This window comes from Spirillospora sp. CA-128828 (assembly GCF_050945415.1).
GTDB lineage: Bacteria > Actinomycetota > Actinomycetes > Streptosporangiales > Streptosporangiaceae > Spirillospora.
Genome location: NZ_CP191986.1, coordinates 2,504,102 through 2,618,410, shown reverse-complemented (window position 1 = coordinate 2,618,410; position 114,309 = coordinate 2,504,102). Strand labels below are relative to the sequence as shown.

At 71.6% G+C, this 114,309-nt stretch carries 100 protein-coding genes (1 of these 100 running past the window's edge); 32 read left to right on the top strand and 68 right to left on the bottom strand.

The genetic code is table 11. The features are described from left to right. Positions 1-38 precede the first annotated feature (38 nt). From ACQPXG_RS12995 to ACQPXG_RS12965, 7 genes are all read right to left on the bottom strand, one after another. The gene (locus tag ACQPXG_RS12995; protein WP_433467918.1) at positions 39-677 is read right to left on the bottom strand and encodes a DUF2461 domain-containing protein; all 639 of its coding nucleotides are present in this window, start codon (positions 675-677) and stop codon (positions 39-41) included. Positions 678-685: 8 nt separating this feature from the next. Next, positions 686-1,453 (bottom strand): fumarylacetoacetate hydrolase family protein, encoded by a 768-nt coding sequence (locus tag ACQPXG_RS12990; RefSeq protein ID WP_433467917.1) that lies wholly within the window; start codon positions 1,451-1,453, stop codon positions 686-688. 22 nt (positions 1,454-1,475) lie between these two features. Continuing rightward, on the bottom strand, positions 1,476-2,960 hold the full coding sequence (locus tag ACQPXG_RS12985; protein ID WP_433467916.1) for a cellulose binding domain-containing protein: 1,485 nt from the start codon (positions 2,958-2,960) through the stop codon (positions 1,476-1,478). A gap of 84 nt (positions 2,961-3,044) precedes the next feature. Next, complete coding sequence (locus ACQPXG_RS12980; protein ID WP_433467915.1) at positions 3,045-3,416, bottom strand: hypothetical protein; 372 nt, start codon at positions 3,414-3,416, stop codon at positions 3,045-3,047. Positions 3,417-3,564: 148 nt separating this feature from the next. Beyond that, entirely contained in the window at positions 3,565-3,969 is a 405-nt protein-coding gene (locus ACQPXG_RS12975) for a DUF6292 family protein (protein WP_433467914.1), read from the bottom strand. Positions 3,970-4,122: 153 nt separating this feature from the next. Further along, positions 4,123-4,530 (bottom strand): hypothetical protein, encoded by a 408-nt coding sequence (locus ACQPXG_RS12970; RefSeq protein ID WP_433467913.1) that lies wholly within the window; start codon positions 4,528-4,530, stop codon positions 4,123-4,125. A gap of 46 nt (positions 4,531-4,576) precedes the next feature. Beyond that, a complete protein-coding gene (locus ACQPXG_RS12965) occupies positions 4,577-4,822 on the bottom strand; it encodes a hypothetical protein (protein WP_433467912.1) in 246 nt (81 codons plus the stop codon). A 250-nt stretch (positions 4,823-5,072) separates the two neighbouring features. Here ACQPXG_RS12965 and ACQPXG_RS12960 point away from each other — a divergent pair, with 250 nt between their 5' ends. Then, positions 5,073-5,960, top strand: a complete 888-nt coding sequence (locus ACQPXG_RS12960; protein ID WP_433467911.1) for a GntR family transcriptional regulator — start codon at positions 5,073-5,075, stop codon at positions 5,958-5,960. Between the two features lie 134 nt (positions 5,961-6,094). Beyond that, a complete protein-coding gene (locus ACQPXG_RS12955) occupies positions 6,095-6,706 on the top strand; it encodes a GNAT family N-acetyltransferase (protein ID WP_433467910.1) in 612 nt (203 codons plus the stop codon). Positions 6,707-6,729: 23 nt separating this feature from the next. On the opposite strand, the gene ACQPXG_RS12950 is transcribed toward ACQPXG_RS12955, so the two are convergent. After that, positions 6,730-7,020, bottom strand: coding sequence for a hypothetical protein (locus ACQPXG_RS12950; RefSeq protein WP_433467909.1), 291 nt, complete (start codon positions 7,018-7,020; stop codon positions 6,730-6,732). 339 nt (positions 7,021-7,359) lie between these two features. On the opposite strand from ACQPXG_RS12950, the gene ACQPXG_RS12945 reads away from it, so the two are divergent. Then, entirely contained in the window at positions 7,360-8,667 is a 1,308-nt protein-coding gene (locus ACQPXG_RS12945; RefSeq protein ID WP_433467908.1) for a cyclic nucleotide-binding domain-containing protein, read from the top strand. On the opposite strand, the gene ACQPXG_RS12940 is transcribed toward ACQPXG_RS12945, so the two are convergent. The 11 genes from ACQPXG_RS12940 to ACQPXG_RS12890 form a co-directional block, all read right to left on the bottom strand. After that, positions 8,664-8,942 (bottom strand): GNAT family N-acetyltransferase, encoded by a 279-nt coding sequence (locus ACQPXG_RS12940; protein ID WP_433467907.1) that lies wholly within the window; start codon positions 8,940-8,942, stop codon positions 8,664-8,666. The two genes, ACQPXG_RS12945 and ACQPXG_RS12940, sit on opposite strands and share 4 nt — an antisense overlap. A 37-nt stretch (positions 8,943-8,979) precedes the next feature. Continuing rightward, positions 8,980-10,557 (bottom strand): citramalate synthase, encoded by a 1,578-nt coding sequence (gene cimA / locus ACQPXG_RS12935; protein WP_433467906.1) that lies wholly within the window; start codon positions 10,555-10,557, stop codon positions 8,980-8,982. A 237-nt stretch (positions 10,558-10,794) separates the two neighbouring features. Beyond that, positions 10,795-11,898, bottom strand: a complete 1,104-nt coding sequence (locus tag ACQPXG_RS12930) for a branched-chain amino acid aminotransferase (RefSeq protein ID WP_433467905.1) — start codon at positions 11,896-11,898, stop codon at positions 10,795-10,797. Positions 11,899-12,066: 168 nt separating this feature from the next. Further along, on the bottom strand, positions 12,067-13,116 hold the full coding sequence (locus ACQPXG_RS12925) for a 3-isopropylmalate dehydrogenase (RefSeq protein WP_433467904.1): 1,050 nt from the start codon (positions 13,114-13,116) through the stop codon (positions 12,067-12,069). A gap of 58 nt (positions 13,117-13,174) precedes the next feature. Continuing rightward, positions 13,175-13,852, bottom strand: a complete 678-nt coding sequence (locus ACQPXG_RS12920) for a (2Fe-2S)-binding protein (protein WP_433467903.1) — start codon at positions 13,850-13,852, stop codon at positions 13,175-13,177. Positions 13,853-14,353: 501 nt separating this feature from the next. Next, entirely contained in the window at positions 14,354-15,943 is a 1,590-nt protein-coding gene (gene serA / locus ACQPXG_RS12915; protein ID WP_433467902.1) for a phosphoglycerate dehydrogenase, read from the bottom strand. A 170-nt stretch (positions 15,944-16,113) separates the two neighbouring features. After that, a complete protein-coding gene (locus ACQPXG_RS12910; RefSeq protein ID WP_433467901.1) occupies positions 16,114-16,752 on the bottom strand; it encodes a hypothetical protein in 639 nt (212 codons plus the stop codon). Positions 16,753-17,090: 338 nt separating this feature from the next. Beyond that, positions 17,091-18,620, bottom strand: a complete 1,530-nt coding sequence (locus tag ACQPXG_RS12905; RefSeq protein ID WP_433467900.1) for a DUF2079 domain-containing protein — start codon at positions 18,618-18,620, stop codon at positions 17,091-17,093. A gap of 56 nt (positions 18,621-18,676) precedes the next feature. Beyond that, positions 18,677-20,662 (bottom strand): FtsX-like permease family protein, encoded by a 1,986-nt coding sequence (locus ACQPXG_RS12900; protein WP_433467899.1) that lies wholly within the window; start codon positions 20,660-20,662, stop codon positions 18,677-18,679. Further along, positions 20,659-21,375: an ABC transporter ATP-binding protein gene (locus tag ACQPXG_RS12895; RefSeq protein WP_433467898.1), complete on the bottom strand. Its 717-nt coding sequence runs from the start codon at positions 21,373-21,375 to the stop codon at positions 20,659-20,661. The genes ACQPXG_RS12900 and ACQPXG_RS12895 overlap by 4 nt, the downstream gene beginning before the upstream one ends. Continuing rightward, positions 21,372-21,959, bottom strand: a complete 588-nt coding sequence (locus ACQPXG_RS12890; protein ID WP_433467897.1) for a PadR family transcriptional regulator — start codon at positions 21,957-21,959, stop codon at positions 21,372-21,374. Before ACQPXG_RS12890 ends, ACQPXG_RS12895 begins: the two co-directional genes overlap by 4 nt. A gap of 140 nt (positions 21,960-22,099) precedes the next feature. Here ACQPXG_RS12890 and ACQPXG_RS12885 point away from each other — a divergent pair, with 140 nt between their 5' ends. After that, entirely contained in the window at positions 22,100-22,888 is a 789-nt protein-coding gene (locus tag ACQPXG_RS12885; protein ID WP_433467896.1) for a hypothetical protein, read from the top strand. Between the two features lie 60 nt (positions 22,889-22,948). Here the strand turns inward: ACQPXG_RS12885 and ilvC are convergent, their stop codons facing one another. From ilvC to ACQPXG_RS12865, 4 genes are all read right to left on the bottom strand, one after another. Next, on the bottom strand, positions 22,949-23,932 hold the full coding sequence (gene ilvC, locus ACQPXG_RS12880) for a ketol-acid reductoisomerase (RefSeq protein ID WP_433467895.1): 984 nt from the start codon (positions 23,930-23,932) through the stop codon (positions 22,949-22,951). Positions 23,933-24,003: 71 nt separating this feature from the next. Further along, positions 24,004-24,528: an acetolactate synthase small subunit gene (ilvN, locus tag ACQPXG_RS12875; protein ID WP_433467894.1), complete on the bottom strand. Its 525-nt coding sequence runs from the start codon at positions 24,526-24,528 to the stop codon at positions 24,004-24,006. Positions 24,529-24,533: 5 nt separating this feature from the next. Then, positions 24,534-26,405 (bottom strand): acetolactate synthase large subunit, encoded by a 1,872-nt coding sequence (locus ACQPXG_RS12870; protein ID WP_433467893.1) that lies wholly within the window; start codon positions 26,403-26,405, stop codon positions 24,534-24,536. Between the two features lie 112 nt (positions 26,406-26,517). Beyond that, on the bottom strand, positions 26,518-29,343 hold the full coding sequence (locus ACQPXG_RS12865) for a putative bifunctional diguanylate cyclase/phosphodiesterase (protein WP_433467892.1): 2,826 nt from the start codon (positions 29,341-29,343) through the stop codon (positions 26,518-26,520). Between the two features lie 411 nt (positions 29,344-29,754). Here ACQPXG_RS12865 and ACQPXG_RS12860 point away from each other — a divergent pair, with 411 nt between their 5' ends. Further along, positions 29,755-30,870, top strand: coding sequence for a PQQ-dependent sugar dehydrogenase (locus ACQPXG_RS12860; RefSeq protein ID WP_433467891.1), 1,116 nt, complete (start codon positions 29,755-29,757; stop codon positions 30,868-30,870). A gap of 45 nt (positions 30,871-30,915) precedes the next feature. Here the strand turns inward: ACQPXG_RS12860 and gatB are convergent, their stop codons facing one another. The 8 genes from gatB to mnmA all read right to left on the bottom strand — a co-directional run bounded on the left by gatB (position 30,916) and on the right by mnmA (position 42,106). Continuing rightward, positions 30,916-32,394: an Asp-tRNA(Asn)/Glu-tRNA(Gln) amidotransferase subunit GatB gene (gatB, locus tag ACQPXG_RS12855; protein WP_433469955.1), complete on the bottom strand. Its 1,479-nt coding sequence runs from the start codon at positions 32,392-32,394 to the stop codon at positions 30,916-30,918. A gap of 14 nt (positions 32,395-32,408) precedes the next feature. Next, the gene (gene gatA, locus ACQPXG_RS12850; protein WP_433467890.1) at positions 32,409-33,914 is read right to left on the bottom strand and encodes an Asp-tRNA(Asn)/Glu-tRNA(Gln) amidotransferase subunit GatA; all 1,506 of its coding nucleotides are present in this window, start codon (positions 33,912-33,914) and stop codon (positions 32,409-32,411) included. After that, positions 33,911-34,261, bottom strand: coding sequence for an Asp-tRNA(Asn)/Glu-tRNA(Gln) amidotransferase subunit GatC (gene gatC / locus ACQPXG_RS12845; RefSeq protein ID WP_433467889.1), 351 nt, complete (start codon positions 34,259-34,261; stop codon positions 33,911-33,913). The genes gatA and gatC overlap by 4 nt, the downstream gene beginning before the upstream one ends. Positions 34,262-34,380: 119 nt before the next feature. After that, positions 34,381-36,519, bottom strand: a complete 2,139-nt coding sequence (locus ACQPXG_RS12840; protein ID WP_433467888.1) for a putative bifunctional diguanylate cyclase/phosphodiesterase — start codon at positions 36,517-36,519, stop codon at positions 34,381-34,383. Between the two features lie 253 nt (positions 36,520-36,772). Next, on the bottom strand, positions 36,773-38,941 hold the full coding sequence (ligA, locus tag ACQPXG_RS12835) for an NAD-dependent DNA ligase LigA (protein WP_433467887.1): 2,169 nt from the start codon (positions 38,939-38,941) through the stop codon (positions 36,773-36,775). 52 nt (positions 38,942-38,993) lie between these two features. Then, positions 38,994-39,995 (bottom strand): methionine synthase, encoded by a 1,002-nt coding sequence (locus ACQPXG_RS12830; protein ID WP_433467886.1) that lies wholly within the window; start codon positions 39,993-39,995, stop codon positions 38,994-38,996. A 25-nt stretch (positions 39,996-40,020) separates the two neighbouring features. Further along, complete coding sequence (locus ACQPXG_RS12825; protein WP_433467885.1) at positions 40,021-40,839, bottom strand: LLM class F420-dependent oxidoreductase; 819 nt, start codon at positions 40,837-40,839, stop codon at positions 40,021-40,023. A 148-nt stretch (positions 40,840-40,987) separates the two neighbouring features. Continuing rightward, positions 40,988-42,106, bottom strand: coding sequence for a tRNA 2-thiouridine(34) synthase MnmA (mnmA, locus tag ACQPXG_RS12820; RefSeq protein ID WP_433467884.1), 1,119 nt, complete (start codon positions 42,104-42,106; stop codon positions 40,988-40,990). A 68-nt stretch (positions 42,107-42,174) separates the two neighbouring features. On the opposite strand from mnmA, the gene ACQPXG_RS12815 reads away from it, so the two are divergent. Continuing rightward, on the top strand, positions 42,175-43,260 hold the full coding sequence (locus ACQPXG_RS12815) for a DUF695 domain-containing protein (RefSeq protein WP_433467883.1): 1,086 nt from the start codon (positions 42,175-42,177) through the stop codon (positions 43,258-43,260). On the opposite strand, the gene ACQPXG_RS12810 is transcribed toward ACQPXG_RS12815, so the two are convergent. Both ACQPXG_RS12810 and ACQPXG_RS12805 read right to left on the bottom strand, forming a co-directional pair. Beyond that, entirely contained in the window at positions 43,248-44,084 is an 837-nt protein-coding gene (locus ACQPXG_RS12810; protein ID WP_433467882.1) for a DUF1206 domain-containing protein, read from the bottom strand. The genes ACQPXG_RS12815 and ACQPXG_RS12810 overlap by 13 nt on opposite strands. A 43-nt stretch (positions 44,085-44,127) precedes the next feature. Then, complete coding sequence (locus tag ACQPXG_RS12805; protein ID WP_433469954.1) at positions 44,128-45,303, bottom strand: cysteine desulfurase family protein; 1,176 nt, start codon at positions 45,301-45,303, stop codon at positions 44,128-44,130. A 143-nt stretch (positions 45,304-45,446) separates the two neighbouring features. Here ACQPXG_RS12805 and ACQPXG_RS12800 point away from each other — a divergent pair, with 143 nt between their 5' ends. The 3 genes from ACQPXG_RS12800 (at position 45,447) to ACQPXG_RS12790 (ending at position 49,177) form a co-directional block, all read left to right on the top strand. Continuing rightward, positions 45,447-45,980, top strand: coding sequence for a TetR/AcrR family transcriptional regulator (locus ACQPXG_RS12800; protein WP_433467881.1), 534 nt, complete (start codon positions 45,447-45,449; stop codon positions 45,978-45,980). A gap of 122 nt (positions 45,981-46,102) precedes the next feature. Beyond that, positions 46,103-47,323, top strand: a complete 1,221-nt coding sequence (locus ACQPXG_RS12795; RefSeq protein ID WP_433467880.1) for an MFS transporter — start codon at positions 46,103-46,105, stop codon at positions 47,321-47,323. A 51-nt stretch (positions 47,324-47,374) separates the two neighbouring features. Next, positions 47,375-49,177: a serine/threonine-protein kinase gene (locus ACQPXG_RS12790; protein WP_433467879.1), complete on the top strand. Its 1,803-nt coding sequence runs from the start codon at positions 47,375-47,377 to the stop codon at positions 49,175-49,177. Between the two features lie 52 nt (positions 49,178-49,229). On the opposite strand, the gene ACQPXG_RS12785 is transcribed toward ACQPXG_RS12790, so the two are convergent. From ACQPXG_RS12785 to ACQPXG_RS12750, 8 genes are all read right to left on the bottom strand, one after another. Continuing rightward, on the bottom strand, positions 49,230-50,180 hold the full coding sequence (locus ACQPXG_RS12785) for an electron transfer flavoprotein subunit alpha/FixB family protein (RefSeq protein WP_433467878.1): 951 nt from the start codon (positions 50,178-50,180) through the stop codon (positions 49,230-49,232). Positions 50,181-50,203: 23 nt separating this feature from the next. Beyond that, positions 50,204-50,983 (bottom strand): electron transfer flavoprotein subunit beta/FixA family protein, encoded by a 780-nt coding sequence (locus ACQPXG_RS12780; protein ID WP_433467877.1) that lies wholly within the window; start codon positions 50,981-50,983, stop codon positions 50,204-50,206. Between the two features lie 273 nt (positions 50,984-51,256). Then, positions 51,257-52,555 (bottom strand): hypothetical protein, encoded by a 1,299-nt coding sequence (locus ACQPXG_RS12775; RefSeq protein ID WP_433467876.1) that lies wholly within the window; start codon positions 52,553-52,555, stop codon positions 51,257-51,259. Positions 52,556-52,621: 66 nt separating this feature from the next. Continuing rightward, entirely contained in the window at positions 52,622-54,559 is a 1,938-nt protein-coding gene (locus tag ACQPXG_RS12770; protein ID WP_433467875.1) for a protein kinase domain-containing protein, read from the bottom strand. 49 nt (positions 54,560-54,608) lie between these two features. Continuing rightward, positions 54,609-55,433 carry a serine/threonine-protein kinase gene (locus ACQPXG_RS12765; RefSeq protein ID WP_433467874.1) on the bottom strand — a complete coding sequence of 275 codons (825 nt, stop codon included), beginning with the start codon at positions 55,431-55,433 and terminating at the stop codon, positions 54,609-54,611. A gap of 81 nt (positions 55,434-55,514) precedes the next feature. Continuing rightward, complete coding sequence (locus ACQPXG_RS12760) at positions 55,515-56,465, bottom strand: acyl-ACP desaturase (RefSeq protein ID WP_433467873.1); 951 nt, start codon at positions 56,463-56,465, stop codon at positions 55,515-55,517. A 174-nt stretch (positions 56,466-56,639) separates the two neighbouring features. Further along, complete coding sequence (locus ACQPXG_RS12755; RefSeq protein WP_433467872.1) at positions 56,640-57,407, bottom strand: SDR family NAD(P)-dependent oxidoreductase; 768 nt, start codon at positions 57,405-57,407, stop codon at positions 56,640-56,642. Between the two features lie 66 nt (positions 57,408-57,473). Continuing rightward, positions 57,474-58,157, bottom strand: a complete 684-nt coding sequence (locus ACQPXG_RS12750; protein ID WP_433467871.1) for an NADPH-dependent F420 reductase — start codon at positions 58,155-58,157, stop codon at positions 57,474-57,476. Between the two features lie 83 nt (positions 58,158-58,240). Here ACQPXG_RS12750 and ACQPXG_RS12745 point away from each other — a divergent pair, with 83 nt between their 5' ends. Beyond that, entirely contained in the window at positions 58,241-58,612 is a 372-nt protein-coding gene (locus ACQPXG_RS12745; protein ID WP_433467870.1) for a winged helix-turn-helix transcriptional regulator, read from the top strand. Here ACQPXG_RS12745 and ACQPXG_RS12740 read toward each other — a convergent pair. Next, on the bottom strand, positions 58,599-59,381 hold the full coding sequence (locus ACQPXG_RS12740) for an enoyl-CoA hydratase/isomerase family protein (RefSeq protein ID WP_433467869.1): 783 nt from the start codon (positions 59,379-59,381) through the stop codon (positions 58,599-58,601). The two genes, ACQPXG_RS12745 and ACQPXG_RS12740, sit on opposite strands and share 14 nt — an antisense overlap. 95 nt (positions 59,382-59,476) lie before the next feature. Then, complete coding sequence (locus tag ACQPXG_RS12735; protein WP_433467868.1) at positions 59,477-60,367, bottom strand: intradiol ring-cleavage dioxygenase; 891 nt, start codon at positions 60,365-60,367, stop codon at positions 59,477-59,479. Between the two features lie 153 nt (positions 60,368-60,520). Here ACQPXG_RS12735 and ACQPXG_RS12730 point away from each other — a divergent pair, with 153 nt between their 5' ends. Beyond that, positions 60,521-63,520 (top strand): DEAD/DEAH box helicase, encoded by a 3,000-nt coding sequence (locus ACQPXG_RS12730; protein WP_433467867.1) that lies wholly within the window; start codon positions 60,521-60,523, stop codon positions 63,518-63,520. After that, complete coding sequence (locus ACQPXG_RS12725) at positions 63,520-64,296, top strand: SWIM zinc finger family protein (protein WP_433467866.1); 777 nt, start codon at positions 63,520-63,522, stop codon at positions 64,294-64,296. Before ACQPXG_RS12730 ends, ACQPXG_RS12725 begins: the two co-directional genes overlap by 1 nt. 14 nt (positions 64,297-64,310) lie before the next feature. Here ACQPXG_RS12725 and ACQPXG_RS12720 read toward each other — a convergent pair whose 3' ends face one another. Continuing rightward, positions 64,311-65,480: a sensor histidine kinase gene (locus tag ACQPXG_RS12720; RefSeq protein WP_433467865.1), complete on the bottom strand. Its 1,170-nt coding sequence runs from the start codon at positions 65,478-65,480 to the stop codon at positions 64,311-64,313. A 156-nt stretch (positions 65,481-65,636) separates the two neighbouring features. Between ACQPXG_RS12720 and ACQPXG_RS12715 the strand changes: the two genes are divergently transcribed. Together ACQPXG_RS12715 and ACQPXG_RS12710 are read left to right on the top strand one after the other, a co-directional pair. Continuing rightward, complete coding sequence (locus ACQPXG_RS12715) at positions 65,637-65,894, top strand: helix-turn-helix transcriptional regulator (RefSeq protein WP_433469953.1); 258 nt, start codon at positions 65,637-65,639, stop codon at positions 65,892-65,894. After that, the gene (locus ACQPXG_RS12710) at positions 65,891-66,466 is read left to right on the top strand and encodes a hypothetical protein (protein ID WP_433467864.1); all 576 of its coding nucleotides are present in this window, start codon (positions 65,891-65,893) and stop codon (positions 66,464-66,466) included. Before ACQPXG_RS12715 ends, ACQPXG_RS12710 begins: the two co-directional genes overlap by 4 nt. Here ACQPXG_RS12710 and glgP read toward each other — a convergent pair. Continuing rightward, on the bottom strand, positions 66,463-69,105 hold the full coding sequence (glgP, locus tag ACQPXG_RS12705) for an alpha-glucan family phosphorylase (protein ID WP_433467863.1): 2,643 nt from the start codon (positions 69,103-69,105) through the stop codon (positions 66,463-66,465). The two genes, ACQPXG_RS12710 and glgP, sit on opposite strands and share 4 nt — an antisense overlap. Before the next feature lie 354 nt (positions 69,106-69,459). Here glgP and ACQPXG_RS12700 point away from each other — a divergent pair, with 354 nt between their 5' ends. The 3 genes from ACQPXG_RS12700 to ACQPXG_RS12690 all read left to right on the top strand — a co-directional run bounded on the left by ACQPXG_RS12700 (position 69,460) and on the right by ACQPXG_RS12690 (position 74,770). Further along, positions 69,460-71,478 carry an alpha-1,4-glucan--maltose-1-phosphate maltosyltransferase gene (locus ACQPXG_RS12700; RefSeq protein WP_433467862.1) on the top strand — a complete coding sequence of 673 codons (2,019 nt, stop codon included), beginning with the start codon at positions 69,460-69,462 and terminating at the stop codon, positions 71,476-71,478. Between the two features lie 98 nt (positions 71,479-71,576). Beyond that, complete coding sequence (gene treS, locus ACQPXG_RS12695; RefSeq protein ID WP_433469952.1) at positions 71,577-73,328, top strand: maltose alpha-D-glucosyltransferase; 1,752 nt, start codon at positions 71,577-71,579, stop codon at positions 73,326-73,328. Between the two features lie 2 nt (positions 73,329-73,330). After that, positions 73,331-74,770 (top strand): maltokinase N-terminal cap-like domain-containing protein, encoded by a 1,440-nt coding sequence (locus ACQPXG_RS12690; protein WP_433467861.1) that lies wholly within the window; start codon positions 73,331-73,333, stop codon positions 74,768-74,770. Positions 74,771-74,800: 30 nt separating this feature from the next. On the opposite strand, the gene ACQPXG_RS12685 is transcribed toward ACQPXG_RS12690, so the two are convergent. Then, positions 74,801-75,559, bottom strand: coding sequence for a GntR family transcriptional regulator (locus tag ACQPXG_RS12685; RefSeq protein WP_433467860.1), 759 nt, complete (start codon positions 75,557-75,559; stop codon positions 74,801-74,803). 208 nt (positions 75,560-75,767) lie between these two features. On the opposite strand from ACQPXG_RS12685, the gene ACQPXG_RS12680 reads away from it, so the two are divergent. From ACQPXG_RS12680 to ACQPXG_RS12670, 3 genes are all read left to right on the top strand, one after another. Further along, positions 75,768-75,986 (top strand): hypothetical protein, encoded by a 219-nt coding sequence (locus ACQPXG_RS12680; RefSeq protein ID WP_433467859.1) that lies wholly within the window; start codon positions 75,768-75,770, stop codon positions 75,984-75,986. 320 nt (positions 75,987-76,306) lie between these two features. After that, positions 76,307-78,538, top strand: a complete 2,232-nt coding sequence (gene glgB / locus ACQPXG_RS12675) for a 1,4-alpha-glucan branching protein GlgB (RefSeq protein ID WP_433467858.1) — start codon at positions 76,307-76,309, stop codon at positions 78,536-78,538. A gap of 9 nt (positions 78,539-78,547) precedes the next feature. Then, positions 78,548-78,910 carry an ACT domain-containing protein gene (locus tag ACQPXG_RS12670; protein ID WP_433467857.1) on the top strand — a complete coding sequence of 121 codons (363 nt, stop codon included), beginning with the start codon at positions 78,548-78,550 and terminating at the stop codon, positions 78,908-78,910. Positions 78,911-78,936: 26 nt separating this feature from the next. Here ACQPXG_RS12670 and ACQPXG_RS12665 read toward each other — a convergent pair whose 3' ends face one another. Continuing rightward, on the bottom strand, positions 78,937-79,794 hold the full coding sequence (locus ACQPXG_RS12665) for an NUDIX domain-containing protein (protein ID WP_433467856.1): 858 nt from the start codon (positions 79,792-79,794) through the stop codon (positions 78,937-78,939). Positions 79,795-79,820: 26 nt separating this feature from the next. On the opposite strand from ACQPXG_RS12665, the gene ACQPXG_RS12660 reads away from it, so the two are divergent. From ACQPXG_RS12660 to ACQPXG_RS12650, 3 genes are read left to right on the top strand one after another with little or no spacing between them, the layout of a single operon-like run. Beyond that, entirely contained in the window at positions 79,821-80,384 is a 564-nt protein-coding gene (locus tag ACQPXG_RS12660) for a PaaI family thioesterase (RefSeq protein ID WP_433467855.1), read from the top strand. 58 nt (positions 80,385-80,442) lie between these two features. Continuing rightward, positions 80,443-82,146 (top strand): signal peptide peptidase SppA, encoded by a 1,704-nt coding sequence (gene sppA / locus ACQPXG_RS12655; RefSeq protein WP_433467854.1) that lies wholly within the window; start codon positions 80,443-80,445, stop codon positions 82,144-82,146. After that, entirely contained in the window at positions 82,059-82,628 is a 570-nt protein-coding gene (locus ACQPXG_RS12650; RefSeq protein WP_433467853.1) for a flavin reductase family protein, read from the top strand. Before sppA ends, ACQPXG_RS12650 begins: the two co-directional genes overlap by 88 nt. Before the next feature lie 3 nt (positions 82,629-82,631). On the opposite strand, the gene hutI is transcribed toward ACQPXG_RS12650, so the two are convergent. The 12 genes from hutI to hutU all read right to left on the bottom strand — a co-directional run bounded on the left by hutI (position 82,632) and on the right by hutU (position 94,344). After that, positions 82,632-83,807 (bottom strand): imidazolonepropionase, encoded by a 1,176-nt coding sequence (gene hutI / locus ACQPXG_RS12645; RefSeq protein ID WP_433467852.1) that lies wholly within the window; start codon positions 83,805-83,807, stop codon positions 82,632-82,634. Positions 83,808-83,819: 12 nt separating this feature from the next. Beyond that, positions 83,820-84,146, bottom strand: a complete 327-nt coding sequence (locus ACQPXG_RS12640; protein WP_433467851.1) for a hypothetical protein — start codon at positions 84,144-84,146, stop codon at positions 83,820-83,822. Positions 84,147-84,355: 209 nt separating this feature from the next. Next, entirely contained in the window at positions 84,356-84,661 is a 306-nt protein-coding gene (locus tag ACQPXG_RS12635) for a hypothetical protein (RefSeq protein ID WP_433467850.1), read from the bottom strand. A 29-nt stretch (positions 84,662-84,690) separates the two neighbouring features. Next, positions 84,691-85,035: a hypothetical protein gene (locus tag ACQPXG_RS12630; RefSeq protein ID WP_433467849.1), complete on the bottom strand. Its 345-nt coding sequence runs from the start codon at positions 85,033-85,035 to the stop codon at positions 84,691-84,693. An 8-nt stretch (positions 85,036-85,043) separates the two neighbouring features. Continuing rightward, positions 85,044-85,619 (bottom strand): hypothetical protein, encoded by a 576-nt coding sequence (locus ACQPXG_RS12625; protein ID WP_433467848.1) that lies wholly within the window; start codon positions 85,617-85,619, stop codon positions 85,044-85,046. Positions 85,620-85,699: 80 nt separating this feature from the next. Beyond that, a complete protein-coding gene (locus ACQPXG_RS12620) occupies positions 85,700-86,008 on the bottom strand; it encodes a twin-arginine translocation signal domain-containing protein (protein ID WP_433467847.1) in 309 nt (102 codons plus the stop codon). After that, positions 86,005-86,556, bottom strand: coding sequence for a hypothetical protein (locus tag ACQPXG_RS12615; RefSeq protein ID WP_433467846.1), 552 nt, complete (start codon positions 86,554-86,556; stop codon positions 86,005-86,007). The genes ACQPXG_RS12620 and ACQPXG_RS12615 overlap by 4 nt, the downstream gene beginning before the upstream one ends. Positions 86,557-86,572: 16 nt before the next feature. Next, positions 86,573-87,103: a MauE/DoxX family redox-associated membrane protein gene (locus tag ACQPXG_RS12610; protein WP_433467845.1), complete on the bottom strand. Its 531-nt coding sequence runs from the start codon at positions 87,101-87,103 to the stop codon at positions 86,573-86,575. Between the two features lie 133 nt (positions 87,104-87,236). Further along, entirely contained in the window at positions 87,237-89,945 is a 2,709-nt protein-coding gene (locus ACQPXG_RS12605) for an ATP-binding protein (RefSeq protein ID WP_433467844.1), read from the bottom strand. Positions 89,946-90,046: 101 nt separating this feature from the next. Next, complete coding sequence (locus ACQPXG_RS12600; RefSeq protein WP_433467843.1) at positions 90,047-91,426, bottom strand: formimidoylglutamate deiminase; 1,380 nt, start codon at positions 91,424-91,426, stop codon at positions 90,047-90,049. A gap of 10 nt (positions 91,427-91,436) precedes the next feature. Then, positions 91,437-92,636, bottom strand: coding sequence for an allantoate amidohydrolase (locus ACQPXG_RS12595; protein WP_433467842.1), 1,200 nt, complete (start codon positions 92,634-92,636; stop codon positions 91,437-91,439). A gap of 52 nt (positions 92,637-92,688) precedes the next feature. Then, complete coding sequence (gene hutU, locus ACQPXG_RS12590) at positions 92,689-94,344, bottom strand: urocanate hydratase (RefSeq protein ID WP_433467841.1); 1,656 nt, start codon at positions 94,342-94,344, stop codon at positions 92,689-92,691. Positions 94,345-94,742: 398 nt separating this feature from the next. Here hutU and ACQPXG_RS12585 point away from each other — a divergent pair, with 398 nt between their 5' ends. Then, the gene (locus tag ACQPXG_RS12585) at positions 94,743-95,804 is read left to right on the top strand and encodes a hypothetical protein (protein WP_433467840.1); all 1,062 of its coding nucleotides are present in this window, start codon (positions 94,743-94,745) and stop codon (positions 95,802-95,804) included. On the opposite strand, the gene hutH is transcribed toward ACQPXG_RS12585, so the two are convergent. Continuing rightward, complete coding sequence (gene hutH, locus ACQPXG_RS12580; RefSeq protein ID WP_433467839.1) at positions 95,711-97,261, bottom strand: histidine ammonia-lyase; 1,551 nt, start codon at positions 97,259-97,261, stop codon at positions 95,711-95,713. The two genes, ACQPXG_RS12585 and hutH, sit on opposite strands and share 94 nt — an antisense overlap. 80 nt (positions 97,262-97,341) lie before the next feature. Between hutH and ACQPXG_RS12575 the strand changes: the two genes are divergently transcribed. Continuing rightward, entirely contained in the window at positions 97,342-98,106 is a 765-nt protein-coding gene (locus ACQPXG_RS12575) for an IclR family transcriptional regulator (protein ID WP_433467838.1), read from the top strand. Positions 98,107-98,110: 4 nt separating this feature from the next. Here ACQPXG_RS12575 and ACQPXG_RS12570 read toward each other — a convergent pair whose 3' ends face one another. The 3 genes from ACQPXG_RS12570 to ACQPXG_RS12560 form a co-directional block, all read right to left on the bottom strand. Beyond that, on the bottom strand, positions 98,111-99,901 hold the full coding sequence (locus ACQPXG_RS12570; RefSeq protein ID WP_433467837.1) for an alpha/beta fold hydrolase: 1,791 nt from the start codon (positions 99,899-99,901) through the stop codon (positions 98,111-98,113). An 81-nt stretch (positions 99,902-99,982) separates the two neighbouring features. After that, positions 99,983-101,611, bottom strand: coding sequence for a DHA2 family efflux MFS transporter permease subunit (locus ACQPXG_RS12565; RefSeq protein WP_433467836.1), 1,629 nt, complete (start codon positions 101,609-101,611; stop codon positions 99,983-99,985). A gap of 265 nt (positions 101,612-101,876) precedes the next feature. Then, entirely contained in the window at positions 101,877-102,839 is a 963-nt protein-coding gene (locus tag ACQPXG_RS12560) for an NADP-dependent oxidoreductase (protein ID WP_433467835.1), read from the bottom strand. Between the two features lie 100 nt (positions 102,840-102,939). Between ACQPXG_RS12560 and ACQPXG_RS12555 the strand changes: the two genes are divergently transcribed. Continuing rightward, positions 102,940-103,917 carry a GlxA family transcriptional regulator gene (locus ACQPXG_RS12555; protein WP_433467834.1) on the top strand — a complete coding sequence of 326 codons (978 nt, stop codon included), beginning with the start codon at positions 102,940-102,942 and terminating at the stop codon, positions 103,915-103,917. 8 nt (positions 103,918-103,925) lie between these two features. Here ACQPXG_RS12555 and ACQPXG_RS12550 read toward each other — a convergent pair whose 3' ends face one another. Further along, the gene (locus tag ACQPXG_RS12550; RefSeq protein WP_433467833.1) at positions 103,926-107,360 is read right to left on the bottom strand and encodes a CHAP domain-containing protein; all 3,435 of its coding nucleotides are present in this window, start codon (positions 107,358-107,360) and stop codon (positions 103,926-103,928) included. Positions 107,361-107,712: 352 nt separating this feature from the next. Here ACQPXG_RS12550 and ACQPXG_RS12545 point away from each other — a divergent pair, with 352 nt between their 5' ends. Then, positions 107,713-108,717: an ArsR/SmtB family transcription factor gene (locus tag ACQPXG_RS12545; protein ID WP_433467832.1), complete on the top strand. Its 1,005-nt coding sequence runs from the start codon at positions 107,713-107,715 to the stop codon at positions 108,715-108,717. A gap of 61 nt (positions 108,718-108,778) precedes the next feature. Here the strand turns inward: ACQPXG_RS12545 and ACQPXG_RS12540 are convergent, their stop codons facing one another. Next, positions 108,779-109,441, bottom strand: a complete 663-nt coding sequence (locus tag ACQPXG_RS12540; RefSeq protein ID WP_433467831.1) for a hypothetical protein — start codon at positions 109,439-109,441, stop codon at positions 108,779-108,781. 85 nt (positions 109,442-109,526) lie between these two features. Beyond that, positions 109,527-110,075, bottom strand: coding sequence for an alpha-ketoglutarate-dependent dioxygenase AlkB family protein (locus tag ACQPXG_RS12535; RefSeq protein WP_433467830.1), 549 nt, complete (start codon positions 110,073-110,075; stop codon positions 109,527-109,529). Between the two features lie 202 nt (positions 110,076-110,277). On the opposite strand from ACQPXG_RS12535, the gene ACQPXG_RS12530 reads away from it, so the two are divergent. After that, positions 110,278-110,772, top strand: a complete 495-nt coding sequence (locus tag ACQPXG_RS12530; protein WP_433467829.1) for a hypothetical protein — start codon at positions 110,278-110,280, stop codon at positions 110,770-110,772. Positions 110,773-110,787: 15 nt separating this feature from the next. On the opposite strand, the gene ACQPXG_RS12525 is transcribed toward ACQPXG_RS12530, so the two are convergent. Further along, positions 110,788-111,222, bottom strand: a complete 435-nt coding sequence (locus ACQPXG_RS12525) for an ATP-binding protein (RefSeq protein WP_433467828.1) — start codon at positions 111,220-111,222, stop codon at positions 110,788-110,790. 334 nt (positions 111,223-111,556) lie between these two features. On the opposite strand from ACQPXG_RS12525, the gene ACQPXG_RS12520 reads away from it, so the two are divergent. The 4 genes from ACQPXG_RS12520 (at position 111,557) to ACQPXG_RS12505 (ending at position 113,858) form a co-directional block, all read left to right on the top strand. Then, positions 111,557-112,063: a Scr1 family TA system antitoxin-like transcriptional regulator gene (locus ACQPXG_RS12520; RefSeq protein WP_433467827.1), complete on the top strand. Its 507-nt coding sequence runs from the start codon at positions 111,557-111,559 to the stop codon at positions 112,061-112,063. Positions 112,064-112,126: 63 nt separating this feature from the next. Next, a protein-coding gene (locus ACQPXG_RS12515) for an IS3 family transposase (RefSeq protein WP_433467826.1) occupies positions 112,127-113,304 on the top strand; the annotation gives its coding sequence in 2 pieces (ribosomal slippage) (positions 112,127-112,388 and positions 112,388-113,304; 1,179 coding nt in all). Next, entirely contained in the window at positions 113,305-113,637 is a 333-nt protein-coding gene (locus ACQPXG_RS12510) for a Scr1 family TA system antitoxin-like transcriptional regulator (RefSeq protein ID WP_433469951.1), read from the top strand. A 2-nt stretch (positions 113,638-113,639) separates the two neighbouring features. Continuing rightward, the gene (locus ACQPXG_RS12505; RefSeq protein WP_433467825.1) at positions 113,640-113,858 is read left to right on the top strand and encodes a DUF397 domain-containing protein; all 219 of its coding nucleotides are present in this window, start codon (positions 113,640-113,642) and stop codon (positions 113,856-113,858) included. A gap of 12 nt (positions 113,859-113,870) precedes the next feature. On the opposite strand, the gene ACQPXG_RS12500 is transcribed toward ACQPXG_RS12505, so the two are convergent. Next, a protein-coding gene (locus ACQPXG_RS12500) for a dihydrofolate reductase family protein (RefSeq protein ID WP_433467824.1) crosses the window boundary here: on the bottom strand, positions 113,871-114,309 show its 3' portion. 137 nt of this gene lie beyond the right edge of the window; the window shows 439 of its 576 coding nt (coding positions 138-576); its start codon lies off the right edge, out of view; the stop codon is at positions 113,871-113,873.

Here is a 114,309-nt window from a genome sequence, read left to right as displayed (position 1 = left end):
TGGGACCTTGGCCAAAACGATTGGCCTGGCCCGACGTGTCACCGCGTGAAGTCGGGCGGCCCGATGTGCTCGCGGCCCCAGTCGACGAGCGGGCGGAGGCGCCGCCATGAGGATCGCACGCGCGTGAGGACCTCTTCCCGGTCGGCCATCCAGGGGTCGGCGGGCCAGCCCGAGTGGGCGTACAGGGAGCGGTGCCTCAGGAGGTCCAGCCGCGGATGGTCCGGGGAGGTCCCGCGTGGGCGGGTCTTGAGCCGGTCCCCCGCGATCTCCATGTCGGCCTTGCGCAGTTCGTCCACGATGCGCTGGAGTTCACCGCCGTACGTCTCCGAGCCGACGGCGTCCCGGTATCGGCGGAGCTGCTCAGGGGTCGGGGCGTACATGCCGCCCGCGACCATGAGGCCGTCCGCGTCGACCTGGAGGTAGAAGCCTTCGCTGGTGTGCCCGCCCTGGTGCGTCTTGTACGGGGTCTTGTCCTTGCTGAACCGCACGTCCCGGTAGGGGCGGAAGAGCTTGACCGCGCCGAACTCCTCCTCAAGCTCGGCGCACAGTTCCGTCAGAGGTTCGCGCACATGGCGTTCATAGGTGTCCTTATGGGACGTCCAGTAGGGCTTGCTGTTGTCGCTCTGCAAGCCTTCGTAGAACGAGAACGCCTGGTCGGTGAATCCGGTGAACACCATGGCCCTCCTCAGTCGCGGGCGATGACCCGGTTCGTGAGGCTGCCGATGTTCTCGATCGTGACGGTCACCTCGTCCCCGATATCCAGCGGGCCGACGCCGGCGGGGGTTCCGGTAAGGATGACGTCGCCGGGCAGCAGCGTCATGACCTGGCTGACGTACTCGACCAGGTTGGGAATGTCGTGCAGGAGAAGGGACGTGCGGGCCTCCTGCCGCACCTCGCCGTTCACGGTCGTGGAGATCGCCAGGTCCGCCGGGTCGATCTCGGTCTCGATCCACGGCCCGATCGGGCAGAACGTGTCGAAGCCCTTGGCCCGCGTCCACTGCCCGTCCTTCTTCTGAAGGTCGCGGGCCGTGACGTCGTTGGCGCAGGTGTAGCCGAGGATGACCTCGGCGGCGCGGGACGCCGGCACCTCGCGGCACATCCGGCCGATGACGACGGCCAGCTCGCCCTCGTGGTCGACCCGCTCCGACAGTTTCTGCGGGTAGGCGATCGCCTCCCCCGGGCCGATCACGGCGGTGGACGGCTTGGAGAACAGCACCGGCTCGGCGGGCGGCTCGTCCCCGCCCATCTCGCGGACGTGGTCGGCGTAGTTCTTCCCGATCGCGATGATCTTGCTGGGCAGGATCGGCGCGAGCAGGCGGACGTCGGCGAGCGGGAGGCGCTGCCCGGTGAACGTCAGCTCACCGAAGGGATGGGCCGCGATGACGGCGACGGTGTTCTCCTCCACCACACCGAAGGACATGCCGTCGTCGGTGGAGAACCTGGCGATACGCATGTCCGAGAGCCTAGTAGACCGCTCAGAAGCCGCACGCCTTGCCGTTGAGCCAGCAGCCCTGCGGGGTGGACGCGGGCCCGGCCGCACCGAACTGGACGTCCCACGTGCCGCCCGGCGGGATCGCCGGGACGCCGGACAGGTTCCGGAGCTCGACCGTCGAGCCGCCGCGCACGAGCTGCGCGCCCCAGACGTTCTTCACGTTCGCCCGCGCGACGCGGAACGCCAGCGACCACGTCGACATGGGCTGCTGGGTGTGGTTGGTGATGACCATCTTGCCCTCGAAGTACCCCTCGTCCTGCTGGACGAGCTGGTACGTGATGCCGTTGCCCGCCACCACGGGGCCGATCGGGGCGGTGGTCGCCGGAGGCGGTGAAACGGGCGGCTGCCCGCCGGGCTGCTGGCCTCCGGGCTGCTGGCCTCCGGGCGGCTGCGCCGACGGACCGCCGGACGACGGAGGCGTCGCGGGCGACCCGCCGGGCGAGGGCGCGCCGGTCGTCGCCGGGCCGGCGCCGGCCCCCGGTGTCGCCGGGGCACTCGCCGTCGGGGACGTCTTCGCTCCCGCCTGGCCCTTCGTCTCGGAGCCCCGGCCGAGCAGCACCACGACGGCTGCGAGAACCAGGACCACGACGACGGCGATCGGCGCGATCACGATCAGCGGGCGCTTGGAGCGGGACGGCGACGGACTGCCGAGCATCCCGCCGGACGGCGATACCGCGGACTGCGGCACCGCCGGGGCGGTCGCCCCGTGGTGCACCGGCTCCATCGCCCCTTGGCCGAGAGGCGGAATGCCCTGCATGGCATAGGCGAACGCAGGATTGCCCGCCTCGCCCGGATTCGTCGCCTCGCCTTCGGAGGCGAACTGCTCCGTCCACGGCGCCTCGACAGGCGCGGGCCGCTCGGCGGGAGGCGCCTGGGGCGGCTGCCCGGCCACGAACACCTGGTCGGGCACGGGCCTCCGCTGGGGAGCGGGCGGCTGCTCGGGGACGGGAGCCTGCGGGTGCTGCGGCGCCGGCATCGCGCCGTGCCCGAACGCCACGGCCTCATGCGGCGGGACGGGCGGAGCCGGAGCGGCAGGCCGTTCCATGGGGGTGTCGGTGACGGTGGCCGGCGGCTCGACCACGGTGACGGACGCCTCGTCCTCCGCGGCACCGGGGGGATTGTCCTGGAACGTTACATCCGGATCATCCTGGAAGATCTCGTCCGGGTCGTCGACCGGCCCGTCCTGGAACGTCATCTCCGGGTCGTCTTCGGCGTCGTCCTCCGAGTAGTCCTCGGGGCTGCCGGAAGGGAGGCCCTGGAAGGGCGTGTCGTGCGCCCGCGGGACGTCCTGGACCGTCGCGTCCGCGTCGAAGAGATCGTCCATCGGGTCGTCGACGACGGCCGGATCGGCTTCCGCCACCTCGTCCGAGCCGGGGAGCCCCCCAGGCGCCGCGGCCTTGCCGCGGGCGCTGAACTCAGTGGTCGTCTTGTGGTCCGGGGGTACGTACCCGGGCTCCTCGCCGCTCACCACGTCCACCTTCCACTGTCGCCGATCTCATGGACTCCGACGACCGGCGGGGCGGATCGGTTCACCCGCTCGCACGCAAACGCGTCAGCCCGCCGGAGCCGGTTCGAGTCCGCGGCGTGCGGCCTGCCGCAGCTGCCGGTTGAGCATATCGGTGATCAGCTCGATGGCGTCCGGCGTGGTGGCGTCCTGCGCACCGCTGAGCCAGCGGGTGGCCTCGGCCAGCAGATCCTCGGCCGAGTCGGCGGCCGCTCCGGCGTCGGCCAGGCGCCCCAGCACGGCGCCGAGGCGCAGCGCGGCGTCGGCGCGTCCGGACTCGGCGGCCCGCCGGTACCAGTCGGCGGCCTGCTCCAGATCGTCCTCGCGCTCGTACAGCTCGCCGAGGCCGAAGGCGACGTCCGCCCAGGTCCCGTCCGTAGGACGCCCGAGATCCTCGGGACTCCAGGGGCGGACAGGCATACGATCACTCCGGCGGGTCGGTTAACTGGGACACGGCACGCCGGAACCTCACACGTGCCGTGTAGATCCTCATAGTGGACGCTTCGTCAGTAATCCGCCACCGATTTCGCCACGTTTGGCGAACTTTCTCCGTTACCGTGCCGGCGGGTCACCCCAGGCGATGGCGGGCGAGTTCGTCCTCGAACCCATCGTGGCCTGCGGTGAAGGACCGCAGGGACACAGGGGCACCCGCACCGCCGCGCTCCAGCAGGATCGGAACGGCGTCCGGATCGGGCAGGACGCCGCCTTCGAGCCGGACGGGGTCACGCAGCACGGTACGGACGCCGGGCTCTCCGGAGACGAACTCCCCGAGCACGAATCCCTCGGACTCGTTCCACACGAGGGCCTGGAGCCCGAGGACGAAGGTGGCGTCCCGAGGATGGGACGGGTCGAGCCAGACTGTCGAGAGCGGCACCCCGCGCGCCTGCAGCGCCTCGCCGACGCGGGTGATGTATCCGCGGGTGACGTCGACGAAGGGGTCCGGGTGAGGCAGGGGTCGCTTGTGGCCGATCACTGGTCATCCCTCTCTTCGGTCACTACGAAGTATGAGGGAAAAGATCTGTTATGTCCCGTTCCCCGGCGAAAGAATTTGGCTGAAGGCAGGCCAAACTCCCCCCTTGGCCACATACCTCCCTTCAGTCCCAGGTCATTTCCGTCGTGCGGACGCTCAAGGCGCGGCGCCCGCGAAGCTGGTGCGGCGGGCCGGCCGGAACCGGTGGCGCGGAAGCGAAGCCGTCGCGGGGAGGCGGGGCACAAGGCGGGGCACGATCACCACGGCGCAGGCGCCCGCGGAGCAGACCGCGGTCAGCCGCGCCGGCGCACTCGCCCGGCGTCCCAGCTCGGCCGTGATCACCAGGACCGCGATCCCGGTGACCACGGCCTCGGCGGTCCCCGGCCAGGGCCCGCGCGGCGCGCGGGGGCCGGGAACCGGAGTGAGCATCAGGAGCGGGAGGGCCCGCTCGGTCGGCTCCTCCCAGGGGAGCGTCTCCTCCCAGGAGGCCCACTGGTCGGCCCGGCCATCTCTCGGCCCCAGGGCCGGCGCGCTCGGCACCGCGTCCATCCGGCTGTCTTCCACGTCGAACTCTCCTTAGGTCAGCGGCCCGCCCCGCGGCGACCGGAGGTCATGTGCCCGGCCCGACCGGCTCGACCGGGCGAACCTGCCGGACGTACCCGGCCGGCGGCGTCCGGTCGGCCGGAACCGCCACGTTGACCAGCCGGCCCCGGCGGCCGACCGCCGGCGTCGGAGTCGTCATCTGGCTGCGGAACTTCAGGTCCTTCGTGCGGTAACCCACGAAGGCGACATAGAGCGACAGGGTCAGGAACAGTGCCGCGGGACCGAGGACCCACAGGGCGACCATCGCGGTCATGTTGAACCCTCCTCCGAGTGGTTCGCGGTATCCCTTACATCCAGGACTTCCGACTGCTAGTGTTGTCCGAGTTTTCAGCTGGTTGACTTGTACCAACAAGTCTTTCACTCAAGGTGTTACCCTTTTTAGAGATTGCAAACACGTTGGGCGGGAAGTACTTGTTCAGACGTGGAGTCCGGTTCAGTGCACGTTGCTCGCTCCCGGCGGCCGCACCGTCGCCCGCGGATCGAGTTGGAAGGGAGCGGATCAGATGGCTCGGACGACGCCTCTCCGTTGGCGCGACATAGCCGATGACCTGCTCCGCCGTATCGAGTCGGGCGACCTCGCCTCCGGTGACGGGACGGCCGGCCGGCGGCGCCTGCCCGCCGAGAAGGATCTGGAAGCGCACTACAAGGCGTCGCGCAACACCGTCCGGGACGCGCTGTCCTGGCTGCAGCAGCAGGGATACGTCGTCTCCCAGCAGGGCAAGGGGACGTTCGTCGTCGGGCGGCCCAACATCGTCCACGTGACGCTGTCCGCGGTGGCGCTGGGCCTCGCACCCGGCAGGGGGTCGGGCGAGTGGTACAACCGGGACGCCTTCATCCCCGCGCACCGCGACGTGTCGGTGTCGCAGGTCAAGGTCGAGATCCAGGAGGGCACCAAGGTCATCGCCCGGTACCTGCAGTCCGATCCGGGCGCCGAGCTCATCTCCCGGCACCAGGAGATCTTCATGGACGGACGGCCCTGGGCCATGCAGACCTCCTTCTACCCGCTCGACTTCGCGACCGGCGGCGCGTCCCGCCTGCTGTCCCCGCGCGACATCCCCGAGGGCGCCGTCGCCTACCTGGGCGAGACGCTCGGGTACAGCGAGGTCGGCTTCCACGACGAGATCAAGGTGCGCGTCCCGGACGAGAACGAGAAGCGGTTCTTCAGCCTGGGCGAATCCGCGGCCGACGTCGTCTTCGAGACGGTCCGGACGGCCTACTCCCCCGACGGCAAGGCGTTCCGGCTCACCGTGACGGTCTGGCCCGCCGACCGCACACGGCTGCACTACAACGACGGGCAGGTCCCCGACGACGTACTCAGGGCGCCGGGTCTGGCGCAGCCTGAGGACGCTCCGCGCGAACCCCCACCGGCCGACGGCGCCGGAAGCGGATAGATCGCCACCGTCCGACCACGTCGGCGGTCTCACACCTATCCACACGCCCCCCTTTCCCGACCGAATGGGAGCCCGAGGCTCTCCCATGACCGGCCGGGAGGCGGGGGCTCGATTCTTTCCGGAGTCAGGAGCACGTGGACACAGACACCAGGGCCCGCCGGCGCAGCCGGGCCCGCACCGACTTCCACATCCGCACCGCCGGGCCGGACGACCTCGACATCGTCCTCGGCCTCATCGACCAGGCGGCCGAGTGGCTGCGGACCGAGAAGAACACGACCCAGTGGGCCCGCCCGTGGCCGAGTCCCGACGACCGCACGAAACGCGTCTACGAAGCGCTCCTCGATGGAGAGACCTGGCTGCTCTTCGACAGGGAGCGCCCGATCGGCACCGTCTCCATCAAACTCATCGGCCACGAGGAGCTCTGGACGCCGGAGGAACGCCGCACCGAGGCCGTCTACCTCCACCGCCTGGTCATCGACCGCGAGTACGCGGGCGACGGCCTGGGAGCCGAACTGATCGACTGGGCGGCCCTCAAGGGCGCGTCCCAGCAGCGGAACACGGAACTGATCAGGATCGACGTCTGGACCGACAACGCCGACCTCCACGCCTACTACCGCCGCCAGGGCTTCCAGGACGTCGCGGTTCGCCAGACCAGCGACAACACTCCTTCAGGCGCCCTCTTCCAGAAGCCCGTCCCGCCTGCCGCTCCGTTCCGCCGCATTACCGAACACACGCGACGCCGCTGACAGGCGGCAGATGCGCCGGGCCGTCAGACGAAGCGGACGAGCATCAGGTCGCTGTCGGGGGTTTCGCGCCAGTAGAGGCTGCCGGGGTTGCGGGACATGCCCTCGATCTCGTTGGCGATGATCAGGGCGCGGTTGATGCAGTCCGTCTTGTTGTAGCCGGTCTGCTCCTGGAGGCGCTGGAGGGCCTGGACGGCCTTGCCGGTCAGGTTGACGGTGACGCGCTCGCTCTGCGGAACCGCCTCCGCGCGGTGGCCGGGATCGTCGGCGTCCATGTCCGCACCCGACGTGCCGGAGGCTGCTCGGAAGTTCGTCATGAGCGCTTTCTCCAATCCGGGGCGCGGAGCCCGGCCCACCGTGCGTTCGGCGCCAGGGGCCGGGTGCCTCCGGTCAGGCGATCGTGCAGCGAACCCATGCCCCCACGTCCAGGGTGTGGATGAGAGGCTTCCCCGGCCGGCTGCCGGGAAACCTCCGCAATCTCAGCATCGCATGATTCTTGCCATCAGGCCACCTAATCGTCACCGCATTTTATACAGCTTTCGTATGGCGTTCATATGCACATGATCCTAGTCTGGGTGCCGGGAGACGTGGGGACAGGGTCAACGCCGAGGAGACGGCGCACGGTCGCCGGACCTTCCCGGGGGAAGGAAGACTCCGTGAGCACGAACCGCTGGGTGGCGCGGCTGCGGAGGCGGACGGCCTCGCACGCCGGAGCCGGCCTGCTGAACGCGAAGGTCACGACTCCCGTGACGCTCCTGACCGTGACGCTCGGATACGCGCTGGGCGGCTCGGTGAGCGCCGCGATCACCGGGTTCCTGACGTTCCTGTCCTGCCTCGCCGTGAGCGTGGCGAACGCCCTCGTCCAGTACCTCAGGGCCGGCACGCTGCAGGAGACCTCCGGTCCCCCGCAGGCGTCCTCCGTCCTGCCCGCCGTGGCACCCGCCACCGATGTGGCCGTGGACGGTGACGACACGTTCTGGAACGCGCTGACCTCCGCCGAGCGGCACGCCCTCATAGCGCGGGCCCGCGGGCACCGCTACCGCAGGGAGGACGTGCTGTGCCATGAGGGCGGGGCGGCCGGGGAGGTCATCGTGATCCTGTCCGGCTGGACGCGGGTCTGGGTGCAGGAGGGCGCCGAGCAGCGGATCGTCGCGTTCCGGGGCGCCGGTGAGCTGGTCGGCGAGCGGGCGGCGCTGATGGTCCGGGACCGGTCCGCCACGGTGACGGCGGAGAGCGACGTCCAAGCGCTGCGGATCGAAGCCCATGACTTCGGCGCGTTCCTCGACGGGAATCCGCGGGTGCGGGCCATCCTCGAACGGCAGGTCTACCGGCGGCAGATCGAGCGGCGCGACCCGGGAGAGCTGTTCCAGGGGGCGCAGGGGAACTGCTCCATCCTCATCACCGACATCACGGGTTTCAGTTCCCCGGTGCGCACCGACGCCGACCGCGACTTCGTCCGCGACGCCATGTACGACCTGATGGGCGAGGCGTTCACCGCGTCCGGCCTCGACCTGTCCCGCCTCTACCAGGAGGACCGCGGGGACGGGGCGCTCGTCATCGTCCCGCCGACCACGCCCACCGAGGCGGTCGTCGACCCGATGCTCGCGCACCTGGCGGCGGAACTGCGCCGGCACAACCGGCGCGCCGCCGAGGCCACCCGGCTGCAGCTGCGGGCCGCGCTGCACGTCGGCCCCGTGCAGCGCGGCCCGAAGGGCGTGTCCGGCATCTCCATCATCACGACGCGCCGGATGGTGGACGCGCCCGCGGTGAAGCGGCGGGTCGCCGAGACGGGCGCGGACCTGGCCTTCGTCGCGTCCGGCTTCGTCTTCGACACGGTGATCACGCCCGCGCCGGGCCTGGTCGACCCCGGCCGCTACTCGCGGGTCCGGGTGCGGGTGAAGGAGACGTCGCTGTCGGCGTGGCTGATGCTGGAGGGCGGCAAGTCCCGGCTCCAGGCCGTCTAGCGGACGAGGTCCTGGTAGTCGGGGTGCTTGTCGATCCACTTCTTGATGAACGGGCACCGCGGGACGACCGAGAGCCCCCTGCCGCGGACGTCGTCCAGCGCGCCCCGGGCCAGCGAACCGCCCACGCCCTTGCCCTCGAACGCGGGGTCGACCTCGGTGTGGGTGAAGGTGACGGCGCATTCGCCCAGCTTGTACTGGGCGAACCCGGCGAGGTCCCCGTCCAGCCTGATCTCGTAGCGGCTCTTCCCGGCGTTGTCGGTGATCTCGGTGCTCATGCCCCGATAATGCCCACGCGGCCGAGGAGATTCCCGATCAGCTCGCCTCGTACCCGGCGCGCAGCAGGCAGTAGGTGACGGCTTCCTCCAGGGCCTGCCAGGACGCGGCGATGACGTTGTCCTCGACGCCGACCGTCCCCCACTCGCGCTCGCCGTCGCTGGACTCGACCAGCACCCGGGTCCGCGCGTCGGTGCCGTGCGCGCCCTCCAGGATGCGGACCTTGTAGTCGACCAGTTCCAGTCGCGCCAGCTCCGGGTAGAGGCGGCCGAGCGCGATGCGCAGCGCGTTGTCGAGGGCGTTGACGGGGCCGTTGCCCTCGCCCGTCGCGATGATCCGCTCGCCCTTGGCGTGCAGCTTGACCGTGGCCTCGCTGACCATGGACCCGTCGGGGCGGCGCTCCACGATCGAGCGCCACGACTCGACCTCGAAGTGCCGCTGCCGGACGCCGGTCAGCTCCTCGCGCAGCAGCAGCTCGAACGAGGCGTCCGCGGCCTCGAAGGTGTAGCCGGTGGACTCCAGCTCCTTGACCTTGCCGACGACGGCCTTGGCCTTCTCGCCGGACAGGTCGTAGCCCAGCTCGCGGCCCTTCAGCTCGACGGACGCGCGCCCCGCCATGCTGGACACGAGCATCCGCATGTCGTTGCCGACGGCGGCCGGGTCGATGTGCTGGTACAGGTCCGGGTCGACCTTGACGGCGGACGCGTGCAGCCCCGCCTTGTGCGCGAACGCGGACACGCCCACGTACGGCTGCTGCGAGCTCGGCGCGACGTTGGTGACCTCGGAGACGGCGTGCGCGATCCGGGTCATCTCGGCGAGCTGCGTGTCCGACACGAGGTTCATCCCGCGCTTGAGCTGCAGGTTCCCGACGACGGTGAACAGGTTGGCGTTGCCGCTGCGCTCGCCGTAGCCGTTCGCGCAGCCCTGGACATGGGTGGCGCCCGCCTTCACGGCGGCCAGTGTGTTCGCGACCGCGCAGCCGGAGTCGTCGTGGCAGTGGATGCCGACCCGCACCCCGTACCCGACGACCTCGTGGACGACCTCGGCCAGCTCGTCCGGGAGCATGCCGCCGTTGGTGTCGCAGAGCGCGACGACGTCCGCGCCCGCCTCCGCGGCGGTCCGGACCGCCTCCAGCGCGTAGGCGCGGTTGGCCTTGTAGCCGTCGAAGAAGTGCTCGGCGTCCAGGAAGACTCGTTGGCCCTCCGCACGCAGGTGGGAGACCGTGTCGCGGATCATCGCGAGGTTCTCCTCCAGGCTGGTGCGGAGGGCCAGGTCGACGTGCCTGTCGTGACTCTTGGCGACAAGGGTCACGACGGACGCGCCGGATTCGCGCAGGGCGGCCACCTGGGGGTCGTCGGCGGCCTTCACTCCGGCCCGGCGGGTCGCGCCGAACGCGGTGAGCTGCGCGTGCCTCAGGTCGAGCTCCGTTCGGGCCCGCCTGAAGAACTCGGTGTCCTTGGGGTTGGCGCCCGGCCAGCCGCCCTCGATGAAGCCGATGCCCAGGTCGTCCAGATGCCGGGCGACGGCCAGCTTGTCGGGCACGGAGAGGTTCAGCCCCTCCTGCTGCGAGCCGTCGCGCAGAGTGGTGTCGTAGACGTGGAATGCGTCGTCTTGCATGTGAGGAACCCCCAGAGGGATCAAACGCCAGGGCACAAAAAAGACCCCTCACGGACGTGAGAGGTCTGCGCGCCGGCGGTGTCCTGTCAGCTGCCGGCGCGCCAGCCGATAATCACGAGGCTGTGGCGCATGATGGTCACAGTCTGCCACACGGTTCGCGAACGTTGGACATCCTTCTCGGATGCTGAGACGACCCGGCCCCGGCGTGCGCACCGCCGGGGCCCGCGAACGTCCAGGTCAGACGATCTGGTGGACCCAGCCGTACGGGTCGGGACGGGTGCCGTACTGGATGCCGACCAGCTCCTGGCGGAGCCGCATCGAGACCTCGCCGGGCTCGCCGTCCCCGATCGTCCACTCGCGGTCCCGGCCCTTGACCCGGCCGACCGGGCTGATGATCGCGGCGGTGCCGCAGCCGAACACCTCGGTGAGCTCGCCGGACCGGCAGCCGGCCTCCCACTCGTCGATGCTGATCTTGCCCTCCTCGGTGGGGACGCCGAGGTCGGGGGCCAGCTTGAGCATGGAGTCGCGGGTGACGCCGGCGAGCAGGGTGCCGGTGAGCGCGGGGGTGAGGAGCCGGGCCCGCGAGCCGGAGCCGTAGACGAACATGAGGTTCATCGAGCCGACCTCCTCGACCCAGCGGTGCTCCACCGCGTCGAGCCAGACGACCTGGTCGCAGCCCTGCGCGACGGCCTCGGCCTGGCCGGCGAAGGACGCGGCGTAGTTGCCGCCGAACTTGGCCTCGCCCGTGCCGCCGGGCGCGGCGCGGGTGTAGTCCTGCGACAGCCACACGGAGACGGGCTTGATGCCGCGCGGGTAGTACAGGCCGGAGGGGGACGCGATGACCATGAACATGAACTCGTTCGCCGGGCTGTTGACGCCGAGCGCGCGGGTCGTGGCGAACATGAAGGGCCGCAGGTAGAGGCTGTGCCCCTCGGTGTCGGGGACCCAGTCCTTGTCGGTGCGGACGAGCAGTTCGACCGCGTCCACGAACAGCTGCTCGGGGATCTCCGGCATCGCCATCCGCCGGGCCGACCGGTTCATCCGGGCCGCGTTCATGTACGGCCTGAAGGTGACGATCGAGCCGTCCGGCTGCTTGTACGCCTTGAGGCCCTCGAAGAGCTCCTGTGCGTAGTGGAACACCTGGGAGGCCGGGTCCATCGGGATCGGCCCGTACGGTTCGAGCTTCGCGTCGTGCCAGCCGCGTTCCGCCGAGTACCTGATCGTGACCATGTGATCGGTGAAGTGCCGGCCGAAGCCGGGATCGGCCAGGATCGCCGCGCGTTCGGCGGCGGTCGCGGGCCGCTCGGTACGCGTGACCTCGAAGTCCAGGGTGTCGCTCATCGCGGTTCGTCCTCTCGCGGATCGCCGGGCGGCCCCATCGCCGCCGGTGGCGTCTCTAGTCCCTATTGTCGTACTTCGTCTAGACCTGCTCCTCCACGCGCGGCGCATACGGAAAGACCGGACGCGCCGCGAGGGCACGCCCGGTCCGGCCGGAAAGGCGGCGTGCCCCTAACCGGATACTCGCTTGGCGATCGCGTCGCCGATCTGGGAGGTGGTCCGGGCGCCGAGGGCGGCGCGCTCTGCCAGGTCGTCCGAGACGGCCTGCTCGACGCGGCGGGCCGCGTCCGGCTCGCCGACGTGGTCGAGCAGCATGGCGACGGAAAGGATGGTGGCGGTCGGGTCGGCCTTGCCCTGCCCGGCGATGTCGGGCGCGCTGCCGTGCACCGGCTCGAACATCGACGGCGCGGTGCGGGCCGGGTTGACGTTGCCGGACGCGGCGAGCCCGATGCCGCCGGCGATCGCGGCGCCGATGTCGGTGATGATGTCGCCGAACAGGTTGTCGGTGACGATCACGTCGAACCGCTGCGGCTGGCTCACGAAGAACATCGTGGCCGCGTCGACATGCACGTAGTTCGTCGTGACCTGCGGGTACTCCGCGCCGACCTGCTTCAGCGTGCGCTGGTAGAGGTCACCGGCGAAGGTGAGCACGTTGTCCTTGTGGACGAGCGTAAGCTGCTTGCGGGGCCGGGAGGCGGCGACCTCGAACGCGTACCGGATGACCCGCTCGACCCCGTAGGCCGTGTTGATGCTCTCCTGAGTGGCGACCTCGTGCGGGGTGCCCTTCCGCAGCACGCCGCCGACGCCGGTGTAGGGCCCCTCGGTGCCCTCGCGGACGACGACCATGTCGATGTCGTCCGTCGTGGCGCCGGCCAGCGGGGTCGCGACGCCCGGGAACAGCTTCACCGGGCGCAGGTTGACGTAGTGGTCCAGCTCGAACCGGGTCCGCAGCAGCAGGCCGCGCTCCAGCGTCCCGCTCGGGACGCTCGGGTCGCCGATGGCGCCGAGCAGGATGACCTCCTGCTCGCGCAGCTCGTCCAGGACCGAGTCGGGCAGCGTCTCCCCCGTCCGGTGCCAGCGGGCGGCGCCCAGGTCGTAGGACGTCTGCTCGAAGGTGAGGTCGCCGGAAACGGCGTCGAGGACCTTGAGCCCCTCGGCGACCACCTCGGGGCCGATCCCGTCCCCCGGGATGACGGCCAGACGAATAGCGCGCGAAGCCATGCGCGCACTCTACTGCAAACGTCTCAGTGCTTGGGCTTTCGTCTCACATTCCGGGCATTCAACGCGCGAGGCCGCAATCCCCGCACATGCCGCCACCTGGAACGCGGTAATACAAACAGCAATTGTTCCGGACGAACCCGTCCGCCCCGAACGCCCCCGTACCGGCGAGCGGCTCCCGCCTGAGCAGCTCACCGACCAGCGCCACCCGCCCGGGCTCGGCCGGGCCGACGTTCAGGCTCCCCGCGAGGGCGGACGCGGCATTGCCCCACACCAGCCCGTCCGCGAGCTTCACGAAACCAATCGCCTCGCGCAGCGGCCGCAACCGGCCGTCCACGACCATCGGATGGACGAGCCCCGCGGCCTCCTCCACGGACCGGACCCGCCACCCGGCGGGCTCGCCGAGCCACAGAGTGATCGCGTCACCCGGCGCCCAGCGCCAGCGCAGCCCGCCGATATCCGGGACGATCCCGCGCGCCGCGGCCGCGACGACCGGCGACCACAACCGCGAGGCGAGCGCCTGGAACACCAGCGAGGCGGCCACACGCCGTTCCGCGGTCCCGAGCCGCTCCCCGTAGTCACCGATCAGGGCATCGAGGCGCTCGTCGTCCCCGGGAAACGGCAGCCAGGCAGGATCCCCGGGCTCGGCGACCTCCACCTCGATCTCGAAGTAGGGCCCGAGCCGGGCGACGTCGCGCAACACCCCCGAGACCTCACCGGACACGACGCCGAGCGACATCCCCCTAGTCTTCCACCGCCGCCACAGCACTCACCCCGGCCGACGCCCGGCATCTGGCCGCGCCTCGGGGCCCGAAAGGGAGAGAGACGCTAGTCCGCTCTCCGGTCCAAGGCGGTCTGCAGGGCGCGGGCGGCTTCTTCTTCGGCGTCGTCGGCGGGCGCGTTGGTCCAGGTGTCGTTCATGAGATTGCTCCAGATCGCTGGGCTTTGGCCAGAGGGGCGGCCGGGACACCGTGGTTCGCACGGTCCGGCGCGGGAATCGGGCTGACGGCCAGGCGGAGTCTCCGCAACGGGTGCCGGCCTGCCGATGATCAGGCCCCGCTGCGGCAGCGAAGGATTACCACGAAGCGCCGCATGATATCTGCGAGACTACCTCCGCTTCCGCGGAGTTGTCCCGACCCGTGGCCGATAATCTCAATATTCGAGACGAGCAGGGTGTGCGGAACGCCACGGGCGGGCGCCCGGCGCGATGCCGGAACGCCCGCCCGTCCGTGCGGAGTGCTCAGCCGTCGAGGTCCACGCGGCGGCCCATGTCGGCGCCGACCTCGCGGGTGATGGCGTCGACGAGCTGCGGCGAGATGGCCGAGTCGACGGTGAGCGCGATCAGCGCCTTGCCGCCCTTGGCCGCCCGGCCGACCTGCATGCCGGCGATGTTGACCTGCTCGTCGCCGAGCAGCTTGCCGACCGCGCCGACGATGCCGGGACGGTCGACGTAGGTGAAGAACGCCATGTGCTCGGTCGGGACGAGCTCCATGTTGTAGCCGTTGATCTCGATGATCCGCTCGGCGTGCTTCGGGCCGGTGAGCGTGCCCGACACCGACACGACGGCGCCGTCGGACATCGTGCCGCGCACCTGGACGACGTTGCGCCAGTCGGGGCTGTCCTCGCTGGTGGTGAGGGTGACCTCGACGCCGCGGTCGCGGGCCAGCAGCGGCGCGTTGACGAAGGTCACGGTCTCCTCGATGACGTCCACGAACACGCCCTTGAGCGCGGCCAGCTCCAGGACCTTGACGTCGTGCTCGGCGATCTCGCCGCGCACCACCACGTCCAGCCGGACCGGGACGCCGCCGGCGAGCGAGGTGAAGATGCGGCCGAGCTTCTCGGCGAGCGGCAGGCCGGGCTTGACGTCCTCGGCGACCGCGCCGCCCTGCACGTTGACGGCGTCCGGGACGAACTCGCCGGACAGCGCGAGCTTCACCGAGCGGGCGACCTGGGTGCCCGCCTTCTCCTGCGCCTCGTGGGTGCTGGCGCCGAGGTGCGGGGTGACGACCACGCTGTCGTGGTGGAACAGCGGGCTCTCGGTGCACGGCTCGGTGCTGAACACGTCGATGCCGGCGCCGGCGACCCGGCCGTCCTTCAGCGCGAGGTCGAGGGCGGCCTCGTCCACGATCCCGCCGCGGGCGGCGTTGACGATCCGGACGGACGGCTTCACCTGCTGCAGCTCGCGGTCGCCGATGAGGCCGAGGGTCTCGGGCGTCTTGGGCAGGTGGACGGTGATGAAGTCGCTCTCGCGGAGCAGCTCCTCCAGCGTGACGAGCTTCACGCCGAGCTGCGCGGCGCGGGCGGCCTGCACGTAGGGGTCGAACGCGATCACGTTCATGTCGAAGGCGGCGAGGCGCTGCGCGACGAGGACGCCGATGCGGCCGAGGCCGAGCACGCCGACGGTCTTGCCCTGCATCTCGACGCCGGTGTACTTCGAGCGCTTCCACTCGCCCTGCTTGAGCGCGCTGTGGCCCTGCGGAACGTTCCGCGCGGTGGCGAGGAGCAGCGCGATCGCGTGCTCGGCGGCGGTGACGATGTTGGACGTGGGCGCGTTGACGACCATGACGCCGGCCTTGGTGGCGGCCTCCACGTCGACGTTGTCGAGGCCGACGCCGGCGCGGGCGACCACCCGCAGCTTCCTGGCGTGCTGGAACACCTCGGCGGTGACCTTGGTGGCGCTGCGCACGATCAGCGCGTCGACGTCGGCGACGGCGGGCAGCAGCTTGTCTTTGTCGCTGCCGTCGACGTGCCGGACGTCATAGTCGGCCTCCAGCACGGCGATGCCGGCCGGGGAGAGTTCTTCTGCGACGAGGACGACGGGCTTACTCAAGGAAACAGTCCTTCGGAAGTGGGTGTTCGTGTGATGTGTGCAGGTGAAGTCGCGAGTCACCTCGTCGTGCCCTCGCCCCCGCCGTGAGTCTATAACCCGGCGCCCGGCAAGGGTCGCGGCAGGGAAGGACCCACCAGTAACTCCGGTACGTCCCTTTCCGCCGGGATCGTTCAGGCGGCGTTGGGTTCGGGCACCGCGGCCAGCACGGTCGCGACCCGCTCGGCGTCGGAGACGTGCACGTGCGGGACGTCCACGAACACCCGCAGCGGCCCGGCCGGCAGCCCGAGTTCGTCGGCGACCTGGATCTGCACCTCGCGCAGCGGGATGTACATGAGGTAGCCGCGGTGGACGTTCTGCGAGCGGAACATCGCGGTCATGATCAGCCGGTAGCCGCGGATGCGGAACGACAGCGCGGTCAGGGCCGGCAGCCCGTCGGCCGGCTCACCCGGGATCGTCAGCGAGATCCACGCGCTCGTGGTCCACGGCCTGGCCCGCAGCAGGTCCACCACCCACCGGATCTGGTCGTGGCCGTCCAGATCGTGCAGCCTCGGCCAGTACCGCCCGCGGACGACGCGGCGGGTGCGCTCCTGGGCCCGCCGGACGAGCCGCGCCCGGTCGCCGTGCTCGTGCAGGATCGGGTCCTCCCAGCTGAGCGAGCTGACCTCGAACAGCAGCGGCGGGCCCTCGATGATCGGGCCGCCGTCCTCCAGGCCGGCCAGGCCGGCCGTCCAGACGTGCCGCAGGACGCCGATCCACGCCTGCCCGCACGTCTCCCAGCGCTGGACGTCCTTGTCCTCCCGCGCCGGCACGTCACGGCTCCTCGCCGTAAATCGCGGAATTGCCCGCCTTCCGCATTGCCGTCCCGGTAATGAATTCCGGTTCGTCCGCGGCCGGTGACCTTCCGTCGCCGCCGATCAGTCTCACACCGCTCATGCACTCGCCCCAAGGCCCGCTCGGGCGGCGGCCACGGCGGTGTTCGCGCAGGTTCTCCCGCCACCGGCCGCGACCGTCACGGCTTTCTTCAAGTATCAGGCAAAGTACCCAGAAAGGGTAGGGATATGTATCACCACAGGACCTTCACCGGCATTCTGACCGACGCGCCGATGATCGGTCACTGGACAATCTGTCCAAACGCCGGTGATATGTCTCACCTCGGGCCGGGGACGTCCCGGTACAGGACCAGGTATCCGTCCTGACGGAACACCTCGCGGTATCCCTCCGCCTTCAGTTCCCCGACCCGGCGCCGCTGGTCGGCGACCGACGGGAACGGGAACTCCAGCCTCCCGACGTACGCGACCACCCAGGGCGCACCGCGCGACCGCTCGTCCCACAGCAGGACGCGGGCGCGGGACGTCAGCGCCGGGCCGACCCCGTTGGCCGCCTCGACGAGCGCGCCGTCCGGGATCTTCGCCGCCGCCGCGGACGCCGCCCTGGCCCGTTCGTTCTGCCGCCACAGTGCCGGGTCGGCCAGGTGCCGGTAGGCGAAGAACGGCACGCAGACGAGCATGGCCGCGAGGACCCCCGCCATCGGGACGACGGACGGAGCCCGTCCCGCGGGCCCGAACCTGCCGCGCAGCCGCGCCGCGCCGTCCGCCGAGGCCAGCACGAGAACGGCGATGATGAAGGCGTTGTAGTGGTAGTGCGGTTCCCACCAGTTGCCGAACCGGCTGGCGAGCATCCGCTCGGCGAGCAGCGGGACGGCGGTCAGGGTCAGCGGGGACGCCAGCGGCAGCAGGAGCAGCGGCAGGACGACCAGCGCCATCGTGAGGATCTTCTGCGGCGGCGTGCCGAGGACGCTCACGAGGTCCCACGGGTGGGTGAGCGCGTGCGCCGCCGCATGAGGCAGGTCGGGGCCGAGCGCCCCGTACGCCCAGTAATAGTCGTTGTCACCGCCGAACGCCGCGATGGCCACGCGGGAGCACACCCAGGTGGCGACCAGCCCGACCACGATGTAGGCGAGGCCCGCCCGCCGGTCGCCGCGGGGCAGCAGATCGCGCGGGGTCCGGCGTTCGCGCTCGTCGGGACGGGTGAGCAGGTAGAGGCCGAAGCCGGCGAGCAGCAGCCCCATGTCCTCCTTGACCAGCAGCAGGCCGAACGCGGCGGCCGCCGCCTGGACCCGCCGTCCCGCGTCGTGCCGCTCGACCATCAGCGCCGACAGCAGCGGGACGAACGCGACCTCGTGGAAGTCGAACGCGAGCGCCTCGGCGATCGGCCAGGACAGCGCGTAGCCGCCCGCCGCGCAGTACGCGGCGCCCGCGCCGAGTCTCCGCTCGGTGTATCGCCAGATCGGCGGGATCGCGAGCGCGAGCAGGACGGCCTGCGCGACCAGCAGCGTCGCCGGCCCGTCGTGGATCCAGTACAGCGGCGCGAGCAGGGCCAGGATCGGCGAGAAGTGGTCGCCGAGGATCGAGAAGCCCGGGCCGAAGTCGTTGTGGACGCCCTTGACCATGGCGACCGGCAGGTCGAAGCGGCTGTAGGAGCGGATCGCCTGATCGAAGATCACCAGGTCGTAGCTGCCCGTCCGGAAGGCGCGCAGCCGCATGAGCGAGTACGCCGCGTAGAGCAGCGCGCTCACCGCGACCAGCGCGGTGAGCGCGGCGCGGCGCCGCCGCGCGTTCTCCCCGCGGCTCGCGGGGACCTCGCCGACGCGCCCCTCCACCGCAACCGCCTCAGCCACGCGCCGGACGCTACCACCGGCACCGGCGCGCGGCTGAGTCGCCTGGCGGGCCTTTGCTAAGTTGCCATGCGGCCGGTGGTGGGGAGGCGGCCGCCGGTCACGGCGCCGGCGAAGACCGCCGCGACCAGCGGAATGCCGAAGGCGAGCACCAGCATGAACAGCCAGGGGATGTCGACGATCGTGCCGTGCCTCGGGAAGCCGGGCTGGTTCACGCCTTCGGTCAGGGGCCGGGTCACCGCGAGCCCGGGTACGAGGCCGCCCGCGATGCCGAGCCAGCAGCCGATCGCGGCGGTGACCCCGGCCTGCCCCATGGTCAGCAGCCGGCCGGTGCGCGGCCTGGCGCCGATGGCCTGGAGCGTCGCGAGGTCAGGCCGGGCGTCGGCGGCGGCCAGGCTCGTCGCGATCAGCGTGCCGCCCAGCGCGAGGATGGCGGCGGCCGCCCCGAGCACCAGGGTGACCTTGCCGAACGAGCCGGTGAAGCCGCGCTCGACGTAGACCGCGTCATCGTACGGAGCGAAGGCCTTCATCGTCTTCTCCAGCCGTGCCTGCTCGGCCTTCGTGACCCGGTGGTCGGCGCGGTCGATGCCGTACGCCTGTGTCTCGACGCGCAGACCGGTCTTCGCCGCGATCCGTTCCGCGACCTTCGGGGGCACGATGGCCTCCACGTGCGGATCGCCTTGGGCGGCGACGGCCGGCAGGTCCGGCACCGTGGCGGCGGTGTGCTTCTGGTCGTCGGCCCAGTAGGAGATCGTGGCGTCGACCTTCCCGCCGGCCTTGGGCGCCGCCCCGAACAGGACGACCGTCCCCGCGTCCAGCGCCGCGGTCACGGCGGGATCGTCACGGCCGAGCAGCAGCCGGGCCTCGCGCGCTCCGCCGACCACGTTGTCCATGAGGTTGAAGCCGGCCATCCCGTCGTCCTTGGCGGAGAAGGACACGCTCCGGCACTGCGAGGTGTCCTCGGAAAAGCAGGACGAGCCCTCCCCGGGAAGTCCGCGCAGCGTGGTGACGGGCACGCCGGGCAGGTCGCGCATGATCGCCGGGCCGGCCGCCTCCGCGTTCTGCGGCTGCGGCCGGACGAGCGCCGACCCCATGGGCAGCTGTGCCTGGTACTCGATGCGCTCCTGCCGGAAGTCGCTGGCGCCCCCGATGGCCAGCGCGGTGACTCCGGCGACGGCCGCGACGATCGCGGCGATCGCGGGCGCGGTGCGGGCCCGGTTGCGGGCGGCGTCGCGGACGGCGAGGCGCAGCGGCAGCGGGAGCCCGCGCGCGAGCCGCCCGCTCGTCCCGACGATCCACGGGCAGGCGAGCACCAGGCCGATGATGATCGCCGCCGCGCCGACCGCGGCGCCGAACTCGCGCATCACCTGGACGCCCACCAGGGACACCACCACGCCGGCGAGGACGAGCACGCCGCCGGCGATCGGCCAGCCGCGGCGGCTGCGGCCGGGCGGCTCGCGGCGTCCGGCGAGGGCGGCGACGACGTCCATCCGGCCCGCCTGCCAAGCGGGCACCATCGCGGCGAGGACCCCGCTGCCCGCGCCGAGCAGCATCGTCACGGCGACCATGAGCCACGGCACGGTGAAGGGGCCGAGCGGTTCGCCCCCGTCCGACTCGGCGACCTGCTTGGTGACGGCGGCCGCGGCGATCCCGAGCGCGGCCCCGGCCACCGCGGCGATCCCGCCGAGCAGCAGGCCGCTCGCCAGGACGACGGCCCGCAGATGCCGGCCGGCGCCGCCCGACGCCTCGACGAGGGCGAGTTCGCGGCGCCGCCGCCGGACGTCCACCACGAACGCGGGCCCGGCCAGCAGCACGACCTGGAGCACGATCATCGCGATGATCATCGCGAGGACGGCGACCTCGGCGCCGCTCGGCGCGGGCACGCCCTCCTTCGTGTCCTGCGCCATGGTGGTCGCCCGGAGGACGGCCAGGGCGACGACGATGCCGATCGGCAGCCCGATCATGCACAGCACCAGCGCCGTGCGGCCCTTGACGCGCAGAGCGTCCTGCCGTGCCATGCGCAGTGCGAAGGCGTAGCGGTTCACTTGGTCTCCTGGAGCAGGGTCTCGGGTCCGGACGTGCCGGGCGTCGCGTCGACGATCCGGCCGTCGCGCAGGAACACGACCCGGTCGGCCCAGGCGGCGTGCCGGGACTCGTGCGTGACCATCAGGCAGGACGCGCCCGCGTCGCAGCGACCCCGCAGGGCGCGCATGATGTCCTCGCCGGTGTGGCTGTCGAGGGCGCCCGTCGGCTCGTCGGCGAGGACGAGCCGCCGCTCCCCGACCAGGGCGCGGGCGATCGCGACGCGCTGCTGCTGGCCGCCGGACATCTCGTCCGGGAACCGGTCGGCGAGGTCGTCGATGCCGACCTCCGCCAGCGCGTGCCGCGCCTCCCGGCGGGCCTGGCGGGCGCGGGCGCCGTCGAGCTCGCGCGGCAGCATGACGTTCTCGGCCGCGGTGAGGCTCGGGATGAGGTTGAGGTCCTGGAAGACGTAGCCGACGCTGCGGCGGCGCAGCGCCGACCGCGCGCCCCGGCTGAGCGCGCCGAGGTCCGTGCCGTCCACCAGGACGTGCCCGGCCGTCGGACTGTCGAGGCCGCCCGCGAGCGTCAGCAGGGTCGACTTCCCGGATCCCGACGGGCCCATCACGGCGACGAACTCGCCCGCCGCGACGTCCAGCGTCACCCCGCGCAGCGCGTGCACGAGCGCCGCCCCCGTTCCGTGGTCGCGGTGGACGGCCCGCATGGCCAGGGGGTTCATCGTCGTGCCTCCTCGTCGGTATTCGCCGGCGTCTCGGCCGGCGCGGCGGGCACGGGCGGCAGCGCGCGGACGACGTAGGACTCGCAGTGGTCCAGCCAGCGCACCTCCGCCTCCGCCTGGAAGATCATGGATTCCAGGACCAGCCGCCACGCGCGGTCGCCCTGGTCGGCGGGCACCGCGGGAGCGTCCGCCTTGAGCCGGGTGAGGTCCTGCAGGGTGCGGAGCGTGGCGGTGCGCTGGGTCTGGACGACGTGGGCGACGTCCACCCCGGGCGTGGTGACGGCCATCGCCAGTTTGATCGCCAGTTCGTCGCGCGGACGGTCGGACCGGACGAGGGGGGTGGCGAACCACCGCCGGACGTCCTCCTCGCCCGCCGGGGTGATCCGGTAGACGAAGCGGCCCTCGTCGTCGGCGCCGACGCGGGTGACGAGGTCGTCGCGTTCGAGCCGGTTCAGCGTGGAGTAGACCTGCCCGATGTTGAGCGGCCAGGTGGCGCCGGTGGAGGACTCGAACTCGGCGCGCAGCTGGTAGCCGTAGCGGGGTCCCTGGGCCAGAAGGGCCAGCAGACCGTGACGGATCGACATACCTACCAAGTATGCATACCGGGTATGGCGGTGGCAATACCGAGTATGCATCCACGAAGACACACCGGCGAGATTTCACTGTGCGCAACCGCGTGGAGGCTTAACGTGACCGATGTCCCCGGCCGATCAGGAGATGACCCGTGACCTCGGACAGCACCATCAGCGTCCTGCGCGACGTCCTGCGCGTCTACGACCACCGCTACCTGAACCTCGACCGGCTCCAGCGCGAGCGGCTCGTCGAGGGCACCCGCCGCGTCATCGGCGAGGAGGGGCTGAGCGACGCCGCCCGCGCCGCGATGCCGGCGTCCGTCCGCCTCCGGGCGTTCTGCATCCAGCACGGCCTGTGCGAGGAACTGGAGCGGCTGATCCGCGACGAGGTCGAGGGCAGCCCGGCGGGCGCGGTCGTGGTCGGCGGGCGGATCTACGCGATGTACCCCTACCTGCGCGGCGTCCCCCGGCAGGACGCCGACATCACCACCGAGGTCGGCGTCGAGCACCGGCTGGACACCGTCACCTGGCAGGGCAGGAAGGTGCGCATCCGGGGCGTCGCCGCACTCCAGCGCGTGGAGACGAACCGGACGGCCGTGGACGTCATCCTGCGGGAACGGACGTCCGGGATGGAACACGGCTTCCCCGCCGAACCCCGCGCGGACGGCGGCGGAGCGTTCGAGGCCGTCGCCGACCCGGCGGCCGTGGAACCGGGACGCTGGGACGTGCACGTCGCGGCGACCACCCTCGGCGTCACCCGCGAGGCCAGGTTCGGGTCGGTCCGGGCCGAGGCGGCGAAGACCTCACCGCAGCGGCGCGCCGCCGGCGGCAAGGACGTCACCGTCTACTTCACCAAGGGCGGCCACCTGGCCCTGTTCGTGACGGAGAAGGAGGAGCCTCCGTCCCTGCGCGCCAGAATCCGCCGCCGCTTCCGCCGCTGAAACACGAAAGCGCGGGGGCAGGCCGCCCCCGCGCTCGCCGTGCGGATCTCGGTCGCCGGGTCAGTCGTTGAGCCAGCTCATCATCGGGCGCAGCTCGGCGCCGGTCTTCTCGATGGGGTGCTGGGCCAGCTCGTCCCGGTACTGCTGGAACTGCTTCTGGCCGCCCTCGAACTCGTCCACCAGCTCCTTGGCGTACTGGCCGGACTGGATCTCGCCGAGGATCTTCTTCATCGCGGCCTTGGTCTCCGGCGTGATCACGCGCGGGCCGCGGCTGTAGCCGCCGTACTCGGCGTTGTCGGACACCGACCAGTACATCTTGGAGATGCCGCCCTCGTAGATGAGGTCGATGATCAGCTTCAGCTCGTGCAGGACCTCGAAGTAGGCGACCTCCGGCTGGTAGCCGGCCTCGGTCAGCACCTCGAACCCGGTCTTGATCAGCTCGGAGACGCCGCCGCACAGCACGGACTGCTCGCCGAACAGGTCGGTCTCGGTCTCCTCGGTGAAGGTGGTCTTGATGCCGCCCGCGCGCAGCCCGCCGATGGCCTTGGCGTAGGACAGGGCCAGGGGCCAGGCGTTGCCGGACGCGTCCTTCTCCACGGCCACGATCACCGGCACGCCGCGCCCGGCGACGAACTGGCGGCGGACGAGGTGCCCCGGGCCCTTCGGCGCGACCATCGCCACGTCCACGCCCTCCGGCGGCTGGACGAGGTCGTAGCGGATGCTGAAGCCGTGGCCGAAGAACAGCGCGTCGCCCTCGACCAGGGCGGGCTTGATGTCCTTCTCGAAGATCTCCCGGTGGTGGTGGTCCGGGGCCAGCAGCATGATCAGGTCGGCCTCCTCGGCGGCCTCCGCCGGGGTGACCACGCGCAGGCCCTCGGCCTCCGCCTTCTCCCGGCTGGCCGACCCCTCGCGGAGCCCGACCCGCACGTCGACGCCCGAGTCGCGGAGCGAGAGCGCGTGCGCGTGCCCCTGGCTGCCGTAGCCGATGATCGCCACGTGCCGGCCCTGGATCACGCTCAGGTCGGCGGCGTCGTCGTAGAACATCTCAGCCACAGTGCTGTTGCCTTTCGTTGATGGTGTCATGCCGCCCGCGGGCGGCCGTACGGATGGGCGGGTCAGGCGCTGCGCTCGATGGCCCGCAGCGAGCGGTCGGTGATCGACCGGGCGCCGCGGCCGACCGCCACCATGCCCGACTGCACCAGTTCCTTGATGCCGAACGGCTCCAGGACCCTGATGAACGCGTCCAGCTTGTCGCGGTTGCCGGTGGCCTCGATCGTGACGGCGTCGGGCGCGACGTCCACCACCTTGGCACGGAACAGCGTGACGGTCTCCAGGACCTGCGACCGTGTCTCCTGGTCGGCGCGCACCTTGACCAGCACGAGTTCGCGCTGGACGGACGCCGCCGGGTCCAGCTCGACGATCTTCAGCACGTTGATCAGCTTGTTGAGCTGCTTGGTGACCTGCTCCAGCGGCAGGTCGGCGACGTTCACCACGATCGTCATCCGGGAGATCTCCGGGTGCTCGGTGGTACCGACCGCGAGGGACTCGATGTTGAAGCCGCGCCGGGAGAACAGCGCCGCGACCCGGGCCAGGATGCCGGGCTTGTTCTCCACCAGCACCGAGAGGGTGTGCAGGCTCATCGGGGTCAGTCTCCGTTCTCCCAGTCGGGCGCCATGTCCCTGGCGATCTTGATGTCGTCGTTGGTGGTGCCGGCCGCGACCATCGGCCAGACCATGGCGTCCTGGTGCACGACGAAGTCGATCACGACGGGCGCGTCGTTGATCTCCATGGCCTTGGCGATGACCTCGTCGACGTCCTCGGCCTTCTCGCAGCGCAGGCCGACACAACCGTACGCCTCGGCGAGCTTGACGAAGTCGGGGATCCGCTTGGCCGAGTGCAGATTCGTGTTCGAGTACCGCCCGTCGTAGAAGAGCGTCTGCCACTGCCGGACCATGCCGAGGTTGCCGTTGTTGATCACGGCGATCTTGACCGGGATGCCCTCGATCGCGCAGGTCGCGAGCTCCTGGTTGGTCATCTGGAAGCAGCCGTCGCCGTCGATCGCCCAGACCGTGGTGTCCGCCGCGCCGACCTTGGCGCCCATCGCCGCCGGGACGGCGTAGCCCATCGTCCCGGCGCCGCCGGAGTTCAGGAACGCGCCCGGCCGCTCGTACTTGATGAACTGCGCGGCCCACATCTGGTGCTGGCCGACGCCCGCGACGTAGTACGCGTCGGGCCCGGCGATCCGCCCGATCCGCTCGATGACGTACTGCGGGGACAGCGAGCCGTCGTCCGGCGTGTCGTAGCCCAGCGGATACGTGTCGCGCCAGGCGTCGAGCTGCCGCCACCAGTCGGTGTAGTCGCCCCTGCGGCCGGCCTCGTGCTCGTTCTGCACGGCGACGATCAGGTCGGCGATGACCTCGCGGGCGTCCCCGACGATCGGGACGTCGGCGTGCCGGTTCTTGGAGATCTCCGCCGGGTCGATGTCGGCGTGCACGATCTTGGCGTTCGGGGCGAACCCGTCCAGCTTGCCGGTGACCCGGTCGTCGAACCGGGCGCCGAGCGCGACCAGCAGGTCGGCGCGCTGCAGCGCGCCCACCGCGCCGACGGCGCCGTGCATGCCCGGCATGCCCATGTGCAGCGGGTGGCTGTCGGGCAGCGCGCCCTTGGCCATCAGCGTGGTGACGACGGGCGCGCCGGTCAGCTCGGCGAGCACCTTCAGCTCGGCGGACGCGCCCGCCTTCAGCACACCGCCGCCGACGTACAGCACCGGGCGCTGCGCGCCCGCGATCAGCCGTGCCGCCTCGCGGACCTGCTTGGAGTGCGGCCGGGTGACGGGCCGGTACCCGGGGAGCTGCAGCGCGACGGGCCACTCGAACCCGACCGTCGCCTGCAGGGCGTCCTTGGCGATGTCGACGAGGACGGGACCGGGACGCCCGGTGCCCGCGATGTGGAACGCCTCGGCGATGGTGCGGCCGATGTCCTCGGCCTTGGTGACCAGGAAGTTGTGCTTGGTGATCGGCATCGTGATGCCGGCGATGTCGGCCTCCTGGAAGCCGTCCGTCCCGATGAGGGAGGACGCGACCTGCCCGGTGATCGCCACGATCGGCACCGAGTCCATGTAGGCGTCGGAGATCGCGGTGACGAGGTTGGTCGCGCCGGGCCCGCTGGTGGCCATGCAGACGCCCACCTTGCCGGTCACCATCGCGTAGCCCTGGGCGGCGTGCCCCGCGCCCTGCTCGTGCCGGACGAGGATGTGGCGCAGCTTCGCGGAGTCGAACAGCGGGTCGTACGCCGGGAGGATCGCGCCACCCGGAATGCCGAACACGGTGTCGACGCCGACGTTCTCCAGGGCGCGGACCAGCGCCTGGGCTCCCGTCATCTGTTCGGTCGTCATGATTCTGCGGTTCCTTGGGGAGTGAGTCTTGGCTCGCCGGGCAACAAAAAACCCCCGCCGCCGGGAGGCGGTCGAGGGGAGGCGCGCAGGACGGAGAGCTTGGTCAGCCTGCGCGCCGACCAAGTACTACGAGGATGGTGGAAGTGCTCTGCACGAGCCCACTTTCGCCGATGTCCGGCCGCCGGTCAAATCCTTGGACACTTTGTCCCACATGTCGAGATGCGAGTGTCGCCCGTCACCCCGGCAGGGGCAGCGGGACGTCGCCGGGACGGTCCCGCTCCGCGAGGTTCGTGCGCACCAGCGACTCGACCCGCCGGGCCTCCATCGGCCGCGCCACGAGGAACCCCTGGCCGCGCGGGCAGCCCATCTCGCGCAGCAGCTCCAGCTGCTCGGGCCGCTCGATGCCCTCCGCGACCACGGTCAGCCCGAGGTCGCTGCCGAGCCGCACGATCGTCCGGGTGAGCATTGTCAGCGTCTCGTCCGAGCCGAGGCCCGCCACGAACGACGGGTCGATCTTGATGATGTCGACCGGGAGCTGCCCGAGGTAGGCGAGCGAGGCGTACCCGGTGCCGAAGTCGTCGATCGCGAGCCGGACACCGAGGTCGCGCAGCTCCGACAGGCGTTCCACATTCTGGCCCGCGTCCTCGACGAGGACCTCCTCGCGCACCTCCAGCGTGAGGGCCTGCGGCGGCAGCCCGGTCTCCGCCAGCGCCGCCGCGACCGACTCCACGAACCGGGGCGCGGCGATCTGCCGGGCGGTGAAGTTGACCGACAGGCCGACGTCCCACGAGTCGCCGCGCCACCGGGCGACCTCCCGGCACGCCTCCCGCAGCATCCACTCGCCGAGCGGAGTCATCAGTCCGGACTCCTCGGCCGGTCCGATGAACTCCTCCGGCGGCACCATCTCGTTCCCGCGCCGCCAGCGCAGCAGCGCCTCCACGCCCGTCACCCGGGACGTGGCGAGGTCGACGACCGGCTGGAAATCGACCGAGAACTGCTCCTCGGCGAGCGCCGCCTGCAGGTCGCTGCCGAGTTCCAGCCGCCGCACGACGTCGGCGTGCATGTGCGGCGCGTACACCTCGACGCGCCCGCCGCCGAGCTCCTTCGCGCGGGCCATCGCGAGGTCGCCGTTGCGCATCAGGTCGGCGGCGGTGCGGCGCAGCCTGCGCCCGGCGTCGGACCCGGCGACGTGCGGCTGCTCCTCGTCCCCGGCGAACGCGATGCCGACACTCGCCGTCAGCACGATGTGCTTGTCGCCCACCTGGTAAGGGTCGACCGAAAGTACGCGGAGGAGCCGACCGGCGAGCTCGACTGTGGCGCGAGTCTCAGGATCGTCCGGCGGCAGCTGGACCAGGACGGCGAACTCGTCCCCGCCCCACCGCGCCACCGTGTCGTCGGACTGGACGTTCGCGCGCAGCCGCCGGGCCGCCTGGGCGAGCACCTGGTCGCCGGCCGCGTGCCCGTCGGAGTCGTTCACGGCGGTGAACCCGTCCAGGTCGACGAACACGACCGCGACCGTGCCGCCGGCGTGCTGCCGCGACAGCACCTCGCGGGTGCGCTCCTCGAAGTAGGACCGGTTCGGCAGGCCCGTCAGGCCGTCGTGGAAGGTCAGGTGGGCGACCTGCCGCTGCAGCGCCGCCTGCTCGCTCAGGTCTCGGGTCGTCACCAGCAGCCGGGACGGCGCCCCGTCCGAGCCGCTGTACCGGGAGATCGTGGACTCGGTCGGCAGCCACGTCCCGTCCGCCGCCCGCACCCGGCACGACACCCGCAGCGCGTCCTGCGGCCCGACGTCGCCGGACTGCTCGTCCAGGAACTCGGTGAACACCTGCTGGACGCGCGGCAGGTCCTCGGGGTGGACGATCTCGTTCAGCGGGCGCCCGAGCAGTTCGTCCGGCGTGTAGTGGTAGGTGCGCAGCGCACCCGCGCTCGCGTACCGGACGGTCGCGTCCAGGTCGCAGATGAGCACCGCGTCGTTGATGCTCTCCGACAGCGCCCGGAAGTGCTCCTCGCCGGTGTTCACGGCCCGGCGCAGCGCGTCGTTCTCCCGCAGCAGCCCGGCCAGGCGCGCGATCAGCGCCAGCGCCGCCGAGCCCGCCGCGATCGAGACGCCGGGTTCCAGGCCGTTGCTCCCGGTGATCGAATGGCCCGCGATGAACAGCGCGGCCGCCGCGGCGACCGCGGCGGGCGCGATGCCCGGGCCGATCATGCGGCCGCACTCCTCGGTGCGGGCCGCGACGTCCTCGGGGATGTCGTCGACGGGCAGCTCCGGCTCGGCGGCCGGGCCCGTCCACGGCACCAGCAGCAGGAGCAGCAGCCCGGCGAGGCGCAGGATGTCGGACGGGTCGTCGCCCGGCCCGCCGCCGTCCAGCCGCACGAACGTGGTCACCACGTCGGCGGCCGCGATGGCGGCGAGCGCGCCGTACCCCATCCAGGCGAGGCGGCGGTGCCCCCGCGCGGCGCCGAGGACGAACGGCAGCGCGCCGCAGACGAACACGATGTCGATCAGCGGGTACAGAAGCTCCAGCAGGAACTCCGAGGGCGACTCCCCCGACCGGTGGTACAGGCTCCCGAACAGCGCGACCCAGCCGAGCACGAACAGCGCGCAGGCGCAGACGTAGGTGTCGGCGACGTAGCGCAGCCATGTCCCCGCGTCCCGGGGCAGCCTGATCGGCACGACCAGGCCGGTGACGAGCGCGACGAGCGCGAACAGGTAGAAGAGGTCGGGGACCGAGAGCGACAGGGCGCTGCGGCCGGAGCCGTCCGACAGGGCGCCGCCCATCGCGCCGACGAACCAGGACGCGGCGGCGATCCCGTACCAGCGCCACGACGCGCGCCAGATGCCGCCCGGGACGGACGCGTCCGCCGGGACCCCGTCGGGGCGCCGGGACGACAGCAGCAGGGAGACCGCGGCGGCGCCCGCGGCGCCGGCCTCGGTCCAGGCGATGAAGGGGCGGCCGCCCCAGCCGAGCAGCGAGCCGATGGCGTACAGCACGCCCACGACCGCCGCCATGCCGATCGGCAGCGCACGCGGCGATACCCGCCTGGCGTAGTCGCCGCTCATCGCGCCATGTCCCTTCCTGCCCCGGTGGAGCGATCTGTCCCCGCGGACGCCGCATCACGCCGGGGGGATTCGGTGGGTCCACGACCCTCGCCGCACGGATAACGGCCGGAAGGTCACGGATCGTGCCCCGCGCAGGGATCGGCGCGGGCCCGGTGGGGAGCGCACCGACATCGCCTGCCGAAGATCAGCGACATTGCTGCTTGACGGGATCACCGTGTCGCTCACTGTACGTTCGGTAGGTCACGGAGCGATTGAGGCTGAGCGTCCTCCCGGCGACGAACGACCTGGGCGGGAATCCGTTTTGGGACGTCCGAAAGCCGATCGTCACGGAATCTGCGCCTTGCCCCGGAATACGCTCCGTGATGTGGAACGGCGGGCCTTCCGGATCCGTACTACCTACGGGAGGCGTTCATGCGACAGCACTCGCTCGTTCTGGTCTCGGCCGCCGTGCTCCTGGCCGCCTGCTCCTCCACGTCGCCGGACGGTGAGGCGGGGCATACCCCGCCGCCGCTGACGTCCGGAGCCTCGTCCGGCACCGGCACCGGGAGCGGGGCGCCGGGGAGCAAGGGGCCGGGCGAACCGCGCACGCTGGCCGGCGATCTGAAGGTGCCGTGGGCGGTGGCCTTCCTTCCCGGAGGCGACGCCCTGGTGACCGAGCGCGACACGGCACGGCTCGTGCGCGTCACGCCGTCCGGACGGAAGACGACCGTCGGGAGGGTGCCCGGCGTGGACGCGCAGGGTGAGGGCGGGCTGCTCGGCGTCGCGGTGTCCCCGGCCCACACCGCCGACCACCTGATCTTCCTGTATTACACGGCCGCGTCCGACAACCGTGTCGTCCGCGCCACCTATGACGGACGGCTCGGCAAGCCGGAACCGATCGTCACCGGCATCCCGAAGGGCGCCATCCACAACGGCGGCCGGCTGGCGTTCGGTCCGGACAAGATGCTCTACATCACCACCGGCGAGACCGGCGAGGGCGGCAAGTCGCAGGACAAGGGCTCCCTCGGCGGCAAGATCCTCCGCGTCACACCCGACGGGAAGCCCGCACCCGGCAACCCGTTCGGCTCCCGCGTCTGGACGTACGGGCACCGCAACGTGCAGGGCCTCGCATGGGACGACAAGGGCCGCATGTACGCCACGGAGTTCGGCCAGGACCGCTTCGACGAGATCAACCTGATCCAGAAGGGCAGGAACTACGGCTGGCCCGAGGTGGAGGGAGTCGGACACCGCAAGGGCTTCACCGACCCGCTTCTCACCTGGACGACCGACGAGGCGTCGCCTTCCGGCCTCGCCTACGCGGACGGTTCCCTCTGGGCCGCCGCCCTGCGCGGCTCGCGCCTCTGGCAGATCCCCCTCGACAACGGCAAGGCGGGTCGTCCCATCGCCCGGTTCCAGGACGAGTACGGGCGGCTGCGCGCCGCCGTCAAGGCCCCGGACGGCTCGCTCTGGGTCACGACCAGCAACCAGGACGGCCGGGGCGACCCCGCCCCCGACGACGACCGCATCCTCACCCTCAAGCCCGGCTGACGCCGTCCCGGTTCCCGAGGGGAGGGAACCGGGACGCTGCAGGCATCAGGTGAGCTTCTCCAGGATGAGCTCGCGGGCGCGGCCGGCGTCGGCCTGGCCGCGGGTCGCCTTCATGACGGCGCCGACGAGGGCGCCGGCCGCGGCGACCTTCCCGGCGCGGATCTTGTCGGCCACGGCCGCGTTGCCGGCGATCACCTGGTCGATGACGGCGGACAGCTCGCCCTCGTCGCTGACCACCTTGAGACCGCGGGCGGCGACGACCTCGTCCGGGCCGCCCTCGCCGGCGAGGACTCCCTCGAAGACCTTGCGGGCCAGCTTGTCGTTCAGCTCCCCGGCGGTGATCATCGCCTGGACCCGGGCGACCTGCTCCGGCGTGATCGGCAGGTCGGCCAGCTCGACGCCCTGCTCGGTGGCGCGGCGGGACAGCTCGTTCATCCACCACTTGCGGGCGGCCGGGGCGTCGGTGCCCTGCGCGATCGTCGCCTCGATGAGGTCGACGGCGCCGGCGTTGACGACGTCCCGCAGCTCCAGGTCGGACAGGTTCCACTCGGCCTGGATGCGGCGGCGCCGCGCGGCCGGCAGCTCCGGCAGCGACGCGCGCAGCTCCTCCACCCACTCACGCGACGGCGCCATCGGGACGAGGTCGGGCTCCGGGAAGTACCGGTAGTCCTGCGCCTCCTCCTTGCTGCGCCCGCTGGTGGTGCGGCCGGTGTCCTCGTGGAAGTGGCGGGTCTCCTGGACCACGCGGCCGCCTGCGTCCAGCACGCCCGCCTGCCGCTCGATCTCCGACCGGACGGACCGCTCCACCGACCGCAGCGAGTTGACGTTCTTGGTCTCCGTCCGCGTACCCCACTCCGCGGCACCGCGCGGCATGAGCGAGACGTTCACGTCGCAGCGCATCGAGCCCTGCTCCATGCGCACGTCCGACACGTCGAGCGACCGGACCAGCTCGCGCAGCTCCGTCGCGTACGCCCGGGCCACCAGCGGCGCCCGGTCGCCCGTCGCCGGAATCGGCTTGGTGACGATCTCCACCAGCGGGATGCCCGCCCGGTTGTAGTCGACCAGCGAGTACTCGGCGCCGTGGATCCGCCCGGTCGACCCGCCCACGTGCAGCGACTTGCCGGTGTCCTCCTCCATGTGGACGCGCTCGATCTCGATCCGGTACGTCTCCCCGTCGACCTCGACGTCCAGGTGACCGTCCACGCAGAGCGGCTCGTCGTACTGCGAGATCTGGAAGTTCTTCGGCATGTCCGGGTAGAAGTAGTTCTTCCGGGCGAACCTGCACCACTCCACGATGTCGCAGTTCAGCGCGAGGCCGATCTTGATGATGCCCTCGATCGCGGCGTGGTTGGTGACCGGCAGCGACCCCGGCAGCCCCAGGCACACCGGGCACACCTGCGTGTTCGGCTCCGCGCCGAACTCCGTCGGGCATCCGCAGAACATCTTGGACGCCGTACCGAGCTCGATGTGGGTCTCGATCCCGAGCACCGGCTCGAACTTCGCCAGCGCCTCGTCGTAGTCCATCAGCGTCGGGGTGGTCACTTCGCCTCCACCAGTTCCGGGGCCTTGGCCAGCAGCGGGCCGCCCCAGCGGTCTTCGAGGGCCCGCTCGACGGCGGCGCCGACGCGGTACACGCGGTCGTCGCCGAGGACGGGGGCCATGATCTGCAGTCCGACCGGCAGGCCACCGGACAGGCCGCACGGCACCGAGATCGCGGCGTTGCCGGTGAGGTTCGCCGGGATCGTGCACAGGTCGGCCAGGTACATGGCGACCGGGTCGTCGGCGCGCTCGCCGATCGGGAACGCGGTGGTCGGCGTGGTCGGCGAGACCAGCACGTCCACCTGCTCGAACGCGGCCTCGAAGTCGCGCTTGATCAGGGTGCGGACCTGCTGCGCCTTGCCGTAGTAGGCGTCGTAGTAGCCGGACGACAGCGCGTAGGTGCCGAGCATGATGCGCCGCTTGACCTCGGGGCCGAAGCCCTCGGCGCGGGTCAGCGCCATGACCTCCTCGGCGCTGCGGGTGCCGTCGTCGCCGACGCGCAGCCCGTACCGCATCGCGTCGAAGCGCGCCAGGTTGGACGAGCACTCCGACGGCGCGACCAGGTAGTAGGCGGGCAGCGCGTAGGTGAAGTTCGGGCAGGAGACCTCGACGACCTTCGCGCCGAGCGACTCCAGCAGCTCGACCGCCTCGGTGAAACGGGCCGAGACGCCCGATTCGTAGCCGTCGCCGGCGAACTCCTTGACGACCCCGACGCGCAGGCCGTTGACGTCGGCGTGGCGCGCGGCCTCCACCACCGGCGGGACGGCCTGGCTCACCGAGGTGGAGTCCATCGGGTCGTGGCCGCTGAACGCCTCGTGCAGCAGCGCGGCGTCCAGCACAGTGCGGGCGAACGGACCGGGCGTGTCCAGCGACGACGCGAACGCGATCACGCCGTACCGGGACGAGCCGCCGTAGGTGGGCTTCATCCCGACGATGCCGGTGACGGCCGCGGGCTGCCGGATGGAGCCGCCGGTGTCGGTGCCGGTGGACAGCGGCGCCTCGTACGCGGCGACCGCCGCGGACGACCCGCCGGACGACCCGCCCGGGACGCGCTCCAGGTCCCACGGGTTGTGCGAGGTGAAGTAGGCGCTGTTCTCCGTGGACGAGCCCATCGCGAACTCGTCCATGTTCGTCTTGCCGAGGATCACCAGCCCGGCCGCGCGCAGTCGCGCCGTGACGGTCGCGTCGTAGGGCGGCCGCCACCCTTCGAGGATCTTGGACCCGGCTGTGGTGGGCATGTCCGTGGTGGTGAACACGTCCTTGTGCGCGATGGGGACGCCGGCCAGCGGGCCGAGCTCTTCCCCCGCCGCGCGCCGCTCGTCCACCTTCCGCGCCTGCGCCAGCGTCGTCTCGCGGTCCACGTGCAGGAACGCGTTGACCTGGCCGTCCACCGCGGCGATGCGGTCCAGGTGCGCCTCGGCCACCTCGACCGCCGACACCTCACCGCCGCCGAGCAGCTCGCCCAGCTCCGCGGCGCTCTTCCTGACCAGTTCGCTCACCGTCACTCCTCCTCGTCCAGGATCCGCGGGACTCGGAAGCGCTGCTCCTCGGCGGCCGGCGCGCCGGCGAGGGCCTGCTCCGGAGTGAGGCACTGCCGTACCTCGTCCGTCCGGTAGACGTTGGTCAGCGGCAGCGCGTGCGAGGTGGGCGGGATGTCCTCCGCCGCGACCTCCTGCACCCGCGCGACCGCGGAGATGATCTGGTCGAGCTGGGCGGCGAGATGGTCGAGCTCATCGTCGCCGAGCGCCAGCCGGGACAGCCGGGCGAGATGCGACACCTCGTCACGGGTGATGGCTCCACCGGTGACTCCGCCCCCGGTGGAGCCATCGGAGGCGGCGTGCTCACTAGACATGGGAGAGAAACCGTTCCTGCGATGAATTGGGTTCCCCGCCATCCTATGGGCCGGGGCATCCAGGCCCGACTGGTTTACGCGGGCGTGATCCCGCGCGTCGCGGATCCGCGGTGCCGCGGTCAGGCGCTGCCGGGCGCCTGGACCGAGGGCAGCGCGAAGGAGTACTCCCGGAGCCATTCGGTGGCGGCGGCCGCGTCCATGGGGCGGCCGAAGTGCCAGCCCTGGGCGGCGTCGCAGCCCATCTCGCGGAGGGCCTCGGCGGTGGCGGCGTCCTCGACGCCCTCGGCGACCGAGCGGAGCCCGAGGGTGCGGACGAGGTCGACGATGGAGCGGACGATGACGGCGTCGTCCGCGGAGTCGGCGAGCCGCTGCACGAACGAGGAGTCGATCTTGATCTCCTCGACCGGCAGCCGTTTGAGCCGGACGAGGGAGGAGTAGCCGGTGCCGAAGTCGTCCAGGCTGAGCGGGATGCCGAGCTCGCCGAGGGCGGCGACGGTGTCGGAGGCGTAGGCGGGCTCGTTCATCAGGATCCGCTCGGTGATCTCCAGCTGGAGCGCCGCGGCGGGCAGGCCGCGGGCGAGCAGGCCCTCCTCGATCGTCTCGGTGAGGCCGGTGTCGAGCAGGTCGCGGCCGGAGGCGTTCACCGCGACCTGGATGGCGAGGTCCTCGCGCCACCAGGCGGCGGTCTGCGCGAGCGCGGCCTCCACGACGTAGTGGGTGATCGAGCGCATCAGGTACGTCTGCTCGGCGATCGACAGGAACGCCTCGGGTTCGAGGAGGCCCTGGTCGGGGTGGCGCCAGCGCAGCAGCGCCTCCATGCCGACGAGGTGGCCGTCCCGCAGCGAGATCTTCGGCTGGTAGAACAGCTCCAGCTCGGAGCGGTCGATGGCGCGGCGCAGGTCGCCGAGCATGTTGAGCCGGGCCGGGGAGTTGCGGTCCTTGCCGGGCGAGTAGATCTCGACGCCGGACCGGGCCTCCTTGGCGTTGTACATGGCGACGTCGGCGCGCTGCAGGAGCAGCTCGAAGTCGGGCGCGTGGTCGGGGAACAGCGCGATGCCGACGCTCCCCTCCAGGTCGAACGACATGCCGTCCAGCCGGACGGGCTCGCTCAGCGCCGCGCGCAGCCGGGCGGCGACCTCGCGGGCGGCGGCCTCGTCCCGGACGGTCGGCAGCAGCACCGCGAACTCGTCCCCGCCGAGCCGCGCGACGAGGTCGCCGGGCCGGACACTGTGCGTGAGCCGGTGCGCGACGAGCTGCAGCAGCCGGTCGCCGGTGGGGTGCCCGAGGGTGTCGTTGACCTCCTTGAACCGGTCGAGGTCGAGCAGGAACAGCCCGGCGCGGTGGCTTGGCGGGTCGGCGGGCTTGCGCAGCCGGGACGGCCCGAGGCCGGTGCCGCGCGGGCGGCGCCGGCCGTCGCCGCGTTTCTCCGCGCCGCGCGCTTCGGCGAGCGCCTCCTCGGTCCGGACGATCAGCAGCTTGCGGTTGGGCAGCCCGGTCAGCCCGTCGTGCAGTGCCTGGTGCTCGCGCCGGACGGAGACGGACGCGTTCATGTACACGGCGATGAACGGCAGGACGATGAGGGGCACGAACACGGCCGACCGGTCCATCGCCACGACCATCAGCGGGGCGAGGCCGAGCAGCGCCAGATGGACGAGGACCTGGTAGCCGAGGTCCCAGCGGAGCGCCTTGACCAGCGACACCCGGGCGTGCAGCGCGACGGCGGCGCCGACGAGGGTGTCGTTGCAGACGAAGTAGACGGCGCCGGCGAGCGCGATCGCGGGCAGGTCGGAGCCGTGCGGCACCCACAGGGTCGACGGGGTCGCGAGGTCGCCGAAGAGCGCGAGGACGAGCTGCGCGGCGGCGAGGCTGAGGGTGTACTGGGCGGCGTTGAAGGCGATGCGGTGCGGGGAGCGGGCGCGGAAGATCCCGCAGGTGATCACGGCGACGACCTGGAGGGCGGCGGCGACCGGCAGTCCGGCGTACAGGAGCGCGGCGAACGAGAAGGTGGTGGAGGTGGTGGCGCCGTTGTTCTCGGTGGAGCCGGGCGTGATGATCGGGCGCAGCTCGCCGAAGATGATGAAGCAGCCGAGGATCCAGAACACGGGCGTGCCGGCCAGCGCGTCCAGGTCGCCGCTGCTCAGCCCGGAGAACGCGGTGACGCCCGCGGCGACGCCGAGCATGATGACGACGAGGAAGTAGATCCACAACGGGGAACCACGGCGTGGCGCCGTGTTCCGCGTGTTGTTCGGGTCCTTCATCACATCCTCGGGGGGTTCGGGGGCCGTCCCCCGGCACCGGACGTCCCCGATCCCGGGGGACGCCCCCGGGTGTTACGTCCGGAGATTCAGGTGTGGGTCGTGATGAGAGGGAGGGTACGACCTTTGCTCAACTTCGCGAAACCGATTGCGTACGTTCCGTTATGCCCATTCCACCCCGACCCCTCACCGATGGGTAGCTGAAGTGTACCCCTGAGTAACGCAACCCTGGTAGAAACCTCGCAACCACACCGTGTTAGCCGTCGGCGCGCACAGTCACGTTTTTGGCCGCATCTGGCCCATCGGCGAGCAGCACCCGGAACCCCTCCTCCGCCAAGACCGGTACGCCCAGTTTCACCGCTTTGTCGTACTTGGACCCTGGACTGTCGCCGACGACCACGAAGCCCGTCTTCTTCGACACCGACCCGGACACCTTGCCGCCGAGCCGCTGCACCGCCTCGGTCGCCGAGTCCCGGCTGTACCCCTCCAGGGACCCGGTGATCACCACGGTGACGCCCTCCAGCGGACGCGGGCCGGCCGCGCCCTCGTCCTCCATCCGGACGCCGGCGGCCCGCCACTTGTCGACGATCTCCCGGTGCCAGCCGACCGCGAACCAGTTCTTGATCGAGGCGGCGATGGTCGGCCCGACGCCGTCGACCGCCGCCAGTTCCTCCTCGGTCGCGGCCGCGATCGCGTCCATCGAGCGCATCTCCCGGGCGAGATCGCGCGCCGCGGACGGCCCCACGTGCCGGATCGACAGCGCCACGAGCACCCGCCACAGCGGCTGCCGCTTCGCCTTCTCCAGCTCCTCGAAGAGGATCTCCACGGTCTTCTTCGGCTCGCCCTCCTTGTTCGCGAAGAACGACACCGCCTTCGGCTCGCCGGTCTTCGGATCGGTCTTGGCCGTTCCCGTCTTGGCGTCCAGCACGAGGCTCCTGATCGGCAGGAGCTGATCGACGGTCAGGTGGAACAGATCGCCCTCGTTCTTGACCGGCGGCTCGGAAGGCTCCAGCGGCTGCGTGAGCGCGGTCGCCGCCACGTACCCGAGCGCCTCGATGTCGAGCGCGTTGCGGCTCGCGACGAAGAACACCCGCTCACGCAGCTGACCGGGGCAGTACTGGGCGTTCGGGCACCGGATGTCGGCGTCGCCCTCCTTCTCGTACGCCAGCTCGGTCCCGCACTCGGGGCAGTGCGCGGGCATCTCGAACTCGCGCTCGGACCCGTCCCGCAGCGCGGTCACCGGCGCGACGATCTCCGGGATCACGTCGCCGGCCTTCCGCAGCACGACCGTGTCACCGACCAGCACGCCCTTGCGCTTGACCTCGCCCGCGTTGTGCAGCGTCGCCCGGTCGACGGTGGACCCGGCGACCTTCACCGGCTCCATCACGCCGAACGGGGTGATGCGCCCAGTCCGCCCCACACCGACCTTGATGTCGAGGAGCCTGGTGTTGACCTCCTCGGGCGGGTACTTCCACGCGATCGCCCAGCGCGGCGCCCGGCTGGTGGAGCCGAGCCGCCGCTGCAGCGAGAACTGGTCGACCTTGACGACCACGCCGTCGATCTCGTACGCGGGATCGTGCCGGTGCTCGCCGTACCCGTCGATGTACTCGCGGACGGCGTCCAGCCCCCCGACCACCTTGTAGCGGTCGCTGACCGGCAGCCCCCAGCCGCGCATCAGCTCGTAGGCGCCGGACTGGCTCTCCGGCTGCGTCCCGCCGCGCCACGCGCCGAACCCGTGGACGAGCATGCCGAGCGGCCGGTGCGCCGTGACCCGCGGGTCCTTCTGCCGCAGCGAGCCCGCCGCCGCGTTGCGCGGGTTGGCGAACGGGTCCTTGCCCGCCTCCACCTGCGCCGCGTTGACCTGCTCGAACCCCTCGATCGGCAGGAACACCTCGCCGCGGACCTCCAGCACGTCCGGCCAGCCGCCGCCGGACAGCCGGTCCGGGATGTCGGCGATGGTGCGGATGTTGTTGGTGACGTCCTCGCCGGTGCGTCCGTCCCCGCGGGTGACCCCGCGCGTCAGCCGCCCCTTCTCGTACGTCAGCGCGATCGCCAGCCCGTCGATCTTCAGCTCGCACAGGTACCCGGCGACCTTGCCGGCCTCCTTGACGACCCGGTCGTCCCACGCGAGCAGCTCGTCCGCGCTCATCGCGTTGTCGAGGCTCTGCATCCGCTCCAGGTGCTCGACGGTCGCGAAGTCGGTGACGATCGGCGCGCCGACCTTCTGCGTCGGCGAGTCCGGCGTGACGAGCTCCGGATGCCGCTCCTCCAGCTCGCGGATCTCCCGCATCCGCAGGTCGTACTCGGCATCGGTGAGCGTCGGCTGGTCGAGGATGTAGTACCGGTAGTTGGCCGCCTCAAGCTCCTCGCTCAGCTCAAGGTGCCGCTGCCGCGCCTCGGTCGGAAGGCCGTCGCTCATGGTCATGCCCCCATTCTCGCCAACACGACCGACAATGCGAACGCCCGGCACACCCTGCTCAGTCGGCCGCTTCGTAAAGCATCCGGGCCGTTTCGCGGCAGCGTTTCAGCGCTTCGCGGACGTAACGCGGCGAGGCCCCGGCCATCCCGCACGCCGGGGTGACGACGACCTGCCCCGCCAGCTGCGCGGGCGGGAAGCCGAGCCGCCGCCACAGCCCCTTCACCGGGTCGGCGGTCGCCTGGAGGGACGGCAGTACCGCGTCGGTCGCGGGGACCGCGCCGAGGAACAGCCCCGTCCCCGCGTCGATCGTCTCCCCCACCGCGTCGTCGTCGCGCTTCGGGACCAGCCGCAGATCGACCGAGATGGCCTTCGCACCGGCACCGCGCAGCAGTCCGTACGGGACGTTCCGGGCACAGCAGTGGACGACGGGGTACGCGCCCGCGGCCTCGATCACCTGCCGCAGCGTGTCCTCCGCGACGGGTTCCTCGACCGCCCGCAGCCGGGAGAAGCCGCTCGCCGTCGGGACCGTCCCGGCGAGCGCGGCGGGCAGGCCGGGCTCGTCCAGCTGCAGGACGATCTCCGCGGCGGGCAGCCGGCGCCGGACGTCCGCGACGTGCGCGGCGACGCCCTCGGCGAGCGAGGCGGCCAGGTCGCGGACGGCGCCCGGGTCCTTCAGCGCCCGGTCGCCGTGCCGCAGCTCGATGGACGCGGCCAGCGTCCACGGCCCGCACACCTGGATCTTGAACGGCCCGTCGTGGCCGCCCGCGATCTCCTCCAGGACGTCCAGGTCGCGGGCGAGGTGGTCGCGGGAGCGCAGCGTGTCGCGTCCGGGGCGGTCGGAGAACCGCCAGCCGGACGGCTCCAGGTGCACCGGCATGTCGATCAGCAGCCCGGCCGTCCGGCCGGCCAGGTCGGCGCCGGGACCGCGCGCGGGCAGCTCCGGCAGATGCGGCATCTCGGGCACTTCACCGAGGACGACCCGCAGCGCCTCCGCCGGGTCCTCCCCCGGATACGACCCGATCCCGGTCGCCGTCCCCGCCTGCCACGGATAGCTCGTCACGCGGAAGACCCTACCGGCGCGACGATCACACCAGCCCGGCCAGCCGGTCCAGGTCGCGGAGCGTGTCGTCCTCGGGCGCCGTCCTCAGGTTGAACAGCGCCTCGTCGGCGCCCGCGGCCACCAGGTCCTCGACGGCCGCCCGCTCCGGCGGCACCCCGAACACCGTCACCGGCACCCGGCGCCCCGCCCGCTCGCGCAGCTCGGAGATCCGCGCGGCGAGCCCGCCGGCGCCGCGCCCGTAGATCGGCACCCAGCCGTCGCCGAACTCCACGACCCGGTCGAAGGTCGTCGGCCCCGACCCGCCGATCAGCACGGGCGGATGCGGATCCTGCACGGGCTTCGGGTAGGAGAACACGGGGTCGAAGTCGACGAACTCGCCGTGGAACTCCGCCTCGTCCTTCGTCCACAGCTCCTTGACGGCCAGCACCCGCTCGCGGAGCAGCCGCATCCGGGTCCGCGGGTCGGTGCCGTGGTTGCGCATCTCCTCCCGGTTCCAGCCCGCGCCGACGCCGAGCACGGCCCGCCCGCCGGAGATCAGGTCGAGGGACGCGACCTCCTTGGCCAGCACGATCGGGTCCCGCTGGACGATCAGCGCGATGCCCGTCCCGACGCGCAGCCGCTCGGTCACCGCCGCCGCGGCGGTCAGCACCACGAACGGGTCGAGCGCCCGGTAGTAGTGCCGGGGCAGCTCCGCCCCGCCCGGCCACGGCGACTCGCGCTTCACCGGGATGTGGGTGTGCTCGGCCACGAACAGCGACCCGAACCCGCGCTCCTCCAAGGCCCGCCCGAGCACCGCCGGCCTGACCCCGTCGTCCGTCACGAACGTCGAAACACCGAACTTCACTACAGCCTCCACATCGTTCGCCGGCGCGACGACCTCAGCCACCAGCTCAGCCGTCGACCAGCCCGAGTCCCTCGATCGCGTGCGAAGCCAGTTTCGAGCCTGCGAGAAACTGATCGCGCAGCGAGCCGCCAGGCGAGTCGGAGCGATGCTAGCGATCGCCGTGTCGCCCGCTGAAGGAAGGCGCTCTGGCGCCTGACGCCGAGGGTGACGCAGAAAATATCGTTGTTGAGGCGAGGACGCGGTCGCCGGTGTAGAGGACGGCGGCCTGGCCGGTCGCGACGCCGCGGGCGGGGGTGGACAGGCTGATGCGCAGTTCGTCGCCCACCTGCTCGGCCGTGCAGTCGTAGACCTCGCCGTGCGCGCGGAGCTGGACCTGGCAGCCGAACGGGCCGTCCGGCGCCTCGCCGAGCCACACCGGGCGCTCGCCGGTGATCTCCTGGACGTCCAGCGACTCGCGCGGGCCCACGGTCACCGTGTTCGTCACCGGGGAGATGTCCAGGACGTAGCGGGGGCGCCCGTCCGGTGCGGGGGTGCCGAGCCGCAGGCCCTTGCGCTGGCCGATCGTGTAGGCGTAGGCGCCGTCGTGCTCGCCGACCTCGTTGCCGGCGGTGTCGACGATCGGGCCGGGCGCCGACCCGAGCCGCTCCGCCAGGAAGCCGCGCGTGTCGCCGTCCGCGATGAAGCAGATGTCGTGGCTGTCGGGCTTGTCGGCCACCTGGAGGCCGCGGCGCTCCGCCTCCCGCCGGATGTCGGCCTTGGACGTGTCGCCGAGCGGGAACAGCGCGTGCGCGAGCTGCTCGGGCGTGCACACGGCCAGGACGTACGACTGGTCCTTGCCCTCGTCGACGCCGCGGCGCAGGACGCCGCCGTCCAGCCGCGCGTAGTGGCCGGTGCAGACGGCGTCGAAGCCGAGCGCCATCGCGCGGTCCAGCAGCGCCGCGAACTTGATCTTCTCGTTGCAGCGCAGGCACGGGTTCGGGGTGCGGCCCGCGGCGTACTCGCTGACGAAGTCCTCCACCACGTCCCGGTGGAAGCGCTCGGCGAGGTCCCACACGTAGAACGGGATGCCGATCACGTCGGCGGCGCGGCGCGCGTCCCGGGAGTCCTCCAGGGTGCAGCAGCCGCGCGCGCCCGTCCGGTAGGACTGGGGATTGCTGGACAGGGCCATGTGGACACCGGTGACGTCGTGCCCGGCCTCGGCGGCGCGGGCGGCGGCCACGGCGGAGTCGACGCCGCCCGACATGGCGGCGAGAACACGCAGAGTCATAGTGCCTTCGAGGGTACGCGGCGTGGCCCGGTTGCCCGACGATATTTCCGCGTACGATTGGGGCCGCTATGGGAATCTTCCGCCGTCCGCGCGAGGCGTCCGCCGTCGTACCGCCCGCCATCAGCGAATTCTGGGAGTGGTGGGCGCAGGCCCGCCCGACGATCGAGGCGTCTCTGGCCGCCGGGCCAGAGGAGTCCGAGGCGGGTGAGGCCACCGTGCCCGGCGAGGGCCTGTCGGCGGATGCGGTGGAGGAGCTGTCCCGCCGCGTCCACAAGATCAACCCTGGGCTGCAGTGGGAGATCGGAGGGGCCGACGACCGGAGCCCGTCGCTCACGGTGACCGGCGGCGGCGACCCCGAGCTGCGCGGCCTGACCGAGCGCTGGGTGCGCTCCGCGCCGTCCGGCGCCGCGGCCGCCGGCTGGAGCTTCCACCCGGCGCGCCAGCCCGACCCCGAGATGCTCGCGCAGGACCTCATCCTCGGCGACCACGAGTTCGACCTGGAATACGTCCGGCTGGGCATGCGCGCCGACGCCGACCGCGCCCGCGTGCACATCACCGCCTACCATCCCGACTTCCTGTTCGTCGCCGAGGAGCAGCAGCTCCAGGTGGCGCTGAACGTCCTGCACTGGGCCCTCGGCGAGGACGACGTGGCCCGCTGGGTCGGCGAGGTCACGATCGCGACGGAGGCGCCGATCGACGCGCTGCCGCCGTCGATGCTGGCAGCGGTCGTAGAGCAGATCGCCGAGCCGTTCACCGAGCCGACCTGGCTGACCGGCGAGGGCCGCACCCCGCGCGGCCACCCCGCCCGCCTCGGCGCCCGCTTCCCGCTGCACCGCCAGGACTACCCGCTCTGCGACCTGCACGTGGCGATCAGCGTCCCGTACGCCAACAGCAACCCCGACCGGCTCCCCGTCGAGCCGTCGTCGGGCGCGCTGCGCGCCTTCGAGAAGAAGCTCGCGAAGCTCGGCGACCGCGCGGTCCTCGCGGTCCGCGAGACGGGCGACGGCCTCCGGGTCTTCCACCTGTACGCCGACCCCGACTCCGGCGTGATCTCCGAGCTCGACCAGCTCGCCGCAGGCTGGCCTGAAGGCAAGGCGAAGGTCGCCTCCACCAACGACCCCGGCTGGCGCGCCCTGGCTCCCTACCAGCCCTGACGGGTCGCGTCGACCTTGCGGTAGCGGGATTCGGCGAGGCTGTAGAGGCCGAAGGTGAGGACGCCCAGGGCCACGGCGGCGAGCCCCCATTCGCCCGCGGGGGCGGCGGCGAAGTCGCGGAGCGTGCCGTCCAGGCCCTGGGCCTTCTGCGGCTGGAAGGTGACGGCCGCGTAGGCGAGGAAGGCGCCGGCGGCGGCGCCGACGAGGCCGCGGGCGGTGTTGCCGACGATGGCCAGGGGCTGGACGACGCGGCGGGCCGCGTCGCCCATCTCCCAGGTCTTCAGCTCCTGCATGAACGATTGGCGGACGGCGTTCACGAACACGACGACGCCCCAGGCCACGAAACCGACCGCGACCGCCAGGACGAGCCAGCGGCCGCCGGGCTCGCCCATCAGCCGCGCGGTGATGGTCTTGGACTGCCGGTCGCTCGACGTGCCGTGGTGGCCGAGCAGGAACGCCAGGGTCGCCGCGAAGGCGGCCGTGTAGACGGCGCCGCGGGCCGCCGACGCCAGACGCTTGGCGGGCTTGTCGCCGGCCCGTACGGGCCGGCCGTACAGGGCCTCCGCGTACTGCCAGAGCGCGAGCGCGGCGAAACCGACCGCCATCAGCCCGAGGACGACCGGGCCGCCGGGCTTGTCGGCGACGGCCTGCAGCGCGCCCTTCCGGTCCGCCTCCCGCCCGCCGGCGCCGAAGGCGACCTGGAGGGCCAGCCAGCCGATGAGCAGGTAGAGGAGGCCGCGCGCGACCAGCCCCACCCGGGACAGGTGGTGAAACCACGGGTGTCCCGCCGCCTGTTTGAGTCCGTTGCCCACCTCGGTCGTCACGGGCAGGCAGTCCCCGTTCAAGAGACGGTCAAACCCGGACGGATCAGCTGAGGCCGGCCCGGCGGGCGCGCTCCACGACCGGGCCGATCGCGTCTGCGAGGGCCTTGACGTCGGCCTCGGTGCTGGTGTGGCCGAGCGTGAAGCGCAGCGAGCCGCGCGCGCGTTCGGCGCTCGCGTCCATGGCGATCAGGACGTGGCTCGGCTGCGAGACGCCCGCCGAGCAGGCCGACCCGGTGGAGCAGGCGATGCCGCGCGCGTCCAGCAGCATGAGCAGGGCGTCGCCCTCGCAGCCGGGGAAGGAGAAGTGCGCGTTGCCGGGGAGGCGGCCGGCCGGGTCGCCGTTCAGGACCGCCTCGGGCACGGCGGTGCGGACGGCCTCGACCAGCCGGTCGCGCAGTCCGGCGAGGCGGCGCGTCTCGTCCTCGCGATGGGCGACCGTGGCCTGGACGGCGGCGGCGAAGCCCGCGATGGCGGGCGTGTCCAGCGTTCCGGACCGGACGTCGCGCTCCTGGCCGCCGCCGTGCAGCAGCGGCATCGGGTCGAGGAGCACCGGTGGCTTCGGCTTGGCCAGCAGCAGCGCGCCGACGCCGATCGGGCCGCCGAGCTTGTGGCCGGTGATGGTGAGCGCCTGCGCGCCGCTCGCCGCGAAGCCCACGGGCAGCTGCCCGGCGGCCTGGACGGCGTCGGTGTGCAGCGGGACTCCGCGCTCGCGGGCCACGGCGGCCAGTTCCGCGATGGGCTGGACGGTGCCGACCTCGTTGTTGGCCCACATCACGGAGACGAGCGCGACGTCGTCGCCGGTGCCCAGCGCCTTTTCCAGCGCCTCGGGGGTGACGCGGCCGAGTTCGTCCACCGGGACCCAGTCGACCTGGGCGCCCTCATGGTCGGCGAGCCACCGCACCGCGTCCATGACCGCGTGATGCTCGACGGCCCCCGCCAGCACGCGGGTGCGGGACGGGTCGGCGGCGCGGCGCGCCCAGTAGATCCCCTTGACGGCGAGGTTGTCGGCCTCGGTGCCGCCGGAGGTGAACACGACCTCGCTCGGGCGGGCGCCGAACGCCTCGGCGATGATCTCGCGGGACTCCTCGACGACGCGGCGGGCCCGCCGCCCGACCGCGTGCAGCGAAGACGGGTTGCCGAGCTCGCGCAGCTCGGCCGTCATCGCCTCGATGGCCTCGGGCCGCATCGGGGTCGTCGCCGCATGGTCGAGGTAGGTCACCACGCGGTCAACAGTATCCGCGCCCCGGCTGTTCCCCTCCAGGCGCCCGGAGAGTCGTCCGGAGTCCGCCGCGGCCCGGCGGAATAGGGGGCGGCGGCCCGCGGTTGGCCTCTATACCGTCCAGCCGGTACAGTGGAATGGTCATGAAGAGAGAAGCCCTTTTGGACGCCGCCGAGTCCGTGCTCTCCGAGCAGGGGACGCAGGCACTGACGCTCACCGCGGTCGCCGACCGCGCCGGCGTCAGCAAGGGAGGGCTGCTCTACCACTTCCCCACGAAAGAGGCACTCGTCCGGGCGATGGTGGCGCGGGTCATCGAGGATTTCGACGACCTGATCGCCTCCTACATCGACTCCTACGGGGACGGCGCACCGGGTTCCTACACCCGCGCCTACGTCGAGGCCACGTTCGAGATCCTCACCGGGGAGGCCCGCACCTACCGACGATGGTCGGCCATCACGGCCGCCGCCGCCGACCCGGAGCAGGCCGAGCCGCTGAACGAGGCGATGCGCCGCTGGCACGGCCGCGACCCCGCGGAGGACCCGGACCCTGGCACCGCGATGGTGGTCCGGCTGGCGGCCGAGGGCCTCTGGGAAGTGGTCAGCCATGACCCCGGGCTGTACGACGCCGGACAGCTCGAAGCGCTGAAACAGCGGCTCCTGAGCCTGCTGGAGCGATGACACCGGGGGCCTCGCCCCCCTTCCGAACCACCGGACGCTCCGGGCCCCCGTGGCTTGGAGCGTTCCATGACGCCTGTCGCACGACCGGGGTGCGCCCCGCCGAACCCAGAAAGAGGTGAACCATGCTGTTCCGTGCCCGCTCGGGGACCTTCCTGACCTTCGCGTTGGCCGGCCTGCTGACCGGAGTGTGGGTGGCGCGTATGCCCGCCCTGGCCGGCAAGTTCGGGACGAACGAGGGCGAGATCGGCATCGTCGTCCTCGTCTGGGGGATCGGCGCGATCGTCGCCATGCAGGCGCTGCGCGGCGTGATGGCACGCGCCGGCAGCCGCGCCGTGCTGCGGCTCGCGCTGCCGCTGACCGCGCTGTCCTACGCGGGGGTCGCGCTCGCGCCGAGCTACGGCGTCCTGCTCGCCGCCGTCGCGCTGTTCGGCATGACGTTCGGGATCACCGACATCGCGATGAACGCGCAGGGCAGCGTCGTCGAGCAGGCGTACCGCCGGTCCATCATGAGCGGCATGCACGCCGGCTGGTGCGTCGGCGCCATGAGCGGCGGCCTGTTCGGCGTCGTGACGGCCGCCGCCGGGTTCGGGTTCACCGAGACCGTGCTGACCGCCGCCCTGCTGTCGCTGCCCGCCGGCCTCGCGCTCGGCCGCACCTACCTGCCCGACCCCGTCGCGCCCTCCGCGTCCGGGACGGGGCGCAAGGCGCGCCGGATGCCGCCCGCCGTCTACCTGATCGGCGTCCTCGGCTTCATCGCGTTCATGGCCGAGGGGACGATCGCCGACTGGAGCGGCCTGCTCCTGCACGACGAGCTCGGTTCCACCGAGGCCGTCGCCGCGGCCGGCTACCCGATGTTCGAGCTGGCGATGCTGCTCGGGCGGCTGGTCGGCGACCGTGTCCGGATGCGGGTCGGCACGCGCCGGCTGCTGATCGGCGCGGGCCTCGGCACCGCCGTCGGCATGACCGTCGTCGTCCTCGCCCCGGTCGCGTCCGTGGCGATCGCGGGGTTCTTCGTGACCGGTCTCGTCGTCTGCACGGTCGTCCCCACGACGATCTCGCTGGCCGGCACCGCCGCCCCCGACCGCCCCGCCGCGGCCGTCGCCCAGGTCGGCGCGATGGGCTACGGCGGCCTGCTGCTCGGCCCGGTCGTGGTCGGCTTCCTGTCGGACGCCACCTCGCTCCGGCTGGGGGTGGGCACCGTCGTCGTCCTCGCCCTCCTCATCGCCGCCGGGGCGCGCTTCGTCCCGCTCCGCACGGCGGCCGACGTCGCCGTCCCTGCCGCCGCGGCGCCCGAAGCCGCGGCCGGCGCGGGCGACGCCCGGCCCCAGCCTGTGGCCGCCTGACTCCCGATCCGATATAACCCCCTTCGGAACGTCGGTGGTGTGGGGGCGGTTATGGCTGGGTGGCGGGTTCCGGGGTACAGCGAGCTGCGGGTGCTCGGCGAGGGCTCGCAGGGGCGGGTCGTGCTCGCCCGGCACGAGGGGACCGGGCGTCCCGCGGCGATCAAGTACCTCGCCGAAACGCTGCTCGGCGACGCGGAGTTCCGCGAGCGGTTCCGGGGCGAGGCCGGCCTGCTGAGCCGGCTGCGCAACCCCTTCGTCGCCCAGCTGTTCGGGCTGGTCGAGACGCCGGGCGGCGCCGCGATCGTCATGGAGGCGGTGGACGGGGCGCCGCTCAAGGAGGTGCTCGGCCGGCGGGGGCCGCTGCGGCCGGAGGCGGCGCTGGCGGTCCTCAAGGGCTCGCTGCTGGGCCTCGCCGCCGCGCACGGCCTCGGCATCGTGCACCGCGACTACAAGCCCGCGAACGTGATCGTGCGCGGCGACGGGCTGAGCAAGCTGATCGACTTCGGCATCGCGGTGGACGCGGGCGAGGCGGGACGGTCCGGCACGCCCGTCTACATGGCGCCGGAGCAGTGGCGCGGCGAGCCAGCCTCCCCCGCGACCGACGTGTACGCGGCGGCCTGCGTGTTCTTCGAGTGCGTGACGGGACGGCGCCCGTACGCGGCCGAGAACCCGGCGGGGCTGATGGGCGGCCACCTCAACGCGCCGATCCCGGTGGAGGGCGTCCCGGAGCCGCTCCGGCCGCTGCTGGAGCGCGGCCTGGCCAAGAACCCGTGGGACCGGCCGATGGGCGCCGCCGCGTTCGTCTCGGAGCTGGAGTCGGCCGCGGCGGGCGCGTACGGCTCCGAGTGGGAGGGACGCGGCGTCCGCACGCTCGCGGGGGCCGCGGCCGCGCTGTCCATGCTGTTCCCGCTGACCGCGCTCGGCCTCGGCTCGGGCGGCGCCTCGGCGGCCGCCGGGGCGGCGGGAGCGGCGGGAGCGGCCGGGGGCGCGGGCTCGGGAGGCGCGGGCACGGCGGCGGGCGCGGCCGGCAAGGGCGTCATCGGGACCCTCGGCGCGAAGGGGACGGCGGCCGTCGCGGGCGGCGCCGCCGCCGTGGCCGTGGGCGGCGGCGCGGCCGTCTACGTGGCCACGGCGGAGGAGGCGCCCAAGCCGATCGTGGCGCGGCTGGCCGCGCTCACCGAGCCGCAACAGAGCATCGGCGGCGGGATGACGTTCAAGGCGCAGGGCCAGGCCGTGAAGGTCACGGGCGGGGACGCCGCACTGAACCGGAAGATCAACCAGGCGCTGCGGGCGCCGCTCGAACAGCGCTGGGCGAAGACGCGCAACGGCCTGAAGGACGGCGGCCGCGGCGCCTACACCGATGTCGTGAAACCGCAGATCCTGCTGCGCAACGACCGGCTCCTGTCCGTCTGGTACACCGTCGCGCTGCAAGGCGAGCGCGGGACGGGCTGGGATCAGCCGGAGGCGGCGACCGTCGACCTCCGGACCGGCACGTCCTACAAACCGCTCGACCTGTTCCGCGTCCCGACCGACCAGGGGCTCAAGCCACTGGACGAGAGGATCAAGGCGCATCTGCCGGACGGCACGTACTGCTGGAGCGACCGGCCCCGGCCCCCGGAGACCGGCCCGGTGGTCCCGCACGGCACCGACAACCCGTCCAAGTTCGTGAAGGACGGATACGTCACCATGGCCCTCACACCGAAGGGTGTCCGCGTGGCCATCTACGGGTCGATCCTGGGCTACGAGTCCGCGTGCGGGCTGCAGGACACGGTCGTCCCCTACGCCGAGGTCGGCGACATGCTGAAGCCCGCGCTGCTCAAGGACGCCCCCGCTCCGGCGCCGAAGCGCTCCTGAACACCGATCGGCCCCGGCGACGAAGGGCGTCGCCGGGGCCGGTCGCGGGAGATCACTTGCGCTTGTTGATCTCCTCGGTGAGCTGCGGCGCGACCTGGAAGAGGTCGCCCACGATCCCGTAGTCGACGAGCTCGAAGATCGGCGCCTCAGGGTCCTTGTTGATGGCGACGATGGTCTTCGAGGTCTGCATGCCGGCCCGGTGCTGGATGGCCCCGGAGATGCCGACCGCGATGTAGAGCTGCGGCGACACGGTCTTGCCGGTCTGGCCGACCTGGAACGAGTGCGGGTACCAGCCGGCGTCGGTGGCGGCGCGGGAGGCGCCGACGGCCGCGCCGAGCGAGTCGGCCACCGCCTCGATGATCTTGAAGTTCTCGGCGCCGCCGACGCCGCGGCCGCCGGAGACCACGATCGCGGCCTCGGTCAGGTCCGGGCGCTCGCCCTTCTCCTGGACGACCTTCTCCACGATCCTGGCGCCCTTGTCGGCGTCCGAGAGCGCGACCGCCACCTGCTCCTCAGCCGGAGTGACCGCCGACGCCTCGGGGGCGACGGAGTTCGGCCGGACGGCGATGATCGGCGTGCCGGTCCGCACCCTGGCGTGCGCGATGATCCCGCCGCCGAAGATGGAGTGCTCGGCGACGAAGCCGTCGGCGACGTCCACGACGTCGGTGAGCACACCGGAGCCGGTCTTGACCGCGAGGCGCCCGGCGATCTCCTTGCCCTCGGCCGTCGCGGCGACCAGCACCGCCGCCGGCGACTTCTCGCCGACCAGCTGGGCCAGCAGCGCGGCCTTCGGGGCGACGACATAGGAGGCCAGCTCCTCGTCGGCGGCCACGTAGACCGTGCCGGCGCCGTACTCGGCGAGCCTGTCCCTGGCGTTCTCGTAGCCCGGGCCGACCCATACCGCGGCGGCCTCGCCGAGCCGGTTCGCCAGCGTCAGCAGTTCGAGCGTGACCTTCTTGACCTCACCGTCGACGTGGTCGACGAGGACGAGAATCTCAGCCATCGGTTCCTAATCCCCTTCCTCGCTCAGACGAACTTCTTCGACGCGAGGAACTCGGCGATCTTCGCGCCGCCGTCGCCCTCGTCGGTGACGATCTCGCCCTTGGCGCGCGGCGGCGCCTCGGCGAAGTCGACCACCTCGGTCGCGGCGTTCGCCAGGCCGACCTGGGACGCGTCGATGCCGGCGTCGCCGAGCCCGAGCGTCTCGACCGGCTTCTTCTTGGCCGCCATGATCCCCTTGAAGGAGGGGTAGCGCGGCTCGTTGATCTTCTCCACGACGGACACGACCGCGGGCAGGCTCGCCTCGACCCGGTCGAAGCCGTAGTCGGTCTGCCGCTGCACCGTGACGGACGTCCCGTCGATCTCGACCTTGTTCGCGAGCGACAGCTGCGGGACGCCGAGCCGCTCGGCGAGCATCGCGGCGAGCACGCCGGTCCGCGCGTCGGTGGACTCCGAGCCGAGGATCACGAGGTCGAACCCGGTGCGGCCGAGCGCCTGCTGGATCGCGTAGGAGGTCTGCAGCGCGTCGGAGCCGGCGAGGCCCTCGTCGAGGAGGTGCACGGCCTTGTCGGCGCCCATGGCCAGGGACTTGCGGATGGAGTCGGTCGCCTTGTCGGGGCCCATGGTCAGGACGGTCACCTCGCCGCCCTGGGCCTCCTTGATGCGCAGCGCCTCTTCGATCGCGTACTCATCGAGCTCGTTGATCACACCGTCCGCCGCGGCGCGGTCGAGGGTGCTGTCATCGGACTTCAGCTTGCGCGGGCTCTCCGTATCGGGAACCTGCTTCACCAGGACGACGATGTTCATGGCCGGTGGCCGACCTCCCTGCACTCAGTTGGCCGCTGAGGTAAGCGGCAGAGGGGCGCCGCCCATGACGGGTCGACGCGGACATGCGCTTTCGAAGTCACAGCCTGCCAAACACCCGAACGTGCTTCGGCGCCGGGTCCCTGGTTGGCCGTACACCCCAAATGTTACTCATGGGTAGCCCCAAGGCAAATCCCAGTTCGTGAGACCTTACCCACGTGGGCATGGCGTTCACTGCCCGAACCACGTTCCGACCGCGGGGACGGGCCGCACGCCTCAGCTCCCGTCGACGGCGTGCTGCAGCCGGTCCATCGAGCTTTCCAGCGTCCCCTGAAGCCCGTAGGTCGGGGAGAAGCTCGGGGTCAGCGTCATGGCGCCGACGCCCGCCACCAGGCACAGGACGCCGAGGCCCGCGGCCGCGGCGGCGACGGCCCTCGGGCGCCGCGCCACCGGAAGGAACCAGCGCTCCAGCTGCCGCCGCGGGGCGCTGACGCCCGGCGCCGTCCACAGCACCGCCGCCCCTGCCCCGGCTCCGAAGGCGCAGGCGGTGAGCGAGTCCAGCTCCCCGCCGACCGCCGACACCGCCGCGAGCCCGAGCGGGACGGCGACCGTGAACACCGCCGCGTAGGGGACGGTCAGCAGCGTCCGGCCGAACGCCCACGCCCATCCGCGCGCGGTCGTGCCCGCCACCCGCAGCAGCGTCACCGCGACCAGGGTGACGGCGAGGCCCGCGATCGGCGCCATGATCACGACGCCGATCCCGATCACCACCACCATGGCCGCGAGCAGCCGCGCCCACCCCCGCACCACCGCGGGCTCCCGCTCCTCGGCGGGCCTCCCGGCCGGGCCGGCCGCGCCGGGCGACTCGGGCGCGGCGGACGGCCCGAGCGCCGGGCGTGGAGCGGGGGGCTCGGGAGCGGTGCGGACACCGGGAGCGGCCGGAAGGTCCAGGCTCGACGCCGCCTCCGCCAGCTCCGCCGCCGACGGACGCGCCTCCAGGTCGGGATGCGACGCGGCGGCGACCAGCGGACGCAGCGCGGCGGGCAGCGCCTCGGCGGGCGCGTCCGGCCGTCCCGTCGCGGCGAACGTGACCGTCGCCGCCCATGCCCGGACGTCGTCGGCGACCGAGGCACCAGAGGTCAGCGCGAAGTCGACGACGACAGGGGCGTCGTCCACGACGAGAACCGTTCCGGGCCCCAGCTCGCCGTGCGCGAGCCCCGTCCGGTGGATGGCGGCGAGGGCCTTGGCCAGCCCGAAGGCCATGCGGCGCAGCGCGTCCCCCGACATGGGCCCCTGCTCGGCGAGCGTCTCCGCGAGCGGCCGTCCAGGGACGAACCGGGACACGAGGTAAGGGCGCGGGCCTGCGGGCTCGCCGTCGAGGACGTCCACCACGTAGGGGCTGAGGACCTCGCGCATCCGCCGGATGTCGGGGGCGGCCTCCGGCGGCAGCAGCCTGATCGCCACGTCCCGGCCGTCGGGCCCCGCGGCGCGATGGACGTCACCGGTTCCGCCGCCCAGCCTGGACAGCAGCCGGTACGGACCGATGTGCGCCTGACGGCTCGTCTCACCGCTCATATGGCCCGCCACCTTACCGACCTGAAATCTCCCCGCGGACCCGTCGCCGCGGACCGGCGGCGGGAGTCAGGTGCCGGGAATGCTCGACACGAGGTCGCGGACGTCGGCGCGCAGGCTCTCCAGGTCCTGGCTCATTCCGCCCACCGGGGTGGTGTCGGGCAGCTGGTTCCGCGACAGCACGACCAGCACCGTCGCGAAGATCCCGAGGATCAGCGCGCCGGCGAGCGCGGCCTCGGCGCGCGGCAGCAGCGCGCCCCAGATCCGGGCGAGCTGCCGCCGGGGCGCGCCGCTGCCCGGCGCGAGGCACAGCAGCCCGATCACCGCCATGGACGAGTAGGCGATCGCCTTCGAGGCGGTCATGTCGGGCTGCGCGAAGATCAGCACGCCGAGCAGGATCAGGCCCGCGATGAGGCTGAGCGACGTCCACAGCACCGTGGACAGCAGGGCGCCCGGCAGGTGCAGCGGCGTCCGGAACGCGGCCGCCACCGCGTCGCCGGAGCGCGGGCCCCGCCGCGTCTGCCGGCCCTCCATGCCCTTGGCGGCCTTGTCCCCCATCCGCAGCACGAACGCGCCGCCGATGGTGACGGCCAGCGCCAGCAGCGGCAGGATGTTCGCGAACCCCAGCAGCGCGACCAGGACGAGGAAGCTGAGCACCCGGTACCAGCCGTAGGGCTTGCGCCTGTCCTTGTCGGCGCCCTCCCGGGCGGCGCGCTCCCGGTCGGCGCGCTCCCGGTCGGCATGGGCCTGGTCGGCGGCGCGCCGCTGCGCGTCCTGCGTCTGCTGGTCGTAGGGGCCGCGCTGGAGCGCGCCCGGGGCCGGCTGGTTCGAGGGCGGCCCGTAGGGCGGCGGGTAGCCGCCCTGGGCGTAGGGGTCCGGCCCGCGGTAGCCGTGCGGCCCGAACTGCTCCCCCGCCTTGAACTGGCCGGGCGGCGGGGCCGGCGGAGGCGGCGGTGGCGCGGCGGGCGGCAACTGCCCCACGAAGTCCTTCGGCTGCGCCGGGACCGGCGCGGGCGACGGAACGGGCGCGGGCGCCGGGATCGCCGACCCGCCCGGCGCGGTCGGCCGGGCGGGCGGGTCCTGCGGCCCCGGCGCCGGCATCGAGAACTGCCGGGAGTGGTCGGCCGACGGCTCCTCCACCGGCTGCGAGGCGCCCGGGGGCCGGTAGTGCTGGTCGACCCGCGTCTGGTCGGTGATCGTGGCTTCGAGGTGGATCCGCCGGGTGAGCTGTACCAGGTTCACCGCGGTCGGACGCTCGGCCGGGTGCCGCGCCATCGCCGAGCGCAGCACGGGCAGCATCGCGTCGGGCACGCCGTCCAGGTCAGGCGATCCCTGCATGATCTTGTAGAAGATCGACTCGAAGGTGCCGGAGCCGAACGGCGGCCGGCCGGTCGCGGCGTAGGCGACCGTCCCGGCCCAGGCGTGCACGTCCGAGGGCGGGCCGGCGTCCTCGCCCTCGATGATCTCCGGGGAGAGGTAGCCGGGGGTGCCGATGACCATTCCGGTCGCGGTGAGCCGGGTCGCGTCGGCGCCCTGCGCGATGCCGAAGTCGATCACGACGGGCTCGCCGTCCACGAGCATCACGTTGCCGGGCTTCAGGTCGCGGTGCACGATCCCGGCGCCGTGGATCGCCGACAGCGCCGACGCCAGGCCGACCCCGAGCCGCTGCAGCCCCTGCCCGTAGATCGGGCCGGACTCCTCGACGATCTCCTCGAGCGTCCGGCCGGGCACGTACTGGGTCACGATGTAGGGGCGGTCGGCGGTGACGTCGGCATCGAGAATCTCCGCGACGTGCGGGCTGTGCACCCGCCGCATGGAGTCGACCTCGCGGGCCAGCCGGCGGCGCGCCGTGGCGTCCCCCGCGACCGCGGGCCGCAGCACCTTGATGGCCACGTTGCGCCCCTCGGGGTCGGCGCCGAGGTAGACGACGCCCATGCCCCCTTCCCCCAGGGTCTGGAGCACGCTGTAGTGGCCGATTCGGTCCCCGGACGTGACAGCTCCCTTCATCGTTTACGAAACCCTACCCTTGCCGATCGCGCGGGAGATTCGATCGGCGTCAGGCGGCCACCACCCCGTCACGCCTGGTGGTGAGGGCGTCGCCATGCGCGAGCGCCCCGGCGATCCGGCGCGCGGCGGGACGCCCGGACGCGTCGCGGCGGAACGCCGCCCGCAGGAGCGCCGCCAGCGGCTCCGGAACACCGTCGATGTCGGCCTCGCCGCGCAGGATCCGGAAGCACACCCCGTGCAGCGACCCCCGCCCGAACGGCGGGCGTCCCGTCGCCGCGTACGCGACCGTCGACGCCCAGGAGAACACGTCCGACGCGGTGGTGGCGCGTTCCCCCTCGATCAGCTCCGGCGCCAGGTAGGCGGGCGTCCCCACGACCATGCCGCGCCTGGTGAGCTGCACGGCGCCCGCCTCGTGCGCGATGCCGAAGTCGATCAGCGTCGGCCGGTCGCCCAGCACGATCACGTTGCCGGGCGACACGTCGCGGTGCAGCACGCCCGCGTCGTGGACGTCCCCGAGCGCCAGCGCCAGCCGCCGCGCGAACCGGACGAGCCGGTCGCCGCGCAGCGGTCCGTACGCCGAGACCAGGTCGTTCAGCGGGCAGCCCGGCACGTACTGCATGGCCACGTGCGGCCGTTCCGCCGCGACCTCCCCGTCCAGCAGCCGTGCGACGTAGGCGCTGCGCACCCGCGCCTGCGCCGACATCTCCCGGGCCAGCCGGCTGATCGCCTCCGGCTCCCCCACCAGTTCCGGGATCAGTTCCTTGACCGCGACCTCGCGGCCGTAGACGTCCATCGCCAGGTACACCACCGCGGTGCTCCCCCGGCCGATCACGTCCAGCAACCGATACCCGCCCAGTCGCCGATGCGTCCCCATGCATCCTTTGACGCCGGAAACCGCGCACTCGTTCCCGGCCCTTCCGAGGCCCCTGGAACCCCCCGGGCAGGGGCCGCGCGCTCAGCCCTTGCGCGCTGCCTGGCGGGCGCGGCGCTCCTCGCGGCGGGTCTCGAACTTGGTCGCGGACGCGTCGAGCTGCCCCAGGAACTCGGCGAGCTCCTCGCGCGCCTTCTCACCGTCGCCGGACAGGTCGGTGCGGTCGAACACGCCCCACTTGCGCAGTACCGGGACGAGCACGTCGTCATGGTGGAGCCGCAGGTCGTAGATGCCGGCGTTGGCGATGATCACGGACTTGCGGAGGAACCCGTCGATGCTGTGGCCGGGCATGTGGAACGTCATCACGACGTCGGCGATGGCCCGCATCGTCTCGTTCGGGCTCGCCTCCAGGGCGGCGGCCATCAGGTTCCGGTAGAAGATCATGTGGAGGTTCTCGTCGGCGGCGATGCGGCTCATCATCTGCTCGCAGACGGGGTCGCCGGACGCCCTGCCGGTGTTGCGGTGCGACACGCGGGTGGCGAGCTCCTGGAACGCCACGTACGCCGATCCGTGCAGGAACGAGTCGCCGTGGTCGGCCTCGTAGCCCGCCTCCATGTGGTGCATACGGGCGCGCTCCAGCGCGATCGGGTCGACCGCGCGGGTCACGGTGAGGTAGTCCCGCAGGACGATGCCGTGCCGGTTCTCCTCGGCCGTCCACCGGTTGACCCAGGTGCCCCAGGCGCCCTCGCGGCCGAACACGGTGGCGATGGCGCGGTGGTAGCCGGGGAGGTTGTCCTCGGTGAGGAGGTTGACGATGAGCGACTCGCGCGCCTCGATGCTGAGCTTCGAGTGCTCCAGCGACCACGGCTCGCCGTCCAGCGGCCCGTCGAAGTCACGTCCCTCGCTCCACGGGACGTACTGGTGGGGGAACCATTCCTTGGCCATCGACATGTGCCGGTTCAGTTCCTTCTCGACCACCGGCTCCAGGTCGAGCATGAGACCGGTCTGGAGCTTGTCTTCGGGGGTCACGGACATGCGGTTCCTTCGCTCGACGAGGTGTTCGTTCGGCCGCCCAGCAGGCCGTTCACAACCTACTCAAGCGTAGGTTCGATCGTCGCCACTCACGGTGACCCCCGTCAAGTCACCCCCGCAACAAGCAACCCGCGGGAACTTTTGTAGACCTGAGCAATAAGAGAGGGTGACCTTTTGTCACCGCGTGTCGGCGGCCTGTTGCCACATGCGGTTCACCGCGGCCCTGAGCAGCGGCCTCGGGACCAGCCGCAGCGCCGGGAACGCCGCCTTGTACTGGACGCCCGGGACGCACAGCGCGCGTCCGGCCGACACCGCCTCCAGCCCCGCCCGCGCCACGTCCTCGCGCCGCAACCACAGCAGATTGGGTGGGACGTCGTCCTCCGTGCGGGTGAAGCCAGGGCAGAGCGCCGTCACGTGGACGCCCTTGCCCGCGACCTCCGAGTGCAGGCTCTCGGAGAAGGCCGCCACGTACGCCTTCGTCGCCCCGTACGTCGCGCTGCCGGGCGACGGTGTGAAGCCCGCCATCGACGCGACGTTCAGCACCCCGCCCCGGCCGCGCGCGATCATCCCCGGGAGGACGGCGTGGGTGAGCCGCACCACCGCGTCCACGTTGAGCTCGATCTGCGCGAGGTGGTCGTCGAGCGGAAGCTCCGCGAACGCCCCGAACGCGCCGTATCCGGCGTTGTTGACGAGCAGTTCGACCGGTTCGGCGCGGAGCCGCCCCTCGACCTCGGCGCGCTGCGCGGGGTCGGCGAGGTCGGCCGCGAGCACCTCCACGGCGACCCGGTACCGCTCGACCAGCTCGCGGGCCAGGCCGTCCAGCAGGTCGGCGCGGCGCGCCACGATCACCAGGTCGGTGCCGCGGGCGGCCAGGAGCCGCGCGAAGCTCTCCCCGATGCCGCTGGACGCGCCCGTCACGAGCGCGGTCCGGTATGCGTGTCGCATGGCGGCAGATGCTATCGGCCGATCTTCACAATCCCGGGCAGCACACCCAAAAACACAAATAACGTTTTAGCCAGCGATTTTCGATATGCCGTCCGGTCCCGAGGTCCGCCGAGGGTCGCCGCCCGCGTACTCGGGCGGCGGCAGCATCGCGGACGGGTCCTCCCCCGCGACCCACAGCCCCACCATGAACGCGGTGGTGGCCTCCAGGAGACCGGCCCTCTCCAGGCTTCCGCCGTTCATGGGCACGCAACCGAGATCGATCACGAGCGCCCGCACAGTGGCCAGCGCCTCCTCGTCGTCACCGCACAGCGGGACGCCCAATGGCCTCCCGCCGAACGCCGGCGGCGTCATCCGCCACACGCTCTCGTGGCACGTGTTGAACGCCTTGACGACCCGCGCGCCCGTCGCGTCCGCGATCCGCCGCGCGGCGGACGGGCCGTCCGCCGTCTTGAGCCCCTCGAACGGGGGCTCCATGGGGTTGGTGCAGTCGATCAGCACCCGTCCCTCCAGGGGGCCCGCCTCGCGCAGGACGTCCGCGACGCCCTCGTGCCAGACGGCGACGAGCACCACGTCACCGAACTCCGCCGCCTCCCGCAGCGTGCCCCCGGCCGCGCCGGGCCCGATCCGCCCGGCGAGCGCCGCCGCCTTCTCGGGCGTCCTGGCTCCGATCCGCACCTCGTGTCCCTTGCTCGCCCACTGCGTGGCGAGCGCGTCCGCCATGGCGCCCGCGCCGAGCACTCCGATCCGCATGACCACCTCCCGGTTCGACTACCGTCGGACGGGACGCTAGGCGGTCCGTTCGGCACCATCCGGTGCGTATCGGGAAGGGCAGGATGGCGGGCGATCCCATGGACGAGAACGACTTCATCGCCGACTGCCGGACGCGGCTCGGCCTCGACCTGCTGTCCGGCAGGTGGACGGGCGTCGTGGTCTGGACGCTGCGGGACGGCCCGCTGCGTCCGGGCGAGATGCGCGACCGGATCGGCGGCATCAGCCACAAGGTGCTGACCGAGACCCTCCGCCGCCTCGAACACAACGGCCTGGTGACCCGCCGCCGCTACGCCGAGGCGCCGCCGCGCGTGGAGTACGGGCTGACCGGCCCGGGACGCGGGCTGATCGAGCCCCTCTCCGCCCTGGGCCGCTGGACCGAGCGCTACGCCGACGAGGTGCTGGACGCGCAGGACCGCGCGCTCACCGGCCCGTGAACTTGGCCTTGCCCGGCCCCTCCTCCATGAAGCTCTTCATGCCGTGCGCCTGGTCGTCGGTGGCGAACAGGGCGGCGAACTGCGTCCGCTCGAACTCCAGCCCCGTGTCGAGGTCGGCCTCCAGGCCCCGGTCGATGGCCTGCTTGGCGGCGCGCAGCGCGATCGCGGGGCCGCCGACGAACGTCGCCGCCCACTTCCTGGCGGCCTTGTAGACGTCCTCGTCCGGGACGACCCGGTCGACCAGGCCGATCGCGAGCGCCTCTGGGGCCTCCACATGCCGCCCGGAGAAGATCAGGTCCTTGGCCCGGGACGGCCCGATCAGCCGGGAGAGCCGCTGCGTGCCGCCCGCGCCGGGGATGATGCCGAGCTGGATCTCCGGCTGCCCCACCTTCGCGCCCTCGCCGGCGACGCGGAAGTCGGCGGTCAGCGCCACCTCCAGTCCGCCGCCGAGCGCGTACCCGGTGATCGCCGCGATGACCGGCTTCGGGATGGCGGCGAGCGCCTTGGCGAAGTCCTGGAGCAGCCGCGAGTGCCCCGCCGACATCTCGGCGTACGACATCGGGGCCATCTCCTTGATGTCGGCGCCCGCCGCGAACACCCGCTCGCCGCCGTACAGCACGACCGCGGAGACGGCGTCGTCCTGGGTGACCTGCCGGGCCGCGTCGATCAGCTCCAGCTGCATCTGCGCGTTCAGGGCGTTCATCTTCGGACGGTCCAGCCTGATCGTCGCGATCCCGTCCTCGACCTCGACCCGTACGAACTCGCCCACGGCGACCCTCCTGCGCTGACTCGGTGGCGGACGCCCCGAGCCTAACCAGCGGGCGCCCGCCGCCGGGGCGGCGCCCTCCGGCGGCGGGCCGTTCCTCAGACGGCGGCGGGGGTGGCGGACGGGTCCACGCCGACCGTGATCGCGGCGATCAGGCCGCGCTCGATGCGGCCCCGGTGGGCGGGGCGGATGGTCAGCAGGCCCGACCCCGCCCGCTGGTAGATCCCGTCCTCCTCCAGCTTCACCCGCGTGACCGTGTTGTTCTTGTACGGCTCCATGGCGGCGACCTTCTCGGCGAGTTCCTCGGCGAAGAAGAACTGCCCGGTGTGGCTGACGTGCCCGCCGGTGTAGGTCTTCTCCTCGGCGTCCACCTTGCCGCCGACGTGCACCTTGACGTGGATGTGCAGGGCCCGCCCCTGGTACCAGCCCGGGTAGATCGTCCGGAGCTCGGCGATCCCGTGCCCGTTGGTGAGCTGGACCCCGCGCAGGAACGTCAGGTCGTTGACCGGGTCGGCGTGCCCGCCGCCGCCGCCGGGCGGCGGGCCGGTGGGCGTCCCGGTCGGCGTGCCCGTCGGCGCGTCCGTCGGGGTGCCGGACGGCGGCCCGCCCGGCAGCGTGTTGCCCTCGTAGCCGGAGTACACACCGCCCGCGTCGCAGTGCCAGATGTCCACGGCGGCGCGCTTGACCGGACGGCAGCCGGCGGTCGTGTCGACGACGGTGACGCGCAGGATCATCGGGATGCCGGGACGGTCCTCGGTGACGTCCCGGCGGACCATCTCGTAGTCCAGGTAGTACGGGCCCTCGGTCGTCTCCGGCGACAGCACGCACGCAGGGGTGGTCACGTTCGACACGGGCGTGCCGGTCTTGGTCTCCGAGCCGTCCGCCAGCGCGACACCGCCGGCGACCACGCCGACCGCGCCGAGCCCTGCGCCGCCCATCGCGGTGAGCGCGGCGCGGCGGCTCACTCTGCCTTCTCCGTTCGCTGCCATCGGGAGCCTCCTCATCACGTGGACTGTGCGATGGAGGGAGCCTCCAGGCGCCGTGTTAGAGGGGAATTTGACAACTATGAGAATTGTCTGAGTGACCGCTGTCAGAAATGTGACCGGTGATGATGTCCGAGGCTGCTGGTAGCTTCGAGGACCATGCTCGTCGCCCACGCCACCTGGCATGGCGGTGCGCTCTGCCTCTGGGCCGAACGCACCGGCCCGTACGAGCCTTCTCCTGACACCCACCCCTTCGCGACCTGCGACTTCACCGGGACGTCCTACGAGCCGCTCGTCCGCACCGCGTTCCGCGTCGAGCTGACGATGTCGCTGCCGACCCTCGGCGACCACCCGCTGCCCTCGGCCGAGCTGGGTCCCGAGCCGGTGCGGGACGAGCCCGAGCTGCGTCCGTGGCGCGTCCCGGCGCTCGTCCTCGAACCGTTCCCGGCGATGGCGCTGCTCCAGGCAGCCGAGGACGGCGCGGACGTGATCCCGGGCACCGACCTGCGCTTCCTGTGCATGCTCGCGGACGAGGCGGTGCACCTCGCGGAGCGCGGCCACGTCCTGCCCGCGCTGCTGCGCGAGGACGGCGACCTCGTGGCCCGCTGGCGCCCGGTGATCGACGACCCGGCGCGATTCCGCGCGCTGGCCCGCGCGATGCCCGCCGCCTGCCGCGCCGCCGACGGCGGGCGCCCCGCCGCCGAGGTCCTGCGCGAGGCGCTGTCGGGCCTGGCCGACACCGCCGTCCGGGGCGTGGTGCCGCACCCGCTGCTGGTGTCGCGGCGCAAGGAGCCCGACCGGCTGCCGCTCGCCGAACGCTGGGTGATGGCGCTGACCGGCCCGTCCCCCTACGTCGCCCGCGAACCCCGCGACGACCCCGACGACCTGATCGCCGAGCTGGACGCCTGGGCCGCGGCCGCGCGCCGCCCGTCGGGCCCGCTCCGCGTCTGCTTCCGCCTCGCCGAACCGGGCGCCGAGGGCTTCGAGGACGAGGAGGAGCCGAAGGACGACGACTCCTGGCGCGTCGAGTTCGCCCTCCAGGGCACCGACGACCCGAGCCTCTACGTCCCGGCCGCGATGGTCTGGGCAGGGGAGGCGACCTCGATCCCGGACGCCGAGGAGACCTTGCTCGCGGGCCTGGGCCGCGCCCTGCGCCTCTTCCCCGACATGGCGCCCGCTCTGGACGGCCCCGCGCCGGACGGGCTCCCCCTCGACACGGCGGGCGCGTTCCGCTTCCTCCGCCAGGCGGCCCCGATGCTCGCCGCCGCGGGCTTCGGCGTCCTGCTGCCCCAGTGGGCGGGCAAGGCGAAGCTCGGCATGAGGCTGACGACCCGCGAGGAGGATCCGGAGGCGTCCTCCGGGTCGGCCGCTCCGTCGGGCTTCGACCTGAAGGCCATGGTCGACTTCCGCTGGGACCTGGCCATCGGCGACGAGAGCATCGACGAGGCCGAACTGGAGGAACTGGCCCGCCTCAAGACGCCGCTCGTCCGCCTGCGCGGCCAGTGGGTCGAACTGGACGAGGAACAGCTCGAAGCGGCCCTCGACTTCCTCCGCCACCCGCGACGAGGACGCATGACCGCCGCCGAGGCGATCCGCGCGATCGTCCACGCGGGCGACGACACCCTCCCCCTCACCGACGTCGACGCGGGCGGCCCCCTCGGCGACCTGTTGTCAGGCGAAGCCGACCGCCGCCTCACCCCCATGCGCACGCCGGACGAACTGGACGCGGAACTCCGCCCCTACCAGGAACGCGGCCTAGCCTGGCTGACGTTCATGAACGACCTCGGCCTCGGCGCGCTCCTCGCGGACGACATGGGACTGGGCAAGACCATTTCGGTCTTGTCGCTACTTATCCATGAAAGGGAGGATGGCGGCCGTCCCGCCCCGACGCTGGCGATCCTGCCGATGTCGCTGGTGGGGAACTGGCAGCGGGAGGCGGCGCGGTTCACGCCGAAGCTGCGCGTGTACGTCCACCACGGGACGGGACGGCACCGCGGCGACGAGCTGGTCGAGGCCGTCGCCGGTGCCGATCTGGTGCTGACCACCTACGGGACGGCGACGCGGGACGCGGAGATGCTCGCGCCGATCGAGTGGGAGCGGGTCATCTGCGACGAGGCGCAGGCGCTCAAGAACAGCGGGACGCGGCAGGCCAGGGCGGTGCGGAGCATCCCGGCGCGGAGCCGGATCGCGCTCACGGGCACGCCGGTGGAGAACCACCTGACCGAACTGTGGTCGATCATGGAGTTCGCGAACCCGGGGCTGCTCGGGCCGCGCAGCGCGTTCCGGCAGCGGTTCGCCATCCCGATCGAGCGCGAAGGCGACGAGCAGGCCGCGCTCGCACTGAAACGGGCGACGCAGCCGTTCATCCTGCGCCGTCTCAAGACCGACACGTCGATCATCTCGGACCTGCCGGAGAAGCAGGAGATCAAGGTCTACTGCAACCTCACCACCGAGCAGGCGTCGCTCTACCAGGCGACCGTGGACGACATGCTCCAGCAGATCGCCGAGGCGGACGAGACGAAGCGGCGCGGGCTCGTCCTGGCGACGATGGCCAAGCTCAAGCAGGTCTGCAACCATCCGGCGCAGCTGCTCAAGGACGGCTCACGTCTCCCGGGCCGTTCGGGCAAGCTCGAACGGCTGGAGGAGATCTGCTCCGAGGTCCTGGAGCAGGGCGAGAAGGCGCTGGTCTTCACCCAGTACGCCGAGTTCGGCTCGATGCTCCAGCCCTACCTGGCGGCCCGTCTCGAACGTCCCGTTCTCTGGTTGCACGGCGGAACGTCCAAACAGGCACGGGACGACCTCGTCCAGCAGTTCCAGAACGACACCGAACCGTCGATCTTCCTGCTGTCCCTCAAGGCCGCCGGGACCGGACTGACGCTGACCGCCGCCAACCATGTCGTGCACGTCGACCGCTGGTGGAACCCGGCCGTCGAAGACCAGGCGACCGACCGCGCGTTCCGCATCGGGCAGACGAAGAACGTGCAGGTCCGCAAGTTCATCTGCGTCGGGACGATGGAGGAGCGCGTCGACGAGATGATCGAACGCAAGAAGGCCCTCGCCGAGTCGATCGTCGGCACCGGCGAGGACTGGCTGACCGAGCTTTCGGTTGCCGAACTCCGCGATGTACTGCGCCTGTCGCCTGAGGCGGTGAGCGATTGATGGACGAGGGCATCAGAGCCCGCAACAGGCGCGGCTCGATCGGCACCGAATGGTGGTCGCGGCGTTTCATCGACCTGGTCGAGTCGTTCGCCGACACGGGCAGACTCCAGCGCGGCCGCACCTACGCGCGCAAGGGCAACGTGTTCGATCTGAAGGTCGAGCCGTACGAGGTGACCGCGCGGGTGCACGGCTCGGCGCCCGAGCCGTACGAGGTGGCGCTCAGCATCGACGCGATCGACGCGGACGACTGGCGCGCCGTCGAGAAGGAGCTGGCGTCACGCGCGGTGTTCCGCGCCCGCCTGCTGGCCGGCGAGATGCCCCCGGAGATCGAGTGGGTGTTCGCCGAGCTGGGCCTGGCGCTGTTCCCGGGATCGGCGTCCGACCTGCACCTGATGTGCGACTGCCCCGACTGGGGCGACCCGTGCAAGCACGCCGCCGCCGTTCTCTACCTGCTGGCCGAAGCGTTCGACGACGACCCGTTCCTCATCCTCCAGTGGAACGGGCGAGGCAGAGACCAGCTCCTCGCCGCCCTGCGCCGCGCCACCGAGACCGAACCGGACCCCTTCGAGATGGAGGACGAGCCGCTCACGGCCGCCGGCTTCTGGACGCCTCCGTCCGGCCTGGCCCGGCTCCGTGAACGTCCGCCGGCCCCACCCGTTCCGCCCGGCTTCGTCCTCCAGGTGGCGACACCTCCGCCGATCAGGATCCGCCGCCGTCCCCTCACCGACGTGCTGGCGCCCGTCTATGAGTCCCTCGCCGCAGGCGAAGACGACTAGAGGGGCAGGGACGGCTAAAGGGGCAGGTGGGCGCGTACTTTGAAGCCGCCGTCCGGGTCGGGGGCGGCGTCCAGGGTGCCGCCGAGGGCCTCCGCACGGTCGCGCATGCCGCGGATGCCGGTGCCGTCCGCCGAGGGTGCGGCGGAGGCGGGTGTTCCGTCGTCCTCCACGCTCACGGTCACGTCGTCGTCGCCGTAGCGGATGCGGACGAGCGCCGAGGTCGCGTTGGAGTGGCGGGTGACGTTCGTGAGGGCCTCCTGGACGATGCGGTACGCGGCGAGGTCGGCGTCGGCGGGCAGGGGGCGCGGCTCGCCCTCGATCTCGGTGCGGATCTTCAGGCCGGCGGCGGCGATGCCCTTGGCCAGCTCGTCCAGCCGGGCGAGGCCGGGGGCGGGCGCGACCGGCGCGGCCTCGTCGACCTGCCGCAGGACGCCGAGGGTGGCGCGCATCTCCCGCAGCGTGTCCTTGCTGGCCTGCTTGATCGCGGTGAGGGCGTCCTCGGCGCGTTCCGGCTCGCGGCGCAGGCCGTGCAGCGCCGCGGTGGCCTGCACGTTGATCAGCGAGATGTTGTGGCCGAGGACGTCGTGCAGCTCGCGGGCGATGCGCAGCCGCTCCTCGATCGCGCGGCGGCGGGCCTCGGCCTCCCGCCCGCGCTCGGCGACCCGCGCCCGTTCCTCGGCCTCGCGCAGGTACGCGCGGCGGTTGCGGACGACCCCACCGATCGCGACGACGGCGACGAACCACCCGATGAGCAGGAAGCCGGCGGCGTCCGCGAGGTGGTTGACGTCGTCGCGGCGGTCGGCGGCCACGGTCGTGGCCGCCGAGATCCCGGCGAGGACGATGGCCGCCGTGAGGTATCCCTCGGCCGCCGCCGTGTAGAGCGCGACGACGAAGGTGAGCACGACCGGGCCGTCCGGCTCGGTGACCGGGTAGTAGACGGCGCAGCCGAGGAGCGTGACGGCACCGACCGCGACGGGATGGGCGCGGCGGAAGTACAGCGCCCCGCACGTGAGCGCCAGCAGCGCCCAACTGTAGGCGGGCATCCGCGAGGGCGGGCCCATGTGCGTCGACACGAGCGCCATCGCGGCGAGGACGGCGAACGATCCGCCGGCCAGGAGCGCGTCGGCCGTGCGGCCGCCGGGCAGCCACGGGACAGGCCGCTCGCGTCGGGCTGCTAGTCGCACATGTCCATCCTGCCAGGATCCGTTTGCTTGCACGTCTGCGATGAAATGTAGTACAACTGCTATCAACAGTTACAGAGATACGGCGGACGATCCAAGTATCCATACAGAGGAGGTGCGGCCGATGGGGACGCGAGCCATGCGAAGGGCCGGGCGGTGATCCGCAAGAGCGGCCCGGCGTCCGCCGACAAGGAGACCGTCTACAACCGGATCCCGGTGCTGCGGGCCGAACGCGGCGTCTCGCGCCGCGACCTGGCGGGCGCGCTGAACGTGCACTACCAGACGGTCGGCTATCTGGAACGGGGCGAGTACAGCCCCAGCCTGCATCTCGCCCTGCGCATCGCCGAGTACTTCGAGGTGCCGGTCGAGGTCGTCTTCTCCCTGAAACCGTTCCCCAGAATCGGAGACGCGTCATGACGGAAAGCCCCATCGGAAGGCTGGAGCGCTCGCGCCGCAAGCGCGAGCAGCGGCTGGCGGCCCTGGACGACGAGCTGGAGCGCCGGATGCCCGCCCGCTACGCCCGGCAGCGGCCCCGCCGCGTGCTGGCGGGGGCGGGCGCGGTCACGCTGGGACTGTTCTGGGTGGACGCCGCGGTGTCCTGGGTGCTGGCCCCGAGCGACACCGCGATGATCACCAACTTCGTGATCCTGGGCGTCCTGCTGGTGGTCGGGCTCCCCCTCGCCGGTCAGCTGATCGCGGTGACCCGGGGACTGACCTCCAAGCGGGAGCGGGAGCTGGACGAGCGGCAGATCACCGCGCGGCTCCGCGCGTTCGCGACCGCCCACCGGGCCACGACGTTCGTGCTGGTCGCGGTGGTGGTGGTGACGAGCATCGCCGACCGCGACGGGCGCGAATCACAGATCCCCGGCGCCGCGCTCTTCCTCATCCTGTTCGCCCTGCTCGCGACGCACGTCTTCCTGCCCCTCATCGTGGCGGCCTGGCAGACGACCGACCCGCCCGCCGAAGAGGAGCGGGAGGGCGACGCCTAGCGCAGGTCGCCGTTCGTCATGCCGTGCGGCGCGGGAGGCAGCGCGACGAGGCCCATCTCGGCCCGTCCCGACAGCAGCGGATGGCTCGGCACCACCCGGACGCTGTAGCCGAACGCGCCGCTCCGGCCGAGCGGCACCTCGCCGGTGTACCGGTACCGCCCGTCCTCGGCCGGCGCGCCCTCGTCCAGTTCCAGGTAGGACGGGCCGACCAGCGCGTCGGTGTCGTCCACCCTGCCGTAGGCGACCTCCACGGCGACGTCCTCCGGATCGAGCCCGCCGAGGCCGACGACGACACGGACCGTCAGCCGCGTGCCGACCTGGGGGCTCTCCTCCCCGTTGGACTCGACATGGTCGACGGCGACCCGCGGCCACGCCGTACGAACCCGCCGTTTCCACGCCGCCAGGTCCCGGGCGCCCGCGAACTTGTCGGCGACCATGGACCGCTCGGCCGCGGCAGCCGGTGCGTAGAGGTCCTCGACGTAGTCGCGCAGCATCCGGCTCGCGAGGACCTTCGGGCCGAGCGTGGCGATGGTGTGCTTCACCATCTCCAGCCAGCGGCGCGGCAGCCCGGCCGAGTCCCGGTCGTAGAAGGTGACGGACACGTGGTCCTCGATCAGCTCGTAGAGCGCGGCGGCCTCCAGCTCGTCCCGCCGGTCGGGGCTCGCGAGCCCGTCGGCGGACGGGATGGCCCAGCCGTTCTGGCCGTCGTACCACTCGTCCCACCAGCCGTCGCGGATCGACAGGTTCAGCCCGCCGTTCAGCGCGGCCTTCATCCCGGACGTGCCGCACGCCTCCAGCGGGCGCAGCGGGTTGTTCATCCACACGTCGCAGCCCTGCACCATGAGCTGCCCGAGCGCCATGTCGTAGTCGGGCAGGAACACGATCCGGTGCCGGACGTCCTCGGACCCGGCGAACCGCACGATGTCCTGGATGAGACGCTTGCCGCCCTCGTCCGCCGGATGCGCCTTGCCCGCGATGACGATCTGCACGGGACGGTCCGGGTCCAGCAGGATCGCGCGGAGCCGGTCCGGGTCGGCCATCATCAGCGTCAGCCGCTTGTAGGACGGGACACGCCGCGCGAACCCGATGGTCAGGACGTCGGGGTCGAGGGCGTCGTCGATCCAGGAGATCTCGGCCTCGCTGGCGCCGCGCTGCCGCCACGACTCGCGGAGCCGGCGCCGCGCGTCCAGCACGAGCCGGCGCCGCAGCAGGCCCCGCATCCGCCAGATCTCCGCCTCGGAGACGTTCCGGACGTCCTCCCAGCCGCGCCCGGACTCCATGACGGACGGCAGCTCCCGGGCGGTGAACTCCAGCACCTCGCGCGCCACCCAGGTGCCGGCGTGCACGCCGTTGGTGATCGACCCGATGGGGACGTCGGAGGTGTCGAACCCGCCCCACAGCCCGCCGAACATCTCCCGGCTGACCTCGCCGTGCAGCTCGCTGACGCCGTTGACGCGCTGCGCGAGGCGCATGCCCATCACGGCCATGTTGAACACGGTGCGGTCGCCGCCCGGGTAGTCCTCGGCGCCGAGCGCGAGGACCCGGTCGACGGGGACCTGCTCCTTCTCGTTCGCGCCGCCGAAGTACCGGCTGATCAGGTCGCGGGGGAACCGGTCGATGCCGGCCGGGACGGGGGTGTGGGTGGTGAACACCGTGCCCGCCCGCGTCGCCTCCAGGGCCTCGTCGAACGTCAGGCCGTCCTCCGACACCAGCTCGCGGATGCGTTCCAGGCCGAGGAACCCGGCGTGGCCCTCGTTCGTGTGGAACACCTCGGGCTCCGGATGCCCGGTGATGCGGCAGTACGCGCGGATCGCCCGGACGCCGCCGATGCCGAGCAGCATCTCCTGGAGCAGCCGGTGATCGCCGCCGCCGCCGTAGAGCCGGTCGGTGACGTCCTGCGCGGACTGGTCGTTGTCCTCGACGTCGGAGTCGAGCAGCAGCTGCGGGACGCGCCCGACGCGCGCGATCCACACCTGTGCGTGCAGGTCGCTCCGCTGCGTTCCGCCCCCGTGGCCGCGCCCCGCCACCTCCGGGGGGAGGCCGATGGTGACGCGGACCGGCGTCCCGTCCCGTTCGCGGAGCAGGGTCAGCGGCAGGCCGTTCGGGTCGATCGGCGGGTAGCGCTCCAGCTGCCAGCCGTCCGGCGACAGCGACTGGGAGAAGTAGCCGTGCCGGTACAGCAGCCCGACCCCGAGGATCGGGACGCCGAGGTCGCTCGCGGTCTTCAGATGGTCGCCCGCGAGGATGCCGAGGCCGCCGGAGTACTGCGGCAGCGCGGCGGTGATCCCGTACTCGGGTGAGAAGTAGGCGATGCAGGCCGGCGCGTCGTCCTCACTGGCGAAGCGCTTCTGGTACCAGCGGGGAGCGGTCAGGTACTCGCGCAGGTCCTCGGCGGTGTCCTGGAGGCGGCGCAGGAACCGCCGGTCCTCCGCCAGGCGTGCCAGCCGCTCCGGCGCGACCTCGCCGAGCAGCCGCACCGGATCATGGTGAACGGCCTTCCAGAGCGCCGGGTCCACGGCGCGGAACAGGTCGAGCGTCTCGTGGTGCCAGGACCAGCGCAGGTTGAGGACGAGTTCCTCAAGCTGCTTGAGCGGCTCGGGAAGGACGGTGCGGACCGTGAAACGTCGGATTGCCTTCACGCAACGTCACGCTATGCGGTATCCGGCCGTGGGCGCGACGGCGGGGACCACACAGTCACCTCGCGGACTGATCGTCCGCACGCCGGCGCAACCGCGCGAACCCCGTCCCCGTAAGGGCTGGCGTCGCCTCACCTCCGCCCGCCCCCGAATCCGGACCGGACGCCACGGCCGAGCGTTTGCCCAAACTCGACCATCCCAAGACCGGCTCCCCGCGGCCGGAGCCTGTGAGGTCACGCCCGCACCCGCACGGAGGGTGACGGGGCGCGGCGCAAAGTTATCGAAAACTACGGGACGGTAGGCGCCGGTTCCCGGGCATGGGACGTTTTGGAAGTCTCGAACGGGTAGGGGTGGCACATGCACGTCGAGTCCGGAACGTCAAGTACGACCGGCATTCCGAGGCTTGGTCGCATTCCGATCGTGGACGTGGCGCCGGTGGTGGGGTGTGGCCGGTGGCCGGCGAAGGCGGTGGTGGGCGAGACCGTCGAGGTGTCGGCGACGGTGTTCCGTGAGGGTCACGAGATGCTGGGTGCGGCGGTGGTGCTGCGGACGCCGGACGGGCAGGAGCTGCCGCCGCGACGGATGGCCGAGGTGGGTGTGGGGCTGGACCGGTGGTCGGCCCGGGTGACGCCGACGGAGATGGGGTCGTGGTCGTTCCGGGTGGAGGCGTGGGGCGATCCGATCGCGCACTGGTGGCACGACGCCCAGATCAAGGTCCCCCACGGGCAGGACGTCGAACTCATGCTCGCCGAAGGTTCGCTGCTGTTCGCGCGTGCGGCCGAGGCCGTTCCCAGCAAGGACCGTCCGACCCTGGAGCGGCTGGCGAAACGGCTCGGGGACGAGACCGTGCCGGTCGTCGACCGCATGGAGGCCGTGGCCGATCCCGACGTCGAGGACGCGCTGGAGCGTCATCCGTTGCGGGATCTGCTGACCGTGAGCGACTGGTACCCGCTGGTGGTGCACCGGCAACGCGCCCTGTACGGCGCCTGGTACGAATTCTTCCCCCGCTCCGAAGGCGCCGCCTTCGACCCCATCGGCCGCCGCGGCCCGACCTCGGGCACCTTCCGCACCGCGATGAAACGCCTCCCCGCCATCGCCGACATGGGCTTCGACGTCATCTACCTGCCGCCCATCCACCCCATCGGCACCACCCACCGCAAAGGCCCCAACAACACCCTGGACTCCGGCCCCTACGACCCCGGCTCCCCCTGGGCCATCGGCTCACCCGACGGCGGCCACGATGCGATCCACCCCGACCTGGGCACCCTGGCCGACTTCGACGCCTTCGTCGCCTACGCCGCCACCTGCGGCCTCGAAGTCGCCCTGGACCTGGCGCTGCAGTGTTCGCCGGACCACCCCTGGGTCACCCAACACCCCGAATGGTTCACCACCCGCGCCGACGGCACCATCGCCTACGCCGAGAACCCGCCCAAGAAATACCAGGACATCTACCCCCTCAACTTCGACCACGACCCCGACGGGCTGGCCACCGAAATCCACCGCGTCATCCGGCACTGGATGGACCACGGCGTACGGATCTTCCGCGTCGACAACCCCCACACCAAACCCGTCGCGTTCTGGGAACGGCTCCTGGCCGACATCCACACCACCGACCCCGACGTGATCTTCCTCGCCGAAGCCTTCACCCGACCCGCCATGATGCACACCCTGGCCAAAATCGGATTCCACCAGTCCTACACCTACTTCACCTGGCGCAACACCGCCGACGAACTCCGCGAATACTTCGAGGAACTGGCGGGCCCGGCGGCGACGTACATGCGCCCCAATGCCTTTACCAACACCCCCGACATCCTCAACGAATACCTCCAGCACGGCGGCCGCCCCGCCTTTGAGATCCGCGCCGTGCTGGCCGCGCTGCTCTCCCCGACCTGGGGCGTCTACGCCGGCTACGAACTATGCGAGAACACCCCCGTCCGCCCCGGCAGCGAGGAATACCGCGACTCCGAGAAATACCAGTACCGGCCCCGCGACTGGGAAGCCGCCGACCGCACCGGCACCACCATCGCCCCCCTCATCACCCAACTCAACACACTCCGCAACACCCACCCCGCCCTACAGCAACTCCGCAACCTGCACTTCCACCACATCGACCAGCCCGAACTCCTGGCCTTCTCCAAACGCCACCTCGACGACGTCGTACTGACCGTGGTGAACCTCAACCCCCACCAACCCCGCGAAGCCACCATCCACCTCGACCTGCCCGCCCTCGGCCTCCCCGACGACCCCACCCACCAATTCACCCTCACCGACGAACTCGACGCCACCACCTACACCTGGACCAAATCCAACTACGTCTATCTCGATCCCCAGATCCGACCCGCACACGTATTGACTTTCGGGAGCAGCGAGAGTTGAGCGGACCTCACGAGCCAGAGTTTCCGGCCGTGCCGCCGGATGCCGCACCGGGCCTGGTGCCCCGGGACGAACCCATCCCCGAGATCCCGCCCGACGCCATGCCGGCCTCGTCCGAGCCCGTCCCGGACGCGTTCAGCCCGGAGACGCCGCGCGACCCGCACTGGTTCAAGACGGCGGTGTTCTACGAGGTGTCGGTGCGCGGGTTCGCCGACTCCAACAACGACGGCTACGGCGACCTACGCGGCCTGATCTCCCGCCTGGACCACCTGCAATGGCTCGGCATCGACTGCCTATGGCTACTGCCCATCTACCAATCACCCCTGCGCGACGGCGGCTACGACATCGCCGAATACACCAAAATCCTGCCCGACTTCGGCGAACTCGGCGACTTCGTCGAACTCATCGAACAAGCCCACGCCCGCGGCATCCGCGTCATCGCCGACCTGGTCATGAACCACACCTCCGACCAACACCCCTGGTTCCAAGCCTCCCGCACCGACCCCGACGGCCCCTTCGGCGACTTCTACATGTGGGCCGACGACGACACCGGCTACCCCGACGCCCGCATCATCTTCATCGACACCGAATCCTCCAACTGGACCTACGACCCCATCCGCGGCCAGTACTACTGGCACCGCTTCTTCACCCACCAACCCGACCTCAACTACGACAACCCCGCCGTCCAAGACGCCATGCTGGAAAACCTCCGCTTCTGGCTCGACCTGGGCATCGACGGATTCCGCCTGGACGCCGTCCCCTACCTGTACGCCCGCGAAGGCACCAACTGCGAAAACCTCCCCCAAACCCACACCTACCTCAAACGCGTCCGCGCCGAAGTCGACCGCCTCTACCCCGACCGCGTCCTGCTCGCCGAAGCCAACCAATGGCCCGCCGACGTCGTCGAATACTTCGGCGACCCCGCCGCCGGCGGCGACGAATGCCACATGGCCTTCCACTTCCCCGTCATGCCCCGCATCTTCATGGCCGTCCGCCGCGAACAGCGCTACCCCATCTCCGAAATCATGGCCCAAACCCCCAAAATCCCCGAATCCTGCCAATGGGGCATCTTCCTGCGAAACCACGACGAACTCACCCTGGAGATGGTCACCGACGAAGAACGCGACTACATGTACACCGAATACGCCAAAGACCCCCGCATGAAAGCCAACATCGGCATCCGCCGCCGCCTGGCCCCCCTCCTGGACAACGACCGCAACCAACTCGAACTCTTCACCGCCCTCCTGCTCTCCCTCCCCGGCTCACCCGTCCTGTACTACGGCGACGAAATCGGCATGGGCGACAACATCTGGCTCGGCGACCGCGACGCTGTGCGCACCCCCATGCAATGGACCCCCGACCGCAACGCCGGCTTCTCCCACTGCGACCCCGCCCGCCTCTACCTGCCCGTCATCATGGACCCCATCTACGGCTACCAAGCCGTCAACGTCGAAGCACAGGCCAACAACCCCGGATCCCTGCTCCACTGGACCCGCAAAATGATCGAGATCCGGCAACGCCACCCCGTCTTCGGCGTCGGCTCCTACGTCGAACTGTCCGCCTCCAACCCCTCCGTCCTGGCCTTCACCCGCGAGATCAACGGCGGGGACACCAACCAGTGGGGCGGCATGGACAGCGTCCTCTGCGTGAACAACCTGTCCCGCTTCCCGCAGCCCGTCGAACTGGACCTGCGGCGCTTCCGGGGTTCGGCCCCGATCGAGTGCATGGGCGGCGTCCAGTTCCCGGCCATCGGCGAGTTGCCGTATCTGCTGACCCTGCCCGGGCACGGCTTCTACTGGTTCCTGCTGCCGCCGCCGCCCGAGACGACCGAGCCGGGAGAAGGAGTGATGTAGCCGTGACGCCGTCCGGCCCGCCGTCTGACACCTCGCTCGTCCGGCTCCTCGCCGGCTGGCTGCCCCGGCAGCGGTGGTTCGGCGGCAAGGACGGCCCCATCGACGACCTGTCCATCGCCACCGCCACCACGCTGCTCCCCGGCGACCCCGGCCTGCACCACCTCGTCCTCGACATCCGCCAGAACCGCACCACCGACCACTACCAGCTCCTCCTCGGCGTCCGCCGCGACCTGCCCGAGCAGCTGGGACCGGCCGCGATCGGACTGCTGAACGGACGGGAACACGGCATCACCGGATACGTCTACGACGCCGTCAACGACCCTGAGCTGACCCGCCCGCTGCTGGCGCTCATGGCCGCCGAGCGGACGGTAGGGCCGCTGATCTTCCGCCGCGCGCCCGGTACGGGCATCCGCACGAATCTGGACGGCGCCCCGAGTCCGGCCGAGCAGAGCAACACCTCACTGATCTTCGGCGACGCCTACATCTGCAAGCTGTTCCGCCGCCTGTCCCCCGGCGTCAACCCCGACCTGGAGGTCAACCTCGCGCTCTCCCGCGAGGGCTGCGAGCAGATCCCCGCCGTGCACGGCTGGATCGAGCAGGAGCCTGACGCGGCCGGAGGCGAGCCGGTCACGCTGGCGCTGCTGTCGGAGTTCCTGCACTCCGCGACGGACGGGTGGCAGCTCGCGCTCACCAGCGTCCGTGACTGGTTCGCGCAACCGTGCCCGCCGGGCTCGCCGACCGCGTTCACCGCGCACGACGCCGCGGCCGTCGGCGGCGACTTCGCCGCGGAGGCCGAGCGGCTCGGCGCGGCGACGGCCGCGGTGCACCGCGACCTCGCCGCCGCGTTCGGCGTGACCCGCGCGCCGCCCGAGCTGCTGCGGGAGATCGTCTTCGCGATGAACGAGCAGCTCGACCAGGTCAGCGCCGCCGTCCCGCAGCTGCGCCCGCACGCGCACGCGATCCGCGAGGTGTTCGACGAGGTCGCGGCGGAGGCGGCCCCGCTGCCGTTCCAGCGCGTGCACGGCGACTACCACCTCGGCCAGGTGCTGCGCACCGACCACGGCTGGGTGCTGCTGGACTTCGAGGGCGAGCCGGCCCGCACGCCCGCCGAGCGCCGGGCGCCCGCGCATCCGCTGCGGGACGTCGCCGGGATGCTCCGCTCCTTCGAGTACGCGGCGCGGTTCCTGCTGGCGGGAGAGGGCGACCTGCCTCCCGGCACGGCGGACGTGCTGGAGCTGCGCGCCCAGGCGTGGGCGGAACGGAACCGGGCCGCGTTCTGCGCCGGCTACGCGGCCGCGGGCGGGCCCGACCCGGCCGTGCACGCGGCGCTGGTGCGGGCGTTCGAGTTCGACAAGGCGGTCTACGAGATCCGGTACGAGGCGCGGAACCGGCCGTCCTGGCTGCCCGTCCCGCTCCGGTCGCTGGCCCGGCTCGCCGGCTGACCGGGCCGCGGGTCACGGGTCGCGTCACGGTCACAGGTCGATCGAGTAGTCGAGGACGACCCGGTCGGCGGGGAGCACGATGTCGCGGCAGACCTCCATGACGCCGGCGTGCGACAGCATCCGGCGGGTGATGGCGAGCACCGGCACCCCGCCGGTCATGCGCAGCGTCTCGGCCTCCTCGGGGGTCGGCATGCGGGAGCGGACCGCCTCCTCGACGCGGATCGGCGGGTGGCCGAGGTAGGCGAGCTGCGCGAGCGTGCCGCCGGGCCAGGGCTCGCGCTCGGGATCGGCGACGGGCGTGTCGCCGACGAGGTCCCACGGCAGGTAGTTGACGGAGATCTGCTGCGGCTCGTCGCGCGCGTGGAAGACGAACCGGCGGCGCAGCAGCTCGGTGCCGGCCGGCAGTTCGAACAGCGCGCCCAGCTCGTCGTCCGCCCGCACGCGGGTGAACTCCTTGTCGAGCCGGTACTCCGCCCAGGTGATCTTCTGGTCACGGGTGAACGTGGTCTCGGGAACCGCCATGGGCCTGGTCACCGCGCGGTACCTGTCCATCGCCACGCGGCGCGCCGGCGGGACGACCCGGACGAGCGTGCCGCCGCCGCGGCGGGTCTCGACCAGCCCCTCCGCGCGCAGCAGCGCGATGGCCTGCCGTATGACGATCTCCGAGACGCCGTGGGCGTCGCACAGCTCCGCGATGGTCGGCAGCCGCGTCCCCTGCGGAAGGCTGCCGTCCCGGATCCCCTCGCGCAGCGTGTCGGCGATGCGCAGGTAGGCGGGACGGTCCGGCACCGGCGTCACCTCCCCTCGCTCGTCCGCCGGTACACCGCGTTCGAATGGGACTCGACGCGGCGTTCGATCCTGGTTCGTCCTCCTTGTCATCCATACCTTCCACGCGCTATCCGCGGGGGCACGGTCCGCTTACGGACAGCTTGACACCTCTAGGACCGAGTAAGACTTTTGTATACAGAAGACCGGCCTCGGGGAAGGGACGACCTTGATGGGCGACTTCGAGGATCTGAAGGCGGCCATCGAGGGAGACTTTCCGGGCTGGCAGGTGTGGCGCAGCGACGCGGGCCGCTGGTACGCGACCCGCAGCGGCGACCTCAGCGACGCCCAGCTACAGGCGGGATGTGCGATGACCGTGGCAGCGGACGATCCGGACGGGCTCCGCCGGCTGCTGCTCGACCAGGCGCGCGGGGAGCGCGGGGACCGGTGAGAGGACCACATGGGGAACGGCGCGGCCCGGTCCGCGAGCGGGGGCGGACCGGGCCGGGGCGTTCCGGTACGGCAGGTACCTGTGTCGCTGAGGTGACACAGGAGTGGAGCCCAGGGGGGCGGGGTCGATGTCACCCCTGGGGCGAGGTAGACGTGGCCGCACGGACGGCGCATTCGGCGCGACCCCACGACGAAGAGTCGTGCCGCCCGTGCGGCCGCAACGTCAAGCTCGTGGAAACAGGTCGCCTCGGCATGTGAGACCGCCGGTTCTCGGGGCACCCTCATTGAGTAAAAGGCTCAGTGACGGGAGGCCATGAGGTCATGGCACGCGTGACGCGCGCGGAGATCGACCGCCTCGTCGGAGGAGACCACCACGATCCGCACGGCGTCCTCGGGGCGCATCCCGGCAAGGACGGAGTGACGGTGCGCGCGCTGCGCCCGCTCGCCGAGAAGGTCGAGGTCGTCCTGCCGAACGGCGACCGGCACCCGCTCCGGCACTTCCACCAAGGCCTGTTCACCGGGACGCTGCCGGACGGGTCGTCCCTCGCCGGAGACGACGCGGAGACGGCGCCGCTCGCCGTCCCCGACTACCGGCTCGCCGTCACCTACGGGGACGGCATCGAGACGATCCAGGACGACCCCTACCGGCATCTGCCGACGCTCGGCGAACTCGACCTGCACCTGATCGGCGAGGGACGGCACGAGGAGCTGTGGCGCGCCCTCGGCGCCCGCGTCCGCTCGTACGCGTCCGCGTTCGGCACCGTGACCGGGACGGGCTTCGCGGTGTGGGCGCCGACGGCGCGCGGCGTGCGCGTGGTCGGCGACTTCAACCACTGGGACGGCCGCGCGTACCCGATGCGGTCGCTCGGCTCCACCGGTATCTGGGAGCTGTTCGTCCCCGGCGTCGGCGACGGCATGTGCTACAAGTACGAGATCCTCGGCGCGGACGGCGTGTGGCGCGCCAAGGCCGACCCTATGGCGCACTTCACCGAACGTCCGCCCGCGACGGCGTCCCGCGTCTTCACGTCGTCCTACGAATGGGCCGACGGCAACTGGATGGACGGCCGCAAGGAGCACGACTGGCTGCACGAGCCCATGAGCGTGTACGAGGTGCATCTCGGGTCGTGGCGTCCTGGGCTCAGCTACCGGGAACTGGCCGAGGAACTGACCCAGTACGTGCACGACATGGGTTTCACGCACGTGGAGTTGCTGCCGGTCACCGAGCACCCGTACGGCCCTTCCTGGGGCTACCAGGTGACCTCTTACTACGCACCTACCGCACGGTTCGGCGACCCGGACGACTTCCGCCACCTCATCGACCGCCTCCACCAGGCGGACATCGGCGTCATCATGGACTGGGTGCCGGCGCACTTCCCCAAGGACGAATGGGCGCTGGCCAGGTTCGACGGCACCGCGCTCTACGAGCACGACGATCCGGCGCGCGGCGAGCACCCCGACTGGGGAACGCTCGTGTTCAACTTCGGCCGCGCCGAGGTACGCAACTTCCTGGTGGCGAACGCGTCGTTCTGGCTGGAGGAGTTCCACATCGACGGGCTGCGCGTAGACGCGGTCGCCTCCATGCTCTACCTGGACTACTCGCGCAACGAGGGCGAGTGGACGCCCAACATCTACGGCGGACGCGAGAACCTTGAGGCCATCTCCTTCCTTCAGGAGATGAACGCGACGGTCTACAAGCGCAACCCGGGCATCATGACAATCGCCGAGGAGTCGACGGCGTGGCCCGGTGTGTCCCGCCCGACCCACCTCGGCGGGCTCGGGTTCGGATTCAAGTGGAACATGGGCTGGATGCACGACACGCTCGAATACCTGCGCCACGAGCCCGTGTTCCGGCACTACCACCACAACGAGATCACGTTCTCGCTGGTGTACGCGTTCTCGGAGAACTACGTCCTGCCGCTGTCGCACGACGAGGTCGTCCACGGCAAGGGATCGCTGCTGAGCAAGATGCCGGGCGACGCCTGGCAGCAGTTCGCCGGGCTGCGCGCCCTGCTCGCGTACATGTGGTCGCATCCCGGCAAGCAGTTGCTGTTCATGGGGCAGGAGTTCGGGCAGGGCGCCGAATGGGCGGAGGAGCGCCCGCTCGACTGGTGGCTGCTCGACAACGCCGCCGAGGGCGCCCACCACGTGGGGCTGCAGAAGCTCGTCCGCGAGCTGAACCGCGCCTACCAGGCCGAGTCCGCGCTGTGGACACGCGACAGCGACCACGAGGGGTTCCGCTGGATCGACGGCAACGACGCGGGCGGCAACACGCTCTCCTATCTGCGCTACGGGACGCCCCAAGCCGGTGGCGAGCCGCCGGTCGTCGCGTGCGTCATCAATTTCGCCGGCAGCCCGCACGAGGACTACCGGCTGGGGCTGCCCCGCGCGGGAGGCTGGCGCGAGCTCGTGAACACCGACGCCTACGAGTACGGCGGCAGCGGCGTCGGCAACCTCGGCCGTGTCGAGGCGACCGCCGAGCCGTGCCACGGGCTTCCCGCGTCCACGGTGATGCGGGTCCCGCCGCTCGGCGCGGTGTGGCTCGTGCCTGAATAGTCTGTCGGGATGAGTGTGTCCCAGCGTCTGCACGTCGTCCCAGGCCAGTTCACGGTGGAGCATCTGCCGCACGCGACGTTCCCGGAGGACGACGAGTGGGTCGCCCTCGTCCGCGCCCCCGAGGGCCTCACCGTGGTCCGGGACGCGTCACCGTTCGCCGAGACGGAACGCTGGGCCGGCTTCTACGGCGACACGAGCCACGGCCTGGACGCCCCGGGCATGCTGGCCGCGATCGTCGGTCCGCTCGCCGCCGCCGAGGTGCCCGTGTTCGTGGCCTCGACCTACCACGCCGACCTGGTCCTCGTCCCGGAGCACCGCCTGAAGGAGGCGACGGCGGCGCTGCGCGACGCCGGTCACCGCGTCGAGGCCTAGTCGGGCACCGGAGGCCCGGTCGAGCGCTAGAGGCGTTCGAGGAGCCAGCGCGGGCCGGTGACGGCGGCGCCGGCGGCCTGGCAGCGGGCGCGCAGTTCCCGGTCGGCCGTGACCACCAGGTGCGCGGTGCCGGGCCCGGCCCGCTGCACGAGCTCGACGATCTGGTCGTCCCCGCTGCCGGGCGCGGCCACGACCTTCACGCCGTCGGACGGCTCGTCCGCGACGCTTCTCGCCGCACCCTCGACGACCAGCACGACCTGGGGGAAGCAGCGGTTGAACGGGAAGAGCCCGCTCGGCAGGCCCTCCACGCCCCCGTTCAGCTTCTTCAGGTCGTCGCGGAGCCTCGCGTTCGCCCCCGCCCTGTCCTTCCACCAGCCGTCGGCGCGGGCGCCCACGACGTTCGCCGCGTCCACGACGAGGACGAGCCCCTTCATCGCGTCTTGCAGGCGAGGCCAGGAACGCGCGAACGGTTCGAAGAGCTTGCGGTCAGTGACCTCTTCCACGCGGACCCATTCCGCTTTCCGCGTCTCCCGCGACGCGGGCCCCACCCGCGCGCGCTCGGGCAGCGAGCCCATCACGGACGTGAACGACCAGCCGCCGTGGTCCTCGACGCTCGTCCCGTGGACGTTCACCGTTCCCGTGTCGAGCGTGCACTCCTCGGCCGTCTCCCGGAGCGCGCCGGTGACGGCGTCCTCGTGGCTGTGCAGGGCGCCGCCGAACATCCCCCACGTCCCGCCGCCGATCCCCCACCACGCGCGCTGCTGGAGCAGGATCCACACCTGCCCCTCGGCGTCGTGGTGGTAGGCCAGCAGGCCCGCCGCGCCGAACCGCCCCCAATGCGTGTGCCCCTGCCCGCAGTCGGCCCAGCCGTCGCCGTCTCCCATGCGTCCGACGATAGCGCCGGGCGCCCGTGACGAACGGCACAGTGCCCGGCCCGCCGCTCGCCGAATACCATTCGGAGATCACCATGACCGGGGAGAGCGAGTTGAGCGTCGAAGCGAGCCCGGAGACCTGGCCAGAGGCCGCCGATCTGTGGAACACGCTGTCCGGCGCCGATTTCATCCAGGCGATGGCGGACCGGCGGCTCCCGGAGATCTCCGACATCAACCACTACATCGGGCAGGTCGTGACGTCCGCCGAACCGGGCCGGGTGGAGATCGCGTGGACGCCGGGCGAGAAGCTCTGCAACCCCGGCGGCACGGTCCACGGCGGCTTCATCGCGATGATCCTCGACAACGCGGTCTGCATGGGGGCGAGCAGCACGTGCGAGCGCTTCATGCCGATGCTCACGCTCAACCTCAACGTCGACTACCTGCGCGGTGTCAGGGCCGGCGAGACCTACGCCGTCACCGGGACATGCGTGCACGCCGGCGGAACCCGCATGGTCTCCAACGCCGTCATCACCGACGGGCGCGGCCGTCCGGTGGCCCAGGCGTCCGCCAGCGTGATCCCCAACAAGGCGTTCGCCAGGTAACCCTTCGGCCGGCCGGCGGCGCAGGTACCCCCCGCGGCCGAGCGCATAAGGTGGGGCCATGGTGGATCCCGGCACAGTCGTGAACGTGATCAAACAGGCCCGTGAGCGGCGGACGGCCCCGCTGATCCTCGAACTGGACCTCACCGAGGGCATCGTGGAGACCGCGCCGGCCGACCCGATCTCGGCGATCCTGTCCATGCGCCGGACGAGCCTGCGGGACGTCCTGGACGGGCTGCGCCGTGCCCGCTCCGACGAGCGGGTGCGCGCCCTCGTCGTGAAGGTCACCGGCGGCATCGGACTGGCGCTCGCCCAGGAGCTGCGCGAAGCCGTCCAGGCGCTGCGGGACGCGGGCAAGCTCACCGTCGCGTGGGCGGAGACGTTCGGCGAGAGCGGCCGCGGCACCGTCCCGTTCTACCTGGCCACCGGCTTCGACAAGGTCTACCTGCAGCCCACCGGCGAGGTCGGCCTCACCGGCGTCGCGCTCGAAGAGCCGTTCTTCGCGGGCGCGCTGGAGAAGGCGGGGGTCCGGCCGCGGTTCGCCAAGCGGTACGAGTACAAGACCATGGCGAACACGTTCATGGAGAAGACCTACACGCCGGAGCACGAGGAGTCGTCGCAGCGGCTCGTCGCCTCGCTCGGCGAGCAGATCACCGCGGGGATCGCCGCCGCGCGCGGGCTGCCGGAGGACAAGGTCCGCGAGCTCACCGACCGCGGCCCGCTCCTGGCCGGCGAGGCCCTGGAGGAGAACCTGGTCGACCGCCTCGGCTACCGGGACGAGGTGTACGCCTTCCTGCGCGAGGAGTTCGGCGCGGAGGCGCAGCTGCGCTACGTGTCCCGCTACAACCGCGCGCACGGCCTCGCGAGCCGCCTCCCGCAGCCCGGCAAGCAGGACGTCGTCGCGTTCATCAACGGGCAGGGCCCGATCCGGCTCGGCCGCAGCGGGCGCGGCGGCCCGCTCCCGAACTCGGGTCCCGCGATGGGCTCGGACACGGTCGGCGCCGCGTTCCGCGCCGCCGTGAAGGACGACCGCGTCAAGGCGATCGTGTTCCGCGTCAACAGCCCGGGCGGCTCCGCCGTCGCGTCCGACACGATCTGGCGCGAGGTCGTCCTCGCCCGCCGCGCCGGCAAGCCGGTGATCGTCTCCATGGGCAACCTGGCCGCGTCCGGCGGCTACTACGTCTCGATGGCGGCGGACACGATCGTCGCGCAGCCCGGCACCATCACCGGCTCGATCGGCGTCGTGGTCGGCAAGGCCGTGGTGAACGACCTGCTGGACCGCGTCGGCATCGGGCTCGGTTCCGTCGCCGACGGCGACCACGCCCGCATGTACAGCGCCACCAAGGACTTCAGCGACTCCGAGTGGGAGCGCGTCAACGCGTCCCTCGACAAGATCTACGACGACTTCACCGCGAAGGTCGCCGAGGGCCGCGACCTGTCCCGCGAACGCGTCCACGAGCTGGCCCGTGGCCGGGTCTGGACGGGCGCGGACGCCAGGGACCGCGGTCTCGTGGACGAGCTCGGCGGCATCGACATGGCGATCGAGATCGCCCGCAAGAAGGCGGGCCTCGCCGCCGACGCCCCCGTCCGCGCCTACCCGCACACCTCGCCGTTCGAGCGGCTGCGGCCGCCGGAGTCCAGCGAGGACCGGACCGCCGCGTCCGCCCGCTTCGACGCGTGGGGCTCCCTCTCCGGCGTCGCCGCCCGGCTCGGCCTGCCCTCCGCCGGCCCGCTCACCCTGCCCGGGACCTGGGAGATCCGCTGAGCGCCGACTTCGTCGAGGCGGTCGCGGGCTTCGCCACCGGCGTGGTCGTGGTGACCGTCCGCGACGGCCGCGACGACCTCGGCACGACGGTGACCTCGTTCATGTCGGTGTCGCTGGACCCCCCGATGGTCGTGGCGAGCGTGGCGACGTCGTCCTATCTCACCGAGGTGCTGACCCGCCGGGACCGCTGGGCCGCGACGATCCTCTCCGTCCGCCAGCGCGCCCTGGCGGGCCGCTTCGCCGCCGAAGGCCGGCCGGGCGCCCGCATCCTCCTGGCCGCCGAACCTCATCACCGCGGCCCCCACTCGGACGCCCTCATCCCCGAAACGGGCATCACCGCCCTGGAATGCGAAACCCGCCAGACGATGGAAGCGGGTGACCACACCCTTTTCACAGCCGAGGTCCTGTCAACGGACTACATCGCCCGCGAACAGGAACCCCTGATAAGGGTCAACCGCCGCTATCTTGTGGCGCCCGCCTGACCGTCACACTCGGCGGCCGTGTTTCCAGACGGCGTGGGTCTGGGGGACGCCCGGCCGGTAGGCCAGGTGGATGTGGGACGGGGCGTCCAGAACGTGAACGTCGGCGCGGGCGCCAGGGGTCAGTTGGCCCACGTCGGTGCGGCGCAGGGCGCGGGCGCCTCCGGCCGTGGCGGACCAGACCGCTTCGGCCGGGGTCATGTGCATGTCGCGGACGGCCACGGCGATGCAGAAGGCCATGCTCGAGCTGTAGCAGGAGCCCGGGTTGCAGTCGGTGGCGAGGGCGACGGTGGCCCCGGCGTCGAGGAGCCGGCGGGCGTCGGGGTAGGGCTGGCGGGTGGAGAACTCGACGCCGGGCAGGAGCGTCGCGACCGTCTGGGACGAGGCCAGCGCGTCCACGTCGGCGTCGCTGAGGAAGGTGCAGTGGTCGGCGGACGCGGCGTCCAGTTCGACGGCGAGTTGCACCGCGGGGCCTTGGGTGAGCTGGTTCGCGTGGAGGCGGGGGGCCAGGCCCGCCTTGATGCCGGCCTGGAGCACCTCGCGGGCCTGGTCGGCGTCGAACGCGCCCTGCTCGCAGAAGACGTCCACCCAGCGGGCGTGGGGCGCGCAGGCGGCGAGCATGTCGGTGGCCGCGAGGCGCGCGTAGCCGGCCGCGTCGCCCTGGTACTCGGCGGGGACGACGTGCGCGCCGAGGTAGGTGACCTCGTCCGCGAGCTCGGCGGCGATGCGGACGGCGCGTTCCTCCTGGTCGACCGTGAGGCCGTAGCCGGACTTGCACTCGACCGTCGTGATGCCCTGGCGGGCCATCTCGCCGATGAGGCGGCGCAGGTTGGCGCGGAGGTCGTCGTCGGACGCGGCGCGGGTGCGTTCGACGGTCGTCCGGATGCCGCCGGCGGCGTACCTGCGGCCGCTCATCCGTGCGGCGAACTCCTCGGCGCGCTCGCCGGCGAAGACGAGGTGGGCGTGGGAGTCCACGAAGCCGGGGAGGACGGCCCGGCCGGCGGCGTCGAACGACTCGTCGGCGGCGGGCGCGTCCCGGGAGGGGCCCGTCCAGGCGACCGCGGCGTCCTCGATCACCAGGGCGGCGTCCCGGAGGACGGCCAGGCCGCCGCCGGCGGCGGCGGGATCGTTGGTGACGAGTTCCCCGATGTTCGTGATGACCGTGCTGGTACCGGCGCTCATCCGGGCAGGATCTCACGCGGCGACGCGCAGCCAGACGTCGGCGGCGCCGGTGTCCCGGGCCAGCCGCAGCCGCCAGCAGCCGGGCTCGTCGAGGCGGTAGCCCGAGCCCCACTCCTCGCCGGGGCGCCTGAAGCTGCTGCCGCCGTGCTTCTCCGGCCCCCAGACGACGGCGCGCTCGCGGCCGCCGGGGTCGGACGCGGTGAGCCGCAGGGGCCCCGAGCCCGTCACCCGCCACACGATCTTGAGATCCTGGCCGGCGCGGAGCGGCGGGTACCGCTTCCCCGGCATCATCAGCCCCCACGCCCGGATGCCGTGACCGGTACCGCGGACCTCCGGCATGCCGTCGGCGAGATCAGCGGCGCCGTAGGGGGCGACCGGTGACGCCGGACGGCAGCCCGGCGCCCCGTCCGGCCCGGCGGGCCCGATGGTTCCGGTGGGCCCGGCGGTCCCGGCGGCCGGTGGACGGGTGGACGGTGCCGCGTCGTCCCGCCCACCGGCCGAGCATCCGGTGACGGCCAGCAGGACGCCGGACGCCGCCGCGACGAGGGTCAGCGCCGGCGCGCCTCCGCCTCCAGGATCGGGCTCGTGCCGCGCCGCAGCGCCCGCAGGTTCACGACGCCGCGCTCCTCGGAGAACACCTCGACGACCCTGCGGGTGTGGCTGGACGTGCCGGCGCGCTCCATCCGCACTCCCGGCCCGACGCGCAGCGAGGTGCACTTGAAGTGGATGGCGTAGACGTTCTGCGGCTCGCCGCCGACAACGGCGTCGCACACCATCACCTTCTTCGTGCCGTCGTCCATGTCCTGCACGACCGCGAAGCCGTGGTCGGTCGGCAGGTAGTAGTCCGAACTCATGTGACCGTCCTTTCCTAGTGCGTGTGTGGTCAGAGGGGGCGGACGGGCGAGACGCCCTCGCAGTCGATCCCGAACATCACCTGCCTCCAGTCGCCGGCGAACGCGTAGACCCCGCCGGACGTCGCGACGCCGAGCCTCGACGGGACCCTCGTCGCGTCCACGTGCCGGCGCACCCGTCCCATCGAGTGGACGCCGTCCATGTCCTGCCAGAGCGAGACGTTGAGCAGCGTCCGGGTGCGCCAGCCGACCATCAGGGACGTCCCGAGGAACCCGGTGGCGTCCCGCCGCACGTCCCGCGCCAGGCGCTTGTGCAGGACGAGCAGGACGAGCAGCGCCCACAGGCCGGGGCACTCGAACCTCGTCACCACGATCACGCCGTCCTTCACAGCGCCTGGAGGGCCGTCACGGCGGCCAGCGTCACCAGGGCCGTCCCGGACAGGGCGCGCACCGATCTCAGCCACAGCCGTTCCCTTCTCGTGCCCATGTCGATCAGCGCCGGGCTGAAGCGCAGGCTCGCCAGCACGACGCCGAGGTTGGACAGCAGCGCCAGGCCGACCATGACCGGCGCGGCCGTCCACGGGTCCAGCAGGACCACCGCGGCGATCCCGGCCCAGACCAGCGACGCCGCCTTCTGCGTCGTCACGAGCAGGCCGAGGTCGAAGCCCCAGACCACGCCGAGGAAGCCGGGCGTCAGCCGGTGCACGAGCACCTGCGGGACCTGCCGCCACACGTGCGGCGTGCGGCCGGCGAGGTCGGCGATCCCGAATGCGAGGGCCACCGCCGCCAGTGCCAGCGCGCGCGGCGTCTCCGGCAGCGCCGCGTGCAGCCCGCGTCCCACCACGTACAGCAGCAGCGCCACGAGCAGCCCCGACAGCACCCCGCCCACGGCGAGGCCGGCCAGGAATCGCGCACCGTCCGCCGGACGGCGGCGCATCATGGGGCCGGAGACTCCGGCCATCGACCGTCCTCAAGGGCTCAGGACGTGCAGGACCGCGCCGATCCCGCCGATGACCACCCAGGTGACCATTGAGGGTGCCGTCAGTTGTAGCGGCACTCGAACGCCGAGTGCTGCTTGCCGCTGTAGTACGCCTCGCAGCAGGAGCAGTGCAGGGTGCCGCTCATGGAGCAGCCCCAGAGGTAGTCCATGTTGTTCCGGCACGTGGTCATTGACACGTTGGGGCACACGGCCAGGTTGCAGCAGTTCTTCTTGCACAGGGCATAGGCGGGCTCGGACCGGCCGAACACCGCCGACGCCGCGGTCAGCCCGCCCGCGCCCAGGGCGCCGAGGAACCCGCGCCGGGCGAACCTCCCGGTGGCCTTCCCGACCCGTTCCGTCCGTGTCGTCATGACACTCCCTTCGGTTGGTTGACCTTCGTCCTGACGGCCTCGACGTCCTGGAAGACGAGGGCGGATTCGAGCCGCCCGCCCCGCATGACCAGCGCGGTCGGGCTCATCCGGACGTTGAACTCGCCCGCGACCCAGTCGCCGCCCTCGTCGACGTAGTGCGTGAGGCGCTGCAGCCCGTACTGCTGGACGAACCGCTCGCCGCGCGCCTGTTCGGCGGTCGAGACGACGACCGCCATGTCGTTGCCGGCGCCGCGGTCCAGCTCGTCCGACAGCTGCTGGGCGACGTCCTTGCAGGTCGAGCAGGCGGTGCTGAGGACGAGGAGGGTCTGCGCGGCGTCGAGATCGGCGGCCCGCCCGGCGAGTTCGGCCGGCCAGCGGCCGGGCTCCGCACCGAGCCGGGCGTCCTCCAGCGGCCAGACCTCGGGGTCGCGGGCGGCGGCGGTCTCCCGTTCGGTCGGCAGCCGGGAGGTCAGCTCGCCGAGCATCGCGAAGAGCAGCACGACCGCGCCGGCCAGGATCAGCAGCACGGCGCCGAAGAAGATCTCCATCTGGGTGTTCCTCCGTCTATCGCGAGGCCGGCAGGGGACGGGTGAGGTCCTTGACGAGGCCGCGGTGCGCCCACAGGCACAGCAGCAGCGCGCCGCAGGCTAGCCCGGTGCCGACCTGGAAGAAGTACGCCCCGGCCGGGTCACCGGATCCGGCGGTCCGGTTCACCGCCGGGACGGCCGTGAGCAGCGCCCCGGCCAGCACGTTGATCCAGCCGAGAGGACGGCCCGCCGCCCCGAGGCAGCCGCACGCGGTGCCGCCGCCGCGCACCATGCCCATGACTCCGGCCAGCGCGAAGCTCACGCCGAGGACGCCCGCCGCCGAGGCCCCGGCCTGGCGGGCCGGGGCCGCGGTCAGCGACAGCGCGGCGAGGAGTTCCACCGCGGCGAACACGCGGACATGGCGGCCGGTGAAGCCTTTTCCAGACGTCCGGAACAACGCGTTCAATGCCCGGCCCAGCTGCGCCGGGGAAACGGTCTTGGCGACGCCCGCGACGAACAGGACGGAGGCGGCCGCAGAATTGACGACGACGAGGACAGAATCATTCACAGCCATGGCGTGGCCGACCTCGGAGAAGAGAAGCGATACGTGATCTTTGTAACCCAGCTTGATCACTCAGTCAATACAGTATCTCTGCAGACGCAAATTGAGTCGTAATACTCAATCGAGCGGGCCGGGCTGCTCAATCGGCGGCCGATCGCTCACACGGTTCGGGGCCGGCGCCCAGGTCCAGCCGCCGCAGCTCCGCACGGGTCCGGACGCCGAGCTTGGGATACGCGCGGTAGAGGTGGTTCCCGACGGTGCGCGGACTGAGGAAGAGCCGGGCGGCGATCTCGCGGTTGCTCGCGCCGGCCGCGGCCAGCCGCACGATCTGCAGTTCCTGATGGGTGAGGCGGCCGGCCCCCACGAGTGGCGGCGCCTCGGCCTGACGGGAACCTGCCTGCCGGGCACCGGTGGCGCCCAGTTCCCCATTCGCCCGGTCCGCCCAGACGCGGGCACCCAGTTTCTCGAACAGTTCCAGGGCCAGCGTCAAATGCGTCCGCGCCTCCGCCCTGCGGCGCACTCGCCGTAACCACTCGCCATAGAGGAGTTCCGTCCGCGCCCGCTCGAAATGATTTCCGTCCTTCCGGCGGAGCAGTTCCGCGGCGTTCGCGAAATGACGCTCGGCTCTCTCGTCGGAGGCCAGCTGGGCGCGGGAGCGCTCGGCGATCGCCCGGATGAGCGGGGACGCGCCCCGCGCCGCCCGCCGTTCGAGCAGCGCGAGGGGAGGTTCGGCGCGGCCCGGACGTCCGGAGCGCACCGCGGCCTCGATCCGGTCCGCCGCCTGCCGGACGACGCTCGTGACCGGGCCTCCCTCCGGCACGTCCCCGGGAACGTCCTCCAGTCGGCCGAGGGCGTCCGCGTGCCGCCCGAGTCCGAGGTCGAGGAGGGCGAGGGCCCAGGTGCCGAGGGAGACGGTCGGGACGATCCCCTCCGCGCGGGCGTGCTCCAGGCCCGCCGCGACCAGGGCGGTGCATCGCCTCTCGTCGCCTTCGGCGGCGGCAAGCCAGCCGAGCAGGCAGCTCAGGTGGGCTGACCGGTACCGCGCGCCGGCCTCGTCCGCCAGCCGCAGCCCCTCCGCGGCCGTCTCCCGCGCCTCGCGGTGCAGGCCCTGGTCGATCTCCGCGTGGGCGAGCGTCTGAAGCGCGTAGGGCAGCCGTCCGGGCACGTCACCGCAGTCGCGGGCGAACCGCGAGACCACCTCGGGGGCCCCGTCGGCGAACGCGGCGAAGAACGCGGCGAGGCGGCGGTCCAGCTCGTCCGGTAACGCGTGCCGCAGCTCGGCAAGGGCCTCCGCGCCGGCCGTGTCCGGGCCGGCCACCGACGGCAGCCGCGCCAGCGGTGAGCCGGCGGGCAGCGGGACGGCCCGCAGCGCGCCGGCCGCCTCCCGCATCAGCGCCCGATCGCCGGCGTGCCAGGCGAAGCGGACGGCCTCGGCGAGCATCAGCGACGCCTCCGCCGGATCGCGCCCGCCGATCGGCGCGGCGCCGTCGACCAGCGTGCGGGCGGCGCGGCGCGGCGACCCGCACTCGAACTCCGCCGCCGCGCCCGCCTGGGCGAGCTCGGCCCGGGTCAGCGGGCCGGCCGTGAGAGGCGCGGCCCGCGCGACCAGTTCCGCCGCCCCGCCGAACAGGCCCGCCTCGCCCGCCGCGCGGGCGGCGGCCGCGAGCCGGTGCGCGCGGGTCGGTTCGTCGGCGGTCAGCTCGGCCGCCCGGGCGTAGCAGACGTAGGCCCGCCGGTCGCCCGACCACTCTCCGGCACGTTCCAGTTCCGCGGCGGCGTCCTCGCGGTGCCCGACGGTGGCGGCGGCCAGGTGCCAGGCACGCAGTTCGGGATGCTCGTCCCCCGCGCAGGCGGCGACCGCGCGGTGGACGGCGCGCCGCTCGGACGTGGTGGCCCGGTGGTAGACGGCCGCCCGGACCAGCGGGTGCGCGAAGCCGATGGCCGTCCCGGTCGCGTCCAGCAGCCCGGCACGTTCGGCCGGCGCCAGGTCGGCGACGGTCGAGCCGAGCCGAGCCGCCGCGGCCGTGATGCGGGCGGCGTCGCGGGTGTCGTCGGCGGCGGCGGCGAGCAGCAGGGTGCGGGTGGCGGGCGGTAACGCGTCCAGCTGCGCGCACGCCTCCGCCTGGACCGCTCCCCCGATGGGCGAGACGCCGTCGTGGAAGGTGAACGGGTTGATGCGTCCCGCCCGCTGGGCCGGGGACAGCGAGGCCGCCAGAAGGCGCAACGCCAGCGGGTTCCCGTCCGCCTCGGCGAGGACACGGCTCCGCGCGGGCGGGGGCAGCTCCGCCCGCAGGAGCGCGGCGGCGTCGTCGGAGCAGAGGCGGCGCGGCCTGATCTCGGCCAGGCCGGCCGACCCGAGCGTCTCCCCGTCGCGGGCCGCCGCGAGCAGCGCGATCGGCTCGGCGGCGAACCTGCGCGCCGCGTACACCAGCGCGTCCGCCGACGCGGTGTCCAGCCACTGCGCGTCGTCCACCAGGCACACCACGGGACGCTCGGCCGCGGCCCGGCGCAGCAGGGACAGGACGGCCCGGCGCACGGTGAAGACGTCCTCCCGTCCGACCGCCTGGGCCTCGGTCACCGCGCGGAGGCGGTCGGCGTCCGGGCCGCGGGTGCCGCGCATCGGCCGCAGCATCAGCTCCAGGGCCGCGAACGGCTGCTCGGCCTCGGACGGGCAGCCGGCGCAGCGCAGGACGAGCGCTCCGTCCGCCGCGCCCGCCGCGTGGTCGAGCAGCGCGGTCTTCCCTATGCCGGTCTCGCCCCGGATGACGGCGGCCCCGCCGGACCCGGCCCGCGCCCCGGCGATCATCCGTTCGATCTCTGCGCATTCAGCGGTTCTGCCGTACAACATCGGCGCCCCACACGCGTTCGGCTGCGGCATCCAAGATCAGCAATCGCATGATCGCATGGCGGGCCCGCGCCGCCGCACGGCGCCGCCGCGTCCGGGTCCGGTCAGTCCGGATCCGGACGCGTCACGGCGGTGACGGCCTCGGCCAGCGCGGCGGGCACGTCGTCGACCAGCAGGTGCCGGCCGTCGTGGACGATCGGCCGGCCGGAGACGACGACGTGCCGGACGTCGGCGGCGGTGGCGGCGAAGACGGCCGCCTCCGCCGCATGATCGGGAAGGGCGCCCGCGGTGCGGACCGAGTCGAGGGCGACGGTGACCAGGTCGGCGTACGCGCCGGGCTCCAGGCGTCCCGCCTCGGGCCAGCCCAGCGCGTAGTGGCCGTCGCAGGTGGCGGCTGCGAGCAGTTCCCCGGCCGTCCAGTGGCCGCGCGCCCGGGTGCGCAGCCGTTCGTCCAGCTCGACCGCGCGGGCCTCCTCGAACAGGTCGATGACGGCGTGCTGGTCGGAGCCGAGGCAGATCGGGGACCCGGCGTCCGCCAGAGCGCGCGCGGGGCCGATGCCGTCGGCGAGGTCGCGTTCGGTCGTCGGGCACATGCACACGCCGGTCATGGTCGTGCCGAGCAGGCCGACGTCCTCGTCGGTGAGGTGCGTCGCGTGGACGGCGGTCGTGAGCGCGCCGAGCGCCCCGCACTCGGCGAGCAGGCGGGTGGGCGTCATGCCGTAGGCGTCCAGGCACTCCCGGTTCTCGGCGGGCTGCTCGGACAGGTGGACGTGCAGCGGCGCACGGCGCTCCTTCGCCCAGGCCGCGACGGCGCGCAGCTGCTCGCGCGGCACCGCCCGGACGGAGTGGATCGCGGCGCCCACCCGGGCGTGCAGCCGTCCCGCCTTGTCCGTCTCCTCGTACAGCGAGTCGACGCGGCGCACCCAGTTCCCGGCGGTGCCGTCGCCGAAGCGCAGTTGCGGACCGGCGAGCGGGCGGCCGATGCCGCCGGTGAGGTAGCAGGTGTCGAGGAGGGTGATCCGGATGCCCGCGTCGGACGCGGCGGCGATCAGCGCCTCGCCCATCGCGTTCGGGTCGCCGTAGGGGGCGCCGCCCGGCCGGTGGTGCAGGTAGTGGAACTCGCCGACGCAGCTGATCCCGGCGAGGGCCATCTCGGCGAAGACGGCGGTGGCGAGGGCGCGGTAGGAGTCAGGGTCGAGCCGGTCGGCGACCTTGTACATCTGCTCGCGCCACGTCCAGAAGCTCCCGCCGCGTTCCTCGCCCGGCCGCCCCTCGGGCGCCTGGACGCGGGAGCGGAGGGCGCGGTGGAACGCGTGGGAGTGCCCGTTGGCGAGGCCCGGCAGGGTCAGGCCGGGCAGGCGCTGGGCGTGCGGCGCGGAGAGGACGCCGGGCTCGACGCTGGTGATCCGCTCGCCGTCGGCCTCGATGAGCACGTCGGCCGCCATGCCGTCTCCGAGCCAGGCAAACTGTGCATGCCACTGCATATCGGAATTCCTACCCGTGCGTCAGGTCGTCCAGTACCGCCGTGAGGGCCTCGACTCCCGCCAGGCAGTCCGCGGGTTCGGCGAACTCGGCGGGCGCGTGCGAGACCCCGGTCGGGTTCCGGACGAACAGCATCGCGGTCGGCAGCCGGGCCGACAGGACGCCCGCGTCGTGGCCGGCGCCGGTCGCCAGGACGGGGACACCGCCGAGCGCCGCGCCGACGCGGTCGCGCAGCGCCAGATTGAAGGCCACGATCTCGCTGTAGGACTCTTCGGCGAGATCGACGCTCACCCGGTGCGGGCGCGCCGCGACGCGGGCGGCCTCGTCGATCTCCGTCACGGTCCGCCGCACGGCGTCGTCGTCCGGGCCGCGCGCGTCCAGCCACGCGGTGACGGCCGACGGGATCGCGTTCACCCCGCCCGGCACGACCCTGACCTTCCCGACCGTCGCGACCGTCCCGTTGCGTTCGGCGGCCGCGCGCGCGGCGATGACCATGTGCGCGAACGGCAGCATCGGGTCGCGGCGGTCCGGCAGGGCGGTCGTCCCGGCATGGTCGCCCTCGCCCGCGAAGTCGAACCGCCACCGGCCGTGCGGGACGATCGCGCTCGCCACGCCGACCGGCTCCTGGAGCGCCCTGCCCTGCTCGACGTGGAGTTCGACGTAGCAGCCGATCCGCCCGAGAAGATCGTCGTCCGGCCCGATGGCCTCCGGGTCGAACCCGGCGTTGTGCATGACCTCGGCGAACGTGTGGCCGTCACCGTCGGTGAGGTCGCGGGCCCGGGCCGGGTCGATCGCCCCCGACAGCAGGCGCGAGCCGAGGCACGCCACCCCGAACCTCGCGCCCTCCTCCTCGGCGAACGCGCCGATCCCGATCGGGCGGGCGGGCGCGACGCCGCGCTCCCTGAGCGCGTCGACGGCCGCGAACGCGGACACGATGCCGAGGGGCCCGTCGAAGGCTCCCCCGCCGGGGACCGAGTCGAGGTGACTCCCGGTCAGGACGGCGCCGTCCCCGGCTCCGTCCGCCGGGAACCACCAGGCGAACATGTTGCCGTTGGCGTCGTGCTCGACCGTGAGATCGCGGCGGCGCGCCTCGTCCAGGAACCAGGCGCGGCACTCCAGCTCGGGCGGCGTCCAGGCGAACCGGTGGTAGGCGCCGGTCGCCTCGTCCCGCCCGACCGGCAGCAGCGCCGCCCACATCTCCTCAAAGCTCATGGCCCTTCCTCCGTGGGGGGACGACCCCCCACAGCCGCCGGTTCGCCGCCGCTCATGGCTGCATGGGAATTCTGACACCGCGCTCGGCGGCGACCTCGGCGGCGCGGTCGTAGCCGGCGTCGACGTGCCGCATGACGCCGGTGCCGGGGTCGTTGGTCAGGACGCGCTGGAGCTTCTCGCCGGCGAGGGCCGTCCCGTCGGCGACGCAGACCTGCCCGGCGTGGATGGAGCGGCCGATGCCGACCCCGCCGCCGTGGTGGACGGACACCCAGGTCGCGCCGGACGAGGTGTTGAGCATGGCGTTCAGCAGCGGCCAGTCGGCGATCGCGTCCGACCCGTCCCGCATGCCCTCGGTCTCCCGGTACGGGCTGGCGACCGAGCCGCAGTCGAGGTGGTCGCGGCCGAGCACGATCGGCGCGCTGATCTCGCCGCGCGCGACCAGGTCGTTGAACAGCGCGCCTGCCTTGTCGCGCTCGCCGTAGCCGAGCCAGCAGATCCGGGACGGCAGTCCCTGGAAGTGCACCTTCTCCCTCGCCATCCTGATCCAGCGGGTCAGCGGCTCGTTGTCCGGGAACAGGTCGAGGATCGCCTGGTCGGTGCGCGCGATGTCCTTCGGGTCGCCCGAGAGCGCCGCCCACCGGAAGGGGCCCTTGCCCTCGCAGAACAGCGGCCTGATGTAGGCGGGCACGAACCCGGGGAACGCGAACGCCCGCGTGTAGCCCGCGAGCTCCGCCTCCCCGCGGATCGAGTTGCCGTAGTCGAAGACCTCGGCGCCCGCGTCCTGGAAACCGACCATCGCCTCGACGTGCGCGGCCATCGACGTGCGGGCCTTGGCGGTGAACCCGTCCGGGTCCTTGTCGCGCTCGGCGGCCATGTCCTCGAACGCGACGCCGCGCGGCAGGTAGGCGAGCGGGTCGTGCGCGCTCGTCTGGTCGGTGACGATGTCGATGGGGGCGCCGCGCCGCAGCAGTTCGGGGACGATGTCGGCCGCGTTCCCGAGCACGGCGATGGAGAGCGGCCGCCGCTCGGCCTTCGCCTCCTCGGCCAGGCGCAGCGCCTCGTCCAGGGAGGCCGCCCGGACGTCGCAGTAGCGGTGCGCGACGCGCCGCTCGATCCGGGACGGGTCGCACTCGACGCAGATCGCGACGCCGCCGTTCATCGTGACGGCGAGCGGCTGCGCGCCGCCCATCCCGCCGAGCCCGGCGGTCAGCGTGATCGTCCCGGCGAGGGTGCCGCCGAACCGCTTCTCGGCGACCGCCGCGAACGTCTCGTACGTGCCCTGGAGGATGCCCTGGGTGCCGATGTAGATCCACGACCCGGCGGTCATCTGCCCGAACATCGTCAGGCCGAGCGACTCCAGCCGGCGGAACTCCTCCCACGTCGCCCACTGCGGGACGAGGTTGGAGTTCGCGATCAGCACGCGCGGCGCCCACTCGTGCGTCCGGAAGATCCCGACCGGCTTGCCGGACTGGACGAGCAGCGTCTCGTCCCCCTCGAGGTCGGACAGCGACCGGAGGATGCCGTCGAAGGCGTCCCAGTTCCGGGCGGCCTTCCCGGAGCCGCCGTACACGACCAGCTCGTCCGGGTGCTCGGCGACCTCGGGATCGAGGTTGTTCTGGATCATGCGCAGGGCGGCCTCCTGCGGCCAGCCCTTGGCGGCGGTCAGCGACGTGCCGCGGGGCGCGCGGACGGGACGGGGACCTGACATCTCGATGCTCCTTCAGGACGGCGGACCGGTGAGACCCCGCGGACCGGCGTCCCGCACGACCGCGACGACCTGCGGGAACGTCGACGGTTCCGGTCCGGCCTCGACCATCGGGAGTCTCATACCCACCATTGGACCGCGCTTCCGGGCGGCGCCCCAGCCCCCGGGACCGCACTGTGTCTCAGATACGAGACAATGCGCCGTCCCGGGAACCGCGCTCGGTCAACCACCGGTGAAACGCCGCCCTGGGGCCGCTTCCCCCCGGGCATCACGATGATCAAGGACGGCGGGTCGCGCGTCCGCCGGCCGACCCCTTCGCGACGATGACCGGGCCGCCGGCCGCCACCGCCGGCGCACGCTCCTCCGCTCCCCTTCGAAACCGGTCTGGACCTGAGGGAAGAATGCGCACTCTCAACGCGGGGGCCGCCGTCCTTTTCGCCGCGGCTCTGCTCGTCGTCTCGCTCGCGTCGCCTACCGGCGCGAGGGACGCGGGACCACCGCTGGGCAAGACGAACTTCGCCATCGCCCTCGGCGGGCTCGATGCGGCGTCCAGGACGAACTGGGTCCGGCTCGGCATGTACACCTTCGCCCCGGACGGAAGCGTCTCGGAGAAGCACTGGTCCTGGAGTCAGGCGGTCCGCGCCGCCCGCGCCTCCACCGGGAACCCTGCCGTGGACTGCGCGGGACGGGCCTGCACCGTGCTCACCGCGGCCGGCTGGCAGTCGTCGGCGGCGGCAAGGACGATGACCGGCACATACGGCCTCCGCGGCGACGAACTGCACATCGCCTGGGACGGCGGCCACATGGAGGACTGGAAGTTGACCTCCCTGGCGGGCGGGGACCTGGCCGGCGTCGAACTCGCCGCCAACGACCTCGGCGCCACGCACGGCTTCGGCAACGGCAGCAACGCCCCGTGGAACTCCCGCGTTCCCGCGAGCACCATCGCCGCCGCGGACCACGGCACGTTCGTCCATCGCTACTACCTGTGGAAGGCGGGGCGCATCGACCACGGTGACGGATCACCGTTCTGGGTCACGCACTGGAACCTCTGCGCCGACCACCGATGCCTCGGAGCTCAGACGCACACCGTCGACGACCCCGTGCACACCGCCTACTACATCTCTCCGGCCGGCACATCGTCCGGCCACCGGCGCGACACCTTGTGGCACTGGCACACCGATCTGGCCGACGCGCGCCACGAGCTCTGCTACACCGGCAACTCGCACGTCAAACCCATGATCCAGATCGTGGACGACGAGGGCCGGTTCCACGGCTGGGTGGGCGTCGAAGCGTCCCTCAACCAGACCACGGCCACCGGAGCCGACGGCGACCACATCGGCGTCTTCCGGATCCTGGGCTTGGGCGGCCCTCAGGAGAGCGGGCCGGTGACGGCCTCGGCGGCGGCGACCAGTGAGCCGTCCCGGACCAGCGCGGTCGCGGCGGCGATCTCGGGAGCGAGGTAGCGGTCCGGCCCGGGCGGCGGGACGGCCTCGCGGAGCTTGGCGACCACGGCGGCGGTGGCCGGGCCGGGACGCAGCGGGGTGCGCAGGTCCAGGGCCCGGGCGGCGGTGAGGATCTCGATGGCGACCACCTGCGCCAGCCCGTCCACGGCCCGGCGCAGCTTGCGGGCCGAGTTCCACCCCATCGAGACGTGGTCCTCCTGCATGGCCGAGCTGGGGATGGAGTCGGCGCTCGCGGGCACCGCCAGCCGCTTCAGCTCGGACACGATCGAGGCCTGCGTGTACTGGGCGATCATGTGCCCGGAGTCCACGCCGGGGTCGTCGGCGAGGAAGGCCGGCAGGCCCCCCGACCGTCCCCGGTCGAGCATCCGGTCGGTGCGGCGCTCCGACATGGACGCGACGTCCGCCGTGGGCACCGCCAGGAAGTCGAGGACGTAGGCGACGGGCGCCCCGTGGAAGTTGCCGTTGGACTCGACCCGGCCATCGGGGAGGACGACAGGGTTGTCGACGGCGGACGCCAGTTCCCGTCCGGCCACCAGCTCGGCGTGTCCGAGCGTGTCGCGGGCGGCGCCGTTCACCTGCGGCGCGCAGCGCAGCGAGTAGGCGTCCTGGACCCGGGTGCAGTCGGGCCCGCGATGCGACTCCATGATCTCCGAGTCGCCCAGCAGCGCCCGGAGGTTCGCCGCGGACGCGGCCTGCCCCGGATGCGGGCGGAGCGCCTGCAGGTCGGCGGCGAAGACCCGGTCGGTGCCGAGCAGCGCCTCGACGCTCATCGCGGCGGCGACATCGGCCGCGGTGAGCAGCCTCCGCAGGTCGTCGATAGCGAGGACGAGCATGCCGAGCATCCCGTCCGTCCCGTTCAGGAGGGCGAGACCTTCCTTGGCGCCGAGCATGACCGGCGAGATCCCGGCGTCCCGCAGCGCGTCCGCCGCCGGCTTCAACGCGCCGCCGGCGTCCCTGACCGATCCCTCGCCGATCAGCGCGAGGGCCACGTGCGCCAGCGGCGCCAGGTCCCCGGAGCATCCGAGGCTCCCGTATTCGAAGACCTGGGGCGTGATCCCGGCGTTGAGCAGGCCGGCCAGCGTCCGGGCGGTCACGGGCTGGACTCCGGTGCGTCCCGTGGCGAGCGTCCGCAGCCGGAGCAGCATCAGCGCCCGGACGACCTCCCGCTCGACCTCGGGCCCCGATCCCGCCGCGTGCGACCGGACGATGTTGAGCTGCAGCTGCGCCCGCAGCTCGGGGGCGATGTGCCGGGTGGCGAGCGCGCCGAAGCCCGTCGAGACCCCGTACACCGGCGTCGGGCGGGCCGACAGTTCCTCGATGTGGGCCCGCGCCTCGCCGATCAGCTTCAGCGCCTCGTCCGACAGCGAGACCTTCGCCGCGTCCCTGGCCACCGCGACGACCTGCTCGAAGGCCAGCGGTTCCGGTCCGACCTCAACGTCCGCCATACCAAATCCCATACCCACCATTGGAACGCGCCCGAGGGCGCCGGCCCAGCCCCGGACGGCACGCCGTGTCTCACATACGAGACAATCGGAGCATGAGCCAGGTCCCCGCCGCCCGCCGCGCCCTGGCCGTGCTGCGCCTCCTGGCGGGCGCGCCCGGCCCGTTGCCCGCCTCGGCGATCGCCCGCGCCCTGGAACTCCCCCGGTCCAGCACGTACCACCTCCTGACGGCGATGGCCGAGGACGGCTTCGTCACCTACATCCCGGAGGAAGGCCGCTGGGGCCTCGGCGTGGCGGCCTTCGAAACAGGCTCCGCCTACCTCCGCCACGAACCTCTGGAACGCCTGGCCCGCCCGCTGCTCCGCCGCCTGGTCGACCGCGTCGGCGAGACGGCCCAGCTCGGCATCCTGCACGGCGCCGAGACGCTCTACCTGCTGAAGGAGCAGCCGCCCCGGCACGCCACCCTGGTCACCGACGTGGGCGTCCGCATGCCCGCCCAGCTGACCGCGAGCGGCCGCTCGATGCTGGCCCACCTGCCTCCCGCCCAGGTGCGCGCCCTGTTCCCCGGACGTTTCGTGGACCGCACGGGCCTTGGCCCGGCCTCGCTGCGCGACCTGCGCCGCGTCCTGTCCGACGACGCCCGCCGGGGCTGGTCGATGGAGGACGGCCACATCACCGAGGGCTTCGCCAGCATCGCCGCCTGCGCCTTCGACCACACCGGCCACCCCACCGCCGCCATCACCGTCACCTTCCGCCGCGACGACCACGCGGAAGGCACGTGGCCGGCCCTCGCGGACCAGGTGCGCACCACGGCCGCCTCATTGACCACCCGTCTGAAGGGCCGTCCCCCGGCGACCTGAACGACTACCCGGCCGCCGCGGCCACCTGGGCGGGATGCGTCACCTGGGGATTGTGCCCCGCCCCCGGGACGACCGTGACGGGAACGCCGACGGGGTCGCCGACGAGCGGATCGAACTCGCCCGCGACGATGTGCACCGGCACGGGGCAGTCGTCCACGAGCGCCCGTAGCTCGTCGCGCTCTGTCCGGCGTTGGGCCTTGCCCAGCCATCGGGCCGTCCGCCATGCGACACCGGGTCGCCGCAGATCGGCGACCATGTCGTCCAGGGCCTGGTCTCGGGAGCCGAGGAGTGCTCGGCCGAGCCGCCGGGCCGAGGCCGTCCGGAGTACGGGGGCGAGGAGCGCCGGAGTGCGCATGTGCCATCGGGGCCGCCGCTGCAGGAAGTAGGGCGAGACGAGGACCAGACCGGCGACCCGTTCGGGGTGGGCGTGCGCATAGCGCAGGACGGGCGCCGTACCTGCCGAGTGCCCGACGAGCACCGGCCGCGAGTCGACGGGGGCCATCAGGTCGGCGAGCCACTCGGTGGCGTCGCCGGCGGAACGGGCGGACCGGCCGAGGCCGGGCATGTCCGCCACCAGTGCGGGCGCGTCCAGTTCGGCCACGACGTCCCGCCAGGTCTCGGCGTTGAACGGCAGTCCGTGCAGCAGCACGTAGCTCGGAGAGCGGCGGTTCCCTGCGAGGTAGGTCCGGGTGTTCCCGACCAGGTGGAACCCGCCCGGCAGGGGCGGCCGGGACGCGCCGAACCGTTCCGCGACGAGCCGGTCGGCCCAGCGGCGGAGTGCGTCCTCCACGGGAGGATGCATCAGCCCCAGGGTGTCGGCAGAGGTCGTGTCATAACGGTCTTCGGACAGGAAGGTCAGCGTCTCGGGCTCGACGCCGGTGACCGCACGCGGCAGCCGCCGCACCAGGCCGGCCGGCAGGATGGCACGGGGTGCGCGCAGACCGAGATGCCGCGCGACCAGGCCGATCATTTCCGGTAGCTCCGGGGTGGCGTCGTCCAGAACCCAGTGGGCCTCGTACGCCCCCTCGTCGTGATCGGGCACGGCGGCCATGAACCGGGCGAGGTGGTCGATCGTGACCACGGGAACGAACGTGCGGCGCGTCCCGGCGAGCGCGGGCAGCCGTCCCGCCCAGAGGTTCTTCACCATCTCGGCCGGCCCGATGTACTGCCCGGCCTCACCGGTGACCGAGTGGCCGATCACGCCGGCCGGATTGACCACGGTGAGGTTGACCCCCTCCTCCGCGGCGGCGGTCCGCACCGCCGCGTCCCCTTCGCGCTTGGACGCCTCGTACACGCCGTACTTCCGGTAGAGCGCGTTCGATTCGGCCTCGGGCACGGGGTAGGTGAGCGCGCCGTCCGCTCCGACCCGATATCCCGACACGTGGACGAGCCGCCGCAGCCGCGGAAGCCCGCCCGCCCAGCGCAGGACGTTCAGGGCACCATCGACGTTCGCCCGCCGGGCCTCCTCACGCTCCAACCCGAACCGGTACAGCGCGGCGGCGTTGAACACGTCCCGCACGTCCTCCAGCCGCTCGCGGTCGGACGCGCTCAGCGCGAGATCGGGGCGGGTGATGTCGGCGTCGACGACGGTGAGCCTCGTGTCGTCGACGTCATGCTCACGCAGCCAGGACCGCAGCTCGCCACCGCGCACACCCCCTCCACGGACGGTCACCGCGACCGACTGCCCGCGCGTGAGCAACTCGGCCACCAGCCACCGTCCGATGAAACCCGTCGCCCCGACCACCAGACAGTCAGGCCGGTCACGCACGGCCGTCTCGTTCTCCAGGTCATCCATGAGGGGAAAATAGACCGGTCTACCTATTTTGTCGAGAGGCGTCCGGGCGGGCGCGGCGTGTACCGCGCCCGCCTGCCGACGTCAGTCGTGCGGTGTGATCTCGGCTTCGGGAACGGCGCCGGCCTGTGGAGCGGTCTCCTTCCGGGGCGGCCTGAACAAGAGGCAGCACAGGGCGGCGAGGACGAGGACCGCCGCGGACGCCAGCAGGGTGACGTGCATGGCGTCGGCGAAGCCCGCGGCGAACGCCTCCTTGCCGAGGCGTTCGAACAGGGCGGTTTTCGCGGGCGTCAGGCCGTCCGGTGGTGCGGGCGGACTGAACCGCCGCGCGCCGGCGGTGGTGTTCTCGATGAACTCGGTGCGCAGATCCGCCGGTAGCCGAGACGCCCGCTCGACCGCCTCATCGTGAAGAGCCGAGCTGAGGCGGGTGGACAGAACGGCGCCGAGGACGGCCGTGCCGAGGACTCCGCCGATCTGCCGGGTGGTGCCGGAGACCCCGGACGCGGCGCCGGCGAGCCGGGGATCGACGCCGTCCATCGTGGCCTGTTGCAGGGGCGCGAAGGTCGCACCGCTGGCGACGCCGATGATGATCAGGCCGGGCAGCAGGTGCCCGGCGCCGCTGTGCGGACCCGCCGTCAGGGCCAGGACCAGGAGACCGACGGCGAGCAGGGTCATGCCCGCCATGAGGACGTACCTTCCGCCGATCTTGTCGGACAGGCGTCCGGCGTAGGCCGAGCCGATCGCGGTGAGGACGGCGCCGGGCAGCAGGACCAGCCCGGTCTGCAGGGGCGAGTATCCACGCGCCATCTGCAGATGGAGGACGAGCACGAGCGCGATGCCGATCATGCCCAGCTGGAAGACGAAGCCGACCCAGTTGCCGACCGCGAAGGCGCGCCCGGCGAACAGGCTCAGCGGCATCAGCGGTTCGCCGCGCTGCGCGTGCTGCCAGACGACGAACAGTCCCAGCAGTACGAAGCCCGCGATGACGACCGAGGCGATGCTGATCGGCCCGGCGATCGTCCCCCAGCCGTAGCGCTCCCCCTCGATGAGTCCGAAGACGATGCCGGCCACTCCCGCGGTGGCGAGGGCCACACCGGTCAGGTCGAGCCGGTGGGTGCGGCCGGAGCGCATGGCCGGGGCGTAACGCAGGGTCAGCACGGCGGTGACCACGCCGACGGGGACGTTGATGAAGAAGATCCAGCGCCAGCCGAGGTGGGCGAGCACGAAACCACCCGCGATCGGGCCCACGATCGGCGCGAATCCGACGATCGCCCCGAAGACCCCGAAGGCCCGGCCGCGCAGCCGCGGCGGGAAGATCGTCAGGATCGAGGAGATCACCTGGGGGAACAGGAGCGCTCCGCCCAGCCCCTGGAGCACCCGCGCGGCGAGCAACTGGGCCGGGGAGCCGGCGAGGCCGCACAGCGCCGAGGCGACGGTGAAGAGGGAGATGCCGATCAGGTAGAGGCGCCGGTATCCGAACATGTCCCCGAGGCGTCCCGTGCTGATCAGCAGCACGGAGAAGACGAGCAGGTAGGCGTCCACGACCCAGAGCACCTGGTCGTACGACGCGTCGAGGCCGTGGATGAGCGCCGGTACGGCGATGTTGACGATGGTTCCGTCCAGCAGCGACATGAAGAAGCCGACGCTGAGGATGCCGAGCACCGGCCACGGCCGTTGCGTGACCGGTGGCTCGGCGGATGAGACGTGCGGCATTCCGGGGACCTCTCCGGTGCGCGCCGACCGGCCTGAGAACCGGGCACGCCGTACGCACGCCCAAGAGCCCACAACCCGGTCGCGCGGCACGCGACTCTGCCTGGGGCCGCAGCGTGAACGCGGCATGGGACAGGCAGTGGTGTGCGACTCCCACCTTCCCCCGGGCCATCGGGACCCGTGGAAGCTGGTTGGCGAGGCATGAGCCCAACGGTGAGAGGTCGGAGCGGAGCCTAACACGAGGCCCATCGGCCCATCGTCCAGACCGTCACCGCACGACGAGGACGACCTTCCCCGTGGTGTGGCCGGTCTCCCCGTGGGTGTGGGCCTTGGCGGCTTCGGCGAGCGGGTAGGTCGCGTCGATGTGGGCGCGGAGCCTGCCCTCCTGGGCGAGTTCGGCGATGGCGCGCATGCCCGCGTGGTCGGCCTCGACGAGCATGCCTTCCAGCCGAACGCCCCGTTCGGCGGCCTTCTTCGTGTCGGCGTCGCTGTCGCGCGGCAGGATCGAGACCAGAGTGCCGCCCTTGCGCAGGACGTCCAGGGAGCGGGTGCGGACGTCGCCGGCGAGGGAGTCCAGGACCACGTCGACGTCTCCGACCGCTTCGGTGAAGTCCGTGGTCCGGTAGTCGATCAGCTCGTCGGCGCCCAGCTCGTGCAGCAGTTCGTGCTTGCCGGTACTGGCCGTGCCGATGACATGCGCACCGCGCGCCTTGGCGATCTGCACGGCCAGGTGGCCGACTCCACCGGCGGCGGCATGGATCAGGACCCGCTGGCCCGGCCGGAGGTCGGCGGTGTCGACCAGTGCCTGGTACGCGGTGAGCGCGGCGAGGGGCAGCGCGGCGGATTGCACGTGGTCGATGTTGGACGGCTTGCGGGCGAAGGACCGGGCGGTGGCCTTGGCGTACTCGGCGTACGCGCCCGCGCCGTGCGGGTAGGGCAGCATGCCGAACACCTCATCGCCCGGCTTGAACAGGGTGACCCCGCGGCTGACCTCCTCCACGACCCCGGAGACGTCCCAGCCGAGGACCGGGACGGGTTCGCGCATCCATGGAAGGCCCGCGCGGTGCTTCCAGTCGGTCGGGTTGACCCCCGCCGCGTGGACGCGGACGACGATCTCGCTCATGCCGGGCACGGGCCGCGGCCGTTCGACCTCCTTCAGCACCTCCGGGTCGCCGAAGACGTCCTGGCTGACGGCGCGCATGGCGGCACCGTTCTCGGTGTTCTCACTCATGCTCCCAGCCTGTTGGGGACGCACGATCACAGCAATGGCATGATGGTCATTATTCGATGGGATCCTGCCATCGCCCCCCGCTCTCCGATGGAGTCGTGCCATGGCATCCGCGCACCGCGTGGCAGTCCTCGCCCTCGACGGGGTGTATCCGTTCGAGCTCGGCATACCGAGCCGGATCTTCGGTGCGACCGATGGTCTGTACGAGGTCCTGACCTGCACCGTCGACGGCCGGCCGGTGCGCACGACCGCCGACTTCGCCATCACCGTCGACCACGGCCCCGAGGCGCTGCGCACCGCCGACACCGTGGTGATCGCGTCGTTCGGCCCGTCCCCCGGCGTGGCCGAGCTCGTCACGCCCGGGCTGCCGGAACCGATCGAGGCGGCGCTCGCGCTGATCAGGCCCGGCACCCGGCTCGTGTCCATCTGCACCGGCGCGTTCGTGCTCGCCGCGGCCGGTCTGCTGGACGGCCGCCCGGCCACCACGCACTGGCAGACGGCCGAGCGGTTCCGGAGCCTCTTCCCGAAGGTCGACCTGGACCCGGACGTGCTGTTCGTCGACGACGGCGACATCCTCACCTCGGCCGGCGCCGCCTCCGGCATCGACGTGTGCCTGCACCTAGTGCGCAAGGACCACGGCAGCAAGGTCGCCAACCGGGCGGCACGCCGGTGCGTGGTGCCGCCGTGGCGGGAGGGCGGCCAGGCCCAGTACATCGAGCAACCGGTCCCCCGGACGGCGCAGGACGGCACGGCGGCCACCCGGCAGTGGGCACTCGAACGGCTGCATGAACCGCTCGCCCTGGCGGATCTCGCGCAGCACGCGCGGATGAGCCTGCGCACCTTCGCCCGCCGCTTCAACGACGAGGTCGGCATGAGCCCGGGCCGCTGGATCGTCCAGCAGCGCGTGGCCCGCGCCCGCCACCTCCTCGAATCCAGCGAGCTCCCGGTCGACGAGATCGCCGGCCAGGTGGGCTTCGCCACGGGCACATCCCTGCGCCAGCACCTCCATGCGGCGATCGGGGTGTCACCGCTGGCCTACCGGCGGACGTTCCGGACGGAACACCAGAGCTCACGCGAGTGAGCCGGCGCTCATGAGATGTTGAAGTTGGGGCGCAGCACCAGTGCCGGTCCATGGCGCCCCCATCTGTCCGGCCGGACTTGTGACTCCACGAGAGGTCCTTGGTTTCCTCCGATCGTGCTGAGCCTGCCCTGGCCGAGGTTGCGGACCACGATGTTGATGTGGTCGCCGTCGCCGTAGATGGCCAGGTCCCCTGGTCGCGCCTCGCTGACGGGCAGGGTCCGGCCCGCTGCGGCCTGCCACTGCCAGACACCCGCCCACCGGTGGGCGGGTGTCCCGGTCGGGCTGTTCCAGTACGCCTTCGTAGCGCCGGCTTTGTCGATCACCCAGCTCACGAAGTCGGCGCACCAAGGTTCACCGTTGTACTGGTTGTATTGGTTGAGATTGTTGTCGCGGCCGCCTCTGTCTCCTGTCCCGATCAGTGATCTGGCTACGCTGATGACTCTGGCGGCGGATCCGTCACCGCCCTGGAGCACCGGCGACGTCCCGGTGAGCGGTGTGCCGGACAGGCTCTTGCCGGCACTGTTGAACGGCGGAATGACGCCGCCGAAGAACCAGGCGTATTCGACGGCGACCTGTTGCAGGGGAAGTGCCACGCTTTCGGACGTGCCGAGCCGCGACCACGCGTCACTGTTCTCCGAGTCGACCGGCACGGTGATCTCCTTCAGCGGGCGTGGCGCCAGCCGCGGGATCACCAGGCTGTCTCGGCCGGACACCGGATCGGTCCGCTGATTGGCCTTCTCCTTGGCCTTGTAGAAGTTGGCCAGGCCTGTGAGGTTGGCGGCGCCACCGGGGCCGGCCAGGTCCGCGGCGATCCGGGAGAGCGTCGCGTTGTATCCGGCTGACCAGGAACCGACCACGCAGGCCTTGTCGTGCACCGGATCGGTGATGCCGTTGGCCGTCTCCAGGGCTTGCAGTTTCGGCTCCCAGGTGGCGTGCAGGGCCTCGGTGTCCAGCGGGTCATGCAACGTGGCGAAGTCCGTGGCGTGCGGTGCCATCGTCTCAAGGAACCGCCTCATCACAGCGGTGCACGCGTCCGAGGCGGTGTAGTCCTCCTGCGCAGGCCCGACCTCGGAGAAGAGGCCGAGGTCGTTGCCCATGGCGACGCTGATCTTCTGCCACCCGCCCGCCATCGGCTGGAAGACACCTAGGTCGTGCGCGCGCTCCTTGGGCGGGACCTTCTCGACCGACAGCACCAACTTGGCGGCGCCGGCGATGTTCTTTTCCACATCGCACCGGTCCTCGACACCGGCCTCCTCCGCCTCCTTCTTGGTCATCGGGAAGACGCCCTGGCGATCGTCTTTGGAGTCGTCGCACTTGTCGGTCTTCCATTTTCCGGCCCCATAGCTGACCGACAGGGCCTCGTTGACCAGGATCCCGATGGCGGTGGCCCGGTCGGTCTCGACCTTGTAGCCGAAGTCGCCCTTCTGATCGTAGGAGCCGCCGCTGACCAGATAGAGGTCCTGGAGGCGGGTGGCCTCGCAGCGCCAGATCGAAATGATCTTGAAGCTGACCGGCCACGGCTTCTTCGGGTCGTCCGGCGGGGGAACCGCGCACGGAGCGCCGGGGTCGGGGCTGCGGTCCATGAAGATCCCCGAGGTCTCGATGACCTTGCTCCAGTACTTGCGGGCGTTGGCCTGGTCCTTCGCGTCGCCGTCGGCCTTCCATTCGGGGCTCTTGGGGTCGTTGTGCACCCTCTCCGCCGCCTTGACGAGCTCGAAGGCGACAAAGTAGGAGGATTGGCAGGGATTCTGCGGATCGAGGCCGTGCATCCGCATCTGGCCCGACGCCGCCGGCGTGAGCAGATACGGCCCGGTGCCCTGGTCGTCCTTGCCGCCGATATCCGGGTCCGGGTCGGCGACGTCGCAACCGCCCGCGTACAGGCCCGTTCTCCCGGCCTCTGACGAACCGGCGTCCGCGCGGAACGCCGGGCGCCGGTTACGGGATCGGCGGAGCGGGACGCGGAACGACGCGGGCTGCACGGCGCCCGGACTGCCGCCGCCCGGGTTGCCGCCGGCCGGGTGGTCCCGCGCTGCGGCCCGCATCTTCGACATCACGCCGTCTGCATATTTCCAGGCCGTCGGGTTGAAGCTGCATGCCGCCGGGCACTGGTGCCATCTCTCCGGCGAATCCCCCCAGCTACCGGTGAAGTGTTCGACCGCGACCTTCTGCCAATTGTGGAACCTGTCCCAGTTGGCGAGGACGTCTCTTTTGGCCCGGCGGTCCTGCACACTCGGCGGAGCTTGGCATGCCCTCCGGTAGCCCGCGTAGTTGTTCCAGGTACTCGTTATGTACTGGTAGGCGCCGCAGGCGCTGCTCTGGCTCGTCCCGGCGTTCAGGGTGTAGTTGCCGCCCGATTCCTGCATGCGCAGTGCCCACAGGAACCATCCGAGCTGGTGGCTGAGATCGCCCTCCGGCGGCGCGACGTGATCGCTGCCGGTGCCGGGCACGGTGGCGGCCGAGCCGGGCCCGGAGACCCCCTGGACGGGTCCCGGGCCGGCGCCGACGGTGTTGCTGACGTTCGTGTTCGTGTCGCCGCCGTCGCCGGGGCCGCCCCCGCCGGGAACCTCCTTGGCCGTGCGCCCCGGATCACGGTCGATGTTGTCGTACGGGCTGTAGCGGGCGAAGTCGGTCTGCGCCTTGGCCAGCCCCGCCAGAATGGTCCAGGGCACTTCGGAGTAGTCCTGCGCACTGCCCGACGTCTGCTCCGACGCCTGCTTCAGAATTCGCTGCCAGTTCCCAGGGAAGTACTGGGCGACCTTCTGATCCGAGGCCGTCTCCGGCTGCGACTCCGGGTCGTCGTCGTCGACGTTGACACCCAGAATCATTGCGGCGATCAGCACGATGCACAGGAACGGGATGAGGATCGGCAGGGCGACGGCCAGCGCCATCTTGAGTTTCCCGCGCTCGTTCTCTTTGCTCGACCCCGAACCGCCGGCCTTGTCCTTCTTCTTTTCGCCCTTGGTGTACCTGGCCTGGAAACCCTCCCAGAACGAGTCCGGCGCGAACCGCCCGACGGGAGACCCCTTGAGCCTCCGCATCACGAACCAGCGGCCGAACCTGTTGCTCATGACCTTGTCGAAGACTCCGGGTGCGTACCGGTCGAGGTAGCGGCCGAGAGCGAAGTTGGCACCCTGGCCCACGCCATGAGCGATCTTTTCGCCTCGGGTATCGCCTTCCGGCATCGACAGGCCGTACCTGCCGGCGACTTCCTCGGCGGCGTTCTTAGCGGCATTTATGGCGGCGTCCTTGGCGGCATCGGTCGCCATTTTCTTGATTCCGCCCGAGGAATTCTCGCCGTTCTCGGGAGTATCCGGGCCGGTGGCTCCGCTCGCCGCCGCACTGGCCGCCCGCTGCCCGGTGAGCGGGTTCACCGTGGACGGAAGCCTGATCCGCCCTCCGCGCAGCCCGGCCTCGCCGTAGGGGACCTGGCCTTCTCCGTCCACACCGCGGTCGCCTTGCGACTGCTGGGCGAGGATGTCGGCGATATGAGGCGGTCGCCGGGCCGCCGCGGCTATGCGAGGGTCCGACTCAGGGTCGGAATCCCTGAGCGAGGACGGTGCGGAGCCCTCCGGTGACTCTCGGTCGTCCTCCGGCTTGGGTCCGCCCGCCGGGTCAGACGCCTCCCCGGGAACCCCATCCAACTCGTCCACCCTGCGCCTCGCTCGAACATCTCTGACAGAGGGCGAGTCTCAACTCCTGGACTCCCGATTGGAAGACCTTTCCACCAGGGTGGAAAAGCGACTTCCACACCCCGCGATTTCAGGCACCACGGCACGGCTTACCAGGGAAAAGACGATGCTGAGGATTCATTTCACAGGCGAGGACCTACGCCGGATCGAACTCGCTCCTGGCCCGGACGCTCTCTGGGAGGTACTGCTCAGCCTGCACAGGTTGCGGCGGCCCGAAGGACAGGCGGTGTTCGGAGCCTGGAAGCGCGACGTCCGCCCACGGGTCCCCGCCTCCGCGCACATGCTCACCGATCTGGCGCCCTCGACCGGCTACTCCGCCGACTTCCTCACCCCGGCCAACCAGACCGGAACCCTTGAGGACGCGCTCGAAGCCCTGCGCCGCACCCCACGTTCGCGGTTACAAGCCGACATGACCGAACTGGCCACCCGCCACCCCGGCCGCCCCACACCAGGCTGGACCCGGCTGCTCGCCGAGGGGCGCGACGACGCACTCGACCACCTGGCGAACGCCGCCACCGACTACTTCACCTCATGCCTGCAGCACTGCTGGCCACGCGTCCAGGCACAGGTCGACGGCGACCTCGCACAACGCCGCAAAGCCCACGCCGAGGGCGGCTGGCCCAACGTCCTGACAGGTCTGCACCCCTCGGCCCGTTGGAGTTTCCCCGTCCTGGAGCTGGACTACCCCGCCCACCACGACATCGTCCTGGACGGGCGCGGCCTGATCCTCCAGCCGGCCTTCTTCTGCTGGGGCGCCCCGGTCACCATGCTGGACCCGGCACTACCGCCCGTGCTGACCTATCCCATCCCGCACCGGTACGAGCAGGCCGCCCCGCACGAGGCATCCCGCGGCCGGGCCCTGGCCGCACTCCTGGGCCGCACACGCGCCCAAGTACTCCAGGTCATCGCGGTGGGCGCCTGCAGCACCGGCCAACTCGCCGGCCGCGCCGACCTTCCCCTGCCCACGGCCAGCCAGCAGGCCGCGATCCTGCGCGACGCAGGCCTCATCACCAGCGAGCGCCGCGGACGCAACGTTCTCCACACCATCACCGCGCTCGGAGCAGCCCTGGTCCACGGCGAGATGTCCGAGCCCACCACCCGACCGCTGTAGCCGACACGGGTGAGGGCCCGGCGTCGCCGGGCCCTCGGTCGCGATCGTCGATCGTCGATCGCTAGTTGTAGTGCACCTCTCCCTTCGTGGAGCGGGCGTCGATGTCGTCCACGGCGTATTCGCCGGAGAAGGCGATGTCGCCGGTGACCGTCCTGGCGGTCACGTTCGGGGCGTCATCCTGAGGCTCGATGTGGACCTCGATGTTCCCGCCCGTGGAGGTCAGGTCGGCGGTTCCGGGGCCGAGGTCGAAGATGTTGATCAGACCCGCGGCGGTTGTGACCTTGCTCTGGCCGACAACACGCTGGAGGACGATGATGCCCTCCTCCGTGGCGTTCAGCGTCGGGCTGTTCAGCTGGTCGGGGCAGTGGATCGATCCGCCGTCGACCGAAGCCTCGACCTTGGTGTCGGAGGGCACGTGGATGTCGATGGACATGTACCCAGTGGGGACGCTGCCCTCTCCGTCAGGAGTCAGGCTCGGGTCCGGATAGGTCCATTCCTGGTTGAGGCCCCAGCCCTTCATGAGCGTGGCGCCGTCTCCATCAGCGAAGGTCAGAATGGTGTCGTCATTCAGGCCGACGAAGTGGATCCAGACGTCGTCACGCTCCTCGACGACGACCTGGAGGTCAGTGCGCTCGCCGGTGACCGTTACGATGTCTCCGTTGTTTTTCACGGTTAGCTTGCTTCGCATAGCAACCTCTCGGTTTTCTTTGTCGGAGCCCCGCACTGCTGTGCGGGTGCAAGGTGATCGTCCGTCTCCTGCCTTCATCCGCAACATCGCGGCGTTGAAGGTGCACCTGGTGCGTCGGGATTTACGCCGAAGCTTCCGTGGGCCTTGTATCGAAACGACGGAACGTGAGGCTGATGCGGCACCCGGCGGCACTGGTGCGAGGGACACCGTGGGTCCAGATGCGCTGGGTCGTCTGCGTCATCAGCAGCAATGATCCGTGCTCAAGCGCGAGTTCCGTGTGGTGGCTCCAGTCGATGCTGCGGAACACCAGGGGGCGGATCGCGCCGAGCGAGACGATCGCGATCGCGCTGGCCGGAGCCAGACCCTCGTAGGAATCCTGGTGGAAGCCCATGGTGTTGTCGCCGGTTTCGTACCGGTTGGCCAGGCAGTTGTTGAAGGGGTGGCCTGCGAACTCGCCGACGCGGGCCGCGATCGCCGAGATCCGCGGTGGCATCTCCATGGCTTCGTAGTGCTGGCCAGAGTAGTTGTACGGTACGCCGAAGCTGGCGGTACGGCGCGCACGCATGCGGTCGTCCCAGGCCACCTCGGTGAGGAGGAAGGTCAGATCAGCGTCGGCATCGGGCAGCGCGTCCGCGAAATAGCGGACGTCGAGGGGCGGTGCGGTCATCATTTCTCCGTCGCGAGGGTGGGCTCGACCAGCGGTGCGGTGTGAGCGCACGTTGTCGCTCGCGACGATGGGACGACATGGCCCGCGATCCTAGAAGGACCCCGTACCCGAAGGCCATCGAATATCAGCCGTGTTCTGAGGGCGTACGCTGGCTCCACACATCTGCGAGCGACTGGCGGGACAGGCATTAGGCGAGGTTGAGCGAGTGGGCAACCAGTTCAATGAGCTGTACATGGCGAACAGTGCGACCGATGTCTTCTTCGATGTTCTGACGCTCGCGGGTAGCGTTCTGGCCACTTCTTCGTGGGAACAGAACTTGGTGTTGTACTTCGCCGATGGGCACCGCCACGACAGAGGCTGGTCCGGCTTCGACCTCGAAGAGTTGCCCTGGACCGATGACTGTGCAGCGGAGAAAATATTCTTTCTGCGGTTGATCGACACGGCGCTGTCGGGCTGCGGCTGGGACCGACTGTCCTACAACCCCTCGCGCGTGCACGAGGACCTGACCACCTTCAGAGCGATCCTCGACGGCTACATCCCGCAACCCTCCGACTCGGCCTATCTGGCCGAACCCACCGTAGGGGTATTCCGCCAACCCGACTGGCGAGTGTCACCAATGCCCGAAGGAACCGCCCTGTGCTCGACACATGGAACTTTCATCGGCGAATTGGGCTGTAGATTGTGCCCTTCGCAAACTTGAGTGAGTGTGAGCTCGTTAGATCTCGGCATGAGGCCGCGTAGGGAAGGTGGCGCGGATGGTGCGGCCCTTTGGCGAGCCCGTGCAGGACCAGGTGGCGGCGAGGGCGTCGACGGCGAGGAGGCCCCGGCCGCCTTCCGCCAGCTCGGCGAGGTTGCGGAGGCGAGGCTCGCTGGGGCCACCCTGGTCGGACACGTAGACGATGACGCCGGCCACGTCCATGCTGATGTCGACGGTGAACCGGCCGCCTTCCTCGCCCGAGCGGGTGTGCTGGATGGCGTTGACGGACAGCTCGTCCAGGACCAGGAGGACGTCGTCCAGGGCGGGGAAGTCGGCCAGCAGGTGAGCGGCGAACGACCGGACGAACCGCATCTGGTCCGGCCTGCCCTGGAACTCGCGCCGCCAGTACATCGGGGACTCGTGTTCGGCGGGTACGGGAACGGCGAGCAGCATTGATCACCTCTCGGTGCGATGTGTCATCGGCCGTTCCATCTTCAGTAACCGCGCCGCTTCGATGCGGGAAACCGCCGGCTCGGCGGCCGCCCGGACGCCCCGGCACGCGTCCACGAAGAACGTTCGGTTCGTTTACGTAAACGAACCGAACCGTTCACCGGGCGCGCGTTCTTTTCCCGAACGCCACTGATGCGAACAGCCGGCTTCGTCCAGCATGTTCGAACAGCGTGGCTATCGATGACACGCTCCGAGATCGCGTGATAACACAGAGTGGAAGCGTTGACTTCCCCGGGTCAGCGGCCCCCGACCGCCGGCCCGGCCCTGGAGGTTCCCGGTGACCAGCCCGTTCGTCCGCCGACGCCGCCTCGCCACCGAGCTGCGGACCCTCCGCGAGCAGCGCGGCATGACCGCCGACGAGCTGGCACAGCGCATCTACCGTTCCCGCATGACGGTGTCGAAGCTGGAGAACGCCCGGTGCCGCCCCGACATCGGCGACATCGTGAAGATCATGAAGATCCTCGGCGTCACCGGCGAGAAGTTCGACGACATCTTCAAGATCGCCTGCGACGCCGCCGACCGCGGCTGGTGGGACGCCTACGGCGACGCCATGGGCCCCCGCCAGCGCATGTACGCCGACCTCGAATCCGGTGCCTCCTCGATCCATGGCTACTATCAGATCGCCATACCCGGGATCTTGCAGACTCCAGACTTCATCTGGGCGCTCGTGAAGCTGGATCGCGCTGACGGACCGTTGCCTTATCAGCCGGAACGCATGGTGCAGGCACGTCTTCAACGGCAGGAGATGGCGTTGCGCCCAGACGGCCCGATATGCCATCTCTGAGGCGCCCTGGATCTTCCGGACAGGTCCCCAACTAGGGTTGGGGAGAACCGGAAGGGAAGGTCGTTGGCACGACAGAGGCGGCATTTCACCCGGGAGCACAAGGACGAGATCGTCCGCATGGTCCTGGACGGCCCACGCCCCATCGCCCATGTAGCCCGTGAGGTCGGGATCCACGACACGACGCTTGGTAACTGGGTCAAGGACTACCGCAGGCGACACGGCGGCGACGCGTCGACGGAAAGCGGCGGCGGCGAGAAGAAGAGCGCCCGGGAACTTGAGCTCGAGCGGGAGAACCGCAGGCTCCGCGAGGAGAACGCCTTTCTGGTAAAAGCCGCGGCCTTCTTCGCGAAGGATCATCGGTGAGCGCCAAGTACGAGCTCATCGATGCGGAGAAGGCCAACCACGCCATCATTGACATGTGCGCCTGGCTGCGCGTTTCCCGGTCCGGCTTCTATGACTGGCGGACTCGTCCGTTGTCGGCGACTGCCGAACGCCGGGAACGCCTCAAGCCGATGATCGAGGCGGTGTTCGAGGCCAACCACGAGACCTACGGCTATCGGCGTGTCCACGCGGTGCTGGCGCGCTCGGGTGAGCAGGTCTCGCCGGAGCTGGTGCGGCAGTTGATGCGCGAGCTGGGGCTTGTGCCGGTGCAGCCGCGGCCGTGGCGGCCGGTCACCACCCAGGCCGGCGAGCCCGGTGCGATCCCCGACCTGGTCAACCGGATCTTCACCGCCGAGCGTCCAGGCACCAAGCTGGTCGGTGATATTACATACATCCCGACCTGGGAAGGCTTTCTGTATTTGGCGACCGTGATCGATTGCCATTCGAAGATGGTGGTCGGTTGGGCGATGGCCGATCACTTCAAGACCTCGCTCATCATGACCGCCCTGGACTCGGCAGCCGGAAACGTCAACATCGAGGAGGGCTGCATCTTCCATAGCGATCGCGGGTCGAACTATACGAGCGATGAGTTCGGCCGGCACCTGCGCCGATACGGCATGCGCAGGTCGGTTGGAAGAACCGGGGTTTGCTGGGACAACGCGATGGCGGAATCGTTCTTCGGAGCGTTGAAGAACGAGTGGCTCAACCGTATGGTATTTGCCACACGCAGCAAAGCACGCCGCGCGGTTGTGCAATACATCGAGGGCTTCTATAATCGACGCAGACTTCATTCCGCGAACGGGTATCGGACCCCTCTTGAGGTCCACATAGAGTATCTGGGCCGGCAGCAAGCAGCGTAGATCTGCCCGCGGATCACCCATCAGTCAGCTGTCCGGAAAGCGCGGGGCCCCTCACCCCGGCTCAGCCTTCGCGTGCTGGACATCGATGCACGTGTTGAAGGAGGCTTCTCAGCCAAGTCACCCTTCACGATCTACACCTTCCCTGATTCCAGTGACTCGCCGATGGCTGTGGCCGACACCGTCAACACCGACATAGTGCATAGCGAGGTGGAAGACGTCAGGCGCTACATCGAGCTCCACAAAAGGTTGTGGGACGCGTCTCTCTCAGAGGTGAAGAGCCTCAGTCTTCTTGATGCAACAGCCAACCGGCTGAGCAGGCTGGCAGGATCATAGTTATGAGCCCCCAGCACAGGCACTGGCGCAAGTCCAGTCACAGCACACCCAACGGTGACTGCGTCGAGGTCGGTCGCTCTCACCAGGGCACCATCGGAGTGCGCGACACCAAGCATGGTGACAGCGGGCCCATCCTGGATTTCTCGGCCCGTGAGTGGGCCGTGTTCATCCAGCGCATCCGCTCGGGCGGCGGGCCGAGCCGTCCCAGGCCGACAAGCTGAGGCGGTCGCCTTCTACGGCACCGCCTGGCGCGCCACGCGGTAGCGGAGGTAGACGACGCTTGAGCTGAAGGTGCGGGTCTCGACGAGTTCGAGATCCACCTGGCGCTCGTGCTGGGGAAAGAACGGAAGGCCACCGCCGACCAGCACCGGGTAGACCCTGACCCGGTACTCGTCGATCAGACCCAGCGCGGCCGCCTCGGCGGCGAGAGTCGCGCCGCCGATCGCGATGTCGCCCTCCCCCGGTTCGGCTCGCAACCGCTCGATCTCCTCCGCCAGGCCGCCGGAGGCCAGGCGGGCATTGCCCTGCACCGCCGACAGCGTGTTGGAGAACACCACCTTGGGGAGCGGGTTCCAGAGCCCGGCCCACTCCAGCTTCGAGTCGTCGAGTGATGGATCCTGGTCGGCGGTCTCCCAGTACAGCATCGTCTCGTACAGCCGTCGCCCCAGCAGG

What these genes read in the sequence shown, in the direction of transcription:
- ACQPXG_RS12865 (WP_433467892.1), bottom strand. Translation starts at nt 29,343, where the DNA reads ATGAGCGGCGACTACGCCAGGCGGGTATCGCCGCGTGCGCTGCCGATC.
- ACQPXG_RS12925 (WP_433467904.1), bottom strand. Translation starts at nt 13,116, where the DNA reads ATGGCTTCGCGCGCTATTCGTCTGGCCGTCATCCCGGGGGACGGGATC.
- ACQPXG_RS12595 (WP_433467842.1), bottom strand. Translation starts at nt 92,636, where the DNA reads ATGAGCTTTGAGGAGATGTGGGCGGCGCTGCTGCCGGTCGGGCGGGAC.
- ACQPXG_RS12525 (WP_433467828.1), bottom strand. Translation starts at nt 111,222, where the DNA reads ATGCTGCTCGCCGTTCCCGTACCCGCCGAACACGAGTCCCCGATGTAC.
- ACQPXG_RS12890 (WP_433467897.1), bottom strand. Translation starts at nt 21,959, where the DNA reads ATGTCGATCCGTCACGGTCTGCTGGCCCTTCTGGCCCAGGGACCCCGC.
- ACQPXG_RS12930 (WP_433467905.1), bottom strand. Translation starts at nt 11,898, where the DNA reads ATGAGCGACACCCTGGACTTCGAGGTCACGCGTACCGAGCGGCCCGCG.
- gatC (WP_433467889.1), bottom strand. Translation starts at nt 34,261, where the DNA reads ATGTCTAGTGAGCACGCCGCCTCCGATGGCTCCACCGGGGGCGGAGTC.
- ACQPXG_RS12620 (WP_433467847.1), bottom strand. Translation starts at nt 86,008, where the DNA reads ATGACGACACGGACGGAACGGGTCGGGAAGGCCACCGGGAGGTTCGCC.
- ACQPXG_RS12800 (WP_433467881.1), top strand. Translation starts at nt 45,447, where the DNA reads ATGAAGAGAGAAGCCCTTTTGGACGCCGCCGAGTCCGTGCTCTCCGAG.
- ACQPXG_RS12920 (WP_433467903.1), bottom strand. Translation starts at nt 13,852, where the DNA reads ATGTCGCTCGGCGTCGTGTCCGGTGAGGTCTCGGGGGTGTTGCGCGAC.
- ACQPXG_RS12565 (WP_433467836.1), bottom strand. Translation starts at nt 101,611, where the DNA reads ATGCCGCACGTCTCATCCGCCGAGCCACCGGTCACGCAACGGCCGTGG.
- ACQPXG_RS12765 (WP_433467874.1), bottom strand. Translation starts at nt 55,433, where the DNA reads ATGGGGACGCATCGGCGACTGGGCGGGTATCGGTTGCTGGACGTGATC.
- ACQPXG_RS12635 (WP_433467850.1), bottom strand. Translation starts at nt 84,661, where the DNA reads ATGAGTTCGGACTACTACCTGCCGACCGACCACGGCTTCGCGGTCGTG.
- ACQPXG_RS12965 (WP_433467912.1), bottom strand. Translation starts at nt 4,822, where the DNA reads ATGACCGCGATGGTCGCCCTGTGGGTCCTCGGTCCCGCGGCACTGTTC.
- sppA (WP_433467854.1), top strand. Translation starts at nt 80,443, where the DNA reads ATGGTGGATCCCGGCACAGTCGTGAACGTGATCAAACAGGCCCGTGAG.
- ACQPXG_RS12790 (WP_433467879.1), top strand. Translation starts at nt 47,375, where the DNA reads ATGGCTGGGTGGCGGGTTCCGGGGTACAGCGAGCTGCGGGTGCTCGGC.
- ACQPXG_RS12640 (WP_433467851.1), bottom strand. Translation starts at nt 84,146, where the DNA reads ATGCCGGAGGTCCGCGGTACCGGTCACGGCATCCGGGCGTGGGGGCTG.
- ACQPXG_RS12535 (WP_433467830.1), bottom strand. Translation starts at nt 110,075, where the DNA reads ATGATGACCGCACCGCCCCTCGACGTCCGCTATTTCGCGGACGCGCTG.
- ACQPXG_RS12725 (WP_433467866.1), top strand. Translation starts at nt 63,520, where the DNA reads ATGGACGAGGGCATCAGAGCCCGCAACAGGCGCGGCTCGATCGGCACC.
- ACQPXG_RS12710 (WP_433467864.1), top strand. Translation starts at nt 65,891, where the DNA reads ATGACGGAAAGCCCCATCGGAAGGCTGGAGCGCTCGCGCCGCAAGCGC.
- ACQPXG_RS12570 (WP_433467837.1), bottom strand. Translation starts at nt 99,901, where the DNA reads ATGGATGACCTGGAGAACGAGACGGCCGTGCGTGACCGGCCTGACTGT.
- ACQPXG_RS12585 (WP_433467840.1), top strand. Translation starts at nt 94,743, where the DNA reads ATGCGCACTCTCAACGCGGGGGCCGCCGTCCTTTTCGCCGCGGCTCTG.
- ACQPXG_RS12575 (WP_433467838.1), top strand. Translation starts at nt 97,342, where the DNA reads ATGAGCCAGGTCCCCGCCGCCCGCCGCGCCCTGGCCGTGCTGCGCCTC.
- ACQPXG_RS12555 (WP_433467834.1), top strand. Translation starts at nt 102,940, where the DNA reads ATGGCATCCGCGCACCGCGTGGCAGTCCTCGCCCTCGACGGGGTGTAT.
- ACQPXG_RS12815 (WP_433467883.1), top strand. Translation starts at nt 42,175, where the DNA reads ATGGGAATCTTCCGCCGTCCGCGCGAGGCGTCCGCCGTCGTACCGCCC.
- ACQPXG_RS12950 (WP_433467909.1), bottom strand. Translation starts at nt 7,020, where the DNA reads ATGACGAACTTCCGAGCAGCCTCCGGCACGTCGGGTGCGGACATGGAC.
- ACQPXG_RS12735 (WP_433467868.1), bottom strand. Translation starts at nt 60,367, where the DNA reads ATGGCAGCGAACGGAGAAGGCAGAGTGAGCCGCCGCGCCGCGCTCACC.
- ACQPXG_RS12760 (WP_433467873.1), bottom strand. Translation starts at nt 56,465, where the DNA reads ATGTCCGTGACCCCCGAAGACAAGCTCCAGACCGGTCTCATGCTCGAC.
- ACQPXG_RS12990 (WP_433467917.1), bottom strand. Translation starts at nt 1,453, where the DNA reads ATGCGTATCGCCAGGTTCTCCACCGACGACGGCATGTCCTTCGGTGTG.
- ACQPXG_RS12785 (WP_433467878.1), bottom strand. Translation starts at nt 50,180, where the DNA reads ATGGCTGAGATTCTCGTCCTCGTCGACCACGTCGACGGTGAGGTCAAG.
- ACQPXG_RS12960 (WP_433467911.1), top strand. Translation starts at nt 5,073, where the DNA reads ATGGCTCGGACGACGCCTCTCCGTTGGCGCGACATAGCCGATGACCTG.
- hutH (WP_433467839.1), bottom strand. Translation starts at nt 97,261, where the DNA reads ATGGGATTTGGTATGGCGGACGTTGAGGTCGGACCGGAACCGCTGGCC.
- ACQPXG_RS12775 (WP_433467876.1), bottom strand. Translation starts at nt 52,555, where the DNA reads ATGAGCGGTGAGACGAGCCGTCAGGCGCACATCGGTCCGTACCGGCTG.
- ACQPXG_RS12770 (WP_433467875.1), bottom strand. Translation starts at nt 54,559, where the DNA reads ATGAAGGGAGCTGTCACGTCCGGGGACCGAATCGGCCACTACAGCGTG.
- ACQPXG_RS12795 (WP_433467880.1), top strand. Translation starts at nt 46,103, where the DNA reads ATGCTGTTCCGTGCCCGCTCGGGGACCTTCCTGACCTTCGCGTTGGCC.
- ACQPXG_RS12615 (WP_433467846.1), bottom strand. Translation starts at nt 86,556, where the DNA reads ATGGAGATCTTCTTCGGCGCCGTGCTGCTGATCCTGGCCGGCGCGGTC.
- ACQPXG_RS12680 (WP_433467859.1), top strand. Translation starts at nt 75,768, where the DNA reads ATGGGCGACTTCGAGGATCTGAAGGCGGCCATCGAGGGAGACTTTCCG.
- hutI (WP_433467852.1), bottom strand. Translation starts at nt 83,807, where the DNA reads ATGAGCGCCGGTACCAGCACGGTCATCACGAACATCGGGGAACTCGTC.
- ilvC (WP_433467895.1), bottom strand. Translation starts at nt 23,932, where the DNA reads ATGTTCTACGACGACGCCGCCGACCTGAGCGTGATCCAGGGCCGGCAC.
- glgB (WP_433467858.1), top strand. Translation starts at nt 76,307, where the DNA reads ATGGCACGCGTGACGCGCGCGGAGATCGACCGCCTCGTCGGAGGAGAC.
- ACQPXG_RS12895 (WP_433467898.1), bottom strand. Translation starts at nt 21,375, where the DNA reads ATGAACCCCCTGGCCATGCGGGCCGTCCACCGCGACCACGGAACGGGG.
- ACQPXG_RS12750 (WP_433467871.1), bottom strand. Translation starts at nt 58,157, where the DNA reads ATGCGGATCGGAGTGCTCGGCGCGGGCGCCATGGCGGACGCGCTCGCC.
- ACQPXG_RS12980 (WP_433467915.1), bottom strand. Translation starts at nt 3,416, where the DNA reads ATGCCTGTCCGCCCCTGGAGTCCCGAGGATCTCGGGCGTCCTACGGAC.
- ACQPXG_RS12700 (WP_433467862.1), top strand. Translation starts at nt 69,460, where the DNA reads ATGCACGTCGAGTCCGGAACGTCAAGTACGACCGGCATTCCGAGGCTT.
- gatB (WP_433469955.1), bottom strand. Translation starts at nt 32,394, where the DNA reads ATGGACTACGACGAGGCGCTGGCGAAGTTCGAGCCGGTGCTCGGGATC.
- ACQPXG_RS12780 (WP_433467877.1), bottom strand. Translation starts at nt 50,983, where the DNA reads ATGAACATCGTCGTCCTGGTGAAGCAGGTTCCCGATACGGAGAGCCCG.
- ACQPXG_RS12625 (WP_433467848.1), bottom strand. Translation starts at nt 85,619, where the DNA reads ATGGCCGGAGTCTCCGGCCCCATGATGCGCCGCCGTCCGGCGGACGGT.
- mnmA (WP_433467884.1), bottom strand. Translation starts at nt 42,106, where the DNA reads ATGACTCTGCGTGTTCTCGCCGCCATGTCGGGCGGCGTCGACTCCGCC.
- cimA (WP_433467906.1), bottom strand. Translation starts at nt 10,557, where the DNA reads ATGCAAGACGACGCATTCCACGTCTACGACACCACTCTGCGCGACGGC.
- ilvN (WP_433467894.1), bottom strand. Translation starts at nt 24,528, where the DNA reads ATGAGCCTGCACACCCTCTCGGTGCTGGTGGAGAACAAGCCCGGCATC.
- ACQPXG_RS12745 (WP_433467870.1), top strand. Translation starts at nt 58,241, where the DNA reads ATGGCGGGCGATCCCATGGACGAGAACGACTTCATCGCCGACTGCCGG.
- ACQPXG_RS12560 (WP_433467835.1), bottom strand. Translation starts at nt 102,839, where the DNA reads ATGAGTGAGAACACCGAGAACGGTGCCGCCATGCGCGCCGTCAGCCAG.
- ACQPXG_RS12665 (WP_433467856.1), bottom strand. Translation starts at nt 79,794, where the DNA reads ATGGGAGACGGCGACGGCTGGGCCGACTGCGGGCAGGGGCACACGCAT.
- treS (WP_433469952.1), top strand. Translation starts at nt 71,577, where the DNA reads ATGCCGGCCTCGTCCGAGCCCGTCCCGGACGCGTTCAGCCCGGAGACG.
- ACQPXG_RS12670 (WP_433467857.1), top strand. Translation starts at nt 78,548, where the DNA reads ATGAGTGTGTCCCAGCGTCTGCACGTCGTCCCAGGCCAGTTCACGGTG.
- ACQPXG_RS12940 (WP_433467907.1), bottom strand. Translation starts at nt 8,942, where the DNA reads ATGAGCACCGAGATCACCGACAACGCCGGGAAGAGCCGCTACGAGATC.
- ACQPXG_RS12755 (WP_433467872.1), bottom strand. Translation starts at nt 57,407, where the DNA reads ATGCGACACGCATACCGGACCGCGCTCGTGACGGGCGCGTCCAGCGGC.
- ACQPXG_RS12600 (WP_433467843.1), bottom strand. Translation starts at nt 91,426, where the DNA reads ATGCAGTGGCATGCACAGTTTGCCTGGCTCGGAGACGGCATGGCGGCC.
- hutU (WP_433467841.1), bottom strand. Translation starts at nt 94,344, where the DNA reads ATGTCAGGTCCCCGTCCCGTCCGCGCGCCCCGCGGCACGTCGCTGACC.
- ACQPXG_RS12860 (WP_433467891.1), top strand. Translation starts at nt 29,755, where the DNA reads ATGCGACAGCACTCGCTCGTTCTGGTCTCGGCCGCCGTGCTCCTGGCC.
- ACQPXG_RS12545 (WP_433467832.1), top strand. Translation starts at nt 107,713, where the DNA reads ATGCTGAGGATTCATTTCACAGGCGAGGACCTACGCCGGATCGAACTC.
- ligA (WP_433467887.1), bottom strand. Translation starts at nt 38,941, where the DNA reads ATGACCATGAGCGACGGCCTTCCGACCGAGGCGCGGCAGCGGCACCTT.
- ACQPXG_RS12840 (WP_433467888.1), bottom strand. Translation starts at nt 36,519, where the DNA reads ATGAAGGACCCGAACAACACGCGGAACACGGCGCCACGCCGTGGTTCC.
- ACQPXG_RS12730 (WP_433467867.1), top strand. Translation starts at nt 60,521, where the DNA reads ATGCTCGTCGCCCACGCCACCTGGCATGGCGGTGCGCTCTGCCTCTGG.
- ACQPXG_RS12505 (WP_433467825.1), top strand. Translation starts at nt 113,640, where the DNA reads ATGAGCCCCCAGCACAGGCACTGGCGCAAGTCCAGTCACAGCACACCC.
- ACQPXG_RS12995 (WP_433467918.1), bottom strand. Translation starts at nt 677, where the DNA reads ATGGTGTTCACCGGATTCACCGACCAGGCGTTCTCGTTCTACGAAGGC.
- ACQPXG_RS12605 (WP_433467844.1), bottom strand. Translation starts at nt 89,945, where the DNA reads ATGTTGTACGGCAGAACCGCTGAATGCGCAGAGATCGAACGGATGATC.